This window comes from Pseudonocardia terrae (assembly GCF_021343995.1).
GTDB classification, from domain to species: domain Bacteria; phylum Actinomycetota; class Actinomycetes; order Mycobacteriales; family Pseudonocardiaceae; genus Pseudonocardia; species Pseudonocardia terrae.
In genome coordinates this window covers 57,297-170,608 of the sequence record NZ_JAJTTE010000002.1, presented here as the reverse complement: position 1 = coordinate 170,608, position 113,312 = coordinate 57,297, and the positions used below count along the sequence as shown (strand labels likewise).

At 73.9% G+C, this 113,312-nt stretch carries 106 protein-coding genes, 1 pseudogene and 1 riboswitch (2 of these 108 cut by a window edge); of the genes and pseudogenes, 32 read left to right on the top strand and 75 right to left on the bottom strand.

What is annotated here, in order from left to right; genetic code table 11:
- Positions 1–1,650: the 5' portion of a CocE/NonD family hydrolase gene (locus LWC33_RS02115; protein WP_233302410.1), read on the bottom strand. The gene continues 18 nt to the left of window position 1, outside the view; 1,650 of the gene's 1,668 nt are visible here — the first part of the coding sequence; its start codon is at positions 1,648–1,650; its stop codon lies off the left edge, out of view.
- Between the two features lie 108 nt (positions 1,651–1,758).
- On the opposite strand from LWC33_RS02115, the gene LWC33_RS02110 reads away from it, so the two are divergent.
- Positions 1,759–2,160, top strand: a complete 402-nt coding sequence (locus tag LWC33_RS02110) for a hypothetical protein (protein WP_233302408.1) — start codon at positions 1,759–1,761, stop codon at positions 2,158–2,160.
- A gap of 38 nt (positions 2,161–2,198) precedes the next feature.
- On the opposite strand, the gene LWC33_RS02105 is transcribed toward LWC33_RS02110, so the two are convergent.
- On the bottom strand, positions 2,199–3,224 hold the full coding sequence (locus tag LWC33_RS02105) for an AraC family transcriptional regulator (RefSeq protein WP_233302407.1): 1,026 nt from the start codon (positions 3,222–3,224) through the stop codon (positions 2,199–2,201).
- 91 nt (positions 3,225–3,315) lie between these two features.
- On the opposite strand from LWC33_RS02105, the pseudogene LWC33_RS02100 reads away from it, so the two are divergent.
- Positions 3,316–4,773: pseudogene (locus LWC33_RS02100) on the top strand (flavin-containing monooxygenase); the annotation flags it as partial.
- Complete coding sequence (locus tag LWC33_RS02095; protein ID WP_233302405.1) at positions 4,773–5,618, top strand: SDR family NAD(P)-dependent oxidoreductase; 846 nt, start codon at positions 4,773–4,775, stop codon at positions 5,616–5,618. The pseudogene LWC33_RS02100 and the gene LWC33_RS02095, both read left to right, overlap by 1 nt.
- Before the next feature lie 155 nt (positions 5,619–5,773).
- Here the strand turns inward: LWC33_RS02095 and LWC33_RS02090 are convergent, their stop codons facing one another.
- The 4 genes from LWC33_RS02090 to LWC33_RS02075 all read right to left on the bottom strand — a co-directional run bounded on the left by LWC33_RS02090 (position 5,774) and on the right by LWC33_RS02075 (position 9,847).
- On the bottom strand, positions 5,774–6,259 hold the full coding sequence (locus LWC33_RS02090; protein ID WP_233302404.1) for an SRPBCC family protein: 486 nt from the start codon (positions 6,257–6,259) through the stop codon (positions 5,774–5,776).
- Positions 6,237–6,590, bottom strand: coding sequence for an ArsR/SmtB family transcription factor (locus LWC33_RS02085; protein WP_233302403.1), 354 nt, complete (start codon positions 6,588–6,590; stop codon positions 6,237–6,239). Before LWC33_RS02085 ends, LWC33_RS02090 begins: the two co-directional genes overlap by 23 nt.
- 69 nt (positions 6,591–6,659) lie before the next feature.
- On the bottom strand, positions 6,660–7,817 hold the full coding sequence (locus tag LWC33_RS02080; RefSeq protein ID WP_233302402.1) for a globin domain-containing protein: 1,158 nt from the start codon (positions 7,815–7,817) through the stop codon (positions 6,660–6,662).
- Between the two features lie 1,469 nt (positions 7,818–9,286).
- The gene (locus LWC33_RS02075) at positions 9,287–9,847 is read right to left on the bottom strand and encodes a carboxymuconolactone decarboxylase family protein (protein WP_233302400.1); all 561 of its coding nucleotides are present in this window, start codon (positions 9,845–9,847) and stop codon (positions 9,287–9,289) included.
- Positions 9,848–10,032: 185 nt separating this feature from the next.
- Here LWC33_RS02075 and LWC33_RS02070 point away from each other — a divergent pair, with 185 nt between their 5' ends.
- Complete coding sequence (locus LWC33_RS02070; protein WP_233302399.1) at positions 10,033–10,620, top strand: acid phosphatase; 588 nt, start codon at positions 10,033–10,035, stop codon at positions 10,618–10,620.
- Between the two features lie 10 nt (positions 10,621–10,630).
- Here LWC33_RS02070 and LWC33_RS02065 read toward each other — a convergent pair whose 3' ends face one another.
- Positions 10,631–11,074, bottom strand: a complete 444-nt coding sequence (locus tag LWC33_RS02065) for a L,D-transpeptidase (protein WP_233302397.1) — start codon at positions 11,072–11,074, stop codon at positions 10,631–10,633.
- Between the two features lie 164 nt (positions 11,075–11,238).
- Between LWC33_RS02065 and LWC33_RS02060 the strand changes: the two genes are divergently transcribed.
- Positions 11,239–11,727, top strand: coding sequence for a GNAT family N-acetyltransferase (locus LWC33_RS02060; RefSeq protein WP_233302396.1), 489 nt, complete (start codon positions 11,239–11,241; stop codon positions 11,725–11,727).
- Here the strand turns inward: LWC33_RS02060 and LWC33_RS02055 are convergent.
- Entirely contained in the window at positions 11,713–12,150 is a 438-nt protein-coding gene (locus LWC33_RS02055) for a hypothetical protein (protein ID WP_233302395.1), read from the bottom strand. The two genes, LWC33_RS02060 and LWC33_RS02055, sit on opposite strands and share 15 nt — an antisense overlap.
- 36 nt (positions 12,151–12,186) lie before the next feature.
- Between LWC33_RS02055 and LWC33_RS02050 the strand changes: the two genes are divergently transcribed.
- Both LWC33_RS02050 and LWC33_RS02045 read left to right on the top strand, forming a co-directional pair.
- Positions 12,187–13,137 (top strand): diacylglycerol/lipid kinase family protein, encoded by a 951-nt coding sequence (locus LWC33_RS02050; protein ID WP_233302394.1) that lies wholly within the window; start codon positions 12,187–12,189, stop codon positions 13,135–13,137.
- A gap of 437 nt (positions 13,138–13,574) precedes the next feature.
- On the top strand, positions 13,575–13,826 hold the full coding sequence (locus tag LWC33_RS02045; protein WP_093082363.1) for a WhiB family transcriptional regulator: 252 nt from the start codon (positions 13,575–13,577) through the stop codon (positions 13,824–13,826).
- Positions 13,827–14,042: 216 nt separating this feature from the next.
- Here LWC33_RS02045 and LWC33_RS02040 read toward each other — a convergent pair whose 3' ends face one another.
- Positions 14,043–15,542, bottom strand: a complete 1,500-nt coding sequence (locus tag LWC33_RS02040) for a sensor histidine kinase (protein WP_233302393.1) — start codon at positions 15,540–15,542, stop codon at positions 14,043–14,045.
- Positions 15,543–15,605: 63 nt separating this feature from the next.
- On the opposite strand from LWC33_RS02040, the gene LWC33_RS36405 reads away from it, so the two are divergent.
- Complete coding sequence (locus LWC33_RS36405; protein WP_370467464.1) at positions 15,606–15,680, top strand: 50S ribosomal protein bL37; 75 nt, start codon at positions 15,606–15,608, stop codon at positions 15,678–15,680.
- A 70-nt stretch (positions 15,681–15,750) separates the two neighbouring features.
- Here the strand turns inward: LWC33_RS36405 and rsrA are convergent, their stop codons facing one another.
- A complete protein-coding gene (gene rsrA, locus LWC33_RS02035; protein ID WP_233302392.1) occupies positions 15,751–16,086 on the bottom strand; it encodes a mycothiol system anti-sigma-R factor in 336 nt (111 codons plus the stop codon).
- The gene (locus LWC33_RS02030; protein ID WP_308190888.1) at positions 16,083–16,754 is read right to left on the bottom strand and encodes a sigma-70 family RNA polymerase sigma factor; all 672 of its coding nucleotides are present in this window, start codon (positions 16,752–16,754) and stop codon (positions 16,083–16,085) included. Before LWC33_RS02030 ends, rsrA begins: the two co-directional genes overlap by 4 nt.
- 199 nt (positions 16,755–16,953) lie before the next feature.
- Between LWC33_RS02030 and ybaK the strand changes: the two genes are divergently transcribed.
- On the top strand, positions 16,954–17,433 hold the full coding sequence (ybaK, locus tag LWC33_RS02025; RefSeq protein WP_233302391.1) for a Cys-tRNA(Pro) deacylase: 480 nt from the start codon (positions 16,954–16,956) through the stop codon (positions 17,431–17,433).
- A gap of 11 nt (positions 17,434–17,444) precedes the next feature.
- Here the strand turns inward: ybaK and LWC33_RS02020 are convergent, their stop codons facing one another.
- Together LWC33_RS02020 and LWC33_RS02015 are read right to left on the bottom strand one after the other, a co-directional pair.
- Positions 17,445–18,143 (bottom strand): alpha/beta hydrolase family protein, encoded by a 699-nt coding sequence (locus tag LWC33_RS02020; RefSeq protein WP_233302390.1) that lies wholly within the window; start codon positions 18,141–18,143, stop codon positions 17,445–17,447.
- Positions 18,140–18,952, bottom strand: coding sequence for an SOS response-associated peptidase (locus LWC33_RS02015; protein ID WP_233302389.1), 813 nt, complete (start codon positions 18,950–18,952; stop codon positions 18,140–18,142). Before LWC33_RS02015 ends, LWC33_RS02020 begins: the two co-directional genes overlap by 4 nt.
- A gap of 102 nt (positions 18,953–19,054) precedes the next feature.
- On the opposite strand from LWC33_RS02015, the gene aroA reads away from it, so the two are divergent.
- From aroA to LWC33_RS01995, 4 genes are read left to right on the top strand one after another with little or no spacing between them, the layout of a single operon-like run.
- Positions 19,055–20,335 carry a 3-phosphoshikimate 1-carboxyvinyltransferase gene (aroA, locus tag LWC33_RS02010; protein WP_233302388.1) on the top strand — a complete coding sequence of 427 codons (1,281 nt, stop codon included), beginning with the start codon at positions 19,055–19,057 and terminating at the stop codon, positions 20,333–20,335.
- Complete coding sequence (gene rsgA / locus LWC33_RS02005) at positions 20,332–21,357, top strand: ribosome small subunit-dependent GTPase A (RefSeq protein WP_233302387.1); 1,026 nt, start codon at positions 20,332–20,334, stop codon at positions 21,355–21,357. The genes aroA and rsgA overlap by 4 nt, the downstream gene beginning before the upstream one ends.
- A 38-nt stretch (positions 21,358–21,395) precedes the next feature.
- The gene (locus LWC33_RS02000; RefSeq protein ID WP_233302386.1) at positions 21,396–22,238 is read left to right on the top strand and encodes an SCO4651 family lipoprotein; all 843 of its coding nucleotides are present in this window, start codon (positions 21,396–21,398) and stop codon (positions 22,236–22,238) included.
- Between the two features lie 22 nt (positions 22,239–22,260).
- On the top strand, positions 22,261–23,670 hold the full coding sequence (locus LWC33_RS01995) for a serine/threonine-protein kinase (protein WP_233302385.1): 1,410 nt from the start codon (positions 22,261–22,263) through the stop codon (positions 23,668–23,670).
- Positions 23,671–23,691: 21 nt separating this feature from the next.
- Here LWC33_RS01995 and LWC33_RS01990 read toward each other — a convergent pair whose 3' ends face one another.
- Entirely contained in the window at positions 23,692–24,837 is a 1,146-nt protein-coding gene (locus LWC33_RS01990) for an RNA polymerase sigma factor (RefSeq protein WP_233302484.1), read from the bottom strand.
- Positions 24,838–24,845: 8 nt separating this feature from the next.
- Positions 24,846–25,253, bottom strand: a complete 408-nt coding sequence (locus LWC33_RS01985) for a YciI family protein (protein WP_233302384.1) — start codon at positions 25,251–25,253, stop codon at positions 24,846–24,848.
- Between the two features lie 181 nt (positions 25,254–25,434).
- Between LWC33_RS01985 and LWC33_RS01980 the strand changes: the two genes are divergently transcribed.
- Complete coding sequence (locus LWC33_RS01980; RefSeq protein WP_233302383.1) at positions 25,435–25,914, top strand: DUF1707 domain-containing protein; 480 nt, start codon at positions 25,435–25,437, stop codon at positions 25,912–25,914.
- Positions 25,915–25,933: 19 nt separating this feature from the next.
- Here LWC33_RS01980 and LWC33_RS01975 read toward each other — a convergent pair whose 3' ends face one another.
- The 4 genes from LWC33_RS01975 to LWC33_RS01960 are packed head-to-tail and all read right to left on the bottom strand — an operon-like array spanning position 25,934 to position 29,973.
- Positions 25,934–26,851, bottom strand: a complete 918-nt coding sequence (locus LWC33_RS01975; protein ID WP_233302382.1) for a crotonase/enoyl-CoA hydratase family protein — start codon at positions 26,849–26,851, stop codon at positions 25,934–25,936.
- Complete coding sequence (locus tag LWC33_RS01970; protein WP_233302381.1) at positions 26,848–27,645, bottom strand: enoyl-CoA hydratase/isomerase family protein; 798 nt, start codon at positions 27,643–27,645, stop codon at positions 26,848–26,850. The genes LWC33_RS01975 and LWC33_RS01970 overlap by 4 nt, the downstream gene beginning before the upstream one ends.
- 13 nt (positions 27,646–27,658) lie before the next feature.
- Positions 27,659–28,759: an acyl-CoA dehydrogenase family protein gene (locus LWC33_RS35725; protein ID WP_233302380.1), complete on the bottom strand. Its 1,101-nt coding sequence runs from the start codon at positions 28,757–28,759 to the stop codon at positions 27,659–27,661.
- Positions 28,756–29,973 carry an acyl-CoA dehydrogenase family protein gene (locus LWC33_RS01960; RefSeq protein WP_233302379.1) on the bottom strand — a complete coding sequence of 406 codons (1,218 nt, stop codon included), beginning with the start codon at positions 29,971–29,973 and terminating at the stop codon, positions 28,756–28,758. The genes LWC33_RS35725 and LWC33_RS01960 overlap by 4 nt, the downstream gene beginning before the upstream one ends.
- A 105-nt stretch (positions 29,974–30,078) precedes the next feature.
- On the opposite strand from LWC33_RS01960, the gene LWC33_RS01955 reads away from it, so the two are divergent.
- Both LWC33_RS01955 and LWC33_RS01950 read left to right on the top strand, forming a co-directional pair.
- Positions 30,079–30,699 carry a TetR/AcrR family transcriptional regulator gene (locus LWC33_RS01955; RefSeq protein ID WP_233302378.1) on the top strand — a complete coding sequence of 207 codons (621 nt, stop codon included), beginning with the start codon at positions 30,079–30,081 and terminating at the stop codon, positions 30,697–30,699.
- A gap of 105 nt (positions 30,700–30,804) precedes the next feature.
- Positions 30,805–31,947 (top strand): acetyl-CoA C-acetyltransferase, encoded by a 1,143-nt coding sequence (locus LWC33_RS01950; protein ID WP_233302377.1) that lies wholly within the window; start codon positions 30,805–30,807, stop codon positions 31,945–31,947.
- Between the two features lie 51 nt (positions 31,948–31,998).
- On the opposite strand, the gene LWC33_RS01945 is transcribed toward LWC33_RS01950, so the two are convergent.
- The 8 genes from LWC33_RS01945 to LWC33_RS01910 all read right to left on the bottom strand — a co-directional run bounded on the left by LWC33_RS01945 (position 31,999) and on the right by LWC33_RS01910 (position 40,291).
- Entirely contained in the window at positions 31,999–33,096 is a 1,098-nt protein-coding gene (locus tag LWC33_RS01945) for an acetoin dehydrogenase dihydrolipoyllysine-residue acetyltransferase subunit (protein ID WP_233302376.1), read from the bottom strand.
- Entirely contained in the window at positions 33,096–34,109 is a 1,014-nt protein-coding gene (locus LWC33_RS01940) for an alpha-ketoacid dehydrogenase subunit beta (RefSeq protein WP_233302375.1), read from the bottom strand. Before LWC33_RS01940 ends, LWC33_RS01945 begins: the two co-directional genes overlap by 1 nt.
- A gap of 12 nt (positions 34,110–34,121) precedes the next feature.
- On the bottom strand, positions 34,122–35,117 hold the full coding sequence (locus LWC33_RS01935; RefSeq protein ID WP_233302374.1) for a thiamine pyrophosphate-dependent dehydrogenase E1 component subunit alpha: 996 nt from the start codon (positions 35,115–35,117) through the stop codon (positions 34,122–34,124).
- Between the two features lie 96 nt (positions 35,118–35,213).
- Positions 35,214–36,299 (bottom strand): ATP-NAD kinase family protein, encoded by a 1,086-nt coding sequence (locus tag LWC33_RS01930; protein WP_233302373.1) that lies wholly within the window; start codon positions 36,297–36,299, stop codon positions 35,214–35,216.
- A gap of 140 nt (positions 36,300–36,439) precedes the next feature.
- Positions 36,440–37,471, bottom strand: a complete 1,032-nt coding sequence (locus tag LWC33_RS01925) for an ABC transporter ATP-binding protein (protein ID WP_233302372.1) — start codon at positions 37,469–37,471, stop codon at positions 36,440–36,442.
- Positions 37,468–38,460 (bottom strand): ABC transporter ATP-binding protein, encoded by a 993-nt coding sequence (locus LWC33_RS01920; RefSeq protein ID WP_233302371.1) that lies wholly within the window; start codon positions 38,458–38,460, stop codon positions 37,468–37,470. The genes LWC33_RS01925 and LWC33_RS01920 overlap by 4 nt, the downstream gene beginning before the upstream one ends.
- A complete protein-coding gene (locus tag LWC33_RS01915) occupies positions 38,457–39,350 on the bottom strand; it encodes an ABC transporter permease (RefSeq protein WP_233302370.1) in 894 nt (297 codons plus the stop codon). Before LWC33_RS01915 ends, LWC33_RS01920 begins: the two co-directional genes overlap by 4 nt.
- Positions 39,347–40,291 carry an ABC transporter permease gene (locus LWC33_RS01910; RefSeq protein ID WP_233302369.1) on the bottom strand — a complete coding sequence of 315 codons (945 nt, stop codon included), beginning with the start codon at positions 40,289–40,291 and terminating at the stop codon, positions 39,347–39,349. Before LWC33_RS01910 ends, LWC33_RS01915 begins: the two co-directional genes overlap by 4 nt.
- A gap of 436 nt (positions 40,292–40,727) precedes the next feature.
- Here LWC33_RS01910 and LWC33_RS01905 point away from each other — a divergent pair, with 436 nt between their 5' ends.
- The 3 genes from LWC33_RS01905 to LWC33_RS01895 are packed head-to-tail and all read left to right on the top strand — an operon-like array spanning position 40,728 to position 45,390.
- The gene (locus LWC33_RS01905; RefSeq protein WP_233302368.1) at positions 40,728–42,311 is read left to right on the top strand and encodes an ABC transporter substrate-binding protein; all 1,584 of its coding nucleotides are present in this window, start codon (positions 40,728–40,730) and stop codon (positions 42,309–42,311) included.
- Entirely contained in the window at positions 42,308–43,846 is a 1,539-nt protein-coding gene (locus tag LWC33_RS01900; RefSeq protein WP_233302367.1) for an ABC transporter substrate-binding protein, read from the top strand. Before LWC33_RS01905 ends, LWC33_RS01900 begins: the two co-directional genes overlap by 4 nt.
- On the top strand, positions 43,843–45,390 hold the full coding sequence (locus LWC33_RS01895) for an ABC transporter substrate-binding protein (protein ID WP_233302366.1): 1,548 nt from the start codon (positions 43,843–43,845) through the stop codon (positions 45,388–45,390). The genes LWC33_RS01900 and LWC33_RS01895 overlap by 4 nt, the downstream gene beginning before the upstream one ends.
- Before the next feature lie 37 nt (positions 45,391–45,427).
- On the opposite strand, the gene LWC33_RS01890 is transcribed toward LWC33_RS01895, so the two are convergent.
- The gene (locus tag LWC33_RS01890) at positions 45,428–46,051 is read right to left on the bottom strand and encodes a GNAT family N-acetyltransferase (protein ID WP_233302365.1); all 624 of its coding nucleotides are present in this window, start codon (positions 46,049–46,051) and stop codon (positions 45,428–45,430) included.
- Between the two features lie 114 nt (positions 46,052–46,165).
- Positions 46,166–46,930 carry a sulfite exporter TauE/SafE family protein gene (locus LWC33_RS01885; RefSeq protein ID WP_233302364.1) on the bottom strand — a complete coding sequence of 255 codons (765 nt, stop codon included), beginning with the start codon at positions 46,928–46,930 and terminating at the stop codon, positions 46,166–46,168.
- An 86-nt stretch (positions 46,931–47,016) separates the two neighbouring features.
- On the opposite strand from LWC33_RS01885, the gene LWC33_RS01880 reads away from it, so the two are divergent.
- The gene (locus tag LWC33_RS01880; protein ID WP_233302363.1) at positions 47,017–47,892 is read left to right on the top strand and encodes an AraC family transcriptional regulator; all 876 of its coding nucleotides are present in this window, start codon (positions 47,017–47,019) and stop codon (positions 47,890–47,892) included.
- On the opposite strand, the gene LWC33_RS01875 is transcribed toward LWC33_RS01880, so the two are convergent.
- The 9 genes from LWC33_RS01875 to LWC33_RS01835 all read right to left on the bottom strand — a co-directional run bounded on the left by LWC33_RS01875 (position 47,802) and on the right by LWC33_RS01835 (position 58,301).
- Positions 47,802–48,851 carry a phosphotransferase family protein gene (locus tag LWC33_RS01875; RefSeq protein ID WP_233302362.1) on the bottom strand — a complete coding sequence of 350 codons (1,050 nt, stop codon included), beginning with the start codon at positions 48,849–48,851 and terminating at the stop codon, positions 47,802–47,804. The genes LWC33_RS01880 and LWC33_RS01875 overlap by 91 nt on opposite strands.
- The gene (locus LWC33_RS01870; protein WP_233302361.1) at positions 48,848–49,639 is read right to left on the bottom strand and encodes an enoyl-CoA hydratase/isomerase family protein; all 792 of its coding nucleotides are present in this window, start codon (positions 49,637–49,639) and stop codon (positions 48,848–48,850) included. Before LWC33_RS01870 ends, LWC33_RS01875 begins: the two co-directional genes overlap by 4 nt.
- Positions 49,636–51,312: a class I adenylate-forming enzyme family protein gene (locus LWC33_RS01865; protein WP_233302360.1), complete on the bottom strand. Its 1,677-nt coding sequence runs from the start codon at positions 51,310–51,312 to the stop codon at positions 49,636–49,638. Before LWC33_RS01865 ends, LWC33_RS01870 begins: the two co-directional genes overlap by 4 nt.
- On the bottom strand, positions 51,309–52,271 hold the full coding sequence (locus LWC33_RS01860; RefSeq protein WP_233302359.1) for an SMP-30/gluconolactonase/LRE family protein: 963 nt from the start codon (positions 52,269–52,271) through the stop codon (positions 51,309–51,311). Before LWC33_RS01860 ends, LWC33_RS01865 begins: the two co-directional genes overlap by 4 nt.
- A gap of 64 nt (positions 52,272–52,335) precedes the next feature.
- Entirely contained in the window at positions 52,336–53,898 is a 1,563-nt protein-coding gene (locus LWC33_RS01855) for a class I adenylate-forming enzyme family protein (RefSeq protein ID WP_233302358.1), read from the bottom strand.
- Positions 53,899–53,978: 80 nt separating this feature from the next.
- The gene (locus tag LWC33_RS01850; RefSeq protein ID WP_233302357.1) at positions 53,979–55,376 is read right to left on the bottom strand and encodes a phosphotransferase family protein; all 1,398 of its coding nucleotides are present in this window, start codon (positions 55,374–55,376) and stop codon (positions 53,979–53,981) included.
- A gap of 16 nt (positions 55,377–55,392) precedes the next feature.
- Positions 55,393–56,034, bottom strand: a complete 642-nt coding sequence (locus LWC33_RS01845) for a TetR/AcrR family transcriptional regulator (protein WP_233302356.1) — start codon at positions 56,032–56,034, stop codon at positions 55,393–55,395.
- Positions 56,035–56,121: 87 nt separating this feature from the next.
- Positions 56,122–57,045, bottom strand: a complete 924-nt coding sequence (locus LWC33_RS01840; RefSeq protein ID WP_233302355.1) for a cyclase family protein — start codon at positions 57,043–57,045, stop codon at positions 56,122–56,124.
- Complete coding sequence (locus LWC33_RS01835) at positions 57,045–58,301, bottom strand: acyl-CoA dehydrogenase family protein (RefSeq protein WP_233302354.1); 1,257 nt, start codon at positions 58,299–58,301, stop codon at positions 57,045–57,047. The genes LWC33_RS01840 and LWC33_RS01835 overlap by 1 nt, the downstream gene beginning before the upstream one ends.
- Before the next feature lie 64 nt (positions 58,302–58,365).
- On the opposite strand from LWC33_RS01835, the gene LWC33_RS01830 reads away from it, so the two are divergent.
- On the top strand, positions 58,366–59,133 hold the full coding sequence (locus LWC33_RS01830; RefSeq protein WP_233302353.1) for an enoyl-CoA hydratase/isomerase family protein: 768 nt from the start codon (positions 58,366–58,368) through the stop codon (positions 59,131–59,133).
- A 3-nt stretch (positions 59,134–59,136) separates the two neighbouring features.
- Positions 59,137–59,940, top strand: coding sequence for a crotonase/enoyl-CoA hydratase family protein (locus LWC33_RS01825; RefSeq protein ID WP_233302352.1), 804 nt, complete (start codon positions 59,137–59,139; stop codon positions 59,938–59,940).
- Between the two features lie 56 nt (positions 59,941–59,996).
- Here LWC33_RS01825 and LWC33_RS01820 read toward each other — a convergent pair whose 3' ends face one another.
- Both LWC33_RS01820 and LWC33_RS01815 read right to left on the bottom strand, forming a co-directional pair.
- A complete protein-coding gene (locus LWC33_RS01820) occupies positions 59,997–60,509 on the bottom strand; it encodes a DUF6912 family protein (protein ID WP_233302351.1) in 513 nt (170 codons plus the stop codon).
- Between the two features lie 16 nt (positions 60,510–60,525).
- The gene (locus LWC33_RS01815; protein WP_233302350.1) at positions 60,526–61,938 is read right to left on the bottom strand and encodes a WS/DGAT/MGAT family O-acyltransferase; all 1,413 of its coding nucleotides are present in this window, start codon (positions 61,936–61,938) and stop codon (positions 60,526–60,528) included.
- A 36-nt stretch (positions 61,939–61,974) separates the two neighbouring features.
- Between LWC33_RS01815 and LWC33_RS01810 the strand changes: the two genes are divergently transcribed.
- The 3 genes from LWC33_RS01810 (at position 61,975) to LWC33_RS01800 (ending at position 64,304) form a co-directional block, all read left to right on the top strand.
- The gene (locus LWC33_RS01810; protein WP_233302349.1) at positions 61,975–62,730 is read left to right on the top strand and encodes a TrmH family RNA methyltransferase; all 756 of its coding nucleotides are present in this window, start codon (positions 61,975–61,977) and stop codon (positions 62,728–62,730) included.
- 81 nt (positions 62,731–62,811) lie between these two features.
- Positions 62,812–64,032, top strand: a complete 1,221-nt coding sequence (locus tag LWC33_RS01805; RefSeq protein WP_233302348.1) for an alpha-hydroxy acid oxidase — start codon at positions 62,812–62,814, stop codon at positions 64,030–64,032.
- A gap of 44 nt (positions 64,033–64,076) precedes the next feature.
- Positions 64,077–64,304: an antitoxin gene (locus tag LWC33_RS01800; protein ID WP_232872978.1), complete on the top strand. Its 228-nt coding sequence runs from the start codon at positions 64,077–64,079 to the stop codon at positions 64,302–64,304.
- Between the two features lie 69 nt (positions 64,305–64,373).
- On the opposite strand, the gene LWC33_RS01795 is transcribed toward LWC33_RS01800, so the two are convergent.
- Positions 64,374–64,748 (bottom strand): HAD-IA family hydrolase, encoded by a 375-nt coding sequence (locus LWC33_RS01795; RefSeq protein ID WP_233302347.1) that lies wholly within the window; start codon positions 64,746–64,748, stop codon positions 64,374–64,376.
- Entirely contained in the window at positions 64,745–65,161 is a 417-nt protein-coding gene (locus LWC33_RS01790; protein ID WP_233302346.1) for a MarR family winged helix-turn-helix transcriptional regulator, read from the bottom strand. The genes LWC33_RS01795 and LWC33_RS01790 overlap by 4 nt, the downstream gene beginning before the upstream one ends.
- A gap of 100 nt (positions 65,162–65,261) precedes the next feature.
- Between LWC33_RS01790 and LWC33_RS01785 the strand changes: the two genes are divergently transcribed.
- On the top strand, positions 65,262–65,882 hold the full coding sequence (locus LWC33_RS01785) for an Rv3235 family protein (protein WP_233302345.1): 621 nt from the start codon (positions 65,262–65,264) through the stop codon (positions 65,880–65,882).
- Between the two features lie 2 nt (positions 65,883–65,884).
- On the opposite strand, the gene secA is transcribed toward LWC33_RS01785, so the two are convergent.
- The 12 genes from secA to LWC33_RS01725 all read right to left on the bottom strand — a co-directional run bounded on the left by secA (position 65,885) and on the right by LWC33_RS01725 (position 87,414).
- Complete coding sequence (gene secA, locus LWC33_RS01780; protein WP_233302344.1) at positions 65,885–68,851, bottom strand: preprotein translocase subunit SecA; 2,967 nt, start codon at positions 68,849–68,851, stop codon at positions 65,885–65,887.
- 260 nt (positions 68,852–69,111) lie between these two features.
- Positions 69,112–69,792 carry a ribosome hibernation-promoting factor, HPF/YfiA family gene (gene hpf / locus LWC33_RS01775; RefSeq protein ID WP_233302343.1) on the bottom strand — a complete coding sequence of 227 codons (681 nt, stop codon included), beginning with the start codon at positions 69,790–69,792 and terminating at the stop codon, positions 69,112–69,114.
- A 140-nt stretch (positions 69,793–69,932) separates the two neighbouring features.
- Positions 69,933–70,802: a ComF family protein gene (locus LWC33_RS01770; protein WP_233302342.1), complete on the bottom strand. Its 870-nt coding sequence runs from the start codon at positions 70,800–70,802 to the stop codon at positions 69,933–69,935.
- A 145-nt stretch (positions 70,803–70,947) separates the two neighbouring features.
- Entirely contained in the window at positions 70,948–72,672 is a 1,725-nt protein-coding gene (locus LWC33_RS01765) for an LpqB family beta-propeller domain-containing protein (RefSeq protein ID WP_233302341.1), read from the bottom strand.
- Positions 72,669–74,426: an MtrAB system histidine kinase MtrB gene (gene mtrB / locus LWC33_RS01760; RefSeq protein ID WP_372476532.1), complete on the bottom strand. Its 1,758-nt coding sequence runs from the start codon at positions 74,424–74,426 to the stop codon at positions 72,669–72,671. Before mtrB ends, LWC33_RS01765 begins: the two co-directional genes overlap by 4 nt.
- A gap of 42 nt (positions 74,427–74,468) precedes the next feature.
- Positions 74,469–75,146 carry an MtrAB system response regulator MtrA gene (gene mtrA, locus LWC33_RS01755; RefSeq protein ID WP_232872986.1) on the bottom strand — a complete coding sequence of 226 codons (678 nt, stop codon included), beginning with the start codon at positions 75,144–75,146 and terminating at the stop codon, positions 74,469–74,471.
- Positions 75,147–75,279: 133 nt separating this feature from the next.
- Positions 75,280–76,215 (bottom strand): SEC-C metal-binding domain-containing protein, encoded by a 936-nt coding sequence (locus LWC33_RS01750; RefSeq protein WP_233302340.1) that lies wholly within the window; start codon positions 76,213–76,215, stop codon positions 75,280–75,282.
- Positions 76,216–76,277: 62 nt separating this feature from the next.
- Entirely contained in the window at positions 76,278–77,495 is a 1,218-nt protein-coding gene (locus LWC33_RS01745; protein ID WP_233302339.1) for a TIGR02679 family protein, read from the bottom strand.
- Positions 77,492–81,541, bottom strand: coding sequence for a TIGR02680 family protein (locus LWC33_RS01740; RefSeq protein WP_233302338.1), 4,050 nt, complete (start codon positions 81,539–81,541; stop codon positions 77,492–77,494). The genes LWC33_RS01745 and LWC33_RS01740 overlap by 4 nt, the downstream gene beginning before the upstream one ends.
- Positions 81,538–82,758: a TIGR02678 family protein gene (locus LWC33_RS01735; protein WP_233302337.1), complete on the bottom strand. Its 1,221-nt coding sequence runs from the start codon at positions 82,756–82,758 to the stop codon at positions 81,538–81,540. Before LWC33_RS01735 ends, LWC33_RS01740 begins: the two co-directional genes overlap by 4 nt.
- Entirely contained in the window at positions 82,755–84,278 is a 1,524-nt protein-coding gene (locus tag LWC33_RS01730) for a TIGR02677 family protein (RefSeq protein ID WP_233302336.1), read from the bottom strand. The genes LWC33_RS01735 and LWC33_RS01730 overlap by 4 nt, the downstream gene beginning before the upstream one ends.
- Positions 84,279–84,345: 67 nt before the next feature.
- Positions 84,346–87,414 (bottom strand): DEAD/DEAH box helicase, encoded by a 3,069-nt coding sequence (locus LWC33_RS01725; protein WP_233302335.1) that lies wholly within the window; start codon positions 87,412–87,414, stop codon positions 84,346–84,348.
- Between the two features lie 108 nt (positions 87,415–87,522).
- Here LWC33_RS01725 and LWC33_RS01720 point away from each other — a divergent pair, with 108 nt between their 5' ends.
- Complete coding sequence (locus LWC33_RS01720) at positions 87,523–88,161, top strand: dTMP kinase (RefSeq protein WP_233302334.1); 639 nt, start codon at positions 87,523–87,525, stop codon at positions 88,159–88,161.
- 123 nt (positions 88,162–88,284) lie between these two features.
- Here LWC33_RS01720 and LWC33_RS01715 read toward each other — a convergent pair whose 3' ends face one another.
- The 3 genes from LWC33_RS01715 to LWC33_RS01705 all read right to left on the bottom strand — a co-directional run bounded on the left by LWC33_RS01715 (position 88,285) and on the right by LWC33_RS01705 (position 91,937).
- Entirely contained in the window at positions 88,285–88,767 is a 483-nt protein-coding gene (locus tag LWC33_RS01715; protein WP_233302333.1) for an NUDIX domain-containing protein, read from the bottom strand.
- An 81-nt stretch (positions 88,768–88,848) separates the two neighbouring features.
- On the bottom strand, positions 88,849–90,351 hold the full coding sequence (gene ahcY, locus LWC33_RS01710) for an adenosylhomocysteinase (protein ID WP_233302332.1): 1,503 nt from the start codon (positions 90,349–90,351) through the stop codon (positions 88,849–88,851).
- 108 nt (positions 90,352–90,459) lie between these two features.
- Positions 90,460–90,541, bottom strand: a riboswitch (S-adenosyl-L-homocysteine riboswitch).
- A 43-nt stretch (positions 90,542–90,584) separates the two neighbouring features.
- Positions 90,585–91,937, bottom strand: coding sequence for a glutamate mutase L (locus tag LWC33_RS01705; RefSeq protein WP_233302331.1), 1,353 nt, complete (start codon positions 91,935–91,937; stop codon positions 90,585–90,587).
- 118 nt (positions 91,938–92,055) lie between these two features.
- On the opposite strand from LWC33_RS01705, the gene LWC33_RS01700 reads away from it, so the two are divergent.
- Positions 92,056–93,681, top strand: coding sequence for a long-chain fatty acid--CoA ligase (locus LWC33_RS01700; protein ID WP_233302330.1), 1,626 nt, complete (start codon positions 92,056–92,058; stop codon positions 93,679–93,681).
- Positions 93,682–94,075: 394 nt separating this feature from the next.
- Here the strand turns inward: LWC33_RS01700 and LWC33_RS01695 are convergent, their stop codons facing one another.
- From LWC33_RS01695 to ald, 3 genes are all read right to left on the bottom strand, one after another.
- A complete protein-coding gene (locus LWC33_RS01695) occupies positions 94,076–94,903 on the bottom strand; it encodes a carbon-nitrogen hydrolase family protein (protein ID WP_233302329.1) in 828 nt (275 codons plus the stop codon).
- A gap of 171 nt (positions 94,904–95,074) precedes the next feature.
- A complete protein-coding gene (locus LWC33_RS01690) occupies positions 95,075–96,577 on the bottom strand; it encodes an amino acid permease (RefSeq protein ID WP_233302328.1) in 1,503 nt (500 codons plus the stop codon).
- 109 nt (positions 96,578–96,686) lie between these two features.
- On the bottom strand, positions 96,687–97,802 hold the full coding sequence (gene ald, locus LWC33_RS01685; RefSeq protein ID WP_233302327.1) for an alanine dehydrogenase: 1,116 nt from the start codon (positions 97,800–97,802) through the stop codon (positions 96,687–96,689).
- Between the two features lie 113 nt (positions 97,803–97,915).
- On the opposite strand from ald, the gene LWC33_RS01680 reads away from it, so the two are divergent.
- Both LWC33_RS01680 and LWC33_RS01675 read left to right on the top strand, forming a co-directional pair.
- Positions 97,916–98,425: an Lrp/AsnC family transcriptional regulator gene (locus LWC33_RS01680; RefSeq protein WP_233302326.1), complete on the top strand. Its 510-nt coding sequence runs from the start codon at positions 97,916–97,918 to the stop codon at positions 98,423–98,425.
- A 22-nt stretch (positions 98,426–98,447) separates the two neighbouring features.
- Positions 98,448–98,945: a DUF2505 domain-containing protein gene (locus tag LWC33_RS01675; protein WP_233302325.1), complete on the top strand. Its 498-nt coding sequence runs from the start codon at positions 98,448–98,450 to the stop codon at positions 98,943–98,945.
- A gap of 18 nt (positions 98,946–98,963) precedes the next feature.
- Here the strand turns inward: LWC33_RS01675 and LWC33_RS01670 are convergent, their stop codons facing one another.
- The 6 genes from LWC33_RS01670 to LWC33_RS01645 form a co-directional block, all read right to left on the bottom strand.
- The gene (locus LWC33_RS01670; protein WP_233302324.1) at positions 98,964–99,890 is read right to left on the bottom strand and encodes a cation diffusion facilitator family transporter; all 927 of its coding nucleotides are present in this window, start codon (positions 99,888–99,890) and stop codon (positions 98,964–98,966) included.
- 69 nt (positions 99,891–99,959) lie between these two features.
- Positions 99,960–101,174, bottom strand: coding sequence for a mannose-6-phosphate isomerase, class I (gene manA, locus LWC33_RS01665; RefSeq protein ID WP_233302323.1), 1,215 nt, complete (start codon positions 101,172–101,174; stop codon positions 99,960–99,962).
- A 33-nt stretch (positions 101,175–101,207) separates the two neighbouring features.
- Positions 101,208–102,302: an SIS domain-containing protein gene (locus LWC33_RS01660; protein WP_308190887.1), complete on the bottom strand. Its 1,095-nt coding sequence runs from the start codon at positions 102,300–102,302 to the stop codon at positions 101,208–101,210.
- Positions 102,299–102,526, bottom strand: a complete 228-nt coding sequence (locus LWC33_RS01655; RefSeq protein ID WP_233302322.1) for a Trm112 family protein — start codon at positions 102,524–102,526, stop codon at positions 102,299–102,301. The genes LWC33_RS01660 and LWC33_RS01655 overlap by 4 nt, the downstream gene beginning before the upstream one ends.
- Before the next feature lie 160 nt (positions 102,527–102,686).
- Positions 102,687–104,048: a phosphomannomutase/phosphoglucomutase gene (locus LWC33_RS01650; protein WP_233302321.1), complete on the bottom strand. Its 1,362-nt coding sequence runs from the start codon at positions 104,046–104,048 to the stop codon at positions 102,687–102,689.
- Positions 104,049–104,172: 124 nt separating this feature from the next.
- The gene (locus LWC33_RS01645; RefSeq protein WP_233302320.1) at positions 104,173–104,547 is read right to left on the bottom strand and encodes a DUF3499 domain-containing protein; all 375 of its coding nucleotides are present in this window, start codon (positions 104,545–104,547) and stop codon (positions 104,173–104,175) included.
- A 145-nt stretch (positions 104,548–104,692) separates the two neighbouring features.
- Here LWC33_RS01645 and LWC33_RS01640 point away from each other — a divergent pair, with 145 nt between their 5' ends.
- On the top strand, positions 104,693–105,172 hold the full coding sequence (locus LWC33_RS01640) for a metallopeptidase family protein (RefSeq protein ID WP_233302319.1): 480 nt from the start codon (positions 104,693–104,695) through the stop codon (positions 105,170–105,172).
- A gap of 242 nt (positions 105,173–105,414) precedes the next feature.
- Here LWC33_RS01640 and LWC33_RS01635 read toward each other — a convergent pair whose 3' ends face one another.
- On the bottom strand, positions 105,415–105,669 hold the full coding sequence (locus LWC33_RS01635; RefSeq protein ID WP_372476534.1) for a WhiB family transcriptional regulator: 255 nt from the start codon (positions 105,667–105,669) through the stop codon (positions 105,415–105,417).
- A 250-nt stretch (positions 105,670–105,919) separates the two neighbouring features.
- Between LWC33_RS01635 and LWC33_RS01630 the strand changes: the two genes are divergently transcribed.
- Positions 105,920–106,690 carry a site-2 protease family protein gene (locus LWC33_RS01630; RefSeq protein ID WP_233302318.1) on the top strand — a complete coding sequence of 257 codons (771 nt, stop codon included), beginning with the start codon at positions 105,920–105,922 and terminating at the stop codon, positions 106,688–106,690.
- Positions 106,691–106,766: 76 nt separating this feature from the next.
- Here LWC33_RS01630 and LWC33_RS01625 read toward each other — a convergent pair whose 3' ends face one another.
- From LWC33_RS01625 to LWC33_RS01590, 8 genes are all read right to left on the bottom strand, one after another.
- On the bottom strand, positions 106,767–107,300 hold the full coding sequence (locus tag LWC33_RS01625) for an NUDIX hydrolase (RefSeq protein ID WP_233302317.1): 534 nt from the start codon (positions 107,298–107,300) through the stop codon (positions 106,767–106,769).
- Positions 107,294–108,655 (bottom strand): coenzyme F420-0:L-glutamate ligase, encoded by a 1,362-nt coding sequence (locus LWC33_RS01620; protein ID WP_233302316.1) that lies wholly within the window; start codon positions 108,653–108,655, stop codon positions 107,294–107,296. Before LWC33_RS01620 ends, LWC33_RS01625 begins: the two co-directional genes overlap by 7 nt.
- Positions 108,652–109,647: a 2-phospho-L-lactate transferase gene (gene cofD, locus LWC33_RS01615; protein WP_233302315.1), complete on the bottom strand. Its 996-nt coding sequence runs from the start codon at positions 109,645–109,647 to the stop codon at positions 108,652–108,654. Before cofD ends, LWC33_RS01620 begins: the two co-directional genes overlap by 4 nt.
- Before the next feature lie 57 nt (positions 109,648–109,704).
- Complete coding sequence (locus LWC33_RS01610) at positions 109,705–110,187, bottom strand: glutathione peroxidase (RefSeq protein ID WP_308190886.1); 483 nt, start codon at positions 110,185–110,187, stop codon at positions 109,705–109,707.
- Between the two features lie 39 nt (positions 110,188–110,226).
- Positions 110,227–111,144, bottom strand: a complete 918-nt coding sequence (locus LWC33_RS01605) for a DNA-3-methyladenine glycosylase family protein (protein ID WP_233302314.1) — start codon at positions 111,142–111,144, stop codon at positions 110,227–110,229.
- A gap of 30 nt (positions 111,145–111,174) precedes the next feature.
- Positions 111,175–112,245 carry a mannose-1-phosphate guanylyltransferase gene (manB, locus tag LWC33_RS01600; protein WP_233302478.1) on the bottom strand — a complete coding sequence of 357 codons (1,071 nt, stop codon included), beginning with the start codon at positions 112,243–112,245 and terminating at the stop codon, positions 111,175–111,177.
- 68 nt (positions 112,246–112,313) lie between these two features.
- On the bottom strand, positions 112,314–113,186 hold the full coding sequence (locus LWC33_RS01595) for a glycosyltransferase family 2 protein (protein ID WP_233302313.1): 873 nt from the start codon (positions 113,184–113,186) through the stop codon (positions 112,314–112,316).
- Positions 113,187–113,262: 76 nt separating this feature from the next.
- Positions 113,263–113,312: the end of a tetratricopeptide repeat protein gene (locus LWC33_RS01590; protein WP_233302312.1), read on the bottom strand. It continues 841 nt past the right edge of the window; only the last 50 of its 891 coding nucleotides appear in the window; its start codon lies beyond the right edge, outside the window — the gene reads right to left on this strand; it ends in the stop codon at positions 113,263–113,265.

The following is a 113,312-nucleotide window of genomic DNA, read 5'->3' as shown; positions in this document are numbered from 1 at the left end:
GACGACGCGCGACGAGTGGTCGGCGTCGTGCAGGACGTCGACCGCCCCCGGCTTGCCCCGGGTCGCGATGCCGAAGGGCTCGCCGGTGCCGACGTTGCGGGCGAACCGCGGGAAGGCACCGCCCGCGACCTGCACCCGCAGCCGGTGCCCGGCGCGGAACCGGTAGGCCGTGGGGAACAGCTCGATCGTGACGGCGAGCACGCCGTCCTCCCCCACCGTGACGTCCGGGGCGGGCACGGTGCGCGGGTCCAGCCGCCGGATGCCGTCGACGACGTTGCGGGACACGCCGCGCTCGTCGACGTCGCAGACCCGGACGAAGACGTCCGCGTGGTCCAGCTCCGGCCGCACGTGCACGAGCGCCGTGACCGGGCCGACCACGTCGAGGTCGGCAGGCAGCGGGTCCCCGGTGAAGACGAGGACGTCGGGGCGGGCCTCGACCGGGGACTGGTCGATCTGCTCGCCCGGCGGCTGCAGCAGCGGGCCGCCGACGCTCGGCGTGGGATCCGCCGGGTCGTAGACGTAGGTGCTCACGCCCGTACCCGGCCCCTCCCCCAGCCGCCCGGCGGCCTGCAGGTGGACCTCCCGGGTGGTCGCGGGCGGCGGCCACTCGTCGAACTCCAGCCACTGGTCGGCCTGCTGCAGGAACAGCCGCACCGGCGCGCCCTCGGGCTCGGGGCCCCCGCGCAGGTGGTGGTCCAGCCACGCGACGTCCGTCCGCAGGCTGGTCCGGACCTCCTCGAGGGCGCCGTGCAGCCACGGCCCGACGACGATCCGCGCCGGCACCCCGGCCGCGCGCAGCGCCCGGTAGTCCCGCATCTGCTCCGCGACGAACAGGTCCCACCACCCGGTCACCATGCTGACCGGGGGCAGGTTCGCCAGCGAGCCGGGGCCGGTGCGGTCGAACGCCGGCGACTCGCCGTAGGTGGCGTCCCAGTAGTCGTCGCCGGGCTCGGCGTGCTCCACGAAGTCCCGCCAGTAGGGCACCGGAGCGCCGGCGACCTCGACGTCCGCCGCCTGCAGCGGGACCTTGCGCAGGGCCCGGCGCAGCTTCGCCGCGCGGATCGGGTGCGGCACCAGCGGGATCCCGCCGCGCTCCTGGGTCCCGATCATGGCGGTCCAGGCGAGGGCGTTGAGCAGGGCCGGAGCGCCCTGCGTGTAGAAGGTGTCCGTCATGCGGGCTGCGGTGATGTGCGGGGACATCGCGGTGAGCGGCGGGTCGGCGTACGGCGCGACGGCCCACTGCGTGTAGCCGAGGTAGCTGCCGCCGGTCGTCGCGATCCGGCCGTCGCACCAGGGCTGCGCGCGCAGCCAGGCGAGGGTGGCGAGGCCGTCCTCCCGCTCGTGGACGAAGGGCCGGAAGTGGCCGCCGGATCCGAACGTGCCGCGGGTGCTCTGCAGCAGGACCTGGAAGCCGCGGCGCGCCAGCGGCGCCGCGAACAGCGGGCCGGCCGAACGCGGGTCGTACGGGACCCGGATCAGCACCACGGGGAGCGGACCGTCGGCGCGGGTGGGTCGGTACCGGGTGCCGACGAGCACCGTGCCGTCGGGCATCGGGACGTCGGTCCGGGTGCGGTCGTACGGGACGGGCGGGGAGGTCAGGCCGAGGGCGCGGTCGGCCAGGGACCCGGCCGCGCGCAGCAGGGGGTGCACCTCCCCGAGGTTAGACACGATCCGCCGAGGGGCCATTCGGCCGGTGTGGCGCGCAGGGAGCCGCGGCTACCGTGGATCTCCCGATCGATCGACGACGAGGACGGCGACATGAGCGCTGGGCGCCCCGGCAGTGTCACCCTGGTGGTCGTCCTCACCTGGATCTCCGCGGTCCTCGCGGTGCTGGGCGGGCTGCTGCTGATCGTGGCCGGCAGCCTCACCGCCGGCGCCGCCGGGCTGACGCCGGGCGTGCTCGTCGGGATCGGTGTGGCCTACGTGATCCTCGGGTTGATCACGGGCGCGGTCGCGTCGCGGCTCGGCCACGGCGGCAACGGGGCCCGGCTGCTGGTGTCCATCCTCGTGGTCCTGCAGATCGCGGGCGGCATCGCGGCGATCGGGGCGGTCGGCAGCGGGTCGACGGTCACGCAGGCGCTGGTCAGCATCCTCGTCGGGATCGTGATCCTGCTGCTGCTCTGGAACGCCCGCGCGAACACCTTCTTCGCGTCCCACTGACCCGTGAGCGCCGACTGCCCGCCAGCGGCAGTCGCCACTCACGACCGGACGCGACCTGCGCGGAGCCGGGTGGGCGTGGTGCCGAACCACCGCCGCACCGCCCGCGTGAGCCCGGACTGCGCGGCGAGTCCGAGCATCGCCGTGACCTGCGCGAACGGCAGGTCCGTGGTGGTGATCAGCCGGTGCGCGGCGTCGCGGCGGACCTCGTCGAGCACCCGCTCGAAGGTGGTTCCCTCGGCGGCGAGATGCCGCTGGAGCGTGCGCGGGTGCAGCCGCAGCAGCCGCGCGACGTCGCCGACCTGCGGCGGGGCCGAGCCGAGCGAGCGCCCCAGCGCGCCCCGCACCCGTCCCGCGACGGTCTGGCCGGGTTCGGCGAAATGGCTCTCCAGGTAGTCCAGTGCGAGCGTGCGCAGCAGCCGGTCGCCACCGGCCACCGGGGCCGCGGTGAGCGCCGCGGGCAGCCGCAGGACGGCGGCGGGCCGCTCGAACCGGACGTCGGCACCGAAGAACTCGGTGTACCGCGTCACCGGAACGAGTGGCGGATGGGCCAGGTGCGCCGATCTCAGCCCGTACGGGCCGCCGTGCAGGAGCAGGATGATCCGGTGCAGCAGTCCCAGCCCGAGGTCCGCGGCCTGCGGCGGCAGAGGCTGGGTGGCCCCGGAGGGATCGGCCGCGCCGTAGCGCACCGCGAGCACCCCGCGCACCTCCTCCGGGTCCGGGACCTGCGCGATCGACAGCGCCGGGCTGTGCACGAACAGGAAGCGCGACGCGCTGGCCAGGGCCTCGCCGAGGGTCCGCGCGTTCTCGATCGCGACGGCGAGCGGGCCGAGGATCCCCGCGTCCTGCCGCTCGGCGAGCAGCAGGCCGAGGTCCGGGCGCTCGAGCTCGGCTGCGGCGGTCTCCAGGAGCAGCCCTGCGCTACGCACGCCGATCACGGCGTCGTCGCTCGACACGGCCTCGCGCGTGACGCCGAACCGGGCGAACAACCCGTCCGGGTCGCCGCCCAGCGCGTCGACCAGCGCGGGGAGGCCGCGCAACGACGCGGCGCGCACCACGGGGCCCATGTCGCGTGAGGATAAATCATTGTCGCGCCGGGGTAAGCGAGAACCGGGACCGCCCGACGACACTGGGACCCGTCGCCAGCATCGAAGGGGAGCTGACATGAACGAGACCGACGTGCTGATCGTCGGCGCCGGCCTCTCCGGCATCGGCGCCGCCTACCGGCTGCAGCAGGAGCGACCGCGGGACCGCTACGCGATCCTCGAGCAGCGCGAGGCACTGGGCGGCACCTGGGACCTGTTCCGCTACCCGGGCGTGCGGTCCGACTCGGACATGTTCACCCTGAGCTACCCGTTCCGGCCGTGGCGCGGCGAGAAGTCGATGGCCGACGGCGAGAGCATCCGCACCTACATCGGCGACACCGCGCGCGAGGCGGGCATCGACCGGCACATCCACTACGGCACCACCGTGCAGGGCGCCTCCTGGTCGTCGGAGGACGCCCGGTGGACGGTGACCACCTCCCGCGGGACCTGGACCTGCCGGTTCCTCTACCTCTGCGCCGGCTACTACTCCTACGAGCGCGGCCACCAGCCCGACTTCCCCGGCCTCGCGGACTACGCCGGCACGGTCGTGCACCCGCAGGCCTGGCCCGAGGACCTGGACCACACGGGCAAGCGGGTCGTCGTGATCGGCAGCGGCGCCACCGCCGTCACCCTCATCCCGGCCATGGCCGAGACGGCCGCGCACGTGACGATGCTGCAGCGCTCGCCGTCGTACCTGACCGCGCTGCCGCTCAAGGACAAGTTCGCCGACACGCTGCGCCGCCGGCTGCCCGCGGGGCTCGCCCACAGGGTCGTCCGGGCCAAGAACATCGCCGTGACCCAGGGCTTCTACCAGCTGGCCCGGCGCCGGCCGGAGGTCGTGAAGAAGGTGCTGCGCGGGATCGCCCTGCGGTTCCTCGACGAGAAGGCCGTCGACGAGCACTTCACGCCGCGCTACGAGCCGTGGGACCAGCGCCTGTGCGTGATCCCGGGCGGGGACTTCTACCAGGCGATCCGCGACGGCTCCGCGTCCGTGGTGACCGACCACGTCGAGCGGTTCACCGAGAAGGGCATCCTGCTGAGGTCCGGTAGGGAGCTGGAGGCCGACGTCGTGGTCTCCGCGACCGGGCTGCGCATGCTCCCCCTCGGCGGCCTGGAGATCGCCGTCGACGGTGCGTCCGTGGACCTCGGCGACACGTTCTCCTACCGCGGCCTGATGCTCTCCGGGGTGCCGAACCTCGCCTACTGCATCGGCTACACGAACGCCTCCTGGACGCTGCGGGCGGACCTGTCGTCGCGGTACGTCTGCCGGCTGCTGAACCACATGGAGAAGCACGGCTACGCCGCGGCCGCTCCGACCGCACCCGCCTCGGCCGAGCGTCGGCCGCTGCTCGACCTGACCTCCGGCTACGTGCAGCGCTCGATCGACGCCTTCCCCAGCCAGGGCACCACCGAGCCGTGGCGCGTACAGCAGAACTACGTGGCCGACGCGCTGAAGATGTCCCGCGCCGACCTCTCCCGCGACATGCGCTTCACCCCCACGACCGCCCGCAGCCTGCAGGAGGCCTCCTGATGCGCACGACCGTGCAGCCCTACCGCTTCGCCGGCAACATCGCCGTCCTCACCGGGGCGGCGAGCGGCATCGGCGAGCAGCTCGCGTACGGCCTGAGCGACCGCGGCAGCGACCTGGTCCTGGTCGACCGCGACGCCGCCGGCCTCCAGGCGGTGGCCGAGAAGATCCGCGGCGGGCACCCGGGCGTGACCGTCGAGACGCACGTCGTCGACCTCGCCGACCGGGCCGCGACGACCGCGCTCGCCGAGCGGATCGCCGCGGACCACCCGCGCCTCGGGCTGCTGGTCAACAACGCCGGGGTGGCCCTGGGCGGCCGCTTCCGGCAGCTCACGCTCGACGAGTTCGAGTGGGTCATGGACATCAACTTCCGGGCGCCCGTGATCCTCACCCACCACCTGCTGCCCGCCCTGACCGCGACCCCGGGCGGGCACCTGGTCAACGTCTCCAGCTTGTACGGGCTGATCGGGCCGGCCGGGCAGTCGGCGTACTCGTCGAGCAAGTTCGCGATCCGCGGGTTCTCCGAGGTGCTGCGGCACGAGCTGGTCGAGACCGGCACCGGCGTGACCCAGGTCCACCCGGGCGGGATCCGCACGAACGTGGCGTCGAGCGCCCGGATCGGCTCCGGGGTCGACCCGGCCGAGATCGCCCAGCACCAGGCCGCGTTCGCCAAGCTGCTGAGCTACCGGCCCGAGAAGGCCGCGGCGGAGATCCTCGAGGGCGTCGAGAAGCGGAGGACCCGGGTGCTCATCGCGTCCAGCGCCAAGGTGCCCGACGTCCTGGCCCGCCTGCTGCCCGGCTCCTACGGCCCCGTCCTGGAGAAGCTGACGGCCCTGCTGGCCCGCTGACCGACCCGCGTTGTGGAACCATAATGCGCATTTCGAGGCGTCGAGAGCGCATTATGGTTCCATAGTGGGCGTCGTGGGGGCCCGAGAGCGCATTAATTATGGTTCCATAGCGCGCGGAATCCGGGCGCGAGATCGCGTTATGGAACCATAATGCGTCACGTCAGCGACACGGCGACGTCCTCGAGGGCGTCCAGCGAGGTCTGCATGCCGCCCTCCATCCCGGACTCGATGTGGGCGTCGCGGTGCTCCTGGTTCTGGTGCTGCACGAGCATCGTGAGCGTGGTGCGGCCGTCGGACTCCACGAAGTCGAGGGTGTTCATCGCGGAGGCGTCGGGCATGCCCTCGTAGACCTCGGTGGTCACGATCCGGTCGCCGGCCACCAGCTCGCGGTACTCGCCGTGGAAGGCCACCTCGAACCCGCCGTTCGCCTCCATCACCCAGCGCCAGCGGCCGCCGACCCGCAGGTCGATCTCGGCCGACGTCACCACGCCCATCGAGCCCGCCCACCACCGCTTCACCAGCTCGGGCTCGGTCCACGCGCGGTAGACCGCGGCGGCCGGCGCCGCGAACTCGCGCACGATCAGGATCTGGTCCGCCGCGGGCAGCGTGACGACGGCGCTACCCCTCGTGGTCGTTCCCATCGGTCTCCCCCTTCAGCTCCTCCAGCACGGCGTCCAGTGCGCCGAACCGGTCCTCCCAGTGCCGCGCGAAGCCGGCCACCCAGTCGTGGATCGGCTTGAGCCCGCGGCCCTCGAGCCGGTAGAGCCGGCGCCGGCCGTCCTCCCGGACGGTCACCAGCCCCACCTCGTGCAGCACCTTCAGGTGCTTCGAGACCTGCGGCTGGGCGAGGTCCAGCGCCGCGACGAGGTCCGTCACCGACTGCTCACCCCGGGCGAGCACGTCGAGGATCTGCCTGCGCCGCGGCTCGGCCACCGCGTTGAACGCGTCGGTGGTGGTCGCCGCCCGTGCCACGCGCCCATCGTATGCCCATATGGGAATACGTCAAGGCCGGGCGTCGGGAGGGCCCGGGGACGGGAGGACTCAGTCCGTGACGAAGGGGTCGTAGTGGATCTGCTCGGGCGCCGCACCGGCGGCCCGCAGCGCCCGCACCGTGGCGGTCAGCATCGCCGGCGAGCCGCTGACCACGATCTCGCAGTCGCCCCACGACCCGAACCCGGTGACGACGTCGGCGAGCCGGCCCACCAGCGGGCCGGGGTAGGGCGGCTGTTCCTCGACGACCGGCACGACGTCGAGCCACGCGTTGCGGTAGGTCGAGCGGCGCAGCTCGTCGAGCGCATAGAGGGCGTCCCAGGACCGCGCCCCGTAGAAGACGACCACCCGCTCGGCGCGCCCGCCCTCGCGCTCGAACTGCTCGAGCAGGGCGCGGATCGGGGCGATGCCGGTGCCGCCGCCGATCAACAGCAGCTCACGACCCGGCCGAGCGGCCCGGTCGAGCGCGCCCATCGGCGGACCGATCCGCCAGCGGTCCCCCGGCCGGGCGGAGGCGACGATCCCGCGGCTCACGCTGCCGTAGCCCACCGCCTTGACGTGGAACTCCAGCACACCCGACCTATCCGGCGCGGTGGCCGGGGAGAGGTAGCGCCACAGCCGGGGGTGCTGCGGGGTCTCGACGCCGACGTACTGCCCGGCCCGGTACGGCGCCGGTCCGTCGGCCCCCTCCACCTGCACGCGCAGGATCGCCGTGTCCCGGTCGACCCGCTCGTGGGCGACGACCACGCCCGGCCACCACGAGGGCCCGGGCTCGGCCTGCGCCGCCTTCTGCATCGTGCCGGCGAGGAAGGCGAAGGTGTACTCCCAGGCCTCGGCGACCTCGGGAGTCCAGGCCGCGCCGGCCGTCTCGGCCAGCGCGGTCAGGAAGGCCTGGCCGAACAGGGTGTAGTGCTCGTCCCGGACGTCGAACTTGCGGTGGTCACGGCCGAGCTGGGCCAGGAAGGCCACCAGCGAGGCGGGATCGTCGAGGCCGTCGATCAGGTGCACCAGCGCGCGGCCGAACCGGGCGTACTGCGTGGTCATCGACAGCGGGAACAGCGCCCGCAGGCCGGGGGCGTAGCCGAAGAGGGTGCGGTAGAAACGCGGGACGAAGTCCTCGACGTCGAGCTCGAGCTCCGCGGCGCTGCGCCGGGCACGCTCCAGGTAGGGCGCGAGGGAGCCGGGCAGGGCGCGACTCTCCGTCGTCATCGCCGGGACCGGGGAGCCACCACCACGGGCGGAAGCGTAGCCGCCGCCGCGGAACGGGTGATCCCGGCCTGCCCTGTCCGGCGGTCAACGGCGTTCAGGAAGCGGCCTGCTGCGCGCCCCCGGCAGCCCGACGACCAGGTCGCGCGATCACTGGTCGTGGAGTGGGAGGGTCGAAAATGACCTCGCTCGTCCACGATCCGCGAGCACGGAGCAGGAGCCGCTCGGGCGGCAGAACCACCGGCCTCGCCGAGACAAGATCACCTGTAGTGGAGCGGGAGCCGCTCGGCGACAGAACGCCCGGCCCTGCGCGACAAGATCACCGGCGCTGGAGCGGAAGCCGCTCGGCGGCAGAGCGCCCGGCTCTGCGCGACAAGATCACCGGGGCTGGAGCCGGAGAGTCGAAAACCGACCTTCTCGATCCACGACCCGCGATCACGGACGGAAGGCGGCCCCGCCCGTCGGGAGCCGGCGATCATGAGTGTCGCGAACATGGCCCTGTCCCCCGCAGCCAAGATCGTCGTTCACGGAGCAGGAACCGCAGTGAGCGCGGATTCCGCTCCATGAGCGGCGATCACGGGATCCGGCGGCTGGTCTCACCACGCAGATGTGGCGCAGCAGCCGCGCCGGAGCGACTCCTGCACCGCGATCACCACCACGGTCGTCGAAGATCACCGATCGAGGAGCAGGAGCCGCCCGGGCGGCAGACGACCGACCCGGCGGAGCACGATCGCCGGACACGGAGCAGGCGCCACTCGGACAGCAGAACGACCCACCCGGCGGAGCACGATCGCCGGTCACGGAGCAGGCCCCGCCCGGGCAGCAGAACGACCCCCCGGCAGAGCACGATCGCCGGACACGGAGCAGGCGCCACTCGGACAGCAGAACGACCGACCCGGCGGAGCAAGATCACCGGTCATGGAGCAGGAGAGTCGGAAATCGACCTTCCCGGTCCACGATCCGCGATCACGGCCGGAAGGCGACCTCGCCCGTCCACAGCTAGCGATCATGGGCGTCGCGTGGTCCGCTTGCGGACAAGAGCGTGCGGGAGCGCTACGGCGGCAGAACGATCAACCCTCGAGGCAAGATCACAGGTCGAGGAGCGGGAGAGTCGAAATCCGACCTTCCCAATCCACGACCCGCGATCACGGCCCGGAAAGCGGCACTCCTCGTCCAGAATGGACGATCATGGTCTGGGCATCGCGGTACGCAGCACCTCCGGCATCCGGGCCATCCGGCGCCGCGGCCACCGCACCCCGGCCACCCGACACCACGCTACCCGAGGCACCACAGCCACCCGCCACCACAGCCCCGGCACCACAGCCACCCGAAGCACCACAGCCACCCGAAGCACCACAGCCACCCGAAGCACCACAGCCACCCGAGGCACCGCGGCCATCCAGCGTCGCGGCCATCCAGCGCCGCGGCCATCCAGCGCCGCGGCCATCCAGCGCCGCGGCCCTCCCGACCCGTCAGACGTGGGCGGCGCGGAGGGCGGCGTTGCGCTCCTTGACCGCGATGTTCTTGTTGACCGGGTTCTGCGCCTCGTCGGGCTCCGTGCAGCCCGCCTCGACGGCGATCCGGTTCATGGTCCCGAACATCCGGACCAGGTGTGCGAGCCGCAGCTCGTCGCCGTCGACGGGCTGCTGGTCGCCGTGGAGCAGGCCGAACGTGGTGTCCACCCACATCGCCTCGGCCTGCATCCCGGCCGCGCGCAGCACGTCCTGCACCCGGTCGACGAGCACCCGCGGGGGCAGCCCGATCCAGTCCTCCAGGGTTCGCGCGTCGAGCGGGAAGAGCCGGTCCCGGTCGCGCAGGTGGAGCAGCTCGAGCGCGTAGCCGTGGGCGTAGGCGCAGTAGAGGCAGCCGTTGTAGAGCGAGATGACCATGCCGGCCAGGTGCGTGCGCTGGTGCCCGAGCACGCGCATCGAGACGAGATAGCGCGGCATGTTCGCGGCGAACCACCCGACGGCGCCGCCGGCACCCATCCGGGCGACGATGTGCGGGATCATCCGCGGCGCGAAGCCCCACATCCACCGGCACCCGGCCTGGAGAACGCGGACCGTCGCACGATCGATCGGCCCTCCGGCCATCGCGCCCCCTCGCTCACGGTCAGTGTTCGGATGATACCCCGCAGTGGCGATCGCGGACAGCGCCCGCGAGGAGGTCAGGACGGAAATCCTGCGGAGCGGCCCCCGGCCGGTCTAGCCTCCGGCGCGTGGGACGCGTCTTCCTCCTCCGGCACGGTGAGACCGAGTGGTCCGCCACGGGCCGGCACACGGGCCGGACCGACATCCCGCTGACCGACCGTGGCCGCGAGCTGGCCATGCAGGCCGGCCCGACGCTCGAGGCGCTGCGCCGCGACGACCCGCCGCCGGTGCGGGTGATCGTCAGTCCGCGCAGCCGCGCCCAGGAGACCGCGAAGCTCGCCGGCCTGCAGGCCGACGCGGTCGACGAGCGGCTGGCCGAGTGGGACTACGGCGACTGCGAGGGCAGGACGACGCCGCAGATCCGCGAGCAGGTGCCGGACTGGACGGTCTGGACCCACCCCTGCCCGAACGGCGAGACGGCCCACCAGGTGGGCGCGCGGGCCGACGCCCTGCTCGCCGACGTCCGGGCGCTGCTGCCCGAGGGCGACGTCGTGCTGGTCGGGCACGGCCATTTCAGCCGGGTGCTGACCGCCCGCTGGATCGGGCTGCCGCCCGAGGGCGGCGTGCACATCGCGATGGACGCCGCCGCCTGGACGGTCCTCGGCGACGAGCGCGGGGTCCCCCGGCTCGACGCCGTGAACCTGCGGATCCCCTGAGCCGCGGGACTCAGTGCACCTGCACCTCGTCGCCGACCCGCAGGGTGTTGAAGAAGGCCACGGCGTCCTCGTGGGCGAGGTGCACGCAGCCGTACGACGAGCTCCGCAGGCTGCCCTCGTGGAAGGCCACCCCGCCGTCGGCGAAGAAGACCGAGAACGGCATCGGGGCGTGGTTGGGCATGTCGCTGACGTGGTTCTGGTCCTTCCACTGCACGTGGAAGGTGCCGACCGGGGTGGGGTCGGTGGCGTCGCCCGGCATCATCGGGACCGGCCCGCGGACGATCTTGCCCTCGTCGAGAAGCCAGGCGCGGTGGGTCGCGAGGTCCACGCAGGCGTGCGCGGTCGCGGTGCAGGGGGTGCCGGCGACCGTGGCGGCGGTACCGGTGTCGCCGCGCGGCGCGGCCTGCGCGGGAACGGCCACGAGTGAGCCGAGGCCGAGGACGGCCGCCGTCACCGATGCGGCACGGATCCTCCCGGCCGCCGACCGCTTCACGCTGTGTCTACCCACTCGTCACTCCTCGGTGTTCCTACCCCCACACGTATGACGAGCGGGAGCACGGGAGGTTGCTCCGTTCGCCGGAGAAGATTCCGCCGCTGAGCAGCAGATATCGTGCACTCGTGACGGAGCGGTGGACGAATCGGGTGCGGCGGGTCGAACCGGGCGACGTCGAGGCGGTGGTCGGGCTGGTGCGCGAGCTCGCCGAGTACGAGAAGGCCCTCGACCAGTGCCTGCTGACCCCGGAGCAGCTCCGGACCGCGCTGTTCGGCGGGGCGCCGGCGCTCTTCGGGCACGTGGCCGAGGTGGACGGGACCGTCGTCGGCTGCGCTCTGTGGTTCCTCAACTTCTCCACGTGGGAGGGCGTCCACGGGATCTACCTCGAGGACCTCTACGTGCAGCCCGCGCACCGCGGCGCCGGGCTGGGCCGGGAGCTGCTCGCCGCGCTGGCCGCGACCTGCGTGGAGCACGGCTACGCACGGCTGGCGTGGTCGGTGCTCGACTGGAACGAGCCGTCGATCGGCTTCTACCGGTCCCTCGGCGCCGTGTCGATGGACGAGTGGACGACCTTCCGGCTCACCGGGGAGCCGCTGGCCTCACTCGGCGCGTGAGCGCTCGTCGGCGCCCATCGACCAGCGCCGGGCCGGTTCACTGACCAGGAGCAGGAAGGTGCCCACCACGACCAGCAGGGCCACTGTCCCGATGACCAGCCGGCCCTCGGCGAGCTGCGAGTAGACGAACGGGACCAGCAGCAGCTGGGCCACGATCGACGGCGTGCGGGCGCCGTGCTTGCCGCGCCACAGCAGGACTGCGCACAGCACCAGGGCGCCGCCGAGCAGCACGAAGTAGGAGGCCTCGCCGATGCGGTCGCCCAGGCCGCCCTCCGAGGCGACCCCGAAGACGACGGCCGTTGCGAGCCCGACGAGCCCCTCCAGCCCGACGACGCCGGCCGCCGCGCGCACCTGGACGGGCGGGGCGCCGGTGGCGGTGCCGTCCGCCTTCCGGCCCGGCTGCTGACTCGGCTCGGAGGTCACGACGACCAGGATACGGGCCCCGTTAGGCTCGGGTCCGTGCGCGCGCTCCTCGTCGTCAACCCCCGGGCGACGTCGACGACCCCGGCGGGGCGGGACGTCCTGACCCACGCCCTGGCGAGCGAGCTCAAGCTGGACGTCCTGGAGACCGCCTACCGCGGGCACGCGGCCGAGGCCACGGCCGCGGCCTGCGCCGCCGGCGTCGAGCTGATCGTGGCGCTCGGCGGCGACGGCACGGTCAACGAAGTCGTCAACGGCATGCTGGTCGACCGCGAGGCCACCGGCCCGCGCGCGCCCGACGGCAGCGACCCCGACACCCCCGCGCTGGCCGTGGTGCCCGGTGGCTCGGCCAACGTCTTCGCCCGCGCCCTCGGCATGCCCCGCGACCCCGTCGAGGCCACCGGGGCGATCCTGGCGGCCCTGGAGCGGCGCAGCAGCCGCCTGGTCGGCCTCGGGCGGGCGGACGACCGGTGGTTCACGTTCAACGCCGGGATGGGCTGGGACGCCGACGTCGTCGCCGCGGTGGAGCGCGCCCGCGCCGCAGGACGGGAGGCCACCCCGATCCGCTATGCCGGCACCGCCATCGCGGAGTACCTGCGGCAGCGCGTGCGGCCGCCCTCGATGACGGTGGAGGTGCCGGGGGCCGGGCCGCTGGAGGACATCCGGCTCGCCTTCGTGAGCAACACCGACCCGTGGACCTTCCTGGCGGGCCGAGCGGTGCGCACCAACCCCGGCGCCACGTTCGGCGCGGGCCTCGCGCTCTTCGCGCTGCGCCATCTGGGGCTGCCCACGATCGGACGCACCCTGCGCCACATCCTGTCCCCCGACGGCGACCCGCACGGCCGGAACATCGTGCGGCAGGACGTCGTTCCCTCCGTACGGATCCGCAGCGCGGAGCCGCTGGCCCTCCAGCTGGACGGTGACCACCTGGGTTCGAGGACGGACGTCGAGTTCGTTTCCGTGCCCGGAGCGTTACGCGTCGTCGTGTGAGAGGCGCCCCTCGTCGCAGTTCGGGCGGTCTCACCACCCGGTCGAGTGACACATGGTGGCCATTCACCGATGCTCGGCGACCACCGAGCAGCTAGGGGCTCGCACCTGCGCGGACCGTGATCCAAGGTAGGTCCTGCGAAAGAGAGGGACCACGCCGGGGTCACCCGGCATGGTCCGCGGGAAATGGGGTAACCCGGCTCCCGTTGGTCAGGGACACTGTCCTTCGCACTTCGCGACGACGCGCGGCACGGATCGGTGCAGTAACCGAACGTGTCGGGCGTCGTTGCGAAGTGTGGGTGAGGCTGCTCACCCAGCTGGACCTTGTTCCTTGAAGAGCGACGGCGCTCGTGAAAGCATTCACAAGCGCGGAAACACCGTGTCAGACAGACGTGCGATCGGCGCGACCCCGATCGCGAAGTACGAGGAGTAGGACGATCATGGATTGGCGTCACCGCGCTATCTGCCGCGACGAGGACCCGGAGCTCTTCTTCCCCGTGGGGACGAGCGGCCCGGCCCTCCTGCAGATCGCCGAGGCGAAGACCGTATGCCGCCGTTGCCCGGTGGTCACCGAGTGCCTGGCCTGGGCCCTCGAGAGTGGCCAGGACGCGGGCGTCTGGGGCGGTATGAGCGAGGACGAGCGCCGCGCCCTCAAGCGCCGCAACGCCCGCACCCGCGCACGCACCGCCTGAGAGAGCATCACCGAAGCCCCTCGAGGGTCGCCCCCAACCCTCACCCACGCTCCCTCAGCAGACTCCGAAGAGCGGGCCCGAAGCCGGACACCACCGGCGACGGGCCCGCTCTTCTGTGGTTCCGGGGTGTGTCACCGCACCGCCCCGGAACCCTGTGACCGTCGAGCACGGCACCGGCGCGACCTCGGCACCGGGATCGGCGATCACGCGTCAAGGCTATCGCGCCGTCATGGGCACCGTGATAAGGGCCTCGGTTCCGCCGCCCTCGCGGGGCCGCAGGGCCAGTTTCGAGTCGAGCTCGGCCAGCAACGTGCGCACGATCTGCAGGCCCAGGCCGTCCGCCCGGTCGATGTCGAACCCCTCCGGCATGCCCCGGCCGTCGTCGGCGATGATCAGTTCCAGGGTGTGCGCCGAGCGGTTGGCCTTCACCACGACCTCGCCCGCCTGGCCCGGTGCGTACGCGTGCGCCAGGGCGTTGTGCACCAGTTCGGTCAGCACGAGGACCAGCGGGGTCGCCAGCGCCGAGCCGAGGGTGCCCAGCGAGCCCTCCCGGCGGACCTTGGCCCGCACCTCCGCCGTGGCGCCGTCGCCGATCGCCGGCAGCACGGTGTCCACCAGCTCGTCGAGGTCCACCATCTCGGCCACCGAGTAGGCCAGCGCCTCGTGCACGAGCGCAATGGAGGTCACCCGCCGCACGCTCTCGGCGAGGGCCCGGCGGGCCTCCGGGATCTGGGTGCGCCGGGCCTGCAGCCGCAGCAGCGCCGCGACCGTCTGCAGGTTGTTCTTGACCCGGTGGTGGATCTCCCGGATCGTCGCGTCCTTGCTCAGCAGCGCCTGGTCGCGGCGACGCAGGTCGGTGATGTCGCGGACCAGCACCAGCGCACCCGCCGCGTCGCCGCGCGGGCGCAGCGGCAGCGCCCGCACCAGCATCGTGGCGCCGCGGGTGCGGATCTCCATGCGCAGTGACGTGCGGCCGTCGAGGGCCGCCTGGATGCGCGCGGCGACCTCGCTGGCGTCGAACGGGTCCCGGGTCAGGGACTTCGTCAGCGAGGCCAGCGGGACGCCCACGAGGTCCGTGTCGTGGCCCATGCGGTGATAGGCGGACAGGGCGTTGGGGCTGGCGTAGGCGACGAGACCGTGCGCGTCGAGCCGGATCAGGCCGTCGCCCGCCCGCGGGCTCGTGTCGGCGCCGGCCGCGGCCGCCGTCGTCGGGAAGGTGCCGTCGGCGATCATCTGGCAGAGGTCCGACGCGCTGCCGAGGTAGGCGATCTCGAGCGGGCTCGGCACCCGCGGCATGGCCAGGTTGGTGTCCCGGGACAGCACGGCGACGACGCGCCCGTGGTGCCGCACGGGGATCGTCTCGCGGCGCACCGGCACCTCCAGGTGCCAGCGCGGCTCCTCCTCGCGGCAGATCCGTCCCTCGACGACGGCGCGGCGCAGCTGCGGGTTGTCCCGCGGGTTGACCCGGGCGCCCACGGCGTCCTCCGGGTGGGCGGTGGGCGCGGTCGTCGGGCGGGCCTGGGCCACGCAGAGGAACTCCTCCGGGCCGCCCGCCATCACGACGTCCGCGTCCTGCGGCAACGGGATCCAGAGCAGGAAGTCCGCGAACGACATGTCCGCGAGCAGCTGCCACTCGGCGACGACCCGCTGCAGGTGCTCGACGGCGTCCCCGGGGAGACTCGTGTGCTCGGCCAGCAGTTCGCTCAGGGTCGACACGGGCTCATCCAATCACGTGGGACACTGGTCCCAGTCCTGCGTACATGTGAAGGAGGGACGAGCATGTCGAAGCGCGCGCGCAAGCGTCGCGACCGCAAGAAGGGCGGCGCGAACCACGGCAAGCGGCCCAACACCTGAGGTCCGCTCCGAACGCACGAACGGCCCCTCCGCTCCGTCCGGAGCCGAGGGGCCGTTCGTGTGTGGTCGATCAGGCGTGGCGTTCGATCCGGGTGGCGCGGACCTCGACGGTCGTCCCACCCGGCCCGGTCTCGACGCTCACCTCGGCCTGCTCCAGCACCGCGGTGCGGATCTGCCGGCGCAGCCGGTCCTTCAGCCCGTCCGGGGCGATCTCACCGCTGCACTTGCGGGCGAGGAGCTGCTTGAGCTTCTCGTCGATCCCGTACTCCTGCAGGCAGGGAGCGCACTCGTCGAGATGCTGGACGAGCTGACGCTTCCGCTCCTGGTCGCACTCGCCGTCGAGGTACAGCCACACCTCGGCGAGGACCTCGGAGCAGTCGGTGTCGTGGTGGTCCCCGCAGCTCATGAGCTCGTCACCTCCTGCTCCCCCCGGATGAAGCCGCGCTCCCGAGCGGTGTCGGTGAGCATGTCGCGGAGCTGCCGGCGCCCGCGGTGCAGGCGCGACATCACGGTGCCGATCGGCGTCCCCATGATCTCCGCGATCTCCTTGTAGGCGAAGCCCTCGACATCGGCCAGGTACACCGCCATCCGGAAGTCCTCCGGCAGCCGCTGCAGGGCTTCCTTGACGTCCGAGTCGGGCAGGTTGTCCAGCGCCTCGACCTCGGCCGAGCGCAGCCCGGTCGACGAGTGCTCACCGGCCTGGGCGAGCTGCCAGTCCGTGATCTCGTCCGTGGGCGCCTGGATCGGCTGACGCTGCCGCTTGCGGTACCCGTTGATGTAGGTGTTCGTCAGGATCCGGTACAGCCAGGCCTTGAGGTTCGTGCCCTCGCGGAAGGTCCGGAACGCCGAGTACGCCTTGAGGTAGGTCTCCTGGACCAGGTCCTCGGCATCGGCCGGATTGCGGGTCATCCGCAGGGCGGCGCCGTAGAGCTGGTCGAGCATCGGCATGGCGTCCCGCTCGAAGCGGGCCGCGCGCTCGGACTCGGTCTCCTCCGGGGCGCGGTCGAGCGAGTCGGTCGTCTCGTCCTCCCGCCCCGGGTCCCGCGCCGTCTCGGCCGCCGTGTCGTCCGGCACCGCGCTCCTCTCCCCCGCGACCGTGTCCACGATCGTCCGTGAGCCTGCGGGGGTCGAGCGTACGCGCCCGCGACGTGACGGGCGCGGCCGAGCCGGTCGGGCCGCGACCGGGGCGTCCATCAGTGCTGAGGTCACGTACGGTCTCAACACCTCCGGCCGGGCACCGATTCCCGGCCGGCGCGTGAGGAGGGCGGGACGAGTGGCAGGGCGGGGCACTCCGGCGACGGCGCTGCTGACCAGGAAGAAGATCGCGCACACGCTGCACTCGTACGAACACACGGGCGGGGCGGCCTACGGCCAGGAGGCCGTCGACGCCCTCGGGCTCGAGGCCGGGCGGGTGTTCAAGACGCTCGTCGCCGAGGTGGACGGGAACCTCACCGTCGGGGTGGTCCCGGTCGACGCCACCCTCGACCTCAAGGCCCTCGCCGCCGCCGTCGGGGGGAAGAAGGCGCGCATGGCCGAGGTCGCCGACGCCGAGCGCGCCACGGGCTACGTCGCGGGCGGGATCTCGCCGCTCGGGCAGAAGAAGCGGCTGCCGGTGGTGGTCGACGCCTCCGCCTCCTCCTGGGACACCGTGTTCTGCAGTGCCGGGCGGCGGGGGCTGGAGGTGGAGCTGGCGCCGGGCGACCTGATCTCCGCGGTCGACGCGCGCACCGCCCCCATCGCCGCGCGGGGGTAGGTGGGTCGCGGCTACGGGAGGTGGCGGGAGAGCCAGTCCGCGACCGCCTTCTCCACCGCCGGGACGTCCTTCTTCAACGAGTGGTCGCCGGGCAGCAGGACGACCTCGCGGGTGGGTGTGGGTTCGGGGCGGCCGAAGGGGTCCGACTCCCCCTGCACCACCAGCACCGGGACCGTGACACCGTCGATCTCCGCCCTGCGGTGCTTCTCCGGCTTGCCCGGCGGGTGCACCGGGAAGGCCAGGCAGACGATCCCGACCGCCCCGCCGGCGGCGGCGCACCGGCACGCCACCCGGGCGCCCGAGCTGCGGCCCCCGAACAGCAGCGGCAGTCCCGCGAGCAGCCCGCCGACCGCACCGCCGGAAGCGTCGGCATCAGTACCCGCCGCGACACAGTCCTCGGCACCAGCGACGTCGCCGCTCCCACGCAGCACTCCCACCACCGCCTCCCAGGCGGCGTCGAGCTGTGTCGCGGGGGCGGGGGCGCGGCGGCCCGCGACCCGGTACGGCTGCTCCACCAGCACCACGTGCAGGCCGGCGTCGAGCGCGGCGCGGGCGGCGGCGCGCAGGTCCGGCGCGTCGACCCCGCCCCCGGCCCCGTGCCCCATCAGCAGCGCGCCCCGCGGGGTGCCCGGTGCCCGGCGGACGTGGACGCGGGCCGGGCCGTGCGGTGTGGGGACCTCGGCGACCTCGGCGGGCCTGAGGTTCGTCACCCGAGCAGGTCCAGCTGGATCGGCTCCTCCACCTGCGACGGGTCGAGGGGCTCGAGCAGCTCCTTGCCGTTGTTCCTCACGCTGTTGACCTTGTCCGACACCGGCACGATGTCGAGCATGCCCACCAGGTCGGGCGACGGCGGCGCGAGCCAGCGCTTCACCTCGTCCGTCTGCGCGTCCGAGTCGGGGTCGAGCCACGCGTCCCACGCGTCCGGCGGCAGCACCAGCGGCATGCGGTCGTGGACCTGGGCGAGCGGGCCGACGGCCTCGGTGGTGAGCACGGTGCAGGTGACCAGCCCCTCGGGGAACTTCTCGAGGAGCTCGCCCTCCTTGGGCCGCCAGAACTCCCACAGCCCGGCCATCGCGAGCGACCGGCCGTCCTTGTAGTGCGTGAAGTACGGCTGCTTGGTCGCCTTGTGGTCCTTGGTCGCGGCCCGGCGCTGCCACTCGTACCAGCCGTCGGCCGGGAGCAGGCAGCGGCGCGCGGCGAGGGCGCGGCGGAACGCGGGCTTCTCCGCGGCCGTCTCGCTGCGCGCGTTGATCATCCGGGCGCCCGTGGACGGGTCCTTCGCCCACGACGGCACGAGCCCCCAGCGCACGAGCCGCAGGCTGCGCTCGGTGGTGTCCGGGTCGGGGTGGCCGTCCGCGTCCCGCGGGTGGCGCTGCACGACCGCGATCACGTCCCGCGTGGGCGCGACGTTGTAGTCCGGCCGCCGCTCCTCGCCGGCCTTCTCCGTGACGGCGTCGACGGCGGTGAACTCCTCCGCCAGGTCCGTCGGCGCCTTCGTCGAGGCGTACCTCCCGCACATGGCTCCATCGTGGCACGACCCACCGACGGTCCGTCCGGACACGACCCGGACACGAGCCGGGGGCGAGCCCTCGCCGTCGCACGGATGCGGAATCATGGGGTCGTGGCCCAGCCCAGCGCCCCGACCGGCCCCTACACCGCGCCGACGGCGAGCGGACCCGTGCGCGGGACGGTGTCCGTCCCCGGCTCGAAGTCCGTCACCAACCGCGCGCTGCTGCTGTCCGGGCTCGCGCAGGGCCGCTCGGTGGTGCACGGCGTGCCGGCCACCCGCGACTCCGCGCTGATGTGCGGGGCGCTCCGGTCGCTCGGGGTCGGGGTCCGGGTCGACGGTGAGACCGTCACGATCGACGGCGGCACCCTCGTCGGCGGCGGCGCGGTCGACTGCGGGCTGGCCGGCACCGTGATGCGGTTCGTCCCGCCCGCCGCGGCCCTGGCCGACGGCGCCGTGGTCTTCGACGGCGACCCGCACGCCCGCGAGCGCCCGATGGGCACCGTCCTCGACGCCCTGCGCGCCCTCGGCGCGGTGATCGACGGCGACCGTCTCCCGTTCGTCCTGCACGGCGCGGGCGGCCTGCCGGGCGGCGCGGTGACGATCGACGCGTCGGCGTCGAGCCAGTTCGTGTCCGGCCTGCTGCTCTCGGGCGCCCGCTTCGACAAGGGCGTGACCGTCCACCACGACGGCAAGCCGGTGCCGAGCCTGCCGCACATCGACATGACCGTGGCGATGCTCCGCGAGGCGGGGGTGGCCGTCGACGACGCCGAGGTGAACACCTGGCGCGTCGAGCCCGGCCCGATCGCGGCGCGGGAGTGGGCCGTCGAGCCCGACCTGTCCAACGCCTCGGTCTTCCTCGCCGCGGCCGCGGTCACCGGCGGGGAGGTGACGGTCGCGGGCTGGCCCGCCGGGTCCACGCAGCCCGGCGCGGAGATCCTCGAGGTCCTGGCGCGGATGGGGGCCACCGTCGCGGCGTCCGACGCGGGCATGACGGTCTCCGGCCCGGACCGGCTGCGGGGCGTCGACGTCGACCTGCGCGAGGCCTCCGAGCTCACCCCCACCGTCGCCGCGCTCGCCGCCCTCGCCGACGGACCCAGCGTGATCCGGGGCGTCGCGCACATCCGCGGGCACGAGACGGACCGGCTGGCCGCGCTGCGCACCGAGCTGGGCGCGCTCGGCGGCGCCGTCACCGAGACCGAGGACGGTCTGGAGATCCGGCCCGCCCGGCTCACGGCGACCGAGCGCCCCTGGGGTGCCTACGCCGACCACCGGATGGCAACGGCCGGCGCGATCCTCGGGCTCGTCGTCCGCGGGATCCGGATCGACGACGTGACCTGCACCGACAAGACCATCCCGGACTTCCCCGGGCGCTGGGCCTCGCTGGTCGCGTGAGTCGCCCGCGCCAGTACGACGAGTCCGACGTCCGGATCCGCCCGGGCCGCGGCTCCCGCCCGCGCACCAAGCGCCGCCCGGACCACGCCGACGCCGAGGAGGCGATGGTCGTCGCGGTCGACCGGGGCCGCTGGACCTGCGCCCCGGGCGGCGACGCCGAGCGCCCGCCGGTCACGGCCATGCGCGCCCGCGAGCTGGGGCGCACCCCGATCGTCGTCGGCGACCGGGTCGGGCTGGTCGGCGACCTCTCCGGCGCGCCGGACACCCTCGCCCGGATCGTCCGGGTGGAGGAGCGGCGGACCGTGCTGCGCCGCACCGCCGACGACACCGACCCCTTCGAGCGCCTGGTCGTGGCGAACGCCGATCGCCTCGTGATCGTGACGTCGCTGGCCGAGCCGGAGCCGCGCACCGGGTTCGTGGACCGCTGCCTGGTGGCCGCGTACGCGGGCGGGCTGGAGCCGGTGCTCTGCCTGACCAAGGCCGACCTCGCCGACCCGGCCCCCTTCGCGGCGCACTACGCCGAGCTGGAGTTCCCGGTCGTCGTGACACGCCGCGACACGACGCCGGACGAGTTCGCCGCGCTGCTCGACGGGCGCGTCTCGGCCCTGGTCGGGCACTCCGGCGTCGGCAAGTCCACCCTGGTCAACGCCCTGCTCCCGGACGCCGGGCAGCGGACCGGCCGGGTCTCGGGCGTCGGCAAGGGCCGGCACACCACCACCGCGGCGCTGGCCCTCCCGCTGCCCGCCGGGCGCGGCTGGGTGGTCGACACCCCCGGTGTGCGGTCCTTCGGGCTCGCCCACGTGACCCCCGACGACGTCATCGCCGCCTTCGACGACCTCGCCGCCGCCGTCGAGGACTGCCCGCGCGGCTGCGGACACCTCGGGCCGCCCGCCGATCCGGAGTGCGCGCTCGACGCGCTGGTCGCCGAGGGGGCGCTGCGTCCGGGACGGCTCGCCGCTCTGCGCCGTGTGCTCGTCGCACTGCGGGCCGCGCCGCCCGGTGCACTCACAGTGGACCGATAGTCTCCGAGGCCTTTCCCGGCTGATCGAGGAGGCGGAAGGTGCCGCACCGCAGTGCGTCGGCAGCGGGGCCGTCCCGCAGGCCGCTCGCCCTGGTGCTCGCGGCGATCGCCGTCCTCGTGATCGGGGCGGGGGTCGTCTCGTGCGCCCGGGGCAACTCCGAGGACTCCGCCGACCCGCACGGCCTGCCCAAGTACTACGCCGCCGCGGACCTGCTCACCGTCGTCACCCAGCGCCAGCGCGCGGACCGCACGGCCCACCTGCGGCTCTCCGGCCGCATCGACGCCGGGGAGGGCGCCGCCCCGACGGCCCTCGGCGGCGACGGGGCGCTGCGCGTGGAGCAGGGCGGCGGCCTCTCGGTGCAGTTCACGCAGACCCTCAGCCCGCCCGGGCGCGCGCCGCAGAGCACGGCGTTCCTGGTGCTGCCCACCGGGCAGGTGTGGCGCCAGGGCGGATCCGGCTGGACGCGGATCGACGAGGCCGCCACCGGCACGCCGGAGAAGACCGTGGCGACCACCGCGGCCAACGTCGTCGCGAGCGCCGATCCCACCGCCAACCTGGCCCGCTACCGGGACGCCGCGCTGGTCGCCGACGCCGCGGACGACACCGTGGAGGGTGTCCCGGCGGTGCGGTACCTGGTGGTCGTCGACCTGGTGCGGGCCGCGGAGCTGGAGCAGGACCCGGCGGTGCGGGACGCGCTGCGCGCCCAGGCGGGGGCCGGCGTCACCCGGATCTCCTCCACGCTGTGGGTGGACGCCGCGAACCGGCCCCTGCGCAGCGAGACCCGCCAGACCATGCCCGGCATCGGGACACTGGTCCTGACCTCGGACTACCGCGACTGGGGCACCCCCGTGGCGATCGCCTCCCCCGGGGCCGCCGCCTGAGCGGATGCGGTTGACTGGGCCCGTGCCCGGCTCCCGCGTCGATCCGCGCAGCATCGGCGGCTTCACGATCACGCGGCTGCTCGGTGAGGGCGGGATGGGCCGGGTCTACCTCGGCCGGCGCGGCGGGGTGCAGGCAGCGGTGAAGGTCGTCCGGGCGGAGCTGGCGGGCGACCCGGAGTTCCGCGCCCGGTTCGGGCACGAGATCGCGGCGGCGACCCGCGTCCGGAGCCCCTACACCGCGTCGCTGCTCGGAGCCGACGCCGACGGCGATCCACCGTGGATGGCCACCGAGTACGTGCCGGCGCCGTCGCTGCGCGAGGCGGTCGGGATCCACGGGCCGATGCCCGCCGAGCAGGTCCGGCTGCTGGGGATCGGGCTGGCCGAGGCGCTCGCCGCGATCCACGCCGCGGGGGTCGTGCACCGCGACCTCAAGCCGGGCAACGTCCTGCTCGGCGCCGACGGGCCGAAGGTGATCGACTTCGGGATCGCCCGGGCCGCCGACGCGACCGTGCTGACCCGCACCGGCGCCGTCGTGGGCTCGCCGGGGTTCATCGCGCCCGAGCAGATCACGCACGCCCGCTGCGAGCCGGCCGGCGACGTCTTCGCCCTCGGCGGGGTGCTCGCCTACGCCGCGACCGGCCGGGCCCCGTTCGGGACCGGCGACGTCAACGCCCTGCTCTACCGCACCGTCCACGGCGAGCCCGATCTCGCCGGCATCCCGGAGCCCCTGCTCGGGGTGGTGCGGGCGTGCCTGGACCGCGACCCCGCCCGCCGGCCGACGACCGAGCGGGTCCGCGCGACCCTGTCGTTCGGGCCGCAGGACCGCCCGGTGGACGGCTGGCTGCCGGCCGCTCTGGAGCCGACGCCTCCACGTCCGGTCGCGCGGGCGCCGCGGTGGAAGGTGCCGGTGGCGGTCGGGGCTGCCGTGACGGTGCTCGCCGCGGCCGCGGTGGCCGGGGTCCTCGCCCTGCGCGGCGACGGCGATCCAGGGCCCACGGCGGCCCCACCCACGACGGTGCCCACGGCGGCGGCGACGAGTGCGGTCCCCGCCACCACGCCGCCGTCCGACGTCCGGGTGTCGGCCGAGCCGACCGGCTTCAGCAGCCCCAGCGGCAACATCGCCTGCTCCCTGCAGCCCAACTCGGTGCGCTGCGACATCGCGCAGGCCGAGTGGGACCCGACGACGGTCCCGGACCGGCCGGCGGAATGTGCGGGCGTGTGGGGCGACTCGCTGCAGATCACGGGCACCGACCGCGCCGACTTCGCGTGCCACTCCGACACGGTCTTCGGCACCGGCCCGGTGCTCGACTACGGCCGCGCGCTGCGGGTCGGCGACGTCACCTGCACCAGCCGGCAGACCGGCGTCGAGTGCCGGGTCGGGGCGAGCGGGCACGGCTTCGGCCTCTCCCGCACCGCGTACCAACTCTTCTGACCGTGCGGACGGCGCGACCGCTCAGCGACCCCGGCGGGCGTTGAGCCGGGCGGCCTGCCGGGTCAGGTGGTCGCGTTCGGCGAGATTGGGTGCACACCGCGCCGCCTCGGCGTACAGCCGAGCCGCGCGCGCCAGGTCACCGTCGCGTTCGTGCAGGTATGCCGCCACCGCGGTGTAGCGGGGCAGGGAGTCGTCCAGCGCCGCGAGGGCGGCCAGGCCGGCGCGTGGTCCGTCCGCCTCGCCGACGGCCACCGCCCGGTTGAGCCGAACGACCGGGCTGTCGGTCAGGCGCGCGAGCTCGTCGTACCACTCGACGATCTGCGGCCAGTCGGTCTCCCCGGCGGTCGGCGCATCGGCGTGCAGCGCCGCGATGGCGGCCTGGGCCTGGAACTCCCCCAGCCGGTCCCGGGCCAGCGCCGCCTGGAGGATCTCGACGCCCTCGGCGATCGACCGAGTGTCCCACCGGCCGCGGTCCTGCTCGGCGAGCGGCACCAGGCTGCCGTCCGGGCTGGTCCGGGCGGCGCGCCGCGCGTGATGGAGCAGCATGAGGGCGAGCAGCCCCGCCACCTCCGGGTGGTCGATCGCCGCCGCGAGCTGCCGGGTGAGCCGGATGGCCTCGCCGGCCAGGTCGACGTCGCCGGAGTAGCCCTCGTTGAACACCAGGTAGAGCACCCGCAGCACCGTGGCGACATCGCCGGGCCGGTCGAGGCGCACGCCGGAGACGGTGCGCTTGGCCCGGCTGATGCGCTGCGCCATGGTCGCCTCGGGCACCAGGTAGGCCTGCGCGATCTGACGGGTGGTCAGCCCGCCGACGGCGCGCAGCGTGAGCGCGACCGCCGACGAGGGCGTCAGGGACGGGTGGGCGCACAGGAAGTAGAGCTGGAGCGTGTCGTCAGCCGCGGGGGCGGGCCCGGGCTCCGGCTCCCCCTCGACGAGGTCCTCCCGCCGGCGGCGGGCGGCGTCCGCCCTGGTCGCGTCGAGGAACTTGCGCCAGGCGACGGTGACCAGCCAGCCCTTCGGGTCCCGCGGCGGGTCGGCCGGCCAGGCGCCGAACGCCTCGACCAGCGCGTCCTGCACGGCGTCCTCGGCCGCCGCGAAGTCGGCTCCGCGGCGGACGAGGATCCCGAGCACGCCGGGCGTGAGGCTCCGGAGCTGGGCCTCGTCCACCGGGGAGGTCACTCCGTGACGGTCGGGTGTGCGGCCAGGAACGGACGCAGCTCGAGCCACTCGTGGATCGGCCTCCCGCCCGCCCCGGGCGCGGCAGACAGCTCACCGGCCAGCTCGACGGCGCGCTCGTGGCTGTCGACGTCGATCACCATCCAGCCGGCGATGAGGTCCTTGGTCTCGGCGAACGGGCCGTCGGTGACCGGCGGGCGGCCCTCGCCGTCGAACCGGACGAACGTCCCCTCCGGAGCGAGCGCCTGACTGTCGACGAACTCGCCCGTCCCCTCGAGCCTGGCCGCGAAGTCGTTCATGTACTGCACGTGGGCCGAGACCTCCTCGGGGGTCCACCGGTCCATCGGCACGTCGTTGATCGCGGCCGGGGCGCCGCGGTAGTGCTTGAGCAGCAGGTACTTGGCCATGGCGGTTCTCCTCGGTGCTGGTGCGACCCATCGTGGCCGCGCGCACCCCGGGGACGGAGCCGGTCCCGGATTCTCGACATCGCGCCCCGAACTTCTCCCGACGACGTCGTCGGGCCGCAGTACGGATCCACGACGCGCGGCGTCGGCCGTCCCCGGCGCGGTGTGGATCCATAATGCTGTCATGACCACGGGGGGCGACGGCGCGCTGCGGATCGGGACGGCCGAGCGGGAGGCCGCCGCGGCGGCGCTCAACACGCATCTGGAGGCCGGCCGCCTCGGCGTCGAGGAGTACGCGGACCGCTCTGCGGTGGCGGCCAACGCCGTGACCGCCGCCGAGCTGACCGCCCTGTTCACGGACCTGCCGGAGCCGCACCCGCGGCTGCCCGGCAGCGGAGGCAGCGCTCCGGCCGTCCGGCCGCAGGCGGCGGTACAGCAGCGCGGTTTCGGCGGCAGCTGGGGCACGCGGATCGCCGCCGCCAGCCCGATCGTGGCGCTGGTCCTGTTCTTCGTGCTCAACGCCGCGGGTGTGTCGATGGCGTGGCTCGCCTTCCTGCTGATCCCGCTCGTCGGGGCCCTCGGGTTCTCCAAGGACCGGCAGGAGGCGCGCGAGCTGGAGCGCGAGCAGCGCCGGGCGCTCCCCGAGGAGCGCCGGGACGGCTGAGCCGCCCCGGCGCCGGAGCTCAGTCCATCCCGGCCGGCCGGCTCGGCCAGCGCTCCAGGATGTCCGGGTAGTCGGCGCTCACGGTGTTCGGGAAGGCGGGCGCCCGCTTCTCCAGGAACGACTGGACGCCCTCGACCACGTCGGCGCTCTGCCCGAGCCGGTAGATCGCCTGCGAGTCGACGCGGTGCGCCTCCCACGGCGTGTCCGCGCCGAGCATCGCCCACAGCATCTGCTTGCTCACCGCGACCGACACCGCGGACGTGTTCTCCACGATCTCCCGCGCGATCCCGTAGGCGTGGGGCAGCAGCTCGTCGGGCGGGAGGACCTTCGACACCAGGCGGCCGGCGAGGGCCTCCTCGGCGCCGAACACCCGGCCGGTCGCGACCCACTCCATGGCCTGCGAGATGCCGACGATCCGCGGCAGGAACCAGCTCGACGCCGCCTCGGGCACCAGGCCACGGCGGGCGAACACGAAGCCGAACTTCGCCGTCTCCGAGGCCAGCCGGATGTCCATCGGCAGGGTCATCGTGGCGCCGATGCCCACGGCCGGCCCGTTGATCGCGGCGATGACCGGCTTGCGGCACGCGGCCGTGGTCAGCGACGTGACGCCACCGCCGTCCCGCGGGGCCCCGCCGATGGTGCCGATGTCGCGGCGCTCCGCGGCCCGGGCCGGGTCGTCGGCGTTGAACGTCGCCCCGCCCCGCTGCAGGTCGGCGCCGGCGCAGAAGCCCCGCCCCCGCCCTGTGACGACGACGGCGCGCACCGCGTCGTCGGCGTCGGCCGCGGCGTAGGCCCGGACCAGCTCGCGCATCATCGTGGTGGTGAAGGCATTGAGCCGGTCCGGCCGGTCGAGCGTGATCGTGGCGACCCCGTCGGAGACCTCGTAGGCGATCTCGGTGTAGGCCTGCTCGGTGATCGGCTCCTGTGTGCTCGTCACTTGACTGCCCACTCGCCCGTGAACACCGGCTCCCGCTTGGCCATGAAGGCCTCGAAGGCCGCCGGCGCGTCCGTGCCCGCGAAGTTGATCGTCTGGGCGCGGGCCTCGCTCTCCAGCGCCTCGCGCAGCGTCTTGTCGGTGTTCTCGTTGAGCATCCGCTTGGACTGGGCGAGCGCCATCGGGGCACCGGCGGCGAGCGTCTTGGCCAGGTCGGCCACGAACGCGTCGATCGAGCCGGGCTCCACGACGTAGGTCACCAGGCCGAGCCGCTCCGCCTCCTCGGCGCCGATGATCTCGGCGAGCAGCGCGAGCCGCTTGGCCTGCTGCAGCCCCACGATCTTGGGCAGCAGCCAGGACCCGCCGAAGTCGAGCGACAGCCCGCGCTTGGCGAAGATCTGGGAGAACCGGGCGTCGCGCTCGGCCACCACCAGGTCGCAGCCCAGCGCCAGGTTCCAGCCCGCCCCGACCGCCACGCCGCTGACCTTCGCCACGGTCGGCATCGGCAGGCTGTGCAGCGCCATCGCGATCTCGTTGATGCGGTGCATCCGGCTCAGCGGGTGCCCCCCGGCCGGGCCGCCGGACAGGTCCGCCCCGGCGCAGAAGTCGCCGCCGGCGCCGGTCAGCACCAGCACCCGGACCGACGGGTCCTTCGCCGCGTCGGCGAAGGCCGCCTGCAGCCCGTCCCAGGTCTCGGCGTTCACGGCGTTCTTGCGCCGCGGCCGGTTGATCGTCACCGTGCGGATCCCGTCCGCCGTCTCGACGAGTACCGGGTTCTCGGTCGTGCTCTCGGTCATGTACAGCCCTTCCTCAGACGCCCAGCCGGTCGGCGAGCCGCGCCCGGTCGCGCCCGGGGGCCCCGAACAGCAGTTCCGTGCTCTTGGCCCGCTTGTAGTAGAGGTGCGCGTCGTGCTCCCAGGTGTAGCCGATGCCGCCGTGGTACTGCACGCACGCCTCGGCGGCCTTGAAGTACGCCGGCCCGAAGAACGTGGCGACGAGCGCGGCCGCGACCGGCACCTCGTCCGGGGCCTCGTCGGCCGCCCAGGCCGCATAGCGCAGCGCGGACAGACCCAGCTCCCAGTCCGAGTGGACGTCGGCCAGCCCGTGCTTCACGGCCTGGTAGGAGCCGATCGCCCGGCCGAACTGCACCCGCACCTTGGCGTAGTCGGTGGCCATCTCCAGCACCCGCTGCAGGCCGCCGAGCTGCTCCGCCGCCAGCGCGATCGTGGCGAGGTCGGCGACCCGCTCGAGCGCACCCGCGGGATCGGCCGACTCGAGCTTCCGCGCGGGCGCGCCGCGCAGCACGACCCGGGCGAGTCGTCGCGTCGGGTCGAGGGTGGTGAGCGTGGTCCGCTCGACGTCCGCGGCCTCGACCCGGAACCAGACGGGCCCCTCCGGTGTGGTCGCGACAACGAGGAACACGTCCGCCAGGTCGCCCGCGACGACCGGCGTCTTGATGCCGTCGAGGGTCCAGCCGTCCCCGGACGCCGTCGCGGTGGTGGCGCCCGGCCCCCACGGCGTGCCGGGCTCGGCCACCGCGACGGTCGCGATCAGCTCGCCGGAGACCAGCTTCGGCAGTAGCTCCCGGCGGGCCTCCTCGTCGTCGAGGGCGAGCAGCGCGTCGGTGGCCAGAACGGCCGAGCCGAGGAACGGCGTGGGCGCGAGCGCCCGGCCGAGCTCCTCCTGCACCACGGCCCGCTCGACGTGCCCGGCGCCGGCGCCGCCGTACTCCTCGGGCACGACCAGCCCCAGTACGTCGAGATCGCGGCCGAGCCGGGTCCACAGGTCCCGGTCGACCCCCGTCTCGGACTCCATCGCCGCGCGCACCTGCGCCGACGCGGCCCGGTCCGTCAGCAGGTCGCGCACCGCCGCGCGCAGGGCCTGCTGCTCCTCGGTGAGCACGAGTCTCACTTCTGCGTCCCCACCTTCAGCTCGCGGAACGGGACGCCCCGGTCCACGGACGGCTCCTTCGGCAGGCCGAGGACCCGGTCGCCGATGATCCCGCGCTGGATCTCGTTGGTCCCGCCGGCGATGCTCGACGACGGCGTGGAGGTGATCCCCAGGGCCACCGCGGCCCCGGCGGCGTCCTCCGGGTCCCAGGCCACGATCTCCGGCCCGGCGATCTCGCCGACCGTGTCGACGGCGAGCCGCGCCAGCATCGAGCCGGCCAGCTTAGCGACGGAGCCGCGCGCCCCGGGCGCGATGCCCGCCGCGGCCTCCTGGCGCAGCCGGACGTTGAACAGCTCGAGCACGCGCTCGCGCATGTAGAGCTCGGCCAGCCGCTCCCGGGTGGCCGGCTCGCCGGACACGCCCTGCCGCTGCGCCAGCGCGGTGACCGCGGTGAAGTCGAGCGGGTTGGTCTTGGGGCGGCGCCGGGACCCGATGGAGACGCGCTCGTGGCCCAGCATCGTGACGGCGGCGTGCCATCCGTTGTTGACCTCGCCGATCACGGCGTCGGCCGGGATCCGCACGGAGTCGAAGTAGATCTCGTTGAACGGCGCCCGGCCGGACATGTCCTTGAGCGGCCGGACGGTGACCCCGGGCGCGTGCATGTCCAGCACGAACATCGTGAGCCCGGAGTGCTTGGGCCGGTCGGGGTCGGTGCGGGCGAGCAGCGCGCCGAAGTCCGCCCACTGGGCGTTGGTGGTCCACACCTTCTGCCCGTCGACGACCCACGAGTCGCCGTCGAGGACCGCGCGGGTCTGCAGGCTCGCGACGTCGGAGCCCGCGCCCGGCTCGGAGAACAGCTGGCACCAGATGTCCTCGCCGCGCAGCAGCCGCGGCAGGTAGCGGGTGCGCTGCTCCGGGGTGCCCAGGTCGTTGACCGTGGGCCCGCACATGCCCATCCCGATCGTGAACGGGTAGGTGGGCAGCTCGTACTCGGCCTCCTCGTCGGAGAAGGCCTGCTGGTAGGCCGTGGAGAGGCCACGGCCACCCACGTCCTGCGGCCAGGTGATGCCGGCGAACCCGGCGTCGTACAGCGCGGCCTGGAAGGCGCGCGCGGCCTCGATGTCGGTGACCGGCGACGTGGCCGGCGCGTGTTCGCGGAGCCAGGCACGCGCCTGCTCGCGGAACGCGTCGAGATCGGGGGGACTCCCCGTCGCGAGAGTGGTCGCCGCAGTCATCCGCTTACCTCCCGGCGTCGCTGACGGACCTTTGAACGATCACTCGTTAAGTTAACACCGCCGTGGAGCCGCCAGAAGGGGCATCCGGGCCCTATCCTCTCCGGTGTGAGCACCGCAGTAGACCGATCGCCCGAGGGCGGACCGATCCCCCGCGGCGGCGGCCGCGAGGCGATCGCGGCGGCCGCGCGCGAGGTCTTCGAGCAGCGCGGGTACCACGGCGCGTCGATCCGGGACATCGCCAAGCGAGCCGGCCTGTCCCTGTCGGCGCTCTACTACTGGCACCCGAGCAAGCAGGACCTGCTCGCGGCCCTGATCGAGGAGAACACCCTCGACTACTTCCGCCGCTGCGACGAGGCCCTCGCCTCCGCGGGCGAGGACCCGGCGGACCGGCTGCGCGCGCTGGTCAAGGCCACGGTCGAGTACCGGGTGCAGCGGCAGACGGAGAGCAACATCTCCTCGCGCGAGTGGCGCAACCTCGAGCCCGCGCACGAGGAGCGGCTCGCCGGCCTGCGCACCAAGGCCAGCACGATCTGGTCGGACATCGTCGACGCCGGCGTCGCGCAGGGGACCTTCCGCTGCGAGCACCCGGCCGACGCCCGTCGCGCCGCGCAGGCGGCCTGCAACGCGATCGCGCAGTGGTACGACCCCGCCGGCCCGGTGACGATGGAGGAGCTCGTGGAGCACTACACCCTCATCGTGATGCGGATCGTGGACCACCCGGCCTGATCCGGGTCCATCGAGGACATCACAGCTTCGGGGACTGCCGATCACCGGCGAACTGAATGTACGATCGTTCAGTTCGCCGAATCCGCAGCGCAGGGGAGTCATCCGGTGGCTGAAGCCTTCATCGTCGGTGCCGTCCGCACACCCGTGGGGACGCGCAAGGGAGCCCTCGCCGGGGTGCACCCGGCCGATCTCGGCGCACACGTGCTGCGCGAGCTCGTCGAGCGGACGGGTGTGGACCCGGCCGCCGTCGAGGACGTGATCATGGGGTGCGTCAGCCAGACGGGCGCTCAGGCGGGCGACATCGCCCGCACCGCCTGGCTCTCGGCCGGGCTGCCGCAGAGCGTGCCCGGCGTGACCATCGACCGGCAGTGCGGCTCGTCACAGCAGGCGCTGCACTTCGCCGCCCAGGGCGTGATGTCCGGGACCCAGGACCTGGTCGTCGCCGCCGGCGTCGAGCAGATGGCCATGGTCCCGATGACCGCCAACGGGATCGTCAACAAGGAGCTGGGCACCTCCACCAAGGGCCAGGGCTGGATCGACCGCTACGGCGACCAGGAGATCTCGCAGTTCCGGGGCGCCCAGCTGATCACCGAGAAGTGGGGCTTCACCCGCGAGGACCTGGAGAAGTTCTCGCTGGAGAGCCACCGCCGCGCGATCACCGCGATCGACGAGGGCCGCTTCCGCGACCAGATCGCCCCGATCGCCGGGCTGGACACGGACGAGGGCGCGCGCCGCGACACCTCGCTGGAGAAGCTGGCCGGGCTCAAGCCGCTGCGCGAGGGCTGGGCCATCACCGCCGGCGTCGCCAGCCAGATCTCGATCGGCGCGGCCGCGCTGCTGGTGGCGTCGGAGGACGCGGTGCGCCGCGACTCCCTCACCCCGCTCGCCCGGGTGCACACCCTGGCCGTGGTCGGCGACGACCCGGTCTACATGCTGACCGGCCCGATCCCGGCCACCCAGGCGGCGCTGAAGAAGTCCGGCCTGGGCATCGGCGACATCGACACCTTCGAGATCAACGAGGCCTTCGCGCCCGTCGTGCTCGCGTGGGCCCAGGACACGGGCGCCGACCTCGCGAAGACCAACCCCAACGGCGGCGCGATCGCCCTCGGCCACCCGCTCGGCGGCACCGGGGCGATCCTGGCCACCAAGATGATCCACGAGCTGCACCGGACCGGCGGCCGCTACGGCCTGCAGTCCATGTGCGAGGGCGGCGGCCAGGCCAACGCCACCATCCTCGAGCGCGCCTAGCGGCTCCGCCGTGCGGTGGGCCGGCCCGTCCGGGCCGGCCCACCCTCGGCGTCACTCCAGGGTCTTGCCGAGCCCGGCCACGACGGCGTTCGCCGACTCCATGTGCAGCATGTGGCCGCCGTCGACGAGCTCGATGTCGCCGTCGTCGGGCATCGGGAGGATGCGGTCCTCCCGTCCCCAGACCACCCGGACCGGCACCTCGACCTCCGCCAGGATCGCTCTCGTGTCGATCGCCTGCCGGTCGTCGTCGGTGAGCAGCGTCGGGAGCAGGCCGGCCAGCGCCTCCGGGACGCCGTCGAGCCGCTTGTACCGCAGCAGATCGTCGACGAGCTGCCGGGTGACCAGGGCGGAGTCCGCGAAGAGGTCACCGACGAGGGGCTTCAGCTCCCGCCGGGACGACGCCGCGGCGAAACCACGCAGGTAGCGCGCATTGGGCGTGCCCCCGAACCCGGCCGGGGCCAGCAGCGTCACCGAGGCGACCCGTTCCGGTGCCGCGCGCGCCGTCGCCGCGACGACCGCTCCCCCGAGGGAGTGGCCGACCAGGTGGGCCCGCTCGACGCCGAGCGCGTCGAGGAAGCCCAGGACCGTGTCGACGAGGAACTGCAGGGACCCGTCGCCGACGTCCTTGGTCGAGGCCCCGTGACCGGGCAGGTCGAGGGCGTGCACCGGGCGGCCCTCGGACAGCGGTTGCTGGACGAACAGCCACGAGTTCTTGTCGCCCCCGTACCCGTGGACGAGCACCACCGGCGTCGCCTCCCCTCCCCCGAGGGTGACGTAGGAGATGCTGCGCTCGCCCACCGACACGAAGGTGGGCTCCGGCTCCGCCTCGGCCGCCTGCGCCAGGGACTCCAGCTCGGCGAGGGCTTCGGCGGCCGCGGCCTCGATCTCCGAGTCGGGCACCTCCGCGGGTGCGACGAGCGCGAGGGTCGCCCCGATCGGCAGCTCCTGGTCGACCTGCGCGACGATCTTGCGCAGCGGTCCCGCCGCAGCCGACTCCAGGGTGCCGGCGATCTTGTCGGTGTCGATGTCGACCAGGTCGTCGCCCTTGCCGACTATGTCGCCCTCCTCGACGAACCATTCGACGATCCGCCCCGTCGTCATCGACAGGCCCCATTTGGGCATCGTCACCCGCTGGATGCGGTCGTCCATCACTTCGTCCAGTCCACCGCGGTCTTCACGGCGGCGGCGACGCGCGAGGCGTCGGGGATGAAGAGGTCCTCCAGGGAGTCGGCGAAGGGCACCGGCGTGTGGGGGCCCGTCACCAGCTGGATGGGTGCGCGGAGCGCCCCGAACGCCTCCTGGGCGACCTGCGCGCCGATGTCGCTCGCCAGGGAGCACCGCGGGTTCGACTCGTCGACCACGACGAGCCGTCCGGAGTCCTCGACCAGCTCCAGGATGGTGTCCAGGTCGAGCGGGCTGGTGGTCCGTGGGTCGACCACGGCCGCCGAGATGCCGGAGCCCGCCAGCTCGTCCGCGGCCTCCAGCGCCGTGCCGACCATGCGGCCGATGGCCACGATCGTCACGTCGTCGCCCTCCCGGCGGACGTCGGCCTCGCCGAAGGGCAGTGCGTAGCTGTCCTCGGGGACGTCGCCGGAGGTGTCGTAGAGCATCTTGTGCTCGGCGAAGATGACCGGGTCGTCGTCGCGGATGGCCTGGATCAGCAGGCCCTTGGCGTCGTACGGGTTCGACGGGGCGGCGACCTTGAGCCCCGGGATGTGGGTGAACACCGGCAGCAACGACTGCGAGTGCTGGGCGGCCGCGCGCAGCCCGGCGCCCCACATCGTCCTGATGACCACCGGGGTCACGGCCCGGCCGCCGAACATGTACCGGAACTTGGCGGCCTGGTTGAAGATCTGGTCGAAGCAGACGCCCATGAAGTCGATGAACATCAGCTCGACGACCGGTCGCAGGCCGCCGGTCGCGGCTCCGATCGCCGCCCCGACGAAGGCGGACTCGGAGATGGGGGTGTCCATGACCCGGTCCGGGAACCTGCCGTAGAGGCCCTTGGTGACTCCGAGTACGCCGCCCCAGGCGTCCATCTCGCCGGGGGAGCCGGTCCCGCCCACGTTGTCCTCACCCATGACGATCACGCGCTCGTCGCGTGCCATCTCCTGCGCGATCGCCTCGTTGATCGCTTCGCGGTAGGTGATCGTGCGTGCCATCTCGCCGCCCCCTCAGTAGCTGACGTAGACGTCGGTCAGCAGGTCGTCCGCACCGGGCTTGGGTGCGGCCTTGGCCTCGGCGACCGCTTCCTCGATCAGCGCCGCCACGTCGGCGTCGATCCGGTCGAGCTGCGCGGCGTCGAGCTGCCCGTCGGCGGTCACCCGAGCGCGGAAGCGCTTGAGGCAGTCGAGGTTCTCGCGGGCGTGCGCCACCTCGTCCGCCCGGTAGAGCTGCTGGTCGCCCTCGAAATGGCCGTAGTAGCGGGTGAACTTCACCTCGATCAGCGTCGGGCCGCCGCCGGCGCGCGCCCGGGCGACCGCCTCGCCGGCGGCCTCGTGGACGGCGAAGAAGTCGAAGCCGTCGACGATCACACCGGGCATCCCGAAGGCCGCTGCCCGGTCGGCGATGTCGTCCGTGGCCACCGACCACGACGACGACGTCGCCTCGGCGTAGCCGTTGTTCTCCGCCACGAAGATCGCGGGCAGGTTCCAGATCGTGGCGAGGTTGAGCGACTCGAGGGTGGTCCCCTGGTTGGACGCACCGTCCCCGAAGAAGGCGACCCCCACCCCGCCGTCGCCGCGCTTCTGGGAGGCCAGCGCCCGCCCGCAGATCAGCGGCGGGCCGCCGCCGACGATGCCGTTCGCACCGAGCATGCCCTTGGACAGGTCGGCGATGTGCATCGAGCCGCCCTTGCCGTGGCAGGAGCCGGTGAGCTTGCCGTAGATCTCGGCCATCATCGGCTTGACCTCGACGCCCTTGGCGATGCAGTGCCCGTGCCCGCGGTGGGTGGAGGCGATCGCGTCCCGGTCGTCGAGATGGCTGCACACGCCGGTCGCCGAGGCCTCCTCGCCGGCGTAGAGGTGGACGAAGCCCGGGATGTCGCCCCCGGCGAACTCGTCGTGCACGCGCTCCTCGAAGGCGCGGATGGTCCGCATCGTGCGGTACGCCTCGAGCAGCTCGTCCGGGGTCAGTTCCTGCGCGGTGGGCGAGGACAGCGTGCCGGTCATGACGTCACGTTCCTTCCGTTCGCGGGTGGAGCACAGCGGTGGTCGGGCGGGCCTCGTCGATCCGGACGTCGTCGCGTCCGTGGGAACGTGCGGCTCTCATGAGATCTCCCTGTCGGTGTCGATCGAAATACGGCGTTCGATCAGCAGGCCCTGCGCCGCAGCCGCGGCCAGGGTCGCGCGCACGTCGAGGACGCGGGGGCCGTCGTGGGCCAGGCGGACGGTGACCCGGGTCGACGGCCCGAACTCGATCTCGCGTTCGCCGTCGACGGCCACCGTCCCGCGATCGAGCGAGACCCGGGAGATCTCGCCGGGCTCGAGCGTGCGTGCGGTGTCCACCGCCACACCGGTGACGACGCCGGGGGCGATGGGGGCGAGCACGGACCAGGTGGTGGGCGACGACCCGTCCGGCCGCCCGCCGCCCAGCGTGAGGTGCACCCCGTCAGGGTCGTGCCTGCTCTTGGGCAGCATCAGCCCGGCGATGCTCGACAGGCCGACGGCGTGCGGATCGGCGAAGGCGCAGAAGAGCTCCCGGAGGCTGTCCGTCCTCCACAGCGCCCGGGAACCGACGTGGGACTCCGTCGACACGCAGACGTCGACCAGCGCGATCTCCTCCTGCGCCCCGGCGCGGACGTGCAGCGCCTTCGCCCGGTAGCCGAGCCGGTCGGCGTCGAGCCGGTTCGTCGCCACCAGCCCCGCGGCGGTGCCGGCGACCGTCGCCTCCCACATCTCGGGGAACGCGTTGTTGGTCCCCGTCGACAGGGGCAGCAGGACGGTGTCGCCGGCGGCCGCCGCGGCCGCCCGGATCGTGCCGTCCCCGCCGAGGAGGACGATCACCTGGGCGCCTCGGGCGCGCATGGCCGCGACATGGGCCCGCGTGTCGGCGGCGGTTCCGGACATCTCCTCGAGCTCGACGAACTCGAGGTCGATCCCGTGCGGGACGGTCGTCCCACGCTCCCGTGCCCGTGCCACGCCGCCGGCGACCCCCATCGCGTCGGTGGACAGCAGCACCCGGGAGACGCCGGTGGCCGCGCAGGCGGCGACGATCCGGAGGGCCATGTTGGTCTTCTCGGCGTTCGGGAAGACCGACGCCTGCGCGACGAGCCTGCGGATGTCGCGGCCGGACATCGGATTGGCGATGATCCCGACCGTGGACCCGCTGGTGGGCGGCAGTGCGGCGCGCATCGACGATCACCCCGATAACCGGCGGCCCGGCGCGTGCGCCGAGCTGCGTCGCCGCTCCGTTGCTGGTGACTGGCCTGGCGGGGTCCACCATCTCCGACGGCACGGTCCGGGTCAACACACCGGGACGGGCGCCGCTCCGGTCAGGTGTGCAGGTGGCAGCGCACCGTGCCGCCCCCGGGCGCGGCGACGACGGGTGGTGCCTCCACCCGGCAGACGTCCATGACGTGGGGGCAGCGGGTGTGGAAGGCACAGCCCGCGGGCGGGTTCGCCGCGTCGGGCACCTCGCCGCGCAGCACGATCCGCTCCCGCTCGCGCTGCCGGCGCGGGTTCGGCACCGGCACGGCCGACAGCAGCGCCTCGGTGTAGGGGTGTGCGGGCCGGTCGAAGAGCCGGTCGGTCGGCGCCGTCTCCACGATCTCGCCCAGGTACATCACCGCCACCCGGTGCGCGATGTGCCGGACGACGGCGAGGTCGTGCGCGATGAACAGGTACGACAGCCCGAACTCGGCCTGCAGGTCCTCGAGCAGGTTGAGGATCTGGTTCTGGGTGGAGACGTCGAGCGCACTGACCGCCTCGTCGCACACCAGCAGCCGTGGATGCAGCGCGATCGCCCGCGCGATCGCCAGCCGCTGCCGCTGCCCGCCGGAGAACTCGTACGGGTAGCGCTGGGCGTACGTCGCCGACAGTCCCACGTGCTCGAGCAGGTCCCCCACCCGCGCCGAGCGCTCGGCCCGGGACAGCGACTCGTGGACGTCGAGCGGCTCGCCGATGCTCTCCCCCACCACCATCGCGGGGTCGAGCGACGAGTACGGGTCCTGGAACACCATCTGCATCCGCCGCCGGGCCAGCCGCAGGTCGCCGCGGCCCAGCGCGGTGACCTCCTCGCCGTCGAGCCGGACCGAGCCCGCCGTCGGCTCGACGAGCCGCAGCATCGCGCGCCCGGTCGTCGACTTGCCCGACCCGGACTCGCCGACCAGACCGAGCGTCTCCCGCTCGCCGATCTCCAGGCTCACGGCGCGCACCGCGCGCAACGTGTCGCCGCGGCCGAGGACCCCGCCGCGCAGCCGGAAGTCGACGGTCAGGTCCTCGACCTCGGCGACCGGGCCGGCGGCGCCCACCCGCGACGAGAGGGACCCCGGCGTGGCTCCCGACGCGTTCACCGCGTTCGTCATGCGCTCCCCTTCAGGGCCAGGTCGGACACGCGCAGGCACCGGCTGGTGCCGCCCTCGGCGAGCGGGTGCTCGGCGACGGCGGTGTCGCGGCAGGCGTCGACGCCGTGCCCGCACCGCGGGTGGAACCGGCAGCCGGGCGGCATCGCGCCGGCCGGCGGGGTGGAGCCGGGGATCGTGGCGAGCCGCCCCGACCGGGCGGTGAGCTGCGGCATCGCCGACAGCAGCGCCTCGGTGTAGGGGTGGCGCGGGTGCTCGTAGAGCGCGTCGACCCCGGCCCGCTCCACGACCTGCCCGGCGTACATCACCACGGCGCGGTCGCAGATGTCGGCGACCACCCCCAGGTCGTGGGTCACGAACACCACCGCCGTGCCGAACTCGTCCCGCATGGCGCGCAACAGGTCCAGCACCTGGGCCTGGATCGTCACGTCGAGGGCGGTCGTCGGCTCGTCGGCGATCACCAGCTTGGGCTCGCAGGACAGTGCCATCGCGATCATCACGCGTTGCCGCATGCCGCCCGAGAACTCGTGCGGGTAGCTGCGGGCGCGCCGCTCCGCGTGCGGGATGCCGACCGTCGAGAGCACCTCGACCGCCCGGGCCCACGCGGCCCGCTTCGACCCGCCGCGATGCCGCCGCACCACCTCCGCGATCTGGTCCCCCACCCGGAACGCCGGGTCGAGGCTGGTCATCGGCTCCTGGAAGATCATCGACAGCTCGTCGCCGCGCAGCGCCTCCATCCGCCGGCGGGGCAGCCCGACGAGCTCACGGCCGTCGAGCCGGATGCTGCCGGCGGTGATCCGCGAGGACTCCGCGGGCAGCAGGCCCAGCACGGCCAGGCTGGTGACGGTCTTGCCGGAGCCGGACTCGCCGACCAGCCCGACGGTCTCGCCGCGGCCGACGGTGAACGAGACGCCGTCGAGCACCTGCACCCAGCCGCGGTCGGTGGCGAACTCGACCTCCAGGCCCTCCACCACGAGCAGCGGTTCGGTCACGACCCCCTCCGGATCTCCCGGCCGAGCGAGTCCCGCAGGCCGTCGCCGAGGACGTTGAACGCCAGCACGGTCAGCGCGATGAGCAGGCCCGGGAACACCGTCAGCCAGGGCGCGGTGGCGGTGTAGCGGAAGCCGCGCTCGATCATCGAACCCCAGCTCGCGTCGGGCGGCTGCACGCCGAGCCCGAGGAAGCTCAGGCTCGCCTCGGCCAGCATCGCCATCGCCGCGGTGAGCGAGACCTGCACGATCAGTGGCGAGAGCGCGTTGGGGAGCACGTGCCGGACGATCACCCGGGGCGTCGGGGTGCCGATCGAGCGGGAGGCCTCGACGAAGGTCTCCTCCCGGATCGACAGCACCGTGCCCCGGACCAGCCGGACGAACCGCGGCGCGAAGATCACGCCGATCACGAACATCGCGTTGGTCAGGCTCGGGCCGAGCACGCCGACGAAGGCGATCGCGAGGATCAGCGGCGGGAAGCTCATCAGCGCGTCGGTGAGCCGCATGATGACCGCGTCGACCTTGCGGCCGGCGTACCCGGCGACCAGGCCCGGGATCACGCCGAGCACCACCGCGACCCCGACGGCCTGCGCGGCCGCCACCAGCGAGACCCGGCCCGCGTAGAGGGCCCGGCTGAACACGTCCCGGCCCAGGTCGTCGGTACCGAGGACGTGCCCGCCGCCCGGCTGCTGCAGCACCGAGCCCAGGTTCTGGGCCAGCGGGTCGTGGGTGGCCAGCAACGGGGCGAGCACCGTCGCGAGGACGACGAGGACCAGGTAGACCAGGGCCGCGAGCGCGAGCCGCTGCCGCCGGAACCGGCGGACGAACCGCGCCCGCGCCCCGGGCTCGGGCGGCGCGAGCGCCTCGCGCCGGTCGATGGCGGTGGCCGTCACGCCTGCCTCACCTTCGGGTTGAGCCAGCCGTAGGACAGGTCCACGGCCAGGTTCACGAGCATCACGATCAGGGCGGCGACCACGACGATCCCCTGGATCATCGGGATGTCCCGCTGCAGCACGGCCCGGATGGCGAGATCACCGAGCCCGGGCAGGCCGAACACCCGCTCGACGATCACCGAGCCACCGAGCAGGAAACCGACCTGGAAGCCGATCACCGTGACCACCGGGACGGCGGCGTTCTTCAGTCCGTGCCGCAGGACGACGGCGCGGGCGCTGAGCCCGTTGGCCCGGGCGGTCCGGATGAAGTCCTGCTGGAGGGTGTCGGTGAGCGAGCCGCGCAGCTGGCGGGTGATCTCGGCGGCCACCGCCGTGCCGAGGGTGATGCCGGGCAGCACCAGGCCGCGGGCCCAGGCGCCGACGCCCTCGGAGATCGGGGTGTAGCCCACCGCCGGGAAGATCGGGAAGGCCAGTGCGAACGCCATGATCAGCAGGATCCCGACCCAGAAGTTGGGCAGGGAGATGCCGACGGAGGCGAACAGCGTGGCACCGCGGTCCTGCCAGCGGCCGCGCCGCAGGGCCGCGACGACCCCGGCCGGCACGGCGATCAGCAGCGCGATCAGCATGGCGGCCAGGGTGAGCGCGAGCGTGACGGGGAACCGGCCGGCGATCGCGCCGGTCACGGACTCGTTGGAGAACAGCGAGCTGCCGAGGTCGCCGGTGAGGGCGTGGCCGGCCCACGCGGCGTACTGGACGAGGACGGGGTCGTTCAGGCCGAGGCGTTCCCGGGTGGCATCGATCTGCGCCTCGGTGGCGTTCTCGCCGGCGATCGTGATGGCCGGGTCGCCCGGGATCATCAGGACCAGGGCGAAGACGCCGAGGGACACGAGGACGAGCAGCGGGACCATCATCAGGACGCGCCGGACGGTGTACCGGAGCACGGGCGGGCACCCTCCCAGCGGACGGCGGTGTCGCGAGGGAACTGCGACCAGGTGGTGGGAAGAAAGGGATCGGATCGGTCGGGAGAAAAGCACGGAGAATCGTCCTCCGGCCCCGGGCACGCCCCCGACGCGCGGCACTCCGCACTAAACGATCGTTCAGCAACGTAGCAAGCGTCACACCGTCCGTCAACCGGCTCTTTACCGAGAGTGGCGCTTGAGCTGGGGAACCTACTCGGACGTATCGCGTGCGCTTGACCTCTGCTTGACCTCGACGGGGTAGCAAGATCATCCCTACCGCCGCGGACAATGCCGAGAAACGGCGTCTTGTGAATCAGGGCGACTCGTGTCCAGAATGGCGCAACGCCGGCACGTCCCCGGCGATCCCTCGTATTCTCGCCGCCCGCATCGTCGCGGGCCCGGAGAAGGTGGACCGCCCATGCCGATCCGTCGTGTCCCGGCACTGTTCACGGCCCTGCTGACCGCGCTGCTCGCCGTCGCCCTCGCCGGCTGCGCCCCGATCTCCCCGGCCGGGGGGTCCGGTGGCGCCTCGCAGGCGCCGGTCGCCCGGGAGGACCTCGACCCCGAGGCCACCATCCGCTACGCCGATGCGGTGGGCCCCAGCCGGTTCGACCCGCACCGCTCCACGAACGGCCAGGACATCCGCTACCTCGCCCCGGTCTACGACCGGCTCGTGCACCTGTCCGCGAACGGCGACCCGATCCCCGGCCTCGCCACGGCCTGGGAGTGGCAGGACGACGGCCTCGCGCTGCGGATGTCGTTGCGGCGAGGAGTCCGCTTCCACGACGGCGCGCCGTTCGACGCCGCCGCGGTCAAGGCCAACATCGAGCGGGAGAAGACCGTCGAGGGCTCGTCGGTGGCGGCGGACCTCGCGAGCGTGACCTCGGTGGAGACGCCGGACCCCGGCACGGTGGTGCTGCGGCTGAGCCAGCGCAACAGCATGCTGCTCGGCCTGCTCTCCCACCGCGCAGGCGCGATGGTGAGCCCGACGGCGTTCGACAACCCCGATCTCGACCTCGCCCCGGTGGGCACCGGCATGTACAAGGTGACCTCGTACCGGCCGAACGACGTGATCGTCTACGAGCGCAACGCCGACTACTGGAACACCGACGTCGTCGGGGCGAAGCGGATCGAGCTGCGCATCCTGCCCGACGATGTGACCCGGATGAACGCGCTGCGCACCGGCGAGGTCGACGTCGCCCTGCTGTCGGGGCGGCTGGCGGCCGAGGCGAGCGGGCTGCCGGGCGTGACCGTGCACCGCGACACCACGCTGACGTACCTGGTGCTGTACCTGAACCGGGCGCGCTCCGAGTTCGGCGACCCCAAGGTGCGCCAGGCGCTCAACTACGCCGTGAACCGGCAGGCGATCGCGCAGGGCATCTACTTCGGCGCCGCGCAGCCCACGGTGCAGCCCTTCCCGCCGGACTACTACGCCTACAACCCCGCCTACCCCGGCGACTTCTACCCGCACGACCCGGCGAAGGCCCGTCAGCTGCTCGCCGAGGCGGGCCTGCCGAACGGGTTCGAGTTCGAAATGCTGGTGACCGCCCTCTCGACCTACACCCAGGCCGGCGAGGCCCTCCAGCAGATGCTGGCCGAGGTCGGTATCAAGGCGAACATCCGCAACGTCGAGGCCGCCCAGACCGCCGACGTCTACTACCGCCAGCAGCAGGGCGACGCCCTGGTCTCGCAGTGGGGCGGCCGGCCGGACCCGTCGATGACCATCGACCTGCAGTTCACCTCCACCGGGTTCTCCAACCCGGGCCGGGTCACCACCCCGCGGCTCGAGGAGCTGCAGCGCACCGCCCTCGACACCCTGGACCCGGACAAGCGCCGCGACACCATCCACGAGGAGGTCGGCGAGCTCGTCGACCAGGCCTTCCAGGTGCCGATCGTCCTCGACGAGTCGGTCATCGCGACCAACGCGAAGATCGCCGGCTTCGAGCTGCTGGTGACCGGCCAGGTCGACTTCCAGAAGCTCGCCGTGCGGAAGCAGCAGTGAAGCCCGTGATGCGGCGCAGGACGTTCCTCGGTCTCGTCCCGGTCGCCGGGCTCGTCACGGTCGCGGGTTGCGCGCCCATCCCGTCCGCGGGCTCGGCCGCCCAGGGTCCGCCCGGCGTCTTCCGGTACGCCTACGAGCTCACGCCGAGCCGGCTCGATCCGCACCGCGCGTCGATCAGCCAGGACGGGGTCACCCTGTTCCCGGCCTACGACCGGCTGGTGCACCAGTCCCCCGTCGGCGAGCCGGAGCCGGGCCTGGCCCGGGCGTGGGCCTGGGAGGACCCGCTCGCACTGCGCCTGGACCTGCGGCCCGGCGTGACTTTCCACGACGGCACCCCGTTCGACGCGGCCGCGGTGAAGGCCAACATCGAGCGGGCGAAGACGGTGCAGGGGTCGGCGGTGCGGACCGAGCTCGACCCGATCTCGTCGGTCGAGGTCCGCGACCCGATGACCGCCGTGCTGCGGCTGTCGTACCCCTCGGCGTCGCTGCCCGCCGTGCTGTCCGACCGGGCCGGGGCGATGGTCAGCCCGAAGGCCCTCGCCGACGGCCTCGATCTCGACGCCGTCGCGGTCGGGGCGGGCATGTACCGGATGGTCGAGCACCGCCGCGGACAGATCACCCGCTTCGAGCGGTACCCCGGCTACTGGGACCCCGCCGCCGCTGCCTCGGAGAAGCTGGAGATCCACCACATCGCCGATGCGGCCACCCGGCTCAACGCCGTCCGCACCGGTGTGGTCGACGCCTGCCGGGTGCCGCCCGCCCTGCTCGACCAGGCGAAACAGACCGGGCTCGAGGTCAGCACCGCCGGATCGCTGAACTTCAACTACTTCGTGCTCAACCGCGCCCGCTCGGCGTTCGGCGACCTGCGGGTGCGCCGCGCGCTCAACCACGCCCTCGACCGGGAGGCGATCCGGCAAGGCGTCTACCGCGGGCTCGCGACGGTCTCCGCGCAGCCGTTCGTCCCGGGCTACTGGGCCTACGACGCCGACCTCGGCGACGCGGCGATCCGGTTCGACCCCGACCTCGCCCGCCGGCTGCTGGCCGAGGCCGGCGTCGGCGACGGGCTGCGGTTCTCCACGGTCATCCCGACCGGCTCCGACTACCAGCCGCTGGCCGAGGCGATCCAGGCCCAGCTCTCCGCCGTCGGCGTGACGATGGAGATCTCGCCTGCCGCCCCGGACACCATGGGGGACCTCATGTTCGTGCAGGAGCGGTACGACGCCATGCTCGCCTCCTGGGGCCCGCGGGCCGATCCCTCGATGACCGTGGCCACCCGCTACACCGCGAACGGCTTCGGCAACCCGGGAGGGCAGACCACGCCGCGCCTGGAGGAGCTGCACAAGCAGGCCCTCGCGACGACCGACCCGGGCGCGCGCGCCGCCGTCATGCACGACCTGGTCGACGAGGTGGTCGACCAGGTGCTGGAGATCCCGGTGGTGTTCCCCGAGGACGTCGTTGTGCAGTCGCCTCGGGTCGTCGGGCTCGTGCCGCGGTTGATGCACCGGCCGGAGTTCCGTGGGGTGACGGTCCGATGAGGGCCGTGCGCGCCGTCGTCGGCGCCGTGCTCCTGGTCCTCGTGGCCGCGTGTGCCCCGATCCCCACGTCCGGCGGCGGCGCCGGGCAGGCCACCGGACCGGCGGACCCGGACGCGATCTTCCGCTGGGCCAACGCCGTGGGGCTCAGCCGGTTCGACCCGCACCGGGCCAGCTCCAGCAACGACAACACGCACCTGTTCCTCACCTACGACCGGCTCGTGCACACCGACGCCGACGGTCGCGCCGTGCCCGGGCTCGCCACCGCGTGGGAGTTCGGCCCGGACGGGACCACGATGGACATGACCCTGCGCCGGGGCGTCACGTTCCACGACGGGACACCGTTCGACGCGGCCGCGGTCAAGGCCAACATCGAGCGGGCAAAGACCGTCACGGGCAGCGCCGTCGCGCCCGAGCTGCGGCCGGTGCGCGCGGTCGAGGTGCTCGCGCCGGACCGCGTCCGGTTCGAGCTCACCGCGCCCACGGCATCGTTGCCGCTGGTGCTCTCCGACCGGGCCGGGGCCATGATCAGCCCGGCCGCCTTCGACAACCCCGACCTGGACCGGAACCCCGTCGGCGCCGGCATGTACCGCGTCACCGCCTACCAGCCCGGGGCGCGCATCGAGTACCGCGCGGCGCCGAACTACTGGGACCCCGCGGCCGTGCGCGTCGCCGGGATCGACATGCCGATCTACACCGACTCGGTGACCCGGCTCAACGCCCTGCGCGGCGGGCAGGTCGACGGGGCCGTCCTGTCGCCGGAGCAGGTGGCCGAGGCGCAGGCGTCGGGCATCCGCGTGGAGCCGGGCCGGACCAGCAACTTCTGGTACTTCCAGCCGAACCGCACCCGCTCGGCGTTCGGCGACGTCCGCGTGCGCCGGGCGGTCTGGCACGCGATCAACCGGCAGGCGCTGGTCGACGTCCTCGCCCGCGGTTACGGCGAGCTGTCGGCCCAGCCGCTGCCGGAGTGGAGCCCCGGCCACGACCCGTCGATCGGCCCCGACCCCTACCCGTACGACCCCGCGAAGGCGCGGCAGCTGCTCGCCGAGGCGGGGCTGCCGAACGGGTTCACCTTCGAGGCGCTCGTCTCGACCAGTCCGGACGTCCAGCGGGTCGCCGAGGCCATCCAGGCCGACCTCGCCGCCGTCGGGATCACCATGACGAGCCGGGTCCTGGAGGGCGCCCAGATCACCGACGAGTTCTTCGTGCGCAAGCAGGGCGACCTCCTGCTCGGCCCGGGCGGCGGCCGCCCGGACCCCGCCCAGACGACCGGGCTGCGGTACCTGCCGGACGGCTTCAACAACCCCGGCGGCCACACCACCCCGGAGATGGAACGCCTGCAGGAGACCGTGCTGCGCACCGTGGATCCCGCCGCCCGCGCCGACGCCCTGCACGCGCAGATGCGCGAGTTCGTCGACCAGGCCTTCGAGGTGATCCTCTACTATGCGACCCCGCCGGTCGCGTTGTCGCCGCAGGTCCTGGGCTTCCACCCCGGTCTCGCCGACCGGCCGGAGTTCCGCGGGGTGGCCAAGGCGGCCGCCTCCTGAGCGGCCGCCATCGGTGATCCGCCCGAGCCGGGCCCGGTCAGCGCGGCTCCCGCCACATCGGCCAGAGCGGCGGGCTGTCGTCGACCGCGATCGGGGTGGCGGCGACGAAGCCGTGCCGCTCGTAGAGGGCCTTGCTGCGGACGCTGGTCGCCTCGAGGTAGGCGGGGTGGCCGGCCCGGTCGGCGCGGGCGAGGACGGGTGCCATGGTCGCGGCGCCGAGCCCGCGCCCCTGCCGGTCCGGGTGCACGCCGAGGAACCACAGGTACTCGTGCGGCTCCTGCGGATGGTGCTGCTCCATCGTGGTCATCAGCGCGAAGAGCCGCTCGGCGTCGTCGCCGGCCCGCTGTGCGAGGGCGGCGCCGAAGGCCTCGCCCTCCTCGTCGGACATGGGGGCCCGGCTGTGCGGCACCCACAGGGCGGCGCCGTCGATCGCCCCTTCGGCGTCCGCATCCGCGGCCCAGATGTCGTCGTGCTGCGCGAGCACGTCGACGGCGAGGTCGAAGAAGAAGCGCGTCCGGTCCGCCCGGCCCACCGGCTCCGGGTGGGCCCAGGCGAAGACGGGGTCGTCGCGGAAGGCCGCGGCGAGCGTCGCGGCCACGGCCGGGCGCTCGCCCTCGGCGGCGCGACGGACGTGGACGGTGTCGGCCTGGACGGTCGTCATCGGGGCCTCCCCGGGTCGGTGACTGGGTCGGCGACGACGGTCCGCCCTCGCGGTGTCACGCGACCGTCGGCGGGCTGTCGGGTGCGCTGTCGGCCCGCTGTCGCAGGGCGGGTCTCAGACCAGCACCGCGACGAGCGCGACGACGAGCAACCCGACGTAGGCGACGGCGTGCACGCGGTCGGGGACGTGCGGCAGCAGCCGCCGGACGACCCCGATGGTCGGCAACGAGCCCGCGAGCAGCAGTGCCCCGGCGAGCAGGTCGACGCCGCGCGACCCGTCCGGGGCGGGGACGGTCAGGTACACCGCCGTGGCGACGACGGCGACCGGCAGGCTCAGCGGGTTCGCCATCGCCACGGCGTGGGCCATCGGTAGGCCGCGCCGGCGCAGCAGCGGCACGGTCATCACGCTGCCGCCCACGCCGAGGAAGCTCGCGACCGCCCCGATCGTGACCCCGCCCAGCGAGGCGGTCCGCGCCCCGAGCGGGCGCGGGACACCGCCGCGCAGGAACCCGCGCCGCACCAGGCTGTCGACGATGGTGAGCCCCAGGTAGACCGCGAACAGCACGTGCAGCAGGCCGTCGGGGGCCGCGGTGGCCGCGAGCGCGCCGAGCGCGGCGCCGATCGCGACGTAGCCGGCCAGCGGCCACACGTAGTCGCGGCGCAGTCGGCCGGACCGGTACTGCGCGAGGGTCCCGCCGGCGGCGTTGACGACCATGACCGCGGTCGAGGTGCCGACGGCCAGGTGCATGGCCTGCGGCCCCGACGCGGCGACGGCGTACACCACCGGGACGGTCACGAAGCCGCCGCCGAACCCGAACAGCACCGTGGTCAGCCCGCTGAGGCACCCGAACCCGACGAGGACGGCGATCGTGGTGAGCACGTGTCCCGACCGTAGGTCGCACCGCGGTGACGGGCATTCGTCCGTGGGACGCCTTCCTCCGAGTTCCGGCCACTACCCTCGGACGGGTGCGTGACGTCCCGATCGACGAGGTCGACGCCCTCGACCGGGACGTCGTCGCGATCGGCACCACCTATCCACCGAGCACGCAGCTGCCCGCGCACCGCCACCGCCGCGCCCAGTTCCTCTACGGCGTCACGGGGTCGATGCGCGTCGAGACCGCGGACGGCAGCTGGACGGTCCCGCCGCACCGCGCGGTGCTGATCCCGCCCGGCACCGAGCACGCCGTCCTCATGGACGGCGTCAGCACCCGCAGCCTCTACCTCGAACCGCGCGCCGTGCCCTGGTTCCCGCCCCGGTGCCGGGTCGTCGAGGTCCCGGCGCTGCTGCGGGAGCTGGTGTGCGAGGCCGTCGACGTCGAGCCCCGGTACGCGACGCACGGCCGCGACGCCGCCCTGCTCGCCCTGGTCCTGCACGAGATCCGCCGCTCCGCGCCGCTCCCCCTCGACCTGCCGCTGCCGGCCGACCCGGCGCTGCGCGCGTTGTGCCGGGAGTTCCTCGCCCGACCGCGGATCGACGCCCGGCCCGAGGCCTGGGCCGCCGGGCTGCACGTCAGCGTCCGCACGCTGCACCGCCGGTTCACCGCGGAGACCGGGACGGGCCTGGCGTCGTGGCGCCGCCGGGCCTGCGCCCTCCACGCCCTGCCCGAGCTGGCCGCGGGCCGCCCGGTCACCGAGATCGCCGCCGACCTCGGCTACGCCGGGCCGGGCGCCTTCACCACGATGTTCACGCAGCTCCTCGGCGCACCGCCCAGCGCGTTCCGGGACCCCGCGACCCGCACGGGGGGCAGCGCTCAGCCCAGCCCGGCCGCGACCAACGCCTCCTTCGCGGACTCGCCGAGCAGCCGGCCGGTGGCGACGCGGGCGCGGACCTGGTCGGCGTAGCCGTCGTCGGCCATCACGCCGGCGAGGTACCGGGCCTGCACGCCGGCGAGGATGCACGCCGAACGCCAGCGGTTGAAGGCGATCCAGTACGGGAGGTCCGACACGTCCCGCCCGGTGGTCCGCGCGTACCGGGCGACGAGCTCGTCCCGGGTCGGGAAGCCGGGGACCGTGGTGGGTCCCGGGTCGGCGCCCTCGGGCAGCTCGTCGCCGGGCTCCTGCCAGAGCGAGACCAGGTAGCCGAGGTCGGCCATCGGGTCGCCGAGGGTGGCCAGCTCCCAGTCGAAGACCGCCCGGACCGTCCCGTCCGGGCCGAAGGTCATGTTCCCGGGCCGGAAGTCGCCGTGCACGATCCCGCGGGACTGCGGCGGGACGTGCGCGGCGAGGGCGGCGTGGATCTCGTCGAGCAACGCCAGCTCGGCGCCCTCGACGCCGGAGTTGCGGATCTGCTGGTGCCACCGCGCGAGCTGCCGCTCGGCGTAGCCCTTGCGCGAGCCCTCCAGCCCCACGTCGGCGGGGTCGAGCGCGTGCAGCGCGGCCAGCACCTCGACGACGTATTCCCCCGCCCGGGCGCGGGCCGCGGGGACGAGCGACTCGGCGGCGGCCGGGTCGGCGAGGACCGTACCCTCGACGAAGTCCATGACGTAGAACTCCGCGCCGGTCACCGCCAGGTCGGCGCAGTACGCGCGGGGCGGGGCGACGGGGACCGCGGTCGGCGCCATCGCCGAGACGAACCGCCACTCGCGGCTCATGTCGTGCGCGGTGCTGAGCACGCCCCCGGTCGGCGGGCGGCGCAACGCATAGGAGTGGCCCGCGGCGTCGTCGATCCGGTAGGTCAGGTTGGACCGCCCGCCCGCGACGAGCGTGAACCGCGCCGGCGCGGCGAAGCCCTCGACCTGGCCGGCCAGCCACGCCTCGACGGCCGGCGCGTCCAGACCGGCCAGGGTGCTCGTCGTCGTCATCGCCCCACGTACCTCGGCTCCCGCTTCTCCAGGAAGGACCGCACGCCCTCGCGGTGGTCCTCGGTGGCGAACAGCTCGCCCAGCCGCGTGCTCACCCAGCGGCCCAGGTCGGACCAGTCCGGGTCGAGCGCCTCGCGCAGCCCCGCCTTCAGCGCGCCGACGGCCAGCGGCGGGTTCGCCGCGATCCGCTCGGCCAGCTCCAGCGCGGTCGGCAGCAGCTGCTCGTCGTCGACGACCCGGCCGACCAGCCCGATCCGGCCGGCCTCCTCGGCGTCGATGACCTCGCCGGTGAACAGCAGCTCGGCCGCCTTCTCCCGGCCGACGAGCTGGGCGAGCCGCGCGATCCCGGCGACGTCGCTGCACAGCCCGCGCTTGACGAACAGCTCGCCGAACTTCGCCCGGCGCGCCGCGACCCGGAAGTCCGCCATCAGCGCCAGCTCCATGCCCCAGCCGACCGCCGCGCCGTTGACGGCCGCGATCACCGGCACGTTCGACGTGAGCAGCGCACCGGCCGCGGGGGTCAGCCGCGGGGCGGGCCGGGGCGGGCGCTTCTCCGGGTCGCCCCCGCCCATCAGCTCGCGGACGTCGTCGCCCGAGCAGAACGAACGGCCCTCGCCGGTGATCACCAGGACCCGTGCGGTCGTGGTGCGGACGAGGTCCTCCAGCTCGTCGTACGTCCTGCGGCGCAGGGCGTTGTGCACCTCCGGCCGGGCGATCGTGAGCACGCCGACGTGCCCGTCCTGCTCGTAGCGGATGTCGGTGAGCGCCGTCTCCGGGCTCGCGGTCATGCCTGCACCTCCGTGCGCAGCTCGCGCTTCAGGACCTTGCCGCTGGGGGTGCGCGGCAGCGGCTCCGCGCGGAACACGACGTGCTCGGGCACCTTGAACTCGGCCAGGCGCTCGCGGACGTGCTGCTGCAGCTCCGCCGCGGTGACGTCGGCGCGGGTGTTCACCACGGCCACGGCCTGCTCGCCGAGCCGGTCGTGCGGGATCCCGACGATCGCCACGTCGGCCACCGCCGGGTGCTCGAACAGCGCGGCCTCGACCTCCGCGCAGTAGATGTTCTCGCCGCCCCGGATGACCACGTCCTTCATCCGGTCCACGACGTACACCCAGCCGTCCCGGAAGAAGCCCAGGTCACCGGTGTGGAACCAGCCGTCGGTGAAGGCCGCGGCCGTGCCCCCGGGGTTGTTCCAGTAGCCGCGCACCACGTTGGGCCCGCGGAACCAGAGCTCGCCCACCCCCTCCGGCTCGGCGTCCTCCCCGGTCGCGGGGTCGACGACGCGGATGTCGGCGCCCGGGGCGAGCCGGCCGACGCTGTCCGGGTGGCTCACGTAGTCCAGCCCGGTGTTGGAGACGACGGCGCTGGTGGTCTCGGTGAGCCCGTAGCCGTTCGCCGGGGACACCAGCGAGGCGAACTGGGTGTCGATCAGCCCGATCAGGTCCGGCGGGATCGGTGCCCCGCCCATGCTGAGCGCGGCCAGCGTCTGCAGCCCGCCGCCCTCGCGCGCGGCCTGCTCGACCAGCTGCCGGCCGACCGTCGGCACCCCGGACACGCCGGTGAGCGCCTCCCGGCGGACCAGCTCGAGCGCCTCGACGGGGTCCCAGCGGTACTGCGTGACGAGCTTCCCCCCGGTCAGCGGGGTGAAGCTCAGGCTGGTGATCCCGGCGATGTGGAACAGCGGGAACGTGCACAGCGCCCCCGGCTGCGGCGCCGCCGGATCCGGTTCGGGCGGCGTGCCGCCGTTGGCGACGATCGCCGCGACCCGGGCGCCGAGCAGCGTGTTGAGGATGTTCGTGCAGTGGTTGCGGTGCGTGCCGACCGCGCCCTTCGGCCGCCCCGTGGTGCCGGAGGTGTAGAGGATCGTGGCGTCGTCGTCGGGGGCGATCGTGACGTCCGGGAGCGCGGCGTCCCGGTCCAGGGCGGCCAGGACCTCGGTCCACGGCCGGCCCCTGCCCTCCCCCCGCACCTCGATCATCGGGAGGTCGATGCCCTCCAGGATCGCCGCCCGCTCGCCGTCGGCGACCACGAGGCGGGCCTCGCAGTTCTCCAGGGCGTAGCGCAGCTCCGGCCCGGTCCACCAGGCGTTGAGCGGCACGAACACCAGCCCGGACACCGCGCAGGCGTAGAACCAGGGCGCCCACTCCGGGTAGTTCCGCATCGTGACGGCGACCCGGTCGCCCTGGCGCAGCCCGTACTCGTCGTGCAGCAGGCGGGCCAGCCCGGCGACGGTCGCGGCGTGCTCGGCGTAGGTGACGTGCTCGTCCCGGTACACCGTGAAGACCCGGTCGCCCCAGCCCCGGCCGATCTCGAACAGCTCCCGCAGGGTGTGCGGGCCACGCTCGTAGACCCGCCACGGGATCCCGCGGACGGTCGTGTCGACCAGCGCGAACTCCGCCCCGGGCGCGGTGAGGGCGGCGGTGGGCTCGGCCCGCACGCTCCCGCCCGACGTGATCGTCATGCCCGGAACGCCAGGTCGAGGCCCGGGTAGGGCCACTCCGTCGCGTACAGCTTCCCGCGGCCGGAGGAGGTGATGTACGCGGTGTTCGAGCCCGCGCCGGCGAAGCAGATGTTCGTGACGAACGGGTCCGGCTCGGGCACCGGGATCTGCCGGTCGAGCGTGCCGTCCGGGCGGATGACGCTCACCGCCCCCGTGACGAGGGTGGCGACGCACACGTTGCCGGCGCCGTCGACGGCCAGCGAGTCGAGCAGCTGGTAGCCGGGGAAGCCGTGCAGCAGGTTCGCCCCGCCCGGGCCGCGCGGCGGCCCGCCACAGGGGCCGAGGCGGGCCGGGCCGAGCACCTCCCACTCCCAGACCCGCCCGGTCTGGGTCTCGGCGACGTAGACCCGGGAGCCGTCCGGGGAGAGCCCGACCCCGTTCGGGGTGATCAGCGGGTGTACCACCTCGGTGATCGACGACCCGTCCGGCAGCGCGTAACAGAGCCGGCCGACGTCCATCTCCCGTCCGCGGTTCTTGCCGAGGTCGGTGAACCAGAACCCGCCCGCGGAGTCGAAGACGATGTCGTTGGGCCCGCGCAGCGGCAGCCCGTCGACCTCGGTGTAGAGGTCCTTCACCTCGCCGTCGAGCGTGACGCGCTGGATCCGGCCGCCGATGTAGTCGGCCGGCTGGTGCCCGGGCGCGACGATGCCCTCCGCCCGGTCGTGCCACTCGAAGCCGCCGTTGTTGCAGACGTAGATCGCCCCGTCGGGACCGACGGCGGCGCCGTTGGGGCCGCCGCCCAGCTCGGCGACGACGTCGACGGACCCGTCCGGCCACACCCGGGAGAGCGTGCCGCGGCGGATCTCCACGAGGACCACCGAGCCGTCCGCGAGGGCGATCGGCCCCTCCGGGAAGCGCAGCCCGGAGGCCACCTCGCGGAGCACGGGGGCGGGGTCGGCAGCGGGGTCGACGCTGGCCATGCTGTTCTCCTTCCGACGCTGGAAGAACGGGGACGAAGCGTGCTGAACGATCGTTCAGCCCACGTTAGGAAGGGCTCGCCGCGGTGTCAACGGACTCGCGGACCAGGCTGCGCAGCTCCGGCTTGCGCACCTTCCCGCTGGTGGTGCGCGGCAGCTCGTCGACCAGCAGCACCCGGCGCGGGATCTTGTACCCGGCGAGGTGGCCGCGGCAGAACTCGCGCACGTCCTCGCTCGTCGGCGTGCGGCCCTCGAGCGGCTCCAGCACCGCCACGACGATCTCGCCCCACACCTCGTCCGGTTGCCCGACGACGGCCGCCGCGGCCACGTCGGGATGCTGGAACAGGACCTCCTCGACCTCGCGGGAGTACACGTTCTCCCCGCCGGTGAGGATCATGTCCTTCTTGCGGTCGACGATGTAGAAGTAGCCGCGGGCGTCCCGCCTGGCCAGGTCGCCGCTGTGGAACCAGCCGTCCTGGTTCGCCTCCGCGGTGGCCTCGGGCCGGTTCCAGTACCCGGCGCACACCTGGTCGCCGCGGATCACCAGCTCGCCGACCTCGTCGTCGGCCGTGTCGTTGCCGTCGGCGTCGACGATCCGTACCGACGACAGCCACTGCGGCTTCCCGACGCTGGTGAGCAGGGACTCGTCGGACTCCAGGGCCCGCACGTGGTCGGCCGAGCCGTGCACGACGACGTTGCCCGCCAGCTCGGTCATCCCGAACCCGGTCTGCCACTTGACCTCGGGGAACGCGGCCATCGCCTCGCGCAGCACCGCGGCGGGCATCGGCGCCGAGCCGTAGCTGATCCGGCGCAGCGACGAGACGTCGAACTCCCGGAACCGCGGATGGCGCAGCAGCATGGCGAGCATCGTCGGCGCCACGGAGGTCTGCCGCACCCGGTGGGTCTGCACCGCCTCCAGGAAGCCGACGGCGTCGTAGCGGCGCATCAGCACCATCGCGTCGCCCTTGAGGTGGGCCATCGGCACGCCGTAGCCGGCGATGTGGCACAGCGGCCAGGGCATCAGGGACACGCCGGGGTCGTGGTCGTGCTCCCAGCTGAGCAGCGAGTTCATCACCGCCGCGACGACGTTGCGGTGGGTCAGCACCGCGCCCTTCGCGCGTCCCGTGGTGCCGGAGGTGTAGATCAGCCAGGCGGGCGACCCCTCGTCGACGGCCGGCGGTTCCTCCGGCTCGCCGAGGAGGTCCTCCCAGGTCAGGGCGCCGTCCGGAGCGTCGTCGGGCGTCCCGTCGAGGCAGACCAGGGTGCGGATCGACGGCACCTCGGCCATCGCCTGCCGGGCCGTCTCGAGGTACTTCTGCTCGGTGATGAGCATGGTCGGGGTGGAGTCGTCCAGGTTGAGGGCGACCTCGCGCGGGCTGAGCCGGTAGTTGAGGAACACCAGCGCCATGCCCGCGGCGGGCACGCCGTAGTAGGCCTGGATGTACTCGGGGTGGTTCTCCGTGAGGATCGCGATGCGGTCCCCGGGGGCGGCGTGGCGGGCGAGCCCGTTCGCCAGCCTACAGACGTCGCGGTCCAGCTCCGCGTAGGTCCAGGTGCGGTCCTCGAAGAGCAGTGCCGGTTCGTCCGCGCGCCGCGCGGCCGTGAAGGACAGGATGTCGCCGATCCGCATTCGTGCTCCTTCGCACGGGGGGTGGGAACTGCACGGGTCAGAACTGCAGGGTCGGAACTGCAGGGTCGGAACCCGTCGGGTCACTCGCCGGGGTGGGACAGGTACTTCGGGTTGGCCACCCGGAGCCGGTCGGTGATCGCTGCCCGGACCGCCGCGAGCAGCGCCGGGTCCTCCGGGTCGACGACGCCGGCGCGGATCGCGGCGGCGAGGTCGGCCTGGTCGGCCCGGCCGAAGCGGGCCAGCCGCTCGCGGTGCCGGCGCTCCTGCTCCGGCCCGAGCGCGAGCTCCCGCGCGACGGTGTCGACGACGTTGGCCGCGACCCGGGCGTTGAAGCTCAGCCGGCCCTGCGTGCCGGGCATGACGTCCTCGCGCAGGTAGAGCGCGACGGCGTCGAGCAGCTCACCGCTGGTGGGCCTGCCGTGCAGGTCCGACGGCGGGGCCGCCGGGAGGTCGGGCAGCTCGCCGGGGGAGTGCCCGAGCGCCAGGAACAGGTCGTGCTCCTGCTCGCACACCCGCCGTCCGATCGCGGCCAGCTCCACCGACGGGACGGCGCCGGAGAGGTGCCGCTCGGCCATGCCGCGGCAACCCACGGCCCAGCGCGCGGTGCCGTAGACCTGCCACCAGCGCACCGCGTCCGGGTCGGGCCGGTGGCCCGCGACCTCGGCGTACCCGTCGAGCAGCTGGTCGAGCGGGCCGAACCCGCCCACCGTCGGCGCGGCGCCGAACCGCCAGCACTTCACGCACAGCCAGCCCAGGTCCTCGCGGGGGTCGCCGCGGTGCACGGCCTCCCAGTCCAGGACGGCCTTGAGCCCGTCCGTCGCGACGATCATGTTGCCGTTGCGGAAGTCGCCGTGCACGACCGTCTCGGGCACGTCGACCGGGCGGTGCTTCGCCAGCCAGTGCAACGCGATCTCGATCGAGGGCAGCGGCTCACACAGCTCGTCGTAGGTCTCCCGCAGGTGCTCGAGGGGGTCGCGGCGCTCCAGCCCCGGCACCTCGGCCGCCGGGATCGCGTGCACCCTGGCCACCGCCCGGCCCAGCTCCGCGGCCAGGGTGCCGCGGACCTGCGCGTACTCGGGATCGCGCAGCAGCCGCCGCGCGAGGGTCTCCCCGTCGACGTGCCGGGTGACCAGGTACGGCGCCCCGACGACGGCGGGGTCCGTGCCGTGGTCGACCAGCGGCGGCACCGGCACCCCGGCCCGCTCCGCGGCCGCGATCGCCCGCGCCTCCATCGCCATGCCGTCCGGGCGGCCGGGGCCGGGCGGGTCGCGCCGCAGCACCAGCCGGTGCGCGGCCGCACCGGCCCGGGCGGTGAACGACCAGGTCTCGCGGCTCGCGCCGCCGGTCAGCCGGTGCAGCCCGACGACCTCGACCGGCTCGCCGAGGACCTCGGTGAGCCGGACGGCGAGCAGCTCCGCGAGCACGGCCGGGTCGGCGGGGTCGCCGGTGGGCCTGCGGGTCTCCGCGGCGGCGGTCATGCCGCACCCCCGCCCGTCAGGCGGTGGGGGCCTCCCAGGGCCCGGGGTCCACGGCGTCGACCATGTCCAGCGCCAGGCGCTGGTAGCGGTGCACCATCTCCTCCCGCGAGGCGGGCCCCGCCGGCGAGAACCAGCTCGCGACGCCCGTGCACATCACGACGATCGCCCGGGACGCCTCGTTCGGCAGCGGGGTGCGGAAGACCCCGGCCTCGACGCCCCGGGCCACCACCTCGTCGAACATCCGCTGCTGCGCGTGCCGCTTGGCCAGGTGCGGGGTGCGTACCGGCTCCTCCAGCGCCCGCAGCTCGCTCGTGCCGAGCAGGGTGCCGCGCTGGTCCTCGAGGTGGAACAGCACCTGCACCTCGACCAGCGCGCGGAGCTGGTCGGCCGGGTCGTCGCCCGCGCGCTCCAGCGCCTCGCGGGTCCGGGCCAGCAGCGCCTCGATCCCCCGCTCCATGATCATCGCGAGCACGGCCTGCTTCGACGGGAAGTGGTGGTACAGCGCGGCGGGGCTCAGCCCGGCCCGTAGCGCGATGTCCCGCACCGACGTCCCGTGGTAGCCGTGCTCGGCCATGGTCGCGATCGACGCCTCGAGGATCGCCGCGTCGCCCGGCGTCGCGTTCGGGGGCCGCGTGGCGGGCTGGTGTGCTCGCGCCATCGATCCCTCCCCAGGTCACCGGTCCGTCCGGGGCTCCGGACGGTTCCGGGAAGGCTACCGGGCCGTACGGCCGCGGGTCCGCGCGGTTCACTTGATCGCCAGCGGGTTGATCGGCGAGCCGAGGGCCCGCCGGAACTTGATCGGCGGCGCGGTGAGGAAGAAGTCGTACCGGCCGTCGTCGGCGCAGTCCGCGGAGAGCTCCTCGAAGTCCAGGATCTCGCCGAGGGTCATCCCCATGTCGCGGATCAGCACCATGTGCACCGGCAGCTGCTCGCCGGGCAGCTCGCCCGGGAGCACCTCGATCGCCCAGTTGTCCGAGCAGACCGCGGCGACCTCGTGCTCGTGCAGCCACTCGCAGCAGTCCAGGCCGAGCCCGGGCTCGCCTGCCATGAACGCGGCGGCGTCGGACTCCACCAGGAACTTGCGCCGCCAGCCGGTGCGCACGAGCAGGATGTCCCCGCCCTGCAGCGCCACGCCCTGGGCGGCCATCGCCGCCTCGAGCTCGGTCGGGGTGATCACCTCGCCCGCCTCGAGCCACTCCACGCCGCGGTGCCGGGCGACGTCGACCAGCACACCGCGGCCCGCGATCCCCTTGGCCTGGTGCTCGATCGAGTTGGCGGTGGTGCCGTGCGGGCTCACCGACGAGGCGGGGAACCCGTTGTAGAGCTGGTCGTCGTAGAAGACGTGGGCGAGCCCGTCCCACTGCGAGGCGCTCTGCAACGGCATGAACACATAGTCGTCGGCGTAGTGGAAGGCACCCGGGTAGTCCTGGTCCGCGCCGGTCTCCGACACGAGGATCATCGGGTTGATCCGGCCGCCGCCCGGCTGCGGGCCGCCGCGCCCGAACGGGATGCCGAGGTCGAAGATCTTCCCCTCGCGCACGAGCCCGGCCGCCGCGGCGACCCGCTCGGGCGTGAGGAGGTTGGTGGTGCCGCGCTGGTCGCGGACGCCGTCGCGGTCCCACCTCCCCCAGTTCGACAGCCGTTTGCCGAGCTCCCTGAAGTCGTGCATCAGCGCACCTTGTTGGGCCCGGCGAAGCCGAAGAGGTAGCCGGCGACCTTGCGCATCTGGATCTCCTCGGCGCCCTCGGTGATCCGGTAGCGGCGGTGGTGGCGGTAGATGTGCTCGAACGGGGTGTGCCGGGAGTAGCCCAGCCCGCCGTGCACCTGCATGGCCCGGTCGGCGGCCTCGCACACGAAGCGGTTGGCCCGGTAGTTGCACATCGAGACCTTGTCGCTGATCTCCATGTGCGGCACCCGGTCGAGCTCCCAGGCGGTCTTGCGGACCAGCCCGCGCAGCATCTCGGCCTCGGTCTGCAGCTCCACCAGCGGCCACTGGATGGCCTGGCGGGTGGCCAGCGGCGCCCCGAAGGTGACCCGCTCGCGGGCGTAGGCCACGGCCCGGTCGATGCAGAACTGCCCGGCCCCGACCCCGGAGGCGGCCTGACGGATCCGGTTCTCGTGCACGAAGGTCTGCGCGACCGCCAGGCCCATGCCCTCCTCGCCGAAGATCGCCGAGTTCGGTACCCGGACGTCGGTGATGGTGACCTCGGCGTGGTCGGTGGGCATGTTCAGCGTCCACCAGTGGAAGTCCACCGAGAACCCCGGGCTGGCCGTGGGCACGAAGAACGCGGTGATGCCGCGGGCGTCCCCGTCGTTGCCGCTGGTGCGGGCGAACACCACGTCGTGGGTGGCCGAGTGCATCCCGGAGTTCCACCGCTTGGCGCCGTTGATGATCCAGTCGTCCCCGTCGCGGACCGCCCGGGTCTCCATCCAGGTCGCGTCGCTGCCGTGGTCGGGCTCGGTGAGCCCGAACCCGATCCGGGCCTGCCCGGTGAGCATCGGCTCCATGTACTCGTCGAGCTGCTCGGGGGTGGCGAAGGCCAGCAGCATGTGCGCGAACGGGAAGTTCCCCACCACGCTCGACTCGTTCTGCAGGTCGTTGTGCAGCCCGAGACCCTTGCGTGCCAGGTGCTCGCGGATCACGGCCATGTCGAAGTTGCTGCCGTCCTGCCCGCCCACCTCCTTGGGCAAGGCGTAGCGCAACCAGCCGGCGGCGTCGGCGCGCCGGCGCATCTCGCGCAGCAGCTCCTCCCACTCCCGCCGCGGGGTGCCGCCGGCCTCGAAGTCGGTACGCGCCCACTCCCGGCGGTGGTCGAAGAACCGCTCGTTGTCGTCCTGCGCCTGCAGCGGGACGATCTCCCGCTCGATGAACGCGTCGAGCTCGTCGAGCTTCTGGGTCAGCTCCACCGGCAGTGCGAAATCCACGGGCCCTCCTTAACGATCGTTCAGCTAGGATTGCATCGGCACGGGCGCCGAGGGAAGGGGTCGGATGCAGGAGATCCGGTACGAGGTGGCGGAGCGAGTCGCCACACTGACCATCGACCGGCCCGCGAAACGCGGGGCCATGACGTACGCCATGCTGGAGGAGTTCACGGCCCGCATCGACGAGGCCGGGCACGATCCCGAGGTCGCGGTGTTGCTCGTCACAGGTGTGCCGGGCAGCTTCTGCGCCGGGATCGACCTGGCCGACCTGGCAGGTCGCTCGCCCGACGAGCGCGGCGCGGTCCGCTCGCGCGAGATCCCGGCCCTGATGGAGTGCCCGAAGCCGGTGCTCTGCGCGGTCGACGGGATGGCCGTCGGGATGGGCGCGGAGTTCGCCACGCAGGCCGACCTGCGGCTCGTCTCGAGCCGGGCGCGGTTCCGGTGGAACTTCGTGCACCGCGGGCTCGTCTCGGACACCGGCGCCGGGTCGTGGTTGCTGCCGCGCCAGATCGGCACGCCCGCGGCGCTGCGGCTGCTCTACACCGGCGACGACCTCGGCGCGGACGAGGCCGTGGCGCTGGGCTTCGCGGTGTCGTCGCACGCGCCCGAGGAGCTGCCGGAGGCCGCGCGGGCGCTGGCCGTGAAGATCGCGACGGCGTCGCCCTTCGCGCTGGCGCGGACCAAGAAGCTCGTGCTCGACGGCGCCGGGATCGGGATGGCCGAGCACGTCGCCGCGACGCGGGAGGCACTCGCCGAGTGCTTCGCGTCGGAGGACCATGCCGAGGGGGTCGCGTCGTTCCTGGAGCGGCGGCCGGCCCGGTTCACAGGGAGGTAGGACTTGACCGAACAGCGGGTGACCGTCGAGATCACGGACGGGGTGGCCGACGTCCGGCTGGCCCGGCCCGAGAAGCGCAACGCGCTCGACCCGGCGATGTTCGCCGCGCTCGTCACCACCGGCGAGCGGCTGCGGACCGAGCCCGGGCTGCGGGCCGTCGTGCTGTCCGGCGAGGGCCCGGACTTCTGCGCCGGGCTCGACTTCGGGTCGTTCCAGGCGATGCGCGACGGGCAGCGGCTCTCCGCCACCGCCGACCTGCCGCCCGGCGACGGTCCGGCGAAGGCGACCGGGCAGCGGGCGGCACACGTCTGGACCGCGCTGCCGGTGCCGGTGATCGCCGCCGTGACCGGGAACGCGCTGGGTGGCGGGCTGCAGATCGCGCTCGGTGCGGACATCCGGATCGTGGCGCCGGACGCCGTGCTCTCGGTGTTCGAGGTCCGCTGGGGCCTGATCCCGGACATGACGGGCACGCAGGTGCTGCCCGAGCTCGTCGGCAGGGACAAGGCCAAGGAGCTCACGTTCACCGGGCGCAAGGTCAGCGGCGAGGAGGCCGTCGCGATCGGCTTGGCCACACGGGTGGACCCGGACCCGCGCACGGCCGCGCTGGAGCTGGCCCGGGAGATCGCCGGGTTCAACCCGCACGCCGTGCGCGCGGCGAAGCGGCTGTTGGAGACCTCGGGCCGGGTGCCGATCGAGGAGCAGCTGGCCGCCGAGCAGACCGAGATCGGCGCGCTGATCGGCAGCCCGAACCAGAAGGAGGCCGTGGCCGCGGGCTTCGAGAAGCGGGCCCCGAGGTTCGCGGACTGACCCGTGGCAGCGCCCGCCGCCTGCGCGGTGGCGGGCGCGCCCGGGCGGTCGCCGTCCTACAGGTCGCCGAGGTCCACCAGGAACGCGATCTCCTCGGGCGAGTACCACGCGAGCTCGTGGTCCTCGGCCTCGCCGACGAGGAACTCGGCGTCGAGGTCGCCCAGGTCCGCCTTGTCGACGACCGCCGCGGCCTCACGCACCGCGTGCTCGGCCTCCTCGGAGTCGACGTGCACCGCGGCGATCGCGGTCATCGGCACCGCGCCGGAGATGCGGACGGCGCCGTCGTCGAGGTCGGGCCGGAGCGTGACGTCGTCGAGGTCGGCGGCCACCACCACCCTCCGGGCCGGGGTCCCGTCCTCCCCCAGCCCGAACTCGACGGCGAGCAGGCGCAGCGACGCCCGCGCCGCCTCGCTCATCGCGGCGTACTCCAGCTCCTCGTCGTCGCCGGACACGTACGCCTCCCGCAACCGGGGGGTCAGCGCGAACGCGGTCCCCCCGATCGGGTCGAACCGCCCGGTCTTGACCAGCTTCCGCAGCATCGGCCAGGTCCCGGGGATGTAGATCCGCACGGTCTCTCTCCTGCTCTCAGCGGCTCGCGGCCAGCAACTCGTCCAGCGCCTCGTCGACCAGCCCCGCGAGGACGTCGACGTCCGGCATCCCGTCCCGGTCGCCGTTGAACCCGTAGTACACGCCCCCGTCGTAACTGGTGAGCCCGATCGCGAGCGCCTGCCCCTTCGCCAGCGGCACCACCGGGAACATCTCCAGCATGCGCGCTCCGGCGGCGTAGAGGGGGAACTGTGGGCCGGGGACGTTCGTCACGACGAGGTTGAAGATCCGTCGGGAGATCCCGCTCGCGGCGCGGGCCCCGAGCGCGTGCAGCGTGGGCGGCGCGAACCCGCCGATGCGGACGAGGGTGTCCGCGCCCACGTTCTGCCCGGTGGAGGTGTGCTCGCGCATCGCGTGCGTGACGTGGTGCAGCCGCACGACCGGGCTCGGCTCCCCCACGGGCAGGTCGACCAGGAACGACGACACACGGTTGCCGAGCGAGCCCGACGTCGCCGAGCTGGGCACGTCGGCCTCGCCGCGCACGGACATCGGCACCATCGCGCGGACGGACGCCCCCGACGTCACCGGCTCGCCGCGGGAGAGCAGCCAGTTCCGCAGGGCGCCCGACACCACGCTGAGCACGGCGTCGTTCACCGTGCAGCCGTGCGCGGCGCGGATCCGCCGGTAGGCCTCGAGGTCGGTCCGCGCGATCGCGAACCGGCGCTGGGTGGAGATGTGCACGTTGAGCGGGGTGCCCGGCGCCGGGCGCGAGGCGGTCCGGGCCATGGTGAGCAGCTTGCCCGCCATCCCCGCGAGCTTGGTGGCGGTCGCGACGGCGTCGCCGGTGGCGGCGCGGACGTTGTCCACGATCTCGCCGGGCCGGGCCACGGCGTCGCCCACGGCCTCGGCGATCAGCCGGAGGTCGCTCGGCTCGGGCCGCGGCATCCAGACCTCCTCGACGCCGGGCCGCGCGTCGGGCGAGACGTCCAGGATCACCTGCGACAGGTCGATCGCCGAGATGCCGTCGACCATGGCCTGGTGGGTCTTGGTGACGACGGCGACCCGGTTCTTCTCCAGGCCCTCGACCAGGTACATCTCCCACAGCGGCCGCGTGTGGTCCAGCGGCCGCGACATCAGCCGGGCGACGAGCTCGCAGAGCTGCTCGTCCGTGCCCGGGCGGGGCAGCGCGGAGCGCCGGACGTGGTAGGCGACGTCGAACTCGGTGTCGTCGACCCACACCGGCCGGGCGAGGTTGCCCGGGACGTGCCTGACCTTCTGCCGGTAGCGCGGCACCAGCGAGATGCGCTGCTCCACGAGCCCGACGAGCTTCTCGTAGTCGAGCCCGCCCTTGCCGGCACGCTTGAAGACGGCCACGCCGCCCACGTGCATCGGCGTGGTCGTCTGCTCCAGGTAGAGGAACGACGCGTCGAGCGCGGTGAGCCGGGGCGGCATGGTCGTGATCCTACGTGCGCGTGCGACCCTGCACGGGTGGCAACGCCGGTCTCGCCGAAGGACTCCTTCATCACCGTCTACGGCCGCAAGCCGGTCCTCGAGGCGCTCGAAGACGAGTCGCTCGCCGTCGACAAGGTGATCATCGCGGAGGGCACGCGGGGCGAGTCGATGCGTGCCATCACCGACGCCGCCCGCCGCCGCGGCGTGCCGGTGCAGCGGGCGAGCGCGCACCGGGTGAAGGTGCTGGCCGGGAACGGGCGGCACGACCAGGGCGTGCTGGCCGACGTCGTGGCGCCGCGGATGGCGCCGGTGCCGGTGTTCCTGCGCGACCTCGGCTCCCGGCGCCCGGCCCGGGTCCTGGTGCTCGACCGGGTCACCAACCCGTCGAACGTCGGGATGATCCTCCGGACGGCCACGGGCGCGGGCCTCGACGGCGTCCTCCTGCCCCGGCGCGGGGTGCCCGCGATCGACCCGCTCGTGATCAAGGCCTCGGCGGGGGTGGCGTTCTCCGCGCCCGTCCTGCGCTCGGCGACCGCCGAGGAGGGCGTCGCACAGCTGACGGAGGCGGGCTTCGGGGTCTTCGGGCTCGACGCCGGCGGGGAGGACCTGCTCACGGCCGACCTCCCGCCCCGGGTCGCGCTGGTGCTGGGCAACGAGACCGACGGGCTGTCCGAGGCCGTCCGCCCGCTGCTCGACGGCCTGCTCGCCATCCCGCTGATGGGCGGGGTGGAGTCGCTCAACGTGGCCAGCGCCGCCGCCGTCGCCGCGTACGAGCTGCACCGCCGTCGCTGAGCGGGTCCACGGCCGGACGGCGCGCTTCCCGGGGTCGCCGCTCGGGCCTCGGCGGGGCGTCGGCAGGACTAGCCTCGGGGCATGGTCCAGCGTCGGATGCCCAGGCCCAAGGAGCTGCTGCCCCTGCTCCGGCCCGCCCCCTTCGTCCGCGACGCCACGGAGCGCCGCCTGCGCCGCGCGGCGTCGATCGACGACCTGCGCGAGCTCGCGCGCCGGCGCACCCCGCGCGCCGTCTTCGACTACACCGACGGCGCCGCGGACGGGGAGCTGTCCCTGGACCGCGCCCGCGCCGCCTGGTCGCGCATCGAGTTCACGCCCACGGTGCTGCGCGACGTCAGCACCGTCGACCTCGGCCGGGACATGCTCGGCGCGCGCTCGGCCCTGCCGTTCGCCTTGGCGCCGACCGGGTTCACCCGCATGATGGGCACCGAGGGCGAGCCCGCGGTCGCGTCCGTCGCCGCCGACGCCGGCATCCCCTACACCCTCTCCACGATGGGCACCACGACCATCGAGGAGGTCGCCGAGGCCGCCCCGGGGGCGCGCCGGTGGTTCCAGCTCTACCTCTGGCGGGACCGGGCGTTCGCGAAGGACCTGGTCCAGCGCGCGGCCGCGGCCGGCTACGACACCCTGATGCTGACGGTCGACACCCCCGTCGGCGGCAACCGGCGCCGCGACGTGCACAACGGGCTGACCATCCCGCCGGCCCTGACCCTGCGGACCTTCGTCGACGGGGCGCTCCACCCGCACTGGTGGTTCGACCTGCTCACCACCTCGCCGCTCACGTTCGCGACGCTCGAGCGCACCGAGGGCACGGTCGCCGACCTCATCAACCGGGTCTTCGACCCCGCCCTGACCATGGACGACGTCGAGTGGTTGCGGGGCGCGTGGCCCGGCAAGCTGATGATCAAGGGGATCCAGAACGTCGCCGACGCCCGCCGGGTCGTCGACGCGGGGGTCGATGCGGTGCTGCTGTCCAACCACGGCGGCCGCCAGCTCGACCGCGCACCCGTGCCGGTCGAGCTCGTCGAGCCCACGGTGCAGGAGGTCGGCGACGCCGCGGAGGTCTACGTCGACACAGGGATCACGCACGGCGCGGACGTCGTGGCCGCCGTCGCGCTGGGCGCCCGGGGCGCCCTCGTCGGTCGGGCGTACCTGTACGGGTTGATGGCGGGCGGGCGCGCCGGCGTGGCCAAGGCCGTCGACATCCTCACCGGGGAGATCACGCGGACGATGCAGCTCATCGGTGTCACCTCGGTGGACGATCTTCGGCGGGAGCACGCGCGACTTCGCCCGATCGGGTGAGCCCGGGGTGGCGCTCCGCCGGAGTTGGGGCCACTGTGGCCGGCATGGGATTCCTGGACAAGGCGAAAGAGTTGATCGGTCAGCACGACGACAAGGTCGACCAGGGCCTCGACAAGGCCGGCGACATGGCCAAGAAGAAGTACGCCGGCCACGACGACCAGATCGACAAGGGCGTCGACTTCCTGCAGGAGAGGACCGGCGAAGGGAACACCACGGCCGCGCCGCCGCCGGCACCCGAGGGCGAGCAGCCGCCGCCCCCGCCGCAGCAGTGAGCCAGCAATGAGCCAGTGACCTGCACCGACCCCACGGCGCCGTCCCCTCGGGCGGCGCCGTCGCCGTTCTCACCAGTCGAAGAGGATCCCCAGCTCGCGCAGGGTCGAGTCGGGGTCGGTGTGCCGCACGCCGACGGCTCCGGCCGCGCTCGCGCCGCGGACGTTGACCGGCAGGTCGTCGACGACAACGCAGTCCCCGGGCGCCAGCCCGAGCAGCTCCGCGGTGCGGCGGAAGGCCTCGGGGTCGGGCTTGCGAGCCCCGGTCGCGCCGCCGAGGACCACGGCGTCGAACCGGTCGGCGTACCCGTCCGGCACGGAGTGGGCGTCCGAGAGCAGCGCGACGCGCAGGCCCGCCTCCCGCGCGCGCAGCGGCAGGTCCGCCATCGCCGGGCCGTCGGTGAGCACGCCGCCGTAGTCGAGGATCAGCCCACGCAGGTCCGTCACGTCAGTCGTCCCTCCACCGCCGCGAGCACCTCCTCGAGATAGCGGCGCACCGCCGGCCGTTCGCCCGGCACCGTCTCCTGCAGGGTGCGGTCGACCCGGTCGGCGACGGTCGCGCAGCGCCGCCTGCCGCTCTCCGTGAGACACACCCGTACCACCCGCCGGTCGGTGGCGTCGCGTTCGCGCCGGATGTCCCCGGCCCGCTCGAGCGCGTCGACCACCGGGGTGAGGGTGGCCGGGGTGAGCCCGAGTCGCCCGGCGAGCTCACGGTGGGGCAGCCCGTCCTCGCCGGTCAGGACGGTGAGCAGGTCGAGTGCGGTCGCCGACAGCCCGTGCGCGGCCACGGCCCGCTGCCGGAACCGCGCGAGCGCGGCGCCGGTCGTGATCAGGAGCCGGTCCAGCGGCTGCTCACCCACGCCCGCACCTTAGTCCGTGAACGATCAGGTGCCTGATGGTTCGGCGGCGAAGTACCGCGATCGGGTCCGGCCGGGCGCGTATCGCCCGCACGCTCGGGCCATGACGCTCACCGCCCCGGCCCCCGCGCTCCCGCTCTTCGGCACGGTCGCCTACGAGCCGGCCCTCGAGCCGCCGGTCTCGCTCCTCGACGGGGAGTGGGGAGGGGACGTCCCGCCCGGGGAGCCGCAGGGCGGGCCGGGCGGGCAGGGCCGAGCTGGTCGCGAGGCGGCGTGGGTGGACGAGAGCGCCGTGGTGGCGGCCGGAGCGGCGGCGGCCGGTCCCTCCGGATCGTCGCCCGCGGGTGACTCGACGCGACTCCCGGCCGGCACTCCGGACGGGCGGGGGCGCCGGGAGCGGGAACGGGCGGTCGCCGCGCGGCGCAGGGCGGAGCTGGTCGTGCGCACGGCGCTGGAGGTGCTCGACGGCCGCCGTCCGGTCCGCCAGCTCGCGCCGTACGCGGCGCCGGTGGTGCTGCGCTACGTCAACGCGGGCGTCCCACGGCGCGGGTACACGACCGCCGCCGGCGCCTCGTTGCGTTCCCTGCACCTGAGCCTGCCCACTCGGACGGCCGCCGAGGTCGCCGCCGTGTGCCGCTTCGGCGCGAAGGTCCGCGCCCTCGCCGCCCGCCTCGAGCTCACCGGCCAGGGCGAGTGGCGCTGCGTCGCCCTCCGGGTGATCTGACGTCAGCGCTGCTTGCGCGCGGCCCGCTCCTGACGCCGCCGCTCGGCGCGGTTGCCACCGGCACCCTGCGGCTGGCGCTGCCCACCACCACCGCGCTGGGCGCCGGCTCGCTGGCCGTCCCGGGTGACGACCTCGCCGCCGTCGTCGCTCGGGCCGCTGTAGCTCAGGTTCTGCTGCGGCGGGCCGGCCCGGAAGGCGGCCGGGAGGACCGAGGTCGGGGTGTCGTCCGGGCGGCCGTCGGCGGCCTGGGCGGCCACCCGCGGGATCCGGCTGGTGACGGGCTCGCCCGCGGCCGGCGCGTTCGCCACCGCCGCCTGCGCGCCCTGCTGCACCCCGGCGCCGTTCTGCCCCGCCCCGTTCTGGCCTGCCCCGTTCTGGCCGGCCCCGTTCTGAGCGGTCCCGTTCTGCCCTGCCGCGGCCCCGGCCGGCACGGGCGCGGCCTCCGGCGACTCCTGGACCTGCACCACGACGTTGAACAGGTGCCCGACCGTCTCCTCCTTGATGCCCTCGAGCATCGCGGTGAACATGTCGTAGCCCTCGCGCTGGTACTCGATCACCGGGTCGCGCTGGGCCATCGCGCGCAGGCCGATGCCCTCCTTGAGGTAGTCCATCTCGTAGAGATGCTCGCGCCACTTGCGGTCGATGACCTGCATGAGGACCTGCCGCTCGAGCTCGCGCATGCCGCCCTGCGCGCCGATCAGCGCGTCCATCTCGGCCTCGCGCACCGAGTAGGCGCGCTCGGCGTCCTCGATGACGGCATCGGTGATCCGCTCGGCGGTCAGGTCGTCGAGGCCGCCGTCCTCCGGGTCGCCGTCGACGAGGTCCTGCCACTTGACCGAGATCGGGAACAGCTGGCCGAGCGCGGTCCAGAGCTTGTCGAGGTCCCAGTCCTCGGCGTAGCCCTCGGCGGTCGCGCCCTGCACGTACGCGGCGATCACGTCGTGCAGCATGTGTCGCGTTTGCTCCTGGACGTCCTCGCCCGCGAGGACCCGGCGGCGCTCGGCGTAGATCACCTTGCGCTGCTGGTTGAGCACCTCGTCATACTTGAGGACGTTCTTGCGGATCTCGAAGTTCTGCTGCTCGACCTGCGTCTGCGCGCTGCGGATCGCCCGGGTGACCATCTTGGCCTCGATCGGGACGTCCTCGGGCAGGTTGAAGCGGTTCATGATCGACTCGACCATGGCGCCGTTGAACCGCCGCATGAGCTCGTCGCCCAGGGACAGGTAGAACCGGGACTCGCCGGGGTCGCCCTGACGGCCGGAACGACCGCGCAGCTGGTTGTCGATGCGCCGCGACTCGTGCCGCTCGGTGCCGAGCACGTAGAGCCCGCCGGCCTCGCGCACCTCCTCGGCCTCGGCCGCGACCTGCTTCTTCATCCGCGCGACGGTGTCGTCCCAGGCGGCCTCGTAGGCCTCGCGGTGCTCGACCGGGTCCAGCCCGCGGCCGCGCAGCTCGAGATCGGCGAGGAAGTCCGGGTTGCCGCCCAGCATGATGTCCGTACCGCGGCCCGCCATGTTCGTGGCGACGGTGACGGCGCCGGCGTGCCCCGCCTGCGCGACGATCATCGACTCGCGCTCGTGGTGCTTCGCGTTGAGCACCTCGTGCGGCACCTGGCGCGCCACCAGCAGCTTCGACAGGTACTCGGACTTCTCCACACTCGTCGTACCGACGAGAACGGGCTGGCCCCGGTGGTGCTTCTCGGCGATGTCGTCCGCGACCGCCTCGAACTTGGCCGCCTCGGTCTTGTAGATGAGGTCCGCCTGGTCGGCGCGGACCATCGGCCGGTTCGTCGGGATGACGACGACGTGCATGCCGTACGTCTGGTGCAGCTCGGCCGCCTCGGTCTCGGCGGTACCGGTCATGCCCGAGAGCTTGTCGTACAAGCGGAAGTAGTTCTGCAGCGTGATGGTGGCCAGGGTCTGGTTCTCCGCCTGGATGTCCACCTTCTCCTTGGCCTCGATGGCCTGGTGCATGCCCTCGTTGTAGCGGCGCCCGGCCAGCACGCGGCCGGTGAACTCGTCGACGATCAGGACGTTGCCGTCCCGGACGATGTAGTCCTTGTCCTTCTTGAACAGCTCCTTGGCCTTCAGGGCGTTGTTCAGGTAGCCGACGAGCGGGGTGTTGGCGGCCTCGTAGAGGTTGTCGATGCCGAGCTGGTCCTCGACGAAGGCCACGCCCTCCTCGGTGACGCCGATGGTGCGCTTGCGCTCGTCGACCTCGTAGTGGGTGTCCTTGCGCAGCAGCGGCGCCATCCGCGCGAACTCCTGGTACCAGCGGGCGCTCTGCTCGGCCGGACCGGAGATGATCAGCGGGGTGCGGGCCTCGTCGATGAGGATCGAGTCCGCCTCGTCGACGATCGCGAAGTTGTGCCCGCGCTGGACCATGTCGGCGGAGTTCCACGCCATGTTGTCGCGCAGGTAGTCGAAGCCGAACTCGTTGTTCGTGCCGTACGTGACGTCGGCGGCGTACATCTCGCGGCGCTGCGCCGGGGTCATCTCGGCGAGGATCACGCCGACCGACAGGCCCAGGAACCGGTGGATCCGGCCCATGTTCTCCGAGTCGCGGCGGGCCAGGTAGTCGTTCGTGGTGACGACGTGCACGCCCTGGCCGGAGATGGCGTTGAGGTAGCTGGGCATGACACAGGTCAGCGTCTTGCCCTCACCGGTGCGCATCTCCGCGACGTTGCCCAGGTGCAGCGCCGCGCCGCCCATCAGCTGAACCGGGAAGGGGCGCTGCCCCAGCGTGCGCCTGGCCGCCTCGCGGACCACGGCGAACGCCTCCGGCAGCAGGTCGTCGAGGCTCTCCCCGTCGGCGTGCCGCTCGCGGAACTCGTCCGTCTTCGCCCGCAGCTCGGCGTCGGACAGGGGCTCGATCTCCTCCTCGAGCGAGTCGACGTGCGCGGCGATCCTGCCCAGCCGTTTCACCAGCTTCGTCTCACCGGCACGGAGCAGGCGGTTCAACAACGGCACTGGTCGACCTCATTCGCGATCGCGGTCTCGGGCGCGGTCCTGTGGGCCCCGACGGGCGCCGGAGGACCGGGGCGGACGCCGGCGCACGGCAGACACCCGCGAACCATGGTAGCCATCGACGCGGCGGCCCCTCACCGTGCAACGACCCCGGACCCGTGCGGGTTCCGGGGTCGTCGCGGTCGGATGCGATGGGCGGGCGCCGCGGCACGGCGGGCAGCCGTGCCCCGGCGCCCTCGTGGGCAGGTCGGTGGGACGCCCGGTCAGCCGCCCAGACTGATCACGCCGTAGTCGTAGCCCCTGCGCCGGTAGACGACCGACGGGGTGCCGCTCTCGGCGTCGGCGAAGAGATAGAAGTCGTGGCCGACCAGCTCCATCCGGGAGAGCGCCTCGTCGACGCTGATCGGTTCGTCGGAGTGCTGCTTGCGTCGCACGATGCGGCCCGGCACGTTCTCGTCCTCCCCGTACCCGCCGGCCGTGTTCCCGTCGGTGTCCGGCCGGTCGTCGAGGTGCTCGGTGTGGGCGCGGGGGCTGGGCACCTCGACCTCCGCGACACCGAAGGCCTCCTCGGTCTCCGGGAGGGTCTCGAGCACGGCGACGCCGGCACCGCCGCGGCCCGCCATGACGCGGGAGCGTCGGTCGTTGAGCCGGCGGCGGTCGTGGGAGCGCCGCATCCTGCTCTCCAGCTTGGACACGGCACAGTCCAGTGCCGCGTAGAAGTCCTGCGCACACGCCTCGGCGCGCACGACGGGGCCCCGGCCCCTTCCGGTGATCTCGACGCGTTGACAGATCTTGGCCTGGCGGCGGTTCGGCTCGTGGAAGAGCTCCACCTCCATGCCGACGATCTTGTGGTCGTACCGTTCGAGGCGGGTCAACTTCTCCTCGACGTGGACCCGGAAGTGCTCCGGGACCTCCACGTTCCGGCCGGTGACGACGATCTCCACTCGACTTCCCTCGCTCTCCGTGCGTTCTCGGCGTCGGGGCGGTGTGCTCGGGCCTGCAGGATCAAGGGGCCGACAGCGGGGCGTGACCCTGAGGAGACCCGAAGCGGACGATCGGTGTTCCCCTCCCGTTGTGGTCTGGGTTACGTGTGCCAGGCACGGTAGTGCGCATCACGCTTTGGCAACAGTCCTGAGCGACGAGTGACGCCGAACCGGGCCAAATCGGCGGATCCCCTTTCCCTGACCTGGGCAAACACGTATCGTGGTGGGGTTGCCCGGGTCACCCGTGGAGGCTCTTCGGCCCGGTGCCGGCGGTCGGTCCGGCTGCTCGCGTCGCACAGGACCACCGCCCCCGCGACCCCGATCCCCACCTCCGCCAGGGCCCGTGCGCAGGCACGCAGAGTGGCCCCGGTGGTCACCACGTCGTCGACGAGCAGAACCGGGCCGGGCGGGTTCTCGCGGGACCGCACGAGGACCCGGCCGGCGAGGTTCGCGGCCCGCCCCGCGGCGTCGAGCCCGAGGGAGTCCCGGGTCCGGCGGGCCAGCCCGAGCAGCCGCACGGTTCGCGTGGGCGCGATCCGCCGGCACAGCCGCAGCACGTGGTCCCCGCCGCGGCCGCGGGCCGCCGCGGGCCGCGAGGGCGCCGGCACGAGCAGCGCGCCCGGCGGCACGAGCGGGGCGAGCACCGCCGCCAGCGGGGCAGCCAGATCACGGCGGCCGCGCTCCTTGTAGGCGAGCAGCGCGGTGCGCAGCGGGCCGCGGTACCGGCCGGCGGCGAGCGTCTCCGGCGCCCCGGGCAGGACGACGCGGTGCGGGCCCGGCAGCCGCGCGGTGCACTCCGGGCACCACCCCGCCCCGCCCGCGCCGCACCCACCGCAGGAGCCGGGCAGCAGGAGGTCGAGCAGGCCGGCGAGGAGCAGGCGCGGGGTCAGGCCGGGCGGGGCCGGAGCGGACGGGGACGGAGCAGACGGGAGCACGGACGGGGACGGGGGTGCGGAGCCGGGGCGAGCCATGCCCCCACCCTGACCCCCCGCACCGACGACCCGGCTCCGGAACGGGCCGCGCGGGCCGAGTTGTCCACAGGTCCGGCCTCGCTCCCAGCTCCGACGTCGTCCACACGGTCGTCCACACGACGGTCCTGCGTGGAGCCGGCGCGGCTCACCCCGGGTAGAGCGGCACCCCGTCCGGCGCCGCGCCGAGCACCTGCCGCCAGCTGTCCAGCTCGCCCCCGTCGTAGCTCCAGATCCCACCCTGGTCGGCGACGAGGAACGGCCTGCTCGACGCAGCGGTCACGGCCTTGAGCGGCGGGGTCAGGTTGCTGCCCGGCACGAGCTGCAGCGTGAGCCCGTCCGACGACACGAGCGACACCGGGCGGTCGGTGCGCGACGAGACCACGATCAGCGACTCGTCGGCCCGCCAGTCCACCCCGACGACGTCGGAGAGGTCCGACGGGCGCAGCCGGCGGACGTTGCGTACCGCGACGTCGCCGTCGGCCGCCCGCACCACGGCCCCGGTGACCAGGCCGCCGTCGACGATCGCGGCGACCCGCATGCCGTCGCGGGACAACCGCAGGTCGGTGAGCGGCCCCAGCGCGGTGAGCGCCGAGACGTTGACCTGCCCGGTCCGCACCGCGCCGGTCGGGTCCACCGTCACCCGCGCGACGACGGCGCCCGGGCCGCCGCCCAGCACCGTCCACACCTCGCCGCCGCTCGGCGTCCAGGTCGGCCGGGACAGCGACGGGCCGGACAACGGCACCGCCTGCAGCATCCCGTCCGTGGGCCCGACCAGCAGGCGCACCCGCCCGCCGTCCCGGGCGACCGCCGCGATCCGGGCGCCGTCGGGAGTGGTCGCCGCCGACGCGATGTCGAACGACCCGTTGCCCGCCTGCCCGGCGATCGGGTCGCCGCCGGGCAGCGCCCGCACCTGGCCCCCCGTCACGACCAGGGCGGGGACGTCGGCGCCGGGCTGCACCGCGGCGCCGGCCCCGACGACGTCGTCGGCCGTGAGGTCGGGCTTGCCGGCCAGGAGCGGGGCACCGTCGACCAGCAGCCGCACCCGCGGGACGTTGATCTCGGCGAGGGTCTGCACGAACTGCGCCGCCATGAGCCGGCGGCGGGCCTCGTCGAGGTCGCCCACCTGCGTGAGGTCGACGACCAGCGCGCCGTCGGGCGTCTCGGTGACGTTGGTCCGCAGCCGGGCCGACGCCGGCACGACGGACTCCGCGGCGTCCTGCAGCGCGGGCGACGGGCCCGTCAGCAGCATGTCGACGGTCCGCGACGGCAGCGCCTGCGCGGGCACCGCCGGGAGGTAACGCAGGTCGGCGACGGTGGCGCGCCGCGCGGGGTCGACGAAGTACCCCTTCACGGTGCGGAAGTTGGTGCGGAAGTCCGAGAGCCGCACGAGCACGCCGGCGGGCAGCCGGTCGATCCGCCACTGCCCGTTCGCGCGGCGGACCGTCACGTCGATCTCCACCGGTGCCTCGGCGGGCTCGAAGGCGCCGAGGGCGTCGAGCGAGCCGACCCGGTCGCCCCGGATGCGCACGGTCGCGGTGTCGGGATCGGTGCTGCTCGTGGGCGGGTAGACCGTGTCGAACTGCTCGTCGAGCACGGTCAGGGAATCGCCGTCGTCCCAGGTCTGCGAGGCCTCCGGGGTGAGGAACCGGCGGGCGGCCCCGTGCCGGTCCACGGTGCTGCCCGAGGCGTAGACGAAGCCGCGGACCAGGTCCAGGGGGTTGGTGCCGTCGACCGGGCCGGCGGGGATGTCCGGGGAGTCGCCGTCGGTGACCTTGCGCAGCACCTGCACCGACGACTCGCCGGGGACGCTGGCGCACCCGGTGGCCAGCACGAGCAAGGCGGCCAGGACGAGCAGCAGCCGACGGGTCACCGGTCGCCCCGCGGGTCCAGGACGGCCGGTTCGGCGGCGCCGTCCTTCCCGTCCGCATGCTCCGCCTCGCGCAGCTCGGCCGAGATCGGGGTGCCCCACGGCGGCGTGGGCACCGAGGCCGGGAGCGGATGCGCCGTGTCCGGGTCGTCGCCCTCGGGCTGCAGGGGCAGCGGACTCGACTCGAGCAGGTCCCCCTCCGTGCGCGGCAGCGTGAGCCGGAAGGCCGAGCCGCGGCCGGGTTCGCCCCAGGCCTGCAGCCACCCGCCGTGCAGCCGGGCGTCCTCCAGGCTGATGGACAGGCCGAGGCCACTGCCGCCGCTGCGCCGCGCCCGGGACTCCTCGGCGCGCCAGAATCGGTTGAACACCAGCCCGGCCTCGCCGGGCCGCAGCCCGACGCCGTGGTCGCGGACCACCACGGCGACCGCGTGCTCGTCGCCGGCCAGGGTCACGTTCACCGGCCGGCCCTCGCCGTGGTCGATCGCGTTGGCGACGAGGTTGCGCACGATCCGTTCGACGCGCCGCGAGTCGACGTCCGCGTAGACGTCGCCGGGCAGGTCCAGGACCAGGGGCGTGCCCGACTCCTCCGCCAGCCCGCGGACCGCCTCGACGGCGCGGGAGACGACGTGCCGCATGTCGAGCCGGTCGGTGCCCAGCTCGGCCACGCCGGCGTCGAGCCGGGAGATCTCCAGCAGGTCGCCGAGCAGGTTCTCGAACCGGTCCAGCTCCGTGACCAGCAGCTCGGAGCTGCGGCGCAGCGCCGGGAGCAGCTCGTCCCGCGAGGCGTAGAGGATGTCGGCGGCCATGCGGACGGTGGTGAGCGGCGTGCGCAGCTCGTGGCTGACGTCCGAGGTGAAGCGGCGCTGCAGGGCGCCGAACTCCTCGAGCTGGCGGATCTGGGTCTGGATGCTGCCCGCCATCTCGTTGTACGACTCGAACAGCCGCGCGACCTCGTCCTCGCCGTGGACGGGCATGCGTTCGTCGAGATGTCCCTCCGCGAACCGCTCCGCCACCTCGGCGGCCTGCCGGACGGGCCGCACCACCTGCCGGGTGACCAGGCTGGCGATGCCGGCGAGCAGCAGGATCAGCACCAGCCCGCCGACGATCAGGGTGCTCTGGACCAGCCCCAGGGTCCGCTGCTCGGCGTCGAGCGGGAACATCAGGTAGAGCTGCAGCTCGCGCCCGGCGGTGCGCACCGGCTGGCCCACGACCAGCGTCGGGATGCCGTCCACGGTGGTGTACTGCGTGGACAGTGCGCCGTTCGCGACGGTCTGCCGCTGCTCGGGCGAGACGTCGTCGAGGTTGCCCGCCGAGATCTCCGGCCCGCTGCCCGCGCCCGTGGTCAACGCGGCGCGGAACTCGCCCGCCGTGGGGGCGCCCGCGGCGTCGGTCGTCGACTGGTTCGTGAGCTGGTCCAGGGCGTTGTTCAGGGTGCCCTGCGCGCCCTCGCGATCCGGGTCGACGCCGGACAGGTCCCGCTCGGAGATCACCCGCGCGGACTCGGCCTGCGCGATGGCCGCGTCGAACTTGCCCTGCAGCAGCCGGTCGGCGATCTGGGTCTGCAGCACCAGGCCCAGGACCAGGGACACCGCCGTGGACAGGGCGAGGGTGGAGACGACGACGCGCAGCTGCAGCGAGCGGCGCCACGCCGCCAGCGCGACCGCGCGGATCTCGGAGACGAGCACGCCGGTCGACGCCGCCGCCCGCTTCGCCCGCCGGGCGAGCGGCAGCCGTGCGACGAAGGACCTCAGTGACACGGGTACCTCAGGAACACGGCACCATCATGCGACCGCGCGGGCTCACGGCGGGCCCGCCTTGTACCCGACGCCGCGGACGGTCAGCACGACCTCCGGGTGCTCGGGGTCCTTCTCGACCTTCGAGCGCAGCCGCTGGACGTGCACGTTGACCAGCCGGGTGTCGGCCGCGTGCCGGTAGCCCCACACCTGCTCGAGCAGCACCTCGCGCGTGAAGACCTGCCGCGGCTTGCGGGCGAGCGCCACCAGCAGGTCGAACTCCAGCGGGGTGAGCGCGATCCGCTCGCCCCGGCGGGTGACCTGGTGGGCCGGAACGTCGATCTCGACGTCGCCGATCGTGAGCTGCTCGGCCGGCTCGGCCTCGGTGCGCCGCACCCGCGCCCGGATGCGCGCGACCAGCTCCTTCGGCTTGAACGGCTTGACCACGTAGTCGTCCGCCCCCGACTCCAGGCCCAGCACGATGTCCACGGTGTCGCTCTTCGCGGTGAGCATCACGATCGGCACCCCGGACTCGGCGCGGATCGCGCGGCAGACGTCGATCCCGTTCATGCCGGGGAGCATGAGGTCGAGCAGGACGACGTCCGGGCGCATGTCCCGCACGGCGGGCAGCGCGCGGGTCCCGTCCCCGACCACGGCGGTGTCGAAGCCCTCGCCCCGCAGGACGATGGTCAGCATCTCGGCCAGGGCCGGGTCGTCGTCGACCACCAGAACGCGCGACTTCATGGGAGGAAGCATCCCACTGAGGTCCGACGGTCCCGTTCCGACCCGCGCCAACCCGGTTCCGCACCTGTTCTGCACGTGCGGAACGGTCACCGCGTCGAGATCCTCCGCCTTCCCCGTCCGCCGAGGTGAACGGTCAGCGCACCGCGCCGCAGCACTTCTTGTACTTCCGCCCGCTCGCGCACCAACACGGCGCGTTGCGGCCGGGCGGCCACGCCACCGCATCGTCGTCCGACAGGGTGTCGAGGTAGCGGGTGCGGGTCTCCTCCTGCTCCGGATCGAGCCCCTCGGTCTCGGCGAAGCGCGCGAGTCCCCGCGCAGTGATGGGGTACAGCCTGATCGAGCTCCCCCCGCTCTCCGCGATCTCCCGCCAGTGACGTTCGACCGCATCGAAGTAGTCGTCGTCGGCGGTGTACGTCGCAGGCCACATGCGGCAGGCCTCGCGGCGTTCCGGCCGTGTGAACACCACGACCCGCACCTGGGTCGGCATGGCCCGAGAGCTCGCGAACCGCTCCATCTTCTTCCTCAGTCGGGCGAGGTCCTCCACGGTCGGCGGTCCCGGAACCAGCTCGTCCGTCGCGTCCGGGGGCAGCCCCAACTCCTCGCGCACCTGGCGGCGGCCCCGCAGCGTCGGGGCCTCCAGCGACATCCACCCCTTCGGTCCCCGGAGCGCGTCGAGATCGTCGGAGGAGAGCCGGGCGACGAACCTGTCGTACCAGGCCAGGGCCCTGGTGAGGAAACCGCGCTCGGCCAGTCGCTCGGCCGTGACCGCGCAGTGACCTCGATCGAGCTCGGGGTGGCGGGCCAGTGCGTCGAGCTCCGCCTCGGCCGTCTTCTCCCGACCGTCGGTGTACAGGACCTCGATCAGGTCGGTCCTCGCCCAGCAGCCGTCCTCGCCACCCTCGGTGACCAGCTCGCGGAGGATCTGCTCGGCGCGGGCGACCTCACCGGCGTCGAGCCAGGCATACGCCGCCTCGCGGAGGATCTCTGCGCGGTCGTCCGGATACTCCGCGACCTGGGCTTCGAGTTCCTCGGCCTCCTTGCGCGCGACGTCTGCCGCAGGGTCTGTCATGCGCGCGACGATAGCGCCGGACGGAAGCGGGTTCGTGTCCCTCGGCGGAGCGTGTCGCACACTCACGGAAGGTCCTGCCCCGGCTCGGCGTTCCGTAGCGCCGCCAGCAGCTCGGGGAGCACCATCTCCTCGTGGACCGCTCGGTCGTGGTGTCTCATCGCCGCGCCCAGCTCGCGGTCCCAGGAGGGCTGGGTCCCGCCGGGACCCAGCCGCAGAACGGCTTCGGTCAGACCTCGTTCGTAGTCCGCCGCGGTCATCCGCCAGGGGACGACACCGACCTCGGCCCGTAGCCGGTCGGCGATCGCGACGCCGGGCCAGTCGAAGTCACCGTGGTACCGAAGGCGGGATCCGCGCAGGGCGCGCAACACATCGAGCACGACGAGCGTGGGCTGCCCGCTTGCGCACACGACGGGGACCGCGATGCCACGCTCGGCGACCGACTCGAGCACCCGGGGGTTCTCGCAGACCAGCACGACCGGCGGTGGCACCAGTCGGCACCGGCGGAGGTCCCAGGCGGTGAGGTGGACCGGATGGCCCGCCGCCGCGGCCAGGTCGAGGCGCTCGGCGACCGGCCCGCTCTCGCCGCGCAGCCCCAGCGTCAGGCAGGTGGTCGAGACGAGATCGACCTGGATGCCGTGGCGTTCCCACAGCTCCCTGCGTGCTGCGGCCGTGCCCGGCGGTGGTTCGCCCGCGCACGCCGCGAGGGCGCGGAGCACGAGGGCGGCCGTCGTGCGGCCGTCGTCCAACGCATGGGAGTCGCCGCACACCGTGGCGGCGAGGTCGGTGCGGGAGGTGGGTGCAGCCGGGTTCTCCGGCAGGCGCCCGAGCACAGCGGCGGCGTACCGGACCGCGGCCACCGGATCGCGTGCGCGTCCGAGGAGCCCGGACCGGCGGACCTCCGCCGCCCACTCCTCGTACCACGAGCGCCCGCCGAGGAGCCGCTGCGCGAGCGCGATCGGCTCCTCCCGCTCGGCCGTGCGCCTCGCCCGTTCAGCGGGCCGGTCACGGAGCCGGCGGCCGGTGGCCGCCTGGACCACCGCCGTCAACCCGCCGACGCCCGAGCGATGCCGTAGCTCCCGATCAAGGGCCTCGAGGTCCACACTGACCCGCTGACGGGTCACCGGCCGGCCGAGCAGGCCGGCGACGGCATGCCGCTCCTGCCTGCTGAGCCCCGCGAGGGCCACCCGCCCCTCCGCCCGGGCACCCCGCTGCTCCAGGCGCTCCCGCAGGACCGCCCAGACTCGGGCCAGCGCCGGATCGGCCCACCAGGGCTCGCTCATCCGACCGCTCGCAGCCGCGTGCCGTCCCAGGTGTGCCGGTACTGGGCGATCCCGCGCTCCGTGGGATCCCGCAGCGCCTCGTAGATCGCGAGCGAGGGCACGGTCGCGTGGTCGCCCCAGAGGCGCTCGCTGGTCACCACGAAGTCGAGATCGAGTTGGACGAGCAGGCCGAACAGCAGCGGGTGCGTACGCACGTCGATCTTCGGGAACGCGTCGTCGAGCAGGACGAACCGCGGTGAGTGCGGCGCCGCGCCCGCGAGCGAGCTGAAGTGGGCGGCCGCCGCCGCGAACAGCGGCAGGTAGCAGACGACCTTCTGCTCCCCCTGGGAGAGCGGTGACCGCCGGTGCAGGTCGTACCAGGTCCCCTCGGTCTCCGGACGGGTGTAGCGGACCCGGAAGGCGAACCAGCGGCGGTAGTCCAGCGCCCGGGCGAGGTGCTCCGAGTACGAGTCCTCCGGGGCCTCGGCGCGGGACGCCTCGATGAGCCGGTGGAGCGCGTCCCGCAGCTCCTGCCGTTCGTCCGGGAGCAGCAGCCCGACGGGACGGCCGAGCAGCTCGACGGCCCGTCGGGCGTCCGGAACCACGTCGTCCCGCAGCGCCCACCGCAGCCGCACCTGGATGCCCTGTCTGGTGCTCACCCCGCCGAGCTGGTTGTTCATCTCGGCGACCAGCTCCTCGGCCTCGACCCGACGCGCCCGCAGGGACTCCCCGAGGTCGCCGAGGATGTGCTCCTCGAACAGTCGCCGTTCGCGGTCGGTGAGCAGCTCGGCGTCCCGGGCGACCGCGGCCGAGAGCCGGGTCGCGAGCTCACCGACGGGCCGTTCACCCGAGTCGTCCCGGCCGACGACGGTCAGGACGCCCGCCACCTCGACGACCCGGGGGTCCACGTCGGCGGCGGGCCCGCTGGCCGCCTCCTGCCAGGCCACGAGGACGGCGTTGTCGGTGCCCGACCGGCCGGCGGGCAGGAGTGCCGCGAGCCGGCGGCCGAGCGCCAGTGTCGGCGCGGGGACGGGCTCCCCGGACACGAATCCCGAGGCCGCGGCGAGGCCCGCGACGAGGGCCGATCGCGACTCGGCAGAGGCGTGCCCCTCGGGGTCCCCGGACTCGAGCAGGCCCGTGGCCTCGGGGAGCGACGCGAGCGCGCGGACGGCCTGGACCAGGACGGGCTCGTGCTCGGCGACCCGGTCCCGTGCGATCCGCACGTCCTGGGCGGCGGCGCCGCCCTCCTCGAGCAGCTCCCGCAGCGTCGCGTCGAGCCGGGCCTGGGCACCGGCCAGGGCCCGGTCCCGATCCTCCGCCTCGTCGATCCGGGCACGGATCTCCAGCAGGGGCCGTCCGACGGTCTCCTCGAGCTCGTCCGCGGCCGCGCGTGCCCGATCGGCGCGGGCCCGGGCCTCGCGCCCCGCCTCGGCGGCGTCCTCCGCATCCCGCAGCGCCAGCTGATGTCGTTCGGCATCCTGTGCCCAGCGGCTCGCCGCCACGGCGAGGTCCCCGCAGCGTCGGACATGCCCCGTGAGCTCCGAGTCGAGCCCCTGGAGGGCGAAGCGCCGCGCCTCCAGCGGCCCCGCCTCCGTCGGCAGGTCATGGCCCGCCGCACGATCGTGCAGCTCACGGCGCGCGCCGGCCTCCACCGAGCGCGCCGCCCGGGCGCCGGCCTCGGCGCCGTCGGCGAAGCGCTCCGCGCGCGCGACGCCGCGCGCGCACTGCTCGGCCTCCGCCCAGGCCGCCACCACCTCGGTGGCGGCCGGGACGGCGCCGAGCCAGGCCTCGATCCGCTCGACCGCGGACTGCGCCGCCCGCTCCTCACGCGCCGCCGCATCCCGGGCCTCGGTGAAGCGCGCGATCGACGCGTCGAGTTCGGCGATGCGGCGGGCACGTTCCGCAGCACGGGCGGTCGCGCCGACGTACTGCGCCGCCTGCTTGCGGGCCCGCCCGTCGAGCACCCCGAGCCGCCAGGTCCCGTCCGTGCCGACGAGCGCCTGGCCTGCCGGCTCGTCGGCTCCGTGCACCGCGATCCGGGCCAGGACCGCACGCACCGTGCCCGCCGACACCGGGCATCCCGGCGGTGGGTCGGCGCGCAGGAGCGAGCCCAGGCCCATCCCGGTCGCCTGTGCGGTCGTGGTGGCCAGGACGGTGTCCGCCCGGTCGTCGAGCACCGCGCCGTCCACCCGGATCCACGCATCGAGCAGGCCCGAGGCCTCCAGGGCGCCCTCGAGCCCGGCCCGCCCGTCCTCGCCGAGCTCGTCGACGAAGTCGACGAGGCTCCAGAAGGGCGCCCCGTCGGCTGCGTTCCGCGGTGCGCGTCCCCACGCCGGTTCGGGCGGAGCGGGGTCGGTCTCCGCCACGGCGGCCTCCCGGCGCACCACGGCGCCCGCGAGGCGCTCCTCCGCCGCGGCGCGGGCCGCCGCCGCGGCCGCCCGCCGCTCCCGATGACCCCGCAGCGGCTCCTCGGCCGCAGCCCGGGCGAGCCCACCGATGCCGGCGACCGCCTCCACCGTCAGCAGCTCCGGCACGCGGAACGGCACCGCTGCAGGCTCCGCCGTCCACGTGGCCAGCGCCGCGGTGTACCGGGACTCGGCCGCGGCCGCGGCGGTCCGGGCGTCGGCGAGCTGCCCGCGCTCCTCCTCGGCGCGCTGCTCCGCCGCCGCGGCGGTCTCCTCGGCTCGTCGTCGTTCGTCCGCCGCCCGGTCGAAGGTTCGCAGGGCCTCTCCCACGACGACCACCGCGGCCTGCAAGGCCCCCAGGGACGAGTGCGCCGTCGCCGCGCCGTCCCGGTGCCTTTCCAGCGCCACGACGGCCGCCTCCGCCTCCCCGGTGGTCGTCGGCGTCGACGGCAGCGCCGCCACGGCGAGCGTCGGACCGGCCCCCACCTCGGCCAGGCCGGTCGCGAGCCGGTGGGCGAGGTCCGAGAACTCCCGCAGGTCCGCCCCGAGACGGTCCGCGTCCTGCGTCAGCCGCCCCCCGGACGCCTCGGCGCGCTCACGGGCGGTCCGCACGGTCCGCTCGGCCCGCGCCGACTCCTCGGCCTGGATCCGGGCGAGCTGCCGGGCGGCGTCCAGCCGCTGGGCCGTCCGCATGAGCGGGTCGGCGCGCAGCTCCCCGAGCCGCGCCGCCAGCGCACGACGCTCGGCCCCGACCTCCTCCTGCTCCCGCTCGGTCGTCCGGCGCCGCTCGGCGAGCTCACGCACCCGAGCCTCCGCCGCCTCCGCGGTGCGGCCGCGCCGGGTGCGTTCGGTGTGCGCCTCGGCCAGGTCCGCGCCGCGCCGCCGCAGGACCTCGCGGGCGTAGGCCGCGTACACCGTCGCCAGCGCCGCGACCCCCTCGGCGGACCGGCGTTGCCGTTCCAACTGCTCGCCGAAGGCCGCCAGCTCGTCGAAGGTGTCGCCCGCGGTGCGGACCGCCTCGTCGTCGAGCTGTGGCAGCGCCTGGATCAGCTGCTCGGCGAGCCGCGCGGGTTCGATGTCCTCGCCGACCTGCGGCTGGCGAAGCCAGTACAGCAGCCGGAGCAGCTCCTCGTACTGCGTGGGCTCGAGCCCGAACAGCAACCGCCCGATGTGCTGTTTGTAGGCACGGGGCTCCTTGACGAAGGTCCCGCCGCCCGCCTCGACCACCTCCCGCAGCCGGTCCTGGGCGAGCGGGCCGGCTTCGTCCTCCAGGTGCAGGTCCACCCCCACCCGGCCGGGGAAGGTGAAGTGCCACGAGGTCGCCGAGCGCGCCGACTGCGAGGCCCGGATCCCGATTCCGCAGGTCAGCGCCTCGTCGCCGCGGGTGAACTCCACCCACAGGTAGCCCGCCCGGTTCTGCCCGCCGTACCCGTCGAGCATGAGCCAGAGAAGACTGGTGTGGTGCCGGGCCGATGCCGTCATCCGGGCCTTGTCCCCGTCGAGGACGAAGGGCAGCAGCATCTCCAGGGTCTTCGACTTGCCTGCGCCGTTGGCCCCGCGCAGCAGGAGCCGGCCGCCCTCGAACTCGAAGACCTGGTCGTCGTACTGCCAGACATTCAGCACACCGGCCCGGGTCAGCCGGAACCGCCCCCCGCTGCTCATCTCTCCTCCTCGGACGAGGACCGCCGAGAGCCGTCCGGGTCGCTGATCGCGGCAGACACCGCGTAGCGCGCGGCGGCCGCGTGCACCCGCCAGCCGCCGTCGCGGGTGGGGCGGACCAGCCCCGCGCCGACCAGCACCTCCCGGGCCTCCGCCAGGGCCGCCGCGGGATCCTCCCGGTGCTCCTTGCGCAGCCCGGCGCCCCACTCCGCCATGACCTCCCGGGCGGTCGCCTCGACGAGCGCGGCCTCCGCGTACCGCCACACCCGCTCGCCGACCGGCGCCTCGCGCGCCGCGGACCGCACTCCGGTCACCACCCGCTCGAGCAGGAGCAGGGCGAGATGGCGCGCCGACCCACCCCCGGGGAAGGACACGTCGGTCAGCTCGCCGTCCGGGTCCAGGGCGATCGCCCCCTCGGCCCGCAGCTCCAGGTCCAGCCCGACGATCTCCGCGAACCACTCGCGTTCCCGGTTGCGGCTACGGCTCCACCACTCCGCCTGCTCCACGGTGAGCTGGTCGACGGACAGGACCGGTGTCTCCACGAGCCGACGACGGATCGCCACCCGAGCGCCACCCGCGGCCGACGGCAGGGCCGCGGCATCGAGCAGGTCCTCGGGCGAGGACACACCGCTCAACGACGCCGCGACCATCAGTGCCAGGCGCTCGCGCCGGACGTCGAGCAGCGACGCCGTGCGCTGGTCCACCCAGTGCTCGAGGTCGCCGTCTCGTTCGTGGAGCACACCCAGATCGACGAGCGCGGACAGCGCGGCGTGCAGGGCACGCCGGTCCACGAGCGCGTCCAGGTCCACCTCGATCCCCGCATCGGCCGCGGTGGAGCGGACCTGGGCGACGAGCTCGTCGACCAGGAGCTGGCCCTTGCTCCGGCTCAACGCGGCGAGGGTCAGGCACAGCAGGGAGTACATCCGCGGGGTGAACGGTGCCCCGCTGCGTCGCCGGAGCGGACGCGTGGCGTCCCGGCCGAGGCCGGCCTTCATCAGCCGGGCCGACCCGGGTTCGACGACGAGGCGGTACCCCAGGCCGTCGGCGAAGATCCGTTCGAGCTCGGCACGATGACGCCTGGCCAACCGGAACTCGTCCGCATGGGGGCCGTCGGCGTGCAGCAGGGGGTGGCACAGCAGGGCGCGCGCGGCACGCCGGCGCTCGGCCACGGCGGCGACGTCCACCGCGGGCGCCGGACGCTCGATCCGCGGTCCGCTCATCCCGTCCTCCGCTCGGCGGCCTCGTGCGGGACGACGGACAGCGTGAGTCCCGCCAGCTCGAGCCTGCCCTCCGGACTGACGATCACGGTATCCGTCCCGGGCGACCGCCCGACCACCAGCCGCCACCGCTCGGTAGGGGTCTCGGCGGTGTCTCCCTCTCCGAGTGGGCGTCCACGGCCGACGAGCGCCTGCGCGTACAGAGCCAGCAGCACTGCTCGGGCTTCGTCGGAGAGCCGGACGACACCGAGCGCCCCGCGATGCGCCTCGATCTCGGAGAGCGCTGCGGCACGCGCCCGCTCCGCCCGCTCCCGCTCGGCGATCCGGGCCGCCTTCGCCACGGCGAAGTCCTCCCGGCGGCCCGCGCGCCCGCGGATCCTGCGCGCCCCGGTGCGGCGCAGCACGAGCGGGACGTCCGCGACCGGGGTCCGCCACCAGGACGCCGTGGCCGGGACCGGATCGTCGTCGTCGTCCGCGGCGAACGCCAGGTGCCTGCACGGGAACAGACCGAAGGCGGACGCCCACAGCGCGTGCGCGGTGTCGTCCTCGGCCTCCGCGAACCAGCCCGCGAGCGTCAGCAGGTCCGCGTAACGGCTCTGTTCCCGGTTGCCCTTGGCGATCCGGCGCAGGTTCACCAGCAGCGCCCGCATCGCCTCCGTGGCGAGCCTGCGGACCCCGGCGGCATCGGAGTCCCGCCCGGACCCACCGACGAACCAGGCGTGCAACCCGCTCCAGTCCTCCGGTTCGAGCCCGCTGGACCGGCGGGCCCGTTCCCCGTCGACACCCAGCAACCGCCGGCCGGAGTTCGCCCGCGCGCACAGCTCCGGGACCGACGGCTCGACGGCGAGAAGGGCCTCGGCGATCTGGGGCGTGTGCCGGGCGATCTCGTCGACGAAGCGCTGCAGGTAGTCCAGCAGCGCGGTCTTGAACGTCTCGAACTCACCGCGGTCGAGGTCGTAGCGGACCAGGACCTGCGCGAGGTAGGTGTAGAAGTCCCGCGTCGAGGACACGAGCCGCTCGAACTGGGCGAACATCGTGCCGATCTCGCGCGCGAGGGTGTCCGGGTCCGCGGTCGCCGGATCGACCCGCGCGAGGCCGTCGAGCCCGGTGAGGATGCCGCCGAGCATCTCGGTGGACACCTCCCGGGCGGACTCGGTGTGCCCGAGGAGCTCCTCGACGAACCGGTGCACCATCTCGCCGCGCTGGGTGAGCTGGTAGCGGGCGCGGTTCTGCAGGTACTCGCGGAGGCTGCGGGCCTCGGTCTCCCGTGGGCTGCGGGCGAGGTTCCCGTGCTCCACGAGGTAGGAGAGCCGATCGTCGACCGTGTCCGTGGGCAGCTCGATGCCGAGCTCGGCGAGCCGGCCCGCGATCTCGGACGCCGACTGGTCCGACAGCAGCCCGGTGACGTCCCCGGTGAACGAGCGCATGATCGCGAGATAGGTGGCGGCCTCCTCCCCGCTGGCGTAGCGGAGAGCGTCGAGCCGCACGCGCTGGACGTGCGTCAGGTCGCTCCACTCGGTCATGGCGCGAGGGTAGCGACGACCACCGACACTTCCGTGTCCTCCGCCCCCCTGGACCGCAGCGGTCGGATCAGCTCGCCACCACGCTCGCCGCGAGGAAGGTCTCCCCCGGCATCTCGCGGCGCAGCCGCCAGACGATCGAGATCGGCTTCTCCCCCTCGTGGGAGACGTAGTCGCAGGTTCCGAGGCAGAGGAACGGCGCGGCGCCGATGTCGTCGTTCTTCGTCTCCCGCACGAACAGGGCGACGTGCGTACCGCGCTCCCGGTGGTGGAGGTAGCGCTGCCCGGTCTCGGAGGCGACGGTGGTCGCGTTCTGCGACTCCCAGTGGAAGAGGTCGGGCCGCTGCGCGTAGTCGCGGTACAGGGTGGTCGGCGAGAAGTCGCGCTCGGTCTTGCGGAGGTTCACGAAGAAGGCGTCCGTCCGGGTCTCCGGCGCCCAGACGACCCCGGCGGCGTGTCCGTACGCCTTCCGCTCGAGCGAGGCCCAGTCCAGCCCCGCGAGCACCTCCTCGCGCCGGTAGTGGGCGTGGCTCCGCAGCGGCACGTGCTGCAGCCCCTCCCCGAGCGACCGGGGCACGTGCCGCGCCCGGTCGAGGGTCAGCGCGACGAGCTCCCGCAGCTCGGCGCACACCGCCGGATGGCGGCGGAGCTGGGCGATGCCGTCCTCGTAGTGCGCGAACCCGCCCCGGTCCGGCCAGATCAGGAAGAACAGCATCCGGGCGAGCCGCTGCTCGCGGTCGGTCAGCTCGGCGTACCGCGGGCCGGCGGGCTCGGCGAGCTGCGCGTAGACCTCGGCGCGCTCCGGGTCGTCGACGTGGGTGAACAACGCCATCCGCTTGAGCAGGGCGCCCTCCGCCGGGCCGGCCTCGGGTGCGGGCAGCCCCGCCTCGCGGCGCAGCGCGGTCCACGAGCCGCCCGAGCGGTAGACGTCGGCCAGGTCCCGGTCCGCCTCGCGCAGGTAGTCCGCCAAGCCGACGTCGCCGTACGAGCGGACGTCGGCCACCAGCTCGGCCTTCCGCAGCCGGAGCTGTCCCTTCACGTTCTCGAGCACCGTCCGCCGGGCGACCGGGTCGAGGACCAGCGCGGACCCGGCGGGCAGGAACGGGAAGCCCTGCTCGACGTCCTCGACCAGCCGCCTCCGCGAGCTGCCGGTCAACGCCCGGTACCGCAGGTCGAAGCGGAACTCGCGGCGATGCTGCCCGATGAAGTCGAGCACGGTGAGCACCGCCTTGCCCGGCGCGCGGCGCAGCCCGCGGCCCAGCTGCTGCAGGAACACCGTCGCGCTCTGGGTGGGGCGCAGCAGCAGGACGGTGTCGATCTCGGGGATGTCCAGGCCCTCGTTGAAGAGGTCGACCGCGAACAGGCAGTTGACCTCGCGCTCCCGCAGCCGCCGCAGGGCCTCCTCACGCTCGGGCCGCGGGGTCGCGCCGGAGACCGCGAGGCTCGGGATGCCCGCCCGTGTGAACACCTCCGCCATGTACTCGGCGTGCGCCACCGAGACGCAGAAGCCGAGCGCGCGCATCCGGCGGACGTCGGTCACCTTGTCCCGCACCTGCCGGACGACCATCGCGGCGCGCAGGTCGTTGCCGGTGTAGAGGGTGTCGAGCGCGGCGGTGTCGTAGGAGCCGCGCTTCCACTCCACGCCGCGCAGGTCCACCTCGTCGGCCACCCCGAAGTAGTGGAAGGGAACGAGGAGGTCGGCGTCGAGGGCGTCCCAGAGCCGCAGTTCGAAGGCGCTGCGGCCGCCGAAGAACCGCCGGACGTCCGTGCCGTCGGTGCGCTCCGGCGTCGCCGTGAGGCCGAGCAGCTCCCGCGGCTGCAGGTGCGCGAGGAGCCGCCGGTACGTGCGCGCCTCGGCGTGGTGGAACTCGTCGACCACCACCACGTCGAAGTGGTCCGGCGGGATGCGGTCCATCCCGTAGGCGTGCAACGACTGCACGCTCGCGAACACGTGCGTCCAGCGCTCCGGCCGCTCGCCGTCGACGTAGACCTCACCGAACGCGCCGTCGGCGAGCACCGCGCGGTACGTCCGGCGGGACTGGTCGAGGATCTCCTTGCGGTGCGCCACGAACAGCAGCCGGTCGCGCGGCAGCTCGCGGCGGAGCCGGGCGTAGTCGAGTGCGGCGACGACCGTCTTGCCCGTGCCCGTCGCGGCCACGACGAGGTTGCGGTGCCGGTCGTGGAGGTCCCGCTCGGCGGCGAGCGCCTCCAGGATCTGCGCCTGGTGCGGCCGCGCGGTGACCTCGAGTCCGGTGAGCGGGGTGACGTCCGTGCGGTTGCGGCCGAGTGCCTGCGCCAGCCGCTCGACGTCGGCGGAATTCTCCGGGTCGTACGGCACGAACTCCGGGTTCGCCCAGTAGCTGTCGAAGGTGGTCTCGAACTTGCGGATCAGGTGCCCGGTGCCGACGGAGGAGAGCCGGACGTTCCACTCCAGGCCGTCGACCAGCGCCGACCGGGACAGGTTGCTGCTGCCGACGAAGGCGGTGTCGAAGCCGGAACGCCGGCGGAACAGCCAGGCCTTCGCGTGCAGCCGGGTCGACGCGCCGGCGTAGCTGATCTTCACCTCGGCGCCGTAGCGGCGGACCAGCTCGTCGACCGCCCGTTGCTCGGTCGCCCCCATGTACGTCGTGGTGATCACGCGGAACGGGATCCCGCGCTCGCGCAGTCGCGTCAGCTCGTCGCCGAGCACCCGCAGCCCGTGCCAGCGGATGAAGGCGCAGAGCAGGTCGACCCGGTCGGCCGAGACCAGCTCCGAGTTGAGCGCCGCCATGAGCGACGGCTCGCCGTGCGCGTTGGTCAGCAGGGCCGCCGACGACAGCGGCGTGACCGGCCGTACGAGCTGGTGGACCCCGGGCGCGACCTGCCGGGTCAGCACCACCAGCTGCTCGACGGCCGCGGCGAGGCGCTGGTCCTGCTCCGAGACCCGGTCGAGGAGGTCGTTGACCAGGGCCACCCGGTGCGCCTCGCTCGGGCTGGCGAGCAGCGCCCGCTCGACGGCGGCGGCGACGTGCCGGGCGAGCACGTGCGGCTGGTCGGCCTCCTCCACCTCGGCCCAGTACGGCACCAGCTCGGCCACGCGGGCCAGATCGGCCTCGAGCCCCGTCGTGCGCAGCCGCTCGTGCACGCCCTCGTTCAGCACACCCGTCCCCCACCCGCGCCCGCCGGAGCGCCCCTCAAGATCGTCGAGGCGGCCACGCTATCGGGTGAGCGGCACACGACCGCAGGGTCTCCGCTACCGTCCGGCCCCGTGGGGCGGCTGATCGTGATCGAGGGGCTGGACGGGTCCGGCAAGGCCACGCTGACCGCCGCGCTGGTGGCCGCGCTGCAGGAGCGCGGGGCACTCGTCGCCACCGTCGCCTTCCCCCGCTACGAGGCCGACGTGCACGCCGAGCTGGCGCGCGACGCCCTGTACGGGCGGCTCGGCGACCTCGCCGACTCGGTGCACGGCATGGCGGTGCTGTTCGCGCTCGACCGCCGCGACGCCGCCTCCGAGCTGCGGGAACTGCTCGCCGTGCACGACGTCGTCCTCGTGGACCGGTACGTCGCGAGCAACGCCGCCTACAACGCGGCCCGGCTGAAGCAGGGGGCCGACGGCGAGGTCGTCGGCTGGGTGCGTGCCCTGGAGATCGAGCGCTTCGGGATCCCCGTCCCGGACCACCAGCTGCTGCTCGCCACCCCGCGGGCGGTGGCCGCGGAGCGGGCGCACCGGCGTGCGGCAGCCGATCCGGGCCGGGCGCGCGACGCCTACGAGTCCGACGAGGGCCTGCAGGAACGCACCGACGCCGTCTACCGCGAGCTCGCGGCAGCCGGCTGGCTCAGCCCGTGGACGGTGCTGGAGGGCGACACCGACGCTCCCGCCCTCGCCGGGACACTCCTCCACCCCTGATCACCGCATCATGGAACCACAATGCGAGAAAACACGGCCTCGACCAGCGTGATGGAACCATAATGCGTTCAGAACGGGCCGAGAATCGCGTCATGGAACCATGAGGCGCCGAGAACCCCGACGTCAGAGGGTGGAGACGCGCGGCCAGCTGGCGGCGAAACCGGGGTGCAGCTCGGGGCCCCCGGGTGTGCCGAGCGCCGCAGCGGGGAACCAGGAGAACTCCACGCTCTCCCCGCCGCGGATCGCGACGGGCAGGGCCTCGGCCGCGCAGACCACGACGGTGGTGTAGCTCCAGCCGCCGTGGTCGTCGACGAACCGGGCCGTCTCGACCAGCGGCCCGGTGTCGAGCTCCGACTCCTCGGCGGCCTCGCGGCGGGCGGCCGCCTCGGCGGACTCGCCGAAGTGCCGGGCGCCGCCGGGGATGCCCCAGGTGCCGCCGTGGTGGCTCCACAGCGCGCGGTGCTGCAGCAGCACCAGCTCACCGGAGCGGACCAGCAGACCCGCGGCGCCGTAGAGGCCCCAGTGCTTGTGTCCCTGGGCGCAGTACTGCCAGCCGTCGCCGCTGGAGCCCGTGGGGATCGGCTCGGGCAGGGGTGCGGCGGTCATCAGGCGAGCCTAACCCGACGACCGCCGCCCCAACCAGTGATCAGCACCGACGCGAGCTCCGCGCTCGGTGCGGACTCGCACTCAGTACCGGTAGTGCTCCGGCTTGAACGGCCCCTCGACGTCGACGCCGATGTACTCGGCCTGGTCCTTGGTGAGCTTCGTCAGCTCGCCGCCCAGCGCCTGCACGTGGATCTTCGCGACCTTCTCGTCGAGGATCTTCGGCAGCCGGTAGACGTCGCAGTTGTACTCGTCCCGCTTGGTGAACAGCTCGATCTGCGCGATCACCTGGTTCGAGAAGCTGTTGCTCATCACGAACGACGGGTGGCCGGTGGCGTTGCCCAGGTTCATCAGCCGGCCCTCGGAGAGCACCAGGATGGAGTGCCCGTCCGGGAACACCCACTCGTCCACCTGCGGCTTGATGTTGATCCGGTGGATGCCCTGGATGCGGGCCAGCCCGGCCATGTCGATCTCGTTGTCGAAGTGCCCGACGTTCCCGAGGATCGCCTGGTGCTTCATCTTCGTCATCAGCTCGACGGTGACGATGTCCTTGTTGCCCGTCGTCGTGATGACGATGTCGGCCTGGTCGATGACGTCCTCCAGGCGCGCGACCTGGTAGCCCTCGAGCAGCGCCTGCAGCGCGCAGATCGGGTCCGCCTCGGTGACGATCACGCGGGCGCCCTGGCCGGACAGCGCCTCGGCCGAGCCCTTGCCGACGTCACCGTAGCCGCAGACCACGGCCACCTTGCCGCCGATGAGCACGTCCGTGCCGCGGTTGATGCCGTCGATCAGCGAGTGGCGGATGCCGTACTTGTTGTCGAACTTGCTCTTGGTGACCGAGTCGTTGACGTTGATCGCCGGGAACAGCAGCAGGCCCTGCTCGGCCAGCTGGTAGAGCCGGTGGACGCCGGTGGTGGTCTCCTCGGTGACGCCGCGGATGTCCGACGCGACCGTGGTCCACTTCTGCGGGTTCTCGGCCAGCGAGCGACGCAGCACGTCGAGGATGACCCGGTACTCGTCGGAGACCGTGAGGTCGGAGTCCTCGACGGTGGGCACCACGCCGGTCTTCTCGAACTCGACGCCCTTGTGGACGAGCAGGGTCGCGTCGCCGCCGTCGTCGAGGATCATGTTCGGGCCGACGAGCTCGCCGTTCTCGTCGGTGAAGTTGAACAGCTGCTCCGTGGCCCACCAGTACTCGGCGAGCGTCTCGCCCTTCCAGGCGAACACCGGCACGCCCTTCGGCTCCTCGGGGGTGCCGTGCGGGCCGACGACGATCGCGGCGGCGGCGTGGTCCTGGGTGGAGAAGATGTTGCAGGAGACCCAGCGGACGTCGGCGCCCAGGCTGACCAGGGTCTCGATCAGGACGGCGGTCTGCACCGTCATGTGCAGCGAGCCGGCGACCCGCGCGCCGTGCAGCGGCCTGGCCTCGGCGTACTCGCGGCGCAGCGCCATCAGACCCGGCATCTCGTTCTCGGCGAGCCGGATCTCCTTGCGGCCGAACTCGTGCAGGCCCAGGTCGGCGACGGCGAAGTCGAGGCCGTTGCGCTCCTGCAGCCGGCCGTGCGGGTCGGTGATGCTGGCGGTCATCGTGAACTGTCTCCTCGTGCTGCGGTCAGGGCAGACGGGAGGGCCCCGCGGTACCGGCGGTGGCGGGATCGGCGGGCGATCGACGCGGGCACGGGCCTCCTCCCGGGAATGGTGGAGGCGCCCTTCTCGTCGTCAGGCCGCGGACCGAGCGTGGCGGACGGATCCGTCCGCTGCAGCGCCTCTCGGTCCGGCGGTGCGTGCGCCGTCCAGGATGGCACGCTCCGCGGCCCGCCTCAACGTGACCCCAGCAGATGGTCGCACAGCAGGGTCTCGGCCGCCGCGCACCGGTCGTGGGCGGCCAGCAGACCCGCGGGGGCGAGCGCGAAGTCGGCGTCGACCAGCACCGACGCCGACGCCAGCAGCGGGGCGAGCACGGGGTCCTGCTGCAGGGTGCCGACCACCGCGCCGATGCCGGCCGTGTCGCGCTGGCGGAAGACGCCGCCGGAGAGCACCACGAGCCCGACCTGACCGTGGTCGGCAGGGTCGTGCTCGGCCGGACCGTCCGTCGGGTCGAGCTCCTCCCGCAGGTGCCGACGCGCGGCGACGACGGCGGCGAGCGCGGCGACCCGGCGGTCCTCGGCCGCGCTGCCCGGGTCGCGCGGGACCGACCCGACCTCCGTCGTCATCCCCCGGACGGTCGCCGTGAGCAGGTCCGCCTCGACGGGGTCGACGATCTCCTCGGCCTGCGCCTCCAGCAGCACGCCCTCCGCGGCGGCCCGCACCCCGAGGTCGCCCTCCACGGTGCGGCGGACGCGCTGCCCGGGCCCGGCGGAGTGCACGTCCGTGGTCGCGCACCCGACGTCGACGACCAGGACCCGCGTCCCGCAGATCCGCGCCAACTCGGCGGTGCCGCGGCGCACCGCGTCGGGCGTCATGACCCGGACCATGCGGCGGAACCGCGGCGCCGCGGCCGGCGCCCGCCCGCCGAGCACGTGCTGGGCGAAGACCTCGGCGAGCGCCGCCCGGGCCGGCCCGGGCACCAGCTCGCCGGGCGCGGGCGCGACGTTCGCGCAGGCCACGACCGTGCGCCCGGTCGCGCGGAGCAGGGCGAGGGCGTCGTCGCGGGCCTCCGCGTTGCCGGCGAGCACGATCGGGAACCGCACGCGGGCCCGGGCGAGCTTGCCCGCGTTGTGCAGCAGGACCGAGGGATCGTCCCCGTCCGACCCGCCGATCAGCAGGACGGCGCCGGGCCGGTGCCCGCGCAGCACCCGGACGTCGGCCGGCTCGAGCGGTCCGGCGTGGACGTGCACGACGTGCGATCCGGCGGACCGGGCGACCCGGTGCCCGGCCTCGGTGGAGATCAGCTTCTCCGAGCCGACGACGGCGAGCCGCAACCCGCCCCCCGCCGACGAGCAGGCCAGCAGATCGGGCTCGGGCTCACGGGCGGCCGCGGCGGTGACCCCGCGGACGGCGGCGTCGACGCCCTCGAGGACGTCGGCGGTCGTGGTGCGGTGCTCGGCGAACCCGACGAGGCCGCCGTCGGGGTGCACGAGCACGGCCTTGGTCCAGGTCGACCCGACGTCGAGGCAGACGGCACCGCTCCCCGGAGGCGCCCCCGCGCCGCCCGCCGCAGCCGCACCGGTCATGAACGGGGAGCGTACCGGCGGTGACGTTGTGCGGTGCCGCTACGACCGTCGGATCTGTCCCGGTGTCGCGGTCCCCCGGTACGGTCGTCGTGATCCACGACACTCCTCGGGAGCGACGATGCTCGGACTGATGCAGGACCGCCCGCTGGCGCTGCCCCACGTGTTCCACCGCGCGGAACAGCTGTTCGGACACAAGAGGCTGATCACGGCCGGGGCCTCGGGCGAGCGGGTCACCACCGTCGCGGAGTGGGCCGTGCGCGTGCGCCGGCTGGCGACGGTCCTCGACTCGCTCGGCCTCTCCGCCGACGCCCGGGTCGGCACCTTCTGCTGGAACACCGACCGGCACCTGGAGCTCTACCTCGCCGCACCCTGCACCGGGCGGGTGCTGCACACGCTCAACATCCGGCTGTTCCCCGAGCAGCTCGTCTACATCGTCAACCACGCCGAGGACGAGGTCGTCTTCGTCGACCGCTCGCTGCTGCCCCAGCTGTGGCCGCTGGTGGACAAGTTCGAGACCGTCCGGCACATCGTCGTGATCGACGACGGTGCGGACCACGAGATCCCCGCGGATCCCCGGGTGCGGGACTACGAGGAGCTGCTCGCCGCGGCCGAGCCGTTCGCCGGGCGGTTCGTGGTCGAGGAGGAGAACAGCGCCGCGGCCATGTGCTACACGTCCGGGACGACCGGCAACCCGAAGGGCGTGGTCTACAGCCACCGCTCGGCGGTGCTGCACTCGTTGATCACCCTGACCTCCGACGCGTTCGCGCTCGCGGAGCGCGACGTCGTCCTGCCGATCGTGCCGATGTTCCACGCCAACGCCTGGGGCATCCCCTACGGCGCCCTCCTGGCGGGTGCCGAGCTCGTCTTCCCCGGCCCGAACATGACACCGGAGGCGATCGTCGGGCAGCTTGAGCGGCACAAGGTGACCGTCACCGGCGGGGTGCCGACGATCTGGATGGGCGTGCGGCCCCTGCTCGCCGACCACGACCTGTCGTCCCTGCGGACGATCATCTGCGGCGGTTCCGCCGTACCGCGCTCGCTGTCCGAGGCGTACCGCGAGGCGATCGGCGTCCCGATGCTGCACGCGTGGGGCATGACCGAGACCTCCCCGATCGCCAGCGTGTCCTCGCGGCGTGCGCACCAGGAGGCGTGGAGCGAGGACGAGCGCGCCGACGCCCGTGCCCGCCAGGGCCAGCCCGTCCCGTTCGTCGAGCTGCGGATCGCCGACCCGGAGAGCGGTGAGGAGCTGCCGTGGGACGACCGCGCCACCGGCGAGCTGCAGGCCGCGGGTCCCTGGATCGCGAAGGAGTACTACCGCGGCGAGGGCGGCGGCACGCAGTTCACGAAGGACGGCTGGCTGCGCACCGGCGACGTCGCCGCCGTCGACAAGTGGGGCTTCGTTCGGCTCGTGGACCGGACGAAGGACCTCGTGAAGTCCGGCGGCGAGTGGATCAGCTCGGTCGACCTGGAGAACGAGATCATGGCGCACCCGGCGGTCGCCGAGGCCGCGGTGATCGCGATCCCGCACGAGAAGTGGACCGAGCGCCCGATGGCATGCGTGGTGCTGAAGCCGGGCGAGTCGCTGACCGGCGAGGAGCTCATCGCCTTCCTCACCCCGCGGGTGGCCAAGTGGTGGTTGCCGGACGCCGTGGAGTTCATCGACGAGGTCCCCAAGACCAGCGTCGGGAAGTTCTCGAAGAAGACGCTGCGGGACAAGTTCGCGGGCTACACCCTGCCCTCGTGAAGCCCTGCCCTCCTCGAAGGTCGCCCACCTGGAGCTCTGCCCTCTTGAGGGGGCCCCGCCGCGGCCCGGCGCCCTCGTGCCGGCCCACGGCGGGTCAGGCCTGCGCCCCGACCGTCCGGTGTACCCCCGGCCGGACTGGCCGCTGCAGCGCCGCTCACCGTGAACAGGTGGTGCTCGTGCCCGTCGGGGCCGTTCACCACGACGAGCCAGCCGAGACACCGTCGACACCCCGGGCGAGATCGCCGGCTGGGTACACACACGGCTCCCACCCGACCCTCAGCGCACCGAACCGCCGATCAGCTGCACCCCGACACAGGCAAGATCGCCGGCTGCGTGCACATACAGCACCCGCCACAACCCTGAGCGCACCGGATCGCCGATCATCCTCGGGCAGTCAGCGGTAGGCGTCCGGGCGGCGCTCGGTGAGGTGGGAGAGCCGGCGGCGGGCGGCACCGAGGGCGGCCCCGACGTCGACCTCGGCCACCGCGATCCCGGCCTTGGCCCAGGTGCGGGCGAGGACCTCGCCGCCGGGCCCGACGACCTTGGCCTGCCCGAGGAAACGCATCCTGCCCATCGACCCCGTCTGGTTCGACGACACCAGCACGACCTGGTTCTCCGCCGCGCGCGAGCGGTCGTAGAGGTCGAAGAGCCGCGACTGGCGGTCCTGCGCCATCCGGGGCGCCCGGTTGGTGATGCTGGTGGGCCAGGCCGAGAGGCAGGCGATGATCTCGGCGCCGTCGAGCGCGAGGGCCCGGGCGGACTCGGGGAACGTCTTGTCGTAGTCGACCAGCATCCCCAACCGCCCGACGGGGGTGTCGAAGGCGCCGAAGCCGTCCCCCGCCGCATAGACCCGTTCCTCGCCCACCGGCTGGTGGACCTTGCGGTGTCGGCCCAGCACACCGCTGCCGTCGACACAGGCGGCGGTGTTGTAGCGGATGCCACCCGGCCCCGCCTCGCACAGTCCGACGCAGACGACCATGTCGCCGGCCAGGTCGGCGACTCTGCGCAGCTCGGGGCCGTCCGGGTCGAGCGCGGGCGGCAGCTCCGCCTCGGCCTCCGCCCCGAAGCCGGAGAGGTAGCCGCCGAGTGCGGCGTCGGGCAGCACGAGCAGACCGACCCCCGAGCGGCGGGCATGGTCGATCAGGGTCTCGACCCGGGCGAGGGCGCCCTCCAGGTCCCGGCCGAAGGCGGCCGCCACGGCACCGATCCTCAGCGCGCCCACGCGCCCCTCCCCGCGCCCCGACAGCTCTCCGACCGGCCCCGACCCGCCCGCCCGTCATCGACACTGGCGAGCACGGCTCGAACGAACGATTCCCGACAGGGGGCGGACGCCAGCCAAGCGAGGCGCCGTGTCCGGGGCGTTTCCCCCGGAACACGGACGTGTGAGGGGCTGTTACCTCCGGGTTACGCCCTCCGCCTGCCGCCGGCCGAGCCGCGAGTGCGAGCGCCCGTACCAGAAGTAGACGACGAAGCCGACGATCATCCACCCGATGAACCGCAGCCACGTCTCGACGCTGAGGTTGAGCATCAACCACAGGCACGCCAGCACCGACAGGATCGGGATCAGCGGGACCAGCGGGGTCCGGAAGGCGCGGTGCAGGTCCGGGCGCGTCCGGCGCAGGATGACCACACCGATCGACACCAGCACGAACGCGAAGAGCGTGCCGATGTTGACCATCTCCTCCAGGGCTCCGGCCGGGAAGAAGGTGGCGACGAGGGCGACCACGGTGCCGACCAGCACGGTCGCGCGCACCGGGGTGCCGTGGCTACCGGTCCTGGCGAGCCCGGACGGAAGCAGGCCGTCCCGCGACATCGCGAACAGCACGCGGATCTGCCCGAGCATCAGCACCATGACGACCGTGGTGAGTCCGACGAGCGCACCGACCGAGATGACCGCCTCGGCCCAGGTCACGCCGAGCTCGCCGAACGCCGTGGCGAGGGTCGAGTTCTCGTCGAGCTGCTTGTAGCTGACCATGCCGGTGAGCACGAGCGCGACCGCCACGTACAGCACGGTCACGATGGCGAGCGAGCCGAAGATGCCCCGGGGCAAGGACTTCTGCGGGTCCCGGGTCTCCTCGGCGGTGGTGGCCACGACGTCGAACCCGATGAAGGCGAAGAACACCAGCGACGCCGCGGCGAGCAGGCCGTAGATGCCGTAGGTGCTGCTCCCGCCGCCGCCGAACACCGACAGCAGCGACTGCGTGAACCCGGACTTCCCCTCACCGGCGGGCGCGGCCGGCGGGATGAACGGCGTGTAGTTCGCGGCCTTCACGTAGCCGATGCCGACGATGATCACCAGCAGCACGATGCCGACCTTGATCACCGTGAACACCGCGCTGACCCGGCTGGAGAGCTTCGTGCCGATGGCCAGCAGCGTCGCGAGGACCGCGACGAGCACGAGGGCACCCCAGTCGAAGGCGAAGAAGCCGCCGAGGGAGAAGGAGGTCGGGACGTTCAGCCCGAAGACGTTCAGCACCTGGTGCAGGTACTTCGACCAGGCCTTCGAGACCACGGCCGCGCCGACCGCGAACTCCAGGATCAGGTCCCAGCCGATGATCCACGCGATCAGCTCGCCGAAGGTGGCGTAGGAGAACGTGTAGGCGCTGCCGGCGACCGGGACGGTCGAGGCGAACTCGGCGTAGCAGAGCGCGGCGAGCCCGCAGGCGATCGCGGCGATGACGAACGCGAGCGAGACCGACGGCCCCGCGACCGTGCCGGCGGTGCTCGCCGCGAGCGTGAAGATGCCCGCCCCGACCACCACCGCGACGCCGAAGACGATGAGGTCCCAGGTCGTGAGGTCCTTGCGAAGCTTGGTGTCCGGCTCGTCCGTGTCCTGGATCGACTGCTCGACGGACTTCGTGCGCCAGATCCCGCGACGCTCGCCCACGCTCGTCATGGCCCGGGAGATTACGTCGATGTGACCGCGACGGCATTCGCTGGCACACGGTGTCCTGGTACGGACGGCCGCGCCTCCTGCCGCCCGCCCGACGGAGGGCTGCCCGGAGTCAGCCGAGGATCTCGGCCACCGTCCGCGAGGGCAGGTCGTGGGCGCGGCCGACCTCGGCGTTGGTCAGCTCGCCGGCGTGCGTGGACAGGCCCTGGGCCAGGGCGGCGTCGCCGCGCAGGGCCTCGCGCCAGCCCTGGTCGGCCAGCCGCGTGACGTAGGGCAGGGTGACGCTGGTCAGCGCGTGGGTGGAGGTGTGCGGGACCGCACCAGGCATGTTGGCCACGCAGTAGAAGACGGCCTCGTGCACCCGGAAGGTCGGGTCGGCGTGCGTGGTCGGGCGGGTGTCGGCGAAGCAGCCGCCCTGGTCCACGGCGATGTCGACGAGCACCGCGCCGGGCTTCATCCGCGCCACCAGCTCGTTCGACACCAACGTCGGGGCCTTCGCGCCCGGCACCAGCACCGCGCCGATCACCAGGTCGGCGTCGAGCACGGCGTGCTCCACGGCGTAGACGGTGGAGTGCACGGTCTCGACCCGGCCACCGTAGCGGGCGTCGAGCGCCCGCAGCTTGTCGACGTCGAGGTCCAGCACGGTCACCCGCGCCCCCATCCCGACGGCGACCTGCGTGGCGTGCGAGCCGGCCACCCCGGCCCCGAGCACCACGACGTGCGCCCGCGGCGCGCCGGGCACGCCGCCCATCAGCACGCCGCGCCCGCCGCCGGCGCTCATCAGGTGGTACGCGCCGACCTGCGGCGCGAGCCGGCCCGCGACCTCGCTCATCGGGGCGAGCAGCGGCAGCTTCCCGTCGGCCGTGCGAACCGTCTCGTAGGCGATCGCGGTGGTGCCCGCGGCGAGCAGCGCGTCCGTGCAGGACCGGGACGCGGCCAGGTGCAGGTAGGTGAACAGCGTCAGGTCGCCGCGCAGCCGGTGGTACTCGCTCTCCACCGGCTCCTTCACCTTGAGCAGCAGCTCGGCGGAGGCCCAGACGGCGTCGGCGTCGGCGAGCAACTGCGCGCCCGCGGCCTTGAACTCCTGGTCCGGGATGGACGAGCCGAGGCCCGCCCCCTGCTCGACGACGACCTCGTGACCGTGTCGCACCAGCTCGTGCACGCCCGCCGGCGTCAGGGCGACCCGGAACTCGTTGTCCTTGACCTCGCGCGGCACCGCGATGCGCATGACCCGTCCTCTCCTCGCTGCGGCCGGCGCTGCGACCGCCTGTCCGCACCCAGTATCGAAGAAACAGCGTCTCTGCAGGAACAAGACCGCAGGAGATTCTGTACTCTGCGCTCATGCCCGAAGGATCCACGGCCGCGTCGGGTTCGAGGCCCGGGCGACCGAACGATGTGCGGCCGCCGCTCGACCCCGTCGACCGCGCGATCCTCGCGGAGCTCGAACGCGACGCACGGATACCCAACAACGCGCTCGCCGAACGCGTCGGTATCGCGCCGTCGACCTGTCTCACCCGGGTCCGCTCGCTGCGCGAGCGCGGCGTGATCAGGGGTTTCCACGCCGACGTCGACCCGGCGGCGACGGGCCGGCCGTTGCAGGCGATGGTGTCGGTGCACCTGCAGGCCGCGGCCCGCCGCCGCATGCGCGAGTTCGAGGAGTACGTGACGTCGCTGCCCGAGGTGCGCGACTGCTTCTTCCTCGCCGGGGTGGACGACTACCTGCTGCACGTGGCGACGGCCGACTCCGCCGCGCTGCGGGACTTCGTGGTCGCGCTCAACGGGCACGAGCAGATCGCCAACACGCAGACCAGCCTGATCTTCGACCACGTCCGGCCGCGGCGCGGCTACTGACCCGCACGCCTACGGTGGCTCCGTGCCCACCCCTCTCCGCCTCGACCGGGCCTTCCCGCTGCCGCCACGCGACGCGGTGGCCCGGCTGCTGGACCGCGACCTCTACACCGACCGGTTGGCCGCGGTGGGCGGGCCCGGGGCCGCGCTCCGCGCGTTCGAGCGCGAGGAGGACCGGCTGCGCATCGCGCTGCGCCAGGGTGTGCCCGCGGGGGCTCTCCCGGCCTCGGTCCGCCGCTTCCTGGCAGGGGCGCTGGTGCTGGAGCGCGAGGAGCGCTGGCGGATCGCGGACGAGCGGGCCGACGGCGAGTTCACCCTGACGGCGGTGGGTGCGCCGGCCGGGGCCACGGGTGCGATGACGATCGGGGCGGACCCGGCCGGCAGCGCCCTGCGCCTCGACGGCGAGGTCGAGGTGCGGGTGCCGCTGCTCGGTGCGGCCCTCGAGGCCGTCGTCGCCGACCGGGCGTTGGCCCTGATGACCGAGGAGATGCGCTGGACGGCCGAGCGGCTCGCCGCCGGGTGAGCGGCGTGGCGGGCCCGTTCAGGCCTGCTGCACCCGCGAGCGGTCGAGGTCCGGCTCGAGGTAGATGACCCGGGCCTCCGGCACCGCCGCGCGCACCCGCGCCTCCGCCTCGTCGATCGCGCGGGCCACGACCTCCACCGAGGACCCGGGCACGAGCGCGAGCTTCGCCGCGACCAGCAGCTCCTCCGGGCCGAGGTACTGGGTCTTGATGTGGATGACGCGCTCGATCTCCGCGCCCTGCTCCAGCTCGGCGACGATCCTCGACAGCACCGGCCGCGCCGCGCCCTCGCCGATGAGCAGGCTCTTCATCTCGACGATCAGGATGATCGCGATGACGCCCAGCAGGCTGCCGATGCAGAGGGTGCCCACGGCGTCCCACACCGGGTCGCCGGTGAGGACCGAGAGGCCGACACCGAGGAGCGCGAACACCAGGCCGATGAGCGCGCCGGTGTCCTCCAGCAGCACGACGGGCAGCTCCGGCACCTTGGCCTGCCGGATGAACTGCCACCAGCTGCCCTCCCCCTTGAGCGGGCGGGACTCCTTCATCGCGGTGCGGAAGGAGAACCCCTCGAGGCCGATGGCCAGCACCAGGATGATCACCGCGACGATCGGCGTGGTCAGCGGCTCGGGGTGCTCCAGCTTGTGGATGCCCTCGTAGATCGCGAACACCGAGCCGAGCGTGAACAGCAGCAGCGCCACGACGAACGAGTAGAAGTACCGGTCCCGGCCGTAGCCGAAGGGGTGCTCGGGGGTGGCGGCCCGCCGCGCCGTGCGGCCGCCGAGCAGCAGCAGGCCCTGGTTCGCGGTGTCGGCGACCGAGTGCACGGCCTCCGCGAGCATCGACGACGAGCCCGTGACGAGGTAGCCGACGAACTTCGCGAGCGCGATGCCGGCATTCGCGCCGAGCGCCGCGAGGATCGCCTTGGTACCGCCGTGTGCCGACACGTTTCGCCCCCTGGGTCCGGATTACGCCGCGGCAGGATATCCGGCGGGCCCCGGCTCACCCGCAGGCGCTCACAGGCCGTCGCCGGCCAGGTGGAGCTGGGTGCCGGGCGCCGCACTCTCGACCTCGACGCCGCTGTCGGTGGCCGCGAGGAACAGTGCCGCCCCCTTCGGGAGCTCCAGCGCCTCCGACCCGGCCCGCACGCACGCCTTGCCGCCCGTCGCCAGCAGGATCCGGGCCCCGCCGTCGGGCACCGGGAGGCTGCCGGTGAGCCCGTCGTCGGACTGCCAGGTGCGCAGCAGGAACTCCTCGGCGGGCGTGTCGTACCGGGTCCACCGGCCCTCGGGCTGGCCGGAGTGCACCGGCGGCGGGCCCGAGGCGAAGTCGAGGACCCGCAGCAGCTCCGGCACGTCGACGTGCTTGGGGGTGAGGCCGCCGCGCAGCACGTTGTCCGAGTTCGCCATCAGCTCGATGCCGGCGCCCGCGAGGTAGGCGTGCAGGTTGCCGGCGGGCAGGAAGAGCGCCTCGCCCGGGGCCAGGACCACCCGGTTGAGCAGCAGGGCGGCGAGCACGCCCGCGTCGCCGGGGTAGCGCTCGGAGAGCTCCAGCGCGGTCCGGGCCTCGCGGGCCCAGTCACCACCGGCCGCCACGAGCACCACGGCGCCCTTCTGCAGGGCCGGGACCAGCTCGTCGAGCATGGACTGCGGCAGCGTGATCCACGTGGTGAACAACGCGCGCAGGCCGTCCGGGCCGGGCTGGGCGGCCAGCAGCTCGACGTGCGGGGCCAGCTCCGGCACGTCGAGCGCGCGGAGGAACCCGAGGGTCTCCATCGGGTCCCGGAAGCCGACGAGCGCGTGGAACTCGGTGAGCGCGCAGATCAGCTCGGGCTTGTGGTTCGCGTCCCGGTAGTTGCGGTCCGAGGCGTCGATCGGGATGCCGGCGGCGTTCTCCCGCGCGAAGCCCTCGCGGGCCTGGTCGAGGCTCGGGTGCGCCTGCAGGCTCAGCGGCTCGTCCGCCGCGAGGACCTTGAGCAGGAACGGGAGCCGGCCCTCCCACCGGGCGCTGCGCTCGGCGCCCAGCAGCCTCTCCGGGTCGGCGGTGAGCTCGTCGAGCAGCGACGCCCGGTCCCCGTCGGCGCGCACGATCCGCGACGGGTCGCCCGGATGCGCACCCAGCCACAGCTCCGCCTGCGGATGCGGAGACGGCACCGACTCGCCGAGCAGGTCGGCGATGACCGTGCGCGATCCCCACGCGTACGGCCGGACCGGGTTCTCCAGCAGCTCCAAGGCACTTCCTCGCTTCGTGCGGCGGTCGGCCCGTCAGGCCGGTTCGATGGCCCGGGTGGCCAGGCCGAGGTAGACGGCGGCGATCTCCAGCCGGGAGGCCAACAGCGCGGTGCGCAGCAGGACCGCGTCCCGGGTGCCGCGCGGGATCTCCTCGACGGGGTGCGCCAGGTCCGCGGGCCAGCCGCGGCCGGTGCGGCGCACCGCCACCTGGCCCGGTTCCTCCTCGGCGGTCGCGAGCAGCACGACGCGGACCGGCGGCGCGTCGGGCCCCGGGTCGTCGAACGGGTCGCGGAAGATGTCCTCGCCGCGGTCGGCCAGGTCCACGGCCCGGCACAACGCGGTGGCCGAGGCCGCCTGGGCGATGTCCGCGGCGTGCGCCACCACCCCGGCGTGCGTGGCGAGCGCGGTCGCCCCGTGCCCGGCGACGGCGGTCGCGGCCGGGTCGGCGCCCCACAGCAGCGGGGTGTGCTCGGCCAGCCGCAGCGCCAGCGACTTCGCCGGGTTCATGAACGGCTCGTGGTTCGGCTGGTTGCGCTCGGCCTCGGCGTCGAGGGCGTCGGCCAGCGGGTCGAGCGACGGGTCCAGCCCGCCCGGCCACAACCCCAGCGACGCCACGACGCTCAGCCCGACGGCGAGCGCCCGCGGCAGGTCCAGGGCGGGCGGCACCGGGATCCGGGGTTCGACGAACCGCGCGCGGCCGGCGCCGGCGGAGGCCACCGGCCCCTCGTCCGGTGCCGACAGCACCACCTCGGCCCCGCGCCCCACGGCACGCGACACCGACTCGGCCAGCTCGACGTCCGTGGGGTCCGCGGAGTGGGCCAGCACGACGTCGAGCGGGCCGATCCACCCGGGCACGACGTCCGCCACCACGACCGGCACCGGGCACAGCGACCCGAGCAGCGCCCCGACGATCTCCGCGGCGGCGCCGGACGAGCCCGGGCGGCGCAGGAACACCAGGGCCCGCGGCCGGTGCCCGGCCAGGTCGCCGACGCCCGCCTCGGCCGCGGCCTGCGCCGCGGAGCGGACCTGGGCGCCCGCCGTGGCCGCCGCACGCAGCACGCCGCCGGTGTCGGCGGAGGCGAGCGCGGCGGGATCGCCGAGCAGGGTGTCGTCGAGCACGGTCGTCACCCGGCGTTTCCGGGGTTCTCCGATGGCAGCGTGGTCTCCGGGGCCGGCGTGTCCTCTGGGCTGAGGGCCTCGTCGAGGAGCAGCACCGGGATGCCGTCGACCACCGGGTAGCGGCGGCCGCAGGCGGTGCACACGAGCTGGTCCCCCGCCGGCGTCAGGGGCGCGTGGTCCTCCGACGGGCAGGCCAGGATCTCGAGCAGCTGGGGGTCGAGCTGTACGGCCACGGTTCTCCTCACCTCACGTGCCGTTGATGCTGCCAGGGCGCGGGCGGGCGCGCCGGGTCCGTCCGGGGTACCCGTGCGGCGCTGATCGATCCGGATCCGGATCTCCGCGGCCGCGGACGACCGCGCTCCGCCGCTGCGGGCGCCGGGGCGCCCGCAGCCCTCAGGCGCGGACGATCGCCAGAACCTCGTCCCGCAGCGCCGCCACCGCGGCGTCGTCCGCGGCCTCGACGTTGAGCCGCAGGAGCGGCTCGGTGTTGGACGCGCGCAGGTTGAACCAGGAGCCGTCCGGCAGGGCGACCGTGAGCCCGTCGAGCTCGTCGAACTCCACGCCCTCGCGCGCCCCGTAGGTCTCGCGGACGGCGGCCACCCGGGCGGCCTGGTCGGCCACCGTCGAGTTGACCTCGCCGCTGGCCCGGTACCGCTCGTAGGCGGCCATCAGCCCGGACAGCGGCTCCTGCTGCTCGCCGAGCGCGGCCAGCACGTGCAGGGCGGCCAGCATGCCGGAGTCGGCCTTCCAGAAGTCCCGGAAGTAGTAGTGCGCCGAGTGCTCGCCGCCGAACACCGCCCCGGTCTCGGCCATCGTCTGCTTGATGAACGAGTGGCCCACGCGGGTGCGCACCGGGATGCCGCCGTGCTCGCGCACGATCTCCGGCACGGCCCTCGAGGTGATCAGGTTGTGGATCACCGAGCTGCCCGGGGCCTTGGCCAGCTCGCGGACGGCGACCAGCGCCGTGATCGCGCTCGGGCTCACCGGCTCGCCGCGCTCGTCGACCACGAAACAGCGGTCCGCGTCGCCGTCGAAGGCCAGGCCGAGGTCGGCCCCCTCCGCGAGGACGGCCTTCTGCAGGTCGACCAGGTTCGCCGGGTCGAGCGGGTTGGCCTCGTGGTTGGGGAAGGTGCCGTCGAGCTCGAAGAACAGCGGCACGATGTCGAGCGGGAGGTCGCCGAGGACCTCGGGCACGGTGTAGCCACCCATGCCGTTGCCGGCGTCGACCACCACCCGCAGCGGCCGGACACCGCTCAGGTCGACCAGGCCGCGCAGGTAGGTGGCGTAGTCGGCGAGCAGCGTGCGCCGGCGCACCGTGCCGCCGCCGGGCCCCTCCGGGACGCCCTGCTCGACGGCCTCGCGGATCGCCGCGAGCCCGGTGTCCTGCCCGATCGGGGTCGCGCCGGCGCGGCACAGCTTGATGCCGTTGTACTTCGCCGGGTTGTGGCTGGCGGTGAACATCGCGCCGGGCACGCCGAAGCTGCCCGCGGCGAAGTAGAGCATGTCGGTGCTGGCCAGGCCGATGTCGAGGACGTCGACCCCCAAACCGGTCACGCCCTCGGCGAACGCGGCGGCGAGATCGGGCGACGAGTCGCGCATGTCGTGGCCCACGGCGATCTCGGTGACCCCGGGGTCCTCCGCGCGCAGCAGCCGGGCCAGCGCCGCTCCGACCTCACGGACCGTGCCGGCGTCGAGCTGCTCGCCGACGACGCCGCGGATGTCGTACGCCTTGACGATCTGGGACAGGTCGGGCACGGGAGCGAAGCCTAGCGGGCGGCCCCGACGGCCCGCGGGACGGTCGTGACGACGGGCACCGGTCGGGTGACGGGCGGTGACCGTGGGTGAACGCGGGGCGGCGGTGCGGGCCGGTCCTCCGAGGTCAATCCTCCGGCGGCGTGGGCAGCACCCGCAGGTGGCCCCGGCGGCCGGTGGTGGCGCCCGGGCCGGCGGTGACGGTGGTCGAGGCCTCGATGGGCCGGTCGGCGCGGCCCGCCTCCCGGACGGCCTCGGCCAGCGCGGTCAGATCGTCGTCCGTGTGCTGCGGCGGGGCGAACTCGCCCTCGAACCGGACGACCTCCCAGCCGCGGGGGGCGGTGAGCCGGTGCGCGTGCGAGGTGCACAGGTCGTACGTGTGGGGCTCGGCCTGAGTGGCCAGCGGCCCGACGACCGCGGTCGAGTCCGCGTAGACGTAGGTGAGAGTGGCCACCGCGAGCTCGGTGCAGCCGCTCCGCGAACACCTCCGGACACTCAGCACGCCCCCGACGATAGCCCCCCGCCCCGACGGTTCCCGACTGCGACGCGCGGGACGGCCCCCCACCCGCCCCGGCGCCGTACGGACGGGCGACACCTCGCGCCCGCACCGGAACGGCGGGGACCCGCCGGGTCGTACTATGCGACGGGTGACGACCGCGCGCCGCATCCCGCGCCGCTCCCCCCGCCGGCGCGACCGCCGGGGCCGGGGTCTGCGTGGCCTGCTGTACCCGGTGACCACGCCCTCCTTCCGCACCCGGGCCGAGCGGTTCGACGCCCGCGTGCTCGAGGCGCTCGAGCCGATCGAGCTGCGCTGGGGCCCCGAGCTGGTGGACCTGGACCTGGCGGTCGACGAGGTCCCCGAGGTCGACCGGACCTCGCCCGAGGAGGTCGTGTGGGGCACCGGGGTGCTCGCCGACGCGGGCGTGCCGCTGGCCCAGCTGGTGCCCGCCGGCGTCGACCAGGCCGGGCTGCCCTCGCGGGCGCGGATCGTGCTCTACCGGCGGCCGCTCGAGGCCCGCGCCCGCGGTGGCGCCGATCTCGGCGACCTGCTGCACGAGGTGCTGGTCGAGCAGGTGGCGGAGTACCTCAACATCGAACCCGACGCCGTCGAGGGCGGGGCGGACTGAGCGCGCCGGTCCGCAGGGTGCCGCACGGTCCGGGCGGGTGTGCCGGTCCGGTGGTGGCGTGCACGGCCGGTTCCGGACACGCGAGAGCCCGGACCGTCGCCGGCTGCGGGCACGCAGCCGGACACGCGTCCGGGCTCGAACGAGGACGGGCCGCGTCGCCCGTCCTTCGGGTTCCTCCCCCCGACGTTGCTGCGGACGCCGGGAGTGGATGTCGTGGGTGGAAGTCCTCCGGTCGACCGGTCTCAGCCGGCCGCCCGGCGCAGGCGACGTCGCTCCCGCTCGGAGAGCCCGCCCCAGATGCCGAACCGCTCGTCCTGCGCCAGCGCGTAGTCCAGGCACTCCGCCCGGACCTCGCACCCCGCGCAGATCCGCTTGGCCTCTCGCGTGGAGCCGCCCTTCTCCGGGAAGAACGCCTCCGGATCCGTCTGCGCGCAGAGCGCGCGTTCCTGCCAGTCCTGCTCGCCGTCGTCCTGACCGTCGACCAGGTTGTCGATCAGGCGAAGCCCCTCCGTGGGGCCGATCCCGAAGTTCTCCGGCGCGACCATCGTCGCTCCGATCGGGTCACCGATCGTGCCCGCCCCCGTGACGAACACGGTGTCCGTGAAAACGTCCACTCGCCCACCTCCCCGCGCCCGGCGAATGACACCGCTGTAAGTACAGCGGTGTCGGTCGGTTCCCCGCAACCCGGGGCTGCCGACCGGGTGACGGGATCCACCCCATCGGACACCCGTTCGGCAGAATGGTCGGGTGCGCGGAGTCTCCAATCGAGTCAGCCCGTGGTTCCTGCTGCTCCTGGCGGTGACCGTCGTCGGCGGGGTCCTCTGCGCGATCGGGACGAAGTCCGCGTTGGAGGGCTCGACCGTCCTGCTGACCACCGGCGTCGTGCTGCTGGTGCTCGGCGGCTGGTGCGTCTCGCTGTGCCTGCACGAGTTCGGCCACGCCTATGTCGCACACCGCGGCGGTGACGACAGCATCGAGAACCGCGGCTACCTCACGCTCGACATCCGCCGCTACGCCAACGTCGGGTTCTCCTTCGTCCTGCCCGTGGTGTTCCTGCTGCTCGGCGGCATCCCGCTGCCCGGCGGCGCGGTGTGGATCAACCAGTGGGCGTTGCGCTCGCGCGGGGTGCGGTCGCTGATGTCCTTCGCCGGGCCGGCCGTCAACCTGGTCCTCGGCATCCTGCTGAGCCTCGCGGTGATCTACCTGCCGATGAACGCGGGGCTGGCCGTCGGGCTCTCCTGCCTCGCCCTGATCCAGATCCTCGCGTTCGTGCTGAACATCCTGCCGGTGCCCGGCCTCGACGGGTACGGGGTGCTCGAGCCCTACCTGTCGCCGGAGGCCCAGCGGCTCGGGCACAGGGTGCGGCCGTGGGCCCCGCTCGTGCTGTTCCTGCTGGTCCTCGGCGTTCCCGGGGTGTCGCGCGTGCTGTTCGGGGTCGGACAGTTCCTCTTCGCCCTGATCGGCGGCGACGCCCAGTACGCCGCCGCCGGCTACAGCCTGTTGCTGTTCTGGCGCTGATCCGACCCGACCCGGCATCGACCCGGCACCGACCCGGCACCGACTCCGCGGCCGGCCCCGATCCGCGGCCGCTCGGTCAGGCGCGGGCCAGCGCGACCATCGCCGGCACCGTGTCCGACTCCGGCGGCAGGGCGTCGAGCGGCCACCAGGCCAGGTCGACCGACTCGTCGCTGATCGCCGGGACCGCCCCTGCCGGCGCCCGCACCAGGTAGCGGACGTCGAGGTGCCGGGTCGGCACGCCGAGCGAGCAGGTCACGGGGTGGACGTCGACGTGCAGCGGGTGCTCGGCGATCTCCAGCCCGGCGATCCCGGACTCCTCGGTCGCCTCGCGCAGCGCCGCCGCCCGCAGCGAGGCGTCGCCCGGCTCGCAGTGCCCGCCGAGCTGGATCCAGCGCCCGACGCGCGGGTGCAGGGTGAGCAGGGTGCGCTCCCCCGCCGCGTCGACCACCAGCGCCGACGCGGTCAGGTGCCCGGCGGCGCACTCGCGGGCGCACGCGTCGTCGGGGCGCGCGAGGCAGAAGGCGATCAGCGCCTGCTGCAGCGCAGCCTGCCCGGCGTCGGGCGGCGACCAGGCCCGGAGCTCCTCGACGGCGCCGGCGGGGCTCACCATTCGAGCAACCCCGCGGCCGGGTCGGCGGGCGGGCGCGGTCCGATCGCCTCGAGCGGCACCCCGAGCGCGACGGCGCCGAGCGGCTGCCAGTCCTCGGTCAGCCCGAGCTCCGCCCGGACCACGTCGGCCGCGAAGATCGTGGAGCCCACCCAGCACGAGGCGAGTCCCTCGGCGGCCAGCGCCACCAGCAACGACTGCACGGCGGCCCCGCCGGCCACGGTGAACATGTCCCGCTCGGCGGCGCGGCGCGGCTCGTCCGGGTACTCGTGCGCACCGTCGCCGGTCCGGAACGGCAGCACCAGCTCGGGGGTCCGGCGCAGCAGGTCACCGCGGGCGAGCCGGCGCTCCACCTCCGCCGCCGGGCGCCCGTCGGCCTCCAGGTCGGCGCGCCACCGCGTGCGCAGAGCGTCGAGCAGGGCGGTGCGCCGCGCGGGATCGCGCAGCCACACGAACCGGAACGGGGCGCTGTGGTGCGGTGCGGGTGCGGTGAGCGCGACGCCGACCGCCCGGCGCACGGACTCCGCCGGCACCTGCTCGGGCGCGAACTCCCGGATGCTGCGGCGCAGCAGCACGGCCTCGCGCCGGCCCTGCGCCAGCGCCTCCTCGGTCCCGAGCCAGAACAGGTCCTCGTCGATCGGCCGGACCAGGTCCCGCGCCGTCGAGCCGTCCTCCCGCAGGCCGAGGCCGCGCACCACCGCGACCGGTGTGCCGCCGAGCTTGCCCTTGACCAGGTCGGCGGCGCCCGCCACCTCGTCGGCCAGGGCCACCTCGGTGACCAGCAGCTCGTTGCCCTCCGCGTCGACCGCGCCGCCGTAGCGGTGCAGCACGGTGAGCCCGGCGGACCCGATCGCGACGTCCGTCTGCCCGACCCGCCACGACCGGCCCATCGTGTCGGTGACGACGACCGCCACCTCGACGCCGAGCCGCTCCCGCAGCCCCTCGCGCAGCCGGGCGGCGCTCGCGTCGGGGTCGACGGGGAGCAGCGCCAGCTCGTCCCGCCGCACGTTGGACCCGTCGACGCCGGCCGCGGCCTGCACGATCCCGAGCTTCGACGCCACGATCAGCGTCTTCCCGCGCCGGGCGAGGATCCGCTCGGTCTCGCCCTCGACGAGCCGGCGGCGCAGCTCGTCGCGCTCCTCCGGGTCGGTCGGCGCCGGGACCAGCCGGCCCTCCGCCTTCGAGAAGATCTTGCTGGTGACCACGACGACGTCGCCGGACTCCAGCCAGGGGGCGGCCTCGGCGACCGCCGCGGTGACGTCCGCGCCCGGGCGGAACTCGGGCAGGCCCGCGACCGGCAGGATCCGCAGACCCTCGGCGGCCCCGTGGTCGGGGACCGGCGCGCCGGGCCCGCTCACGGGGTGACCCCGGCCAGGTCGAACGCCGCGCGTGCCATGTCCGCGGTCGCCTCCACATCCGTCATCAGCAGCGGGACGGCCCGGGTCTCGGCGCCCTCGATCTCGGCGGAGTCGCCCGAGTGGACCAGCCAGCCGTCGAGCAGGCCGCCCTTGCCCCGACCGCCGTAGTGCCGGCCGACGGCCTCGGCGCTGGTCTCGACGCCGATCGCCGAGAGACACGCGTCGGCCATCCCGCGCAGCGGCCGGCCACCCACGATCGGCGACAGACCGACGATCTTGGCCTTCGTGCCGACCAGGGCCTGCGGCATCCCCGGGACCTGGATCATCGTGCCGATGCTGACCACGGGGTTCGACGGCGCGACCAGCACCACGTCCGCGTCGGCGATCGCCTGGGCCGCGGCGGGCAGGACCTTCGCCTCGTCCGCCCCCACCGACGCGAACCGGTGGGCGGGGAACGCGGCCTGGTGGCGTACCCACCACTCCTGGAAGTGCACCGCGACCTGCGGCGGCGCGTCCTCGCCCGGCTCCGGGTTGTCGATCACCACGTGCGTCTCGACCCGGTCGTCCGTGGCGGGCAGCAGCCGCACCCCCGGCTTCCACCGGTGGCACAGCGCCTCGGTGACCTGCGAGAGCGGGTAGCCGGCGCGCAGCATGCGGCTGCGGACCAGGTGCGTCGCGACGTCCCGGTCGCCGAGCCCGAACCAGGTGGGATCGGCCTCGTAGGCGGCCAGCTCGTCCCGCACCGCCCAGGTCTCCCCCTCCCGGCCCCAGCCGCGCTCGGAGTCGATGCCGCCGCCGAGCGTGTACATGCAGGTGTCGAGGTCGGGGCAGATCCGCAGGCCGTGCATCCACACGTCGTCGCCCACGTTGACCACGGCCGTGACCTCGTGCGGGCCCTCGCCGGGGCCGACGGCGGGCAGCCCGAGGGCGGCTTTCACGCCGAGCAGGAACCGGGCGCCGCCGACGCCTCCGACCAGGACGGTGACCTTCACGGCGTCAGGCTACGACGGCCCACCGACGATCAGCGCAGAGGATCGCTCCGAGGCCCGTCAGCCGGGGAGGACGTCGGCGACGGCCGCCACGACCTCGTCGGACTCGGGCTCGGTGCGCGGGCGGAAGCGGGCCTTCACCGTCCCGTCCGGCGCGACGAGGAACTTCTCGAAGTTCCACTGGACGTCGCCGGCCTCGCCCGCCTCGTCGGCGGTGGCGGTCAGCGCGGTGTAGAGGGGGTGCCGGCCCGGCCCGTTGACCTCGACCTTCTCGGTGAGCGGGAAGGAGACGCCGTAGGTGGTGGAGCAGAAGGTGGCGATCTCCTCGGCCGTGCCCGGCTCCTGCCCGGCGAACTGGTTGCACGGCACGCCGAGCACGGTGAACCCGCGGCCGGCGAAGCGCTCCTGGAGCCGCTCCAGGCCCTCGTACTGCGGGGTGAGCCCGCACTTCGAGGCGACGTTGACGACGAGGACGGCCTTGCCGTCGAGGTCCGGGAGGGTACCGCCGTCGAGCGCGGCGATCGGGGAGTCGAGAAGGGCCACGTCCCCGAACCTACCTCCGATGATCGCCGGGGCGGACGATCACAGCTCCCGGTAGTCGCGCGGGCTGAACCGCGGGCCGAAGCGCGGGCGGCGGAACCCGGAGATCTCGACGTACCGCACGGCCCGGTGCCGCTGCGGCGCGTACGGCGCCAGTACCTCGAGCATCCCGCGGTCGTCGAGCGGGCGGCCGACCAGCGCCCAGCCCACCACGGTGGGGATGTGGAAGTCCCCGAAGCTGACGGCGTCGGCGTCGCCCCAGGCGCGCTGGGCCACCTCGGCGGCGGTCCACACCCCGATCCCGGGGATGCGGCGCAACAGGATCCGGCCCTCCTCGCCGCCGAGCTCCACCGCCTTCTCCAGCCGGTGCGCCACCGCGGCGGCGGCCAGGATCGCCCGCCGCCGGGCCGAGTCCACCCCGGCCCTGTGCCACTCCCAGTCCGGGATCGAGCGGATCTGCGCGGGCGTGGGCGGGACGCGCATCCCGCGCGGCAGGGCACCTGCCGGGCCGGGCGCGGGGTCGGAGAACCGCCAGCAGAGCTCGCGCCACGAGCGCCGGGCCTCGATGCCGGTCACCTTCTGCTCGAGGACCGCGGGGACCAGTTGGTCCCACACCCGGCGGGTGGAGCCGAGCCGGATGCCGGGCAGCCGCCGGGCCGCGTCGGCGATCAGCGGGTGGTGGGCGACGAACGACTCGGGCTCGTCGTGGGCGCCGAGCAGGGCGGGCAGGCCGTCGAGCTCCCACTGCGCGCCGGGCCCCCACCCGGCGGCGACGACCGTGCCGTCGCTGCGCCGGGACATCCGGACCGTGGCCGGCCCGTCGGGCGTGGTGGACACCCGCCAGATCGCGGAGCCCTCGCCGACCGAGCGCCAGGACGGGTCGCCCCGCCCGCGCCGCAGCGGGGCGAGCACCCCGGCGAGGTCGAGCCGGAAGTCCGGCCGCCACTCGCGCTCGATCACCCGACCACGGTAACCGCGGCCCGCGGGGGCTCAGACGTCGGCCGAGAACCGGACGCCGTGCGGTGGCAGCCGGACCTCCGGCCACACCCGCACGCCGCCCTTGAGCTCGCAGTGCGCACCGACGACGGCCCGGTCGCCGATCACCGCGTCGCGCACGTGCGCGCCGGCCTCGATCCGCGCGCCGGCCCCGACCACGGACGTCTCGACGACGGCGTGCGGCTCGATCACGGCGCCGTCGAAGACCATGCAGCCCTCGACCTTCGCCCCCGCGCCGATCACGGCGTTCCGCCCGACCGTGGTGCCGCCGAACACGAAGGCGTCCTTCGCGACGGTCGCGCCGGGCAGCACGATCGACTCGCCGGCCGGGCCGGGCAGCGCCGCCGAGGGCGCCACCCCGCGGACCAGGTCGGCCGAGCCGTGCACCAGGTCGGCCGGGGTGCCCATGTCGCGCCAGTAGGCGTTGTCGACGTGCCCGCTCACCACCGCGCCCGCCTCCAGCAGGCCGGGGAAGGTCTCGCGCTCCACCGACACCACCCGGCCCTGCGGGATCTCCTCGATCACCGAGCGCCGGAACACGTAGCACCCGGCGTTGATCTGGTCCGTCGGCGGGTCCTCGGTCTTCTCCAGGAACGCCTGCACGCGACCGTCGGCGTCGGTGGGCACGCAGCCGTACGCGCGCGGGTCCTGCACCCGGACCAGGTGCAGGGTCACGTCCGCCTCGGTCCGCCGGTGCGTGTCGACGACGGCGGTGAGGTCGGTGCCGCACAGCACGTCCCCGTTGAACACCATGACGTCGTCCGTGGTCAGGTGCTTGGCCACGTTCGCGATCCCGCCGCCGGTGCCCAGCGGCTGGTCCTCCACGACGTAGGTGAGCTCGAGATCGAGCGACTCCCCGTTGCCGAAGTGCTCCTCGAACGTCTCCGCGAGGTACGAGGTGCCGAGCACCACGCGTCGCACCCCGGCTGCGCGGATCCGGGAGAGCAGGTGGGCCAGGAACGGCACGCCCGCCGTGGGCAGCATCGGCTTCGGGGCCGACAGGGTGAGGGGGCGCAGGCGCGTGCCCTTGCCCCCCACGAGCACGACGGCCTCGACGTCGTCCAGCACGAACGGTCCTCTCGTCAGCCGGCCGGTCCCCCCGGTCCGGATCTCCGGTCTCACTGGTGTGACGTTTACCCGCGCCCCCGCGTTGCCCGGGCGCGCACCGCCAGCCCGGCCCGCACGGCCGCCCGCAGCGGTGCGTGCCGGACGCCCGGGTGCCGGTCGGCGAGGTAGCGGTAGGCGCTGCGGTGGTGCTCGGCGAGCATCCGGGCCGACACCTCGGGCTTCGAGGTGGAGACCCCGCCGGTGTGCACGACCTCGGCGGTCGGGACGTAGACGTTGAGCCAGCCGGCCCGGCCGAGCCGGTCGCCGAGGTCCACGTCCTCGAAGTACATGAAGTAGCGCGGGTCGAACCCGTCGACCGAGTCGAAGGCGCTGCGGCGCACCAGGATGCACGAGCCGGACAGCCAGCCCGCGGTGCGTTCGCCGATCGCCGCGGCGGCCTGCCGGTAGGTCTGCGTCCACGGGTTGCGGGGCCAGACCCGGCCGAGGACCGCGTGCCCGGCACCGTGGCCCAACGAGGGCAGCAGCCGAGCCGAGGGGTAGACCGTGCCGTCGGGCTCGCGGATCAGCGGGCCGAGCGCGCCGGCGCGCGGCCAGCGACCGGCGGCCTCGAGCAGCGTGTCGATCGCACCCTCGCCCCAGACCAGGTCCGGGTTGGCGACGACGACCCAGCCCACCTCGGGCCCCAGCCCGGCGACGGCCCGGTTGGCGGCCGTGCCGTAGCCGACGTTCTCGCCGATCCGGAGCAGCTCCACACCGTCGCGCTCCGCCGCCCGCTCGGGCGCGCCGTCGACGGACCCGTTGTCCGCCAGCACGACCCGGGTCGGACGCGCGGTCGCCGCCTTGAGCGAGTCGAGGAAGACCTCGAGCGTGTCGCCCGGTGAGTACGTGACGGTCACGACCGCGAGCTCGTCCCCGTACGTGCGGACCGCCGACTCCATGGCGGGTCACCCTAACGGGCCCCGGGGGGCCGGTCGGTGCGGGGACCGGGGGCCGGACCCGATCGGGTCCGGGGACTCAGTCGTCCGCCGGGTCCACGCCGTCGAGCTCCGCGAGGGCCTCGGCGG

Bases quoted from the DNA above. Each gene is read 5' to 3' on its own strand.
- LWC33_RS01700 (WP_233302330.1), top strand. From the start codon at position 92,056: ATGCTCGGACTGATGCAGGACCGCCCGCTGGCGCTGCCCCACGTGTTC.
- LWC33_RS02045 (WP_093082363.1), top strand. From the start codon at position 13,575: ATGGATTGGCGTCACCGCGCTATCTGCCGCGACGAGGACCCGGAGCTC.
- LWC33_RS01960 (WP_233302379.1), bottom strand. From the start codon at position 29,973: ATGACTGCGGCGACCACTCTCGCGACGGGGAGTCCCCCCGATCTCGAC.
- LWC33_RS01735 (WP_233302337.1), bottom strand. From the start codon at position 82,758: ATGAGCGGACCGCGGATCGAGCGTCCGGCGCCCGCGGTGGACGTCGCC.
- LWC33_RS01845 (WP_233302356.1), bottom strand. From the start codon at position 56,034: ATGGCGCGAGCACACCAGCCCGCCACGCGGCCCCCGAACGCGACGCCG.
- LWC33_RS01715 (WP_233302333.1), bottom strand. From the start codon at position 88,767: ATGACCGCCGCACCCCTGCCCGAGCCGATCCCCACGGGCTCCAGCGGC.
- LWC33_RS01925 (WP_233302372.1), bottom strand. From the start codon at position 37,471: ATGACGAACGCGGTGAACGCGTCGGGAGCCACGCCGGGGTCCCTCTCG.
- LWC33_RS01980 (WP_233302383.1), top strand. From the start codon at position 25,435: ATGACCACGGGGGGCGACGGCGCGCTGCGGATCGGGACGGCCGAGCGG.
- LWC33_RS01830 (WP_233302353.1), top strand. From the start codon at position 58,366: ATGCAGGAGATCCGGTACGAGGTGGCGGAGCGAGTCGCCACACTGACC.
- LWC33_RS01850 (WP_233302357.1), bottom strand. From the start codon at position 55,376: ATGACCGCCGCCGCGGAGACCCGCAGGCCCACCGGCGACCCCGCCGAC.
- LWC33_RS01680 (WP_233302326.1), top strand. From the start codon at position 97,916: ATGCCCGAAGGATCCACGGCCGCGTCGGGTTCGAGGCCCGGGCGACCG.
- LWC33_RS01840 (WP_233302355.1), bottom strand. From the start codon at position 57,045: ATGCACGACTTCAGGGAGCTCGGCAAACGGCTGTCGAACTGGGGGAGG.
- LWC33_RS01930 (WP_233302373.1), bottom strand. From the start codon at position 36,299: ATGCGCGCCGCACTGCCGCCCACCAGCGGGTCCACGGTCGGGATCATC.
- LWC33_RS01935 (WP_233302374.1), bottom strand. From the start codon at position 35,117: ATGACCGGCACGCTGTCCTCGCCCACCGCGCAGGAACTGACCCCGGAC.
- LWC33_RS01625 (WP_233302317.1), bottom strand. From the start codon at position 107,300: ATGGTGAGCCCCGCCGGCGCCGTCGAGGAGCTCCGGGCCTGGTCGCCG.
- LWC33_RS01800 (WP_232872978.1), top strand. From the start codon at position 64,077: ATGGGATTCCTGGACAAGGCGAAAGAGTTGATCGGTCAGCACGACGAC.
- LWC33_RS01770 (WP_233302342.1), bottom strand. From the start codon at position 70,802: ATGGCTCGCCCCGGCTCCGCACCCCCGTCCCCGTCCGTGCTCCCGTCT.
- LWC33_RS01730 (WP_233302336.1), bottom strand. From the start codon at position 84,278: ATGACCGAGTGGAGCGACCTGACGCACGTCCAGCGCGTGCGGCTCGAC.
- LWC33_RS01860 (WP_233302359.1), bottom strand. From the start codon at position 52,271: ATGGCCAGCGTCGACCCCGCTGCCGACCCCGCCCCCGTGCTCCGCGAG.
- LWC33_RS01690 (WP_233302328.1), bottom strand. From the start codon at position 96,577: ATGACGAGCGTGGGCGAGCGTCGCGGGATCTGGCGCACGAAGTCCGTC.
- LWC33_RS02080 (WP_233302402.1), bottom strand. From the start codon at position 7,817: ATGACGACGGAGAGTCGCGCCCTGCCCGGCTCCCTCGCGCCCTACCTG.
- LWC33_RS01785 (WP_233302345.1), top strand. From the start codon at position 65,262: ATGACGCTCACCGCCCCGGCCCCCGCGCTCCCGCTCTTCGGCACGGTC.
- LWC33_RS01750 (WP_233302340.1), bottom strand. From the start codon at position 76,215: ATGACAGACCCTGCGGCAGACGTCGCGCGCAAGGAGGCCGAGGAACTC.
- LWC33_RS01895 (WP_233302366.1), top strand. From the start codon at position 43,843: ATGAGGGCCGTGCGCGCCGTCGTCGGCGCCGTGCTCCTGGTCCTCGTG.
- LWC33_RS01595 (WP_233302313.1), bottom strand. From the start codon at position 113,186: ATGGAGTCGGCGGTCCGCACGTACGGGGACGAGCTCGCGGTCGTGACC.
- LWC33_RS02015 (WP_233302389.1), bottom strand. From the start codon at position 18,952: ATGTGCGGGAGGTACGCCTCGACGAAGGCGCCGACGGACCTGGCGGAG.
- LWC33_RS01705 (WP_233302331.1), bottom strand. From the start codon at position 91,937: ATGACCGGTGCGGCTGCGGCGGGCGGCGCGGGGGCGCCTCCGGGGAGC.
- LWC33_RS02090 (WP_233302404.1), bottom strand. From the start codon at position 6,259: ATGGGAACGACCACGAGGGGTAGCGCCGTCGTCACGCTGCCCGCGGCG.
- LWC33_RS01855 (WP_233302358.1), bottom strand. From the start codon at position 53,898: ATGCGGATCGGCGACATCCTGTCCTTCACGGCCGCGCGGCGCGCGGAC.
- LWC33_RS01805 (WP_233302348.1), top strand. From the start codon at position 62,812: ATGGTCCAGCGTCGGATGCCCAGGCCCAAGGAGCTGCTGCCCCTGCTC.
- LWC33_RS01870 (WP_233302361.1), bottom strand. From the start codon at position 49,639: ATGACCGCGAGCCCGGAGACGGCGCTCACCGACATCCGCTACGAGCAG.
- ald (WP_233302327.1), bottom strand. From the start codon at position 97,802: ATGCGCATCGCGGTGCCGCGCGAGGTCAAGGACAACGAGTTCCGGGTC.
- ahcY (WP_233302332.1), bottom strand. From the start codon at position 90,351: ATGACCGCCAGCATCACCGACCCGCACGGCCGGCTGCAGGAGCGCAAC.
- LWC33_RS01970 (WP_233302381.1), bottom strand. From the start codon at position 27,645: ATGACCGAGAGCACGACCGAGAACCCGGTACTCGTCGAGACGGCGGAC.
- LWC33_RS02105 (WP_233302407.1), bottom strand. From the start codon at position 3,224: ATGGGCCCCGTGGTGCGCGCCGCGTCGTTGCGCGGCCTCCCCGCGCTG.
- LWC33_RS02095 (WP_233302405.1), top strand. From the start codon at position 4,773: ATGCGCACGACCGTGCAGCCCTACCGCTTCGCCGGCAACATCGCCGTC.
- LWC33_RS01740 (WP_233302338.1), bottom strand. From the start codon at position 81,541: ATGAGCAGCGGGGGGCGGTTCCGGCTGACCCGGGCCGGTGTGCTGAAT.
- LWC33_RS01945 (WP_233302376.1), bottom strand. From the start codon at position 33,096: ATGGACGACCGCATCCAGCGGGTGACGATGCCCAAATGGGGCCTGTCG.
- LWC33_RS02110 (WP_233302408.1), top strand. From the start codon at position 1,759: ATGAGCGCTGGGCGCCCCGGCAGTGTCACCCTGGTGGTCGTCCTCACC.
- LWC33_RS01875 (WP_233302362.1), bottom strand. From the start codon at position 48,851: ATGACGACGACGAGCACCCTGGCCGGTCTGGACGCGCCGGCCGTCGAG.
- LWC33_RS02075 (WP_233302400.1), bottom strand. From the start codon at position 9,847: ATGTGGGGCTTCGCGCCGCGGATGATCCCGCACATCGTCGCCCGGATG.
- LWC33_RS01905 (WP_233302368.1), top strand. From the start codon at position 40,728: ATGCCGATCCGTCGTGTCCCGGCACTGTTCACGGCCCTGCTGACCGCG.
- LWC33_RS01745 (WP_233302339.1), bottom strand. From the start codon at position 77,495: ATGAGCGAGCCCTGGTGGGCCGATCCGGCGCTGGCCCGAGTCTGGGCG.
- LWC33_RS01985 (WP_233302384.1), bottom strand. From the start codon at position 25,253: ATGGCCAAGTACCTGCTGCTCAAGCACTACCGCGGCGCCCCGGCCGCG.
- LWC33_RS01890 (WP_233302365.1), bottom strand. From the start codon at position 46,051: ATGACGACCGTCCAGGCCGACACCGTCCACGTCCGTCGCGCCGCCGAG.
- LWC33_RS01865 (WP_233302360.1), bottom strand. From the start codon at position 51,312: ATGACGATCACGTCGGGCGGGAGCGTGCGGGCCGAGCCCACCGCCGCC.
- LWC33_RS01815 (WP_233302350.1), bottom strand. From the start codon at position 61,938: ATGCCGCCCCGGCTCACCGCGCTCGACGCGTCGTTCCTCTACCTGGAG.
- rsrA (WP_233302392.1), bottom strand. From the start codon at position 16,086: ATGAGCTGCGGGGACCACCACGACACCGACTGCTCCGAGGTCCTCGCC.
- mtrA (WP_232872986.1), bottom strand. From the start codon at position 75,146: ATGAAGTCGCGCGTTCTGGTGGTCGACGACGACCCGGCCCTGGCCGAG.
- LWC33_RS01940 (WP_233302375.1), bottom strand. From the start codon at position 34,109: ATGGCACGCACGATCACCTACCGCGAAGCGATCAACGAGGCGATCGCG.